This window comes from Actinomadura rayongensis (assembly GCF_009831215.1).
Classification (GTDB): domain Bacteria; phylum Actinomycetota; class Actinomycetes; order Streptosporangiales; family Streptosporangiaceae; genus Spirillospora; species Spirillospora rayongensis.
In genome coordinates, this window is the sequence record NZ_WUTW01000007.1 from 229,712 (window position 1) to 312,297 (window position 82,586).

The 82,586-nt window shown below is 72.0% G+C and carries 78 protein-coding genes (1 of these 78 cut by a window edge); 15 read left to right on the plus strand and 63 right to left on the minus strand.

Annotated features, from left to right (window positions below):
- The 21 genes from GQ466_RS26045 to GQ466_RS26145 all read right to left on the minus strand — a co-directional run.
- A protein-coding gene (locus GQ466_RS26045; protein WP_237418405.1) for a RelA/SpoT family protein crosses the window boundary here: on the minus strand, positions 1-1,118 show its 5' portion. It extends 1,057 nt beyond the left edge of the window; the window shows 1,118 of its 2,175 coding nt (coding positions 1-1,118); the start codon lies at positions 1,116-1,118; its stop codon lies off the left edge, out of view.
- A 380-nt stretch (positions 1,119-1,498) separates the two neighbouring features.
- Complete coding sequence (locus tag GQ466_RS26050; RefSeq protein ID WP_161105669.1) at positions 1,499-2,023, minus strand: adenine phosphoribosyltransferase; 525 nt, start codon at positions 2,021-2,023, stop codon at positions 1,499-1,501.
- Between the two features lie 90 nt (positions 2,024-2,113).
- On the minus strand, positions 2,114-3,274 hold the full coding sequence (secF, locus tag GQ466_RS26055) for a protein translocase subunit SecF (protein ID WP_161105762.1): 1,161 nt from the start codon (positions 3,272-3,274) through the stop codon (positions 2,114-2,116).
- A gap of 2 nt (positions 3,275-3,276) precedes the next feature.
- Entirely contained in the window at positions 3,277-5,019 is a 1,743-nt protein-coding gene (gene secD, locus GQ466_RS26060; protein WP_337193632.1) for a protein translocase subunit SecD, read from the minus strand.
- Between the two features lie 97 nt (positions 5,020-5,116).
- The gene (gene yajC / locus GQ466_RS26065) at positions 5,117-5,578 is read right to left on the minus strand and encodes a preprotein translocase subunit YajC (protein ID WP_337193633.1); all 462 of its coding nucleotides are present in this window, start codon (positions 5,576-5,578) and stop codon (positions 5,117-5,119) included.
- Between the two features lie 148 nt (positions 5,579-5,726).
- The gene (ruvB, locus tag GQ466_RS26070) at positions 5,727-6,785 is read right to left on the minus strand and encodes a Holliday junction branch migration DNA helicase RuvB (RefSeq protein WP_161105670.1); all 1,059 of its coding nucleotides are present in this window, start codon (positions 6,783-6,785) and stop codon (positions 5,727-5,729) included.
- Positions 6,782-7,381, minus strand: coding sequence for a Holliday junction branch migration protein RuvA (ruvA, locus tag GQ466_RS26075; protein ID WP_161105671.1), 600 nt, complete (start codon positions 7,379-7,381; stop codon positions 6,782-6,784). Before ruvA ends, ruvB begins: the two co-directional genes overlap by 4 nt.
- Complete coding sequence (ruvC, locus tag GQ466_RS26080; protein ID WP_161105672.1) at positions 7,378-7,917, minus strand: crossover junction endodeoxyribonuclease RuvC; 540 nt, start codon at positions 7,915-7,917, stop codon at positions 7,378-7,380. The genes ruvA and ruvC overlap by 4 nt, the downstream gene beginning before the upstream one ends.
- A 74-nt stretch (positions 7,918-7,991) precedes the next feature.
- Positions 7,992-9,137, minus strand: a complete 1,146-nt coding sequence (locus GQ466_RS26085) for a GNAT family N-acetyltransferase (RefSeq protein ID WP_161105673.1) — start codon at positions 9,135-9,137, stop codon at positions 7,992-7,994.
- A 69-nt stretch (positions 9,138-9,206) separates the two neighbouring features.
- Positions 9,207-9,959 carry a YebC/PmpR family DNA-binding transcriptional regulator gene (locus tag GQ466_RS26090; RefSeq protein ID WP_161105674.1) on the minus strand — a complete coding sequence of 251 codons (753 nt, stop codon included), beginning with the start codon at positions 9,957-9,959 and terminating at the stop codon, positions 9,207-9,209.
- Positions 9,960-9,962: 3 nt separating this feature from the next.
- Positions 9,963-10,580, minus strand: coding sequence for a pyridoxal 5'-phosphate synthase glutaminase subunit PdxT (pdxT, locus tag GQ466_RS26095; RefSeq protein ID WP_161105675.1), 618 nt, complete (start codon positions 10,578-10,580; stop codon positions 9,963-9,965).
- Between the two features lie 123 nt (positions 10,581-10,703).
- Complete coding sequence (locus GQ466_RS26100; RefSeq protein ID WP_237418373.1) at positions 10,704-12,221, minus strand: S8 family serine peptidase; 1,518 nt, start codon at positions 12,219-12,221, stop codon at positions 10,704-10,706.
- Between the two features lie 166 nt (positions 12,222-12,387).
- Positions 12,388-13,002 carry a DUF6928 family protein gene (locus tag GQ466_RS26105; RefSeq protein WP_161105677.1) on the minus strand — a complete coding sequence of 205 codons (615 nt, stop codon included), beginning with the start codon at positions 13,000-13,002 and terminating at the stop codon, positions 12,388-12,390.
- Between the two features lie 101 nt (positions 13,003-13,103).
- On the minus strand, positions 13,104-14,021 hold the full coding sequence (gene pdxS, locus GQ466_RS26110; RefSeq protein ID WP_161105678.1) for a pyridoxal 5'-phosphate synthase lyase subunit PdxS: 918 nt from the start codon (positions 14,019-14,021) through the stop codon (positions 13,104-13,106).
- Between the two features lie 83 nt (positions 14,022-14,104).
- Positions 14,105-15,094, minus strand: coding sequence for a DUF3048 domain-containing protein (locus tag GQ466_RS26115; RefSeq protein WP_337193634.1), 990 nt, complete (start codon positions 15,092-15,094; stop codon positions 14,105-14,107).
- A gap of 87 nt (positions 15,095-15,181) precedes the next feature.
- A complete protein-coding gene (locus tag GQ466_RS26120) occupies positions 15,182-15,706 on the minus strand; it encodes a hypothetical protein (RefSeq protein WP_161105680.1) in 525 nt (174 codons plus the stop codon).
- Between the two features lie 4 nt (positions 15,707-15,710).
- Positions 15,711-16,844 carry a glycosyltransferase gene (locus GQ466_RS26125; RefSeq protein ID WP_161105681.1) on the minus strand — a complete coding sequence of 378 codons (1,134 nt, stop codon included), beginning with the start codon at positions 16,842-16,844 and terminating at the stop codon, positions 15,711-15,713.
- On the minus strand, positions 16,841-17,746 hold the full coding sequence (locus GQ466_RS26130; RefSeq protein ID WP_161105682.1) for a phosphatidylinositol mannoside acyltransferase: 906 nt from the start codon (positions 17,744-17,746) through the stop codon (positions 16,841-16,843). Before GQ466_RS26130 ends, GQ466_RS26125 begins: the two co-directional genes overlap by 4 nt.
- Positions 17,743-18,366: a phosphatidylinositol phosphate synthase gene (pgsA, locus tag GQ466_RS26135; RefSeq protein ID WP_161105683.1), complete on the minus strand. Its 624-nt coding sequence runs from the start codon at positions 18,364-18,366 to the stop codon at positions 17,743-17,745. The genes GQ466_RS26130 and pgsA overlap by 4 nt, the downstream gene beginning before the upstream one ends.
- Before the next feature lie 65 nt (positions 18,367-18,431).
- Positions 18,432-18,821 carry a thiol-disulfide oxidoreductase DCC family protein gene (locus tag GQ466_RS26140; RefSeq protein ID WP_202421127.1) on the minus strand — a complete coding sequence of 130 codons (390 nt, stop codon included), beginning with the start codon at positions 18,819-18,821 and terminating at the stop codon, positions 18,432-18,434.
- Positions 18,821-19,453 (minus strand): HIT family protein, encoded by a 633-nt coding sequence (locus GQ466_RS26145; protein ID WP_237418374.1) that lies wholly within the window; start codon positions 19,451-19,453, stop codon positions 18,821-18,823. The genes GQ466_RS26140 and GQ466_RS26145 overlap by 1 nt, the downstream gene beginning before the upstream one ends.
- 145 nt (positions 19,454-19,598) lie before the next feature.
- Here GQ466_RS26145 and GQ466_RS26150 point away from each other — a divergent pair, with 145 nt between their 5' ends.
- Positions 19,599-20,150 (plus strand): Asp23/Gls24 family envelope stress response protein, encoded by a 552-nt coding sequence (locus tag GQ466_RS26150; protein ID WP_161105685.1) that lies wholly within the window; start codon positions 19,599-19,601, stop codon positions 20,148-20,150.
- On the opposite strand, the gene GQ466_RS26155 is transcribed toward GQ466_RS26150, so the two are convergent.
- From GQ466_RS26155 to GQ466_RS26165, 3 genes are all read right to left on the minus strand, one after another.
- On the minus strand, positions 20,129-20,737 hold the full coding sequence (locus GQ466_RS26155) for a hypothetical protein (RefSeq protein WP_161105686.1): 609 nt from the start codon (positions 20,735-20,737) through the stop codon (positions 20,129-20,131). The two genes, GQ466_RS26150 and GQ466_RS26155, sit on opposite strands and share 22 nt — an antisense overlap.
- 111 nt (positions 20,738-20,848) lie before the next feature.
- Entirely contained in the window at positions 20,849-22,828 is a 1,980-nt protein-coding gene (gene thrS, locus GQ466_RS26160; RefSeq protein WP_161105687.1) for a threonine--tRNA ligase, read from the minus strand.
- A gap of 266 nt (positions 22,829-23,094) precedes the next feature.
- Complete coding sequence (locus GQ466_RS26165; protein ID WP_161105688.1) at positions 23,095-24,561, minus strand: sugar porter family MFS transporter; 1,467 nt, start codon at positions 24,559-24,561, stop codon at positions 23,095-23,097.
- A gap of 106 nt (positions 24,562-24,667) precedes the next feature.
- Here GQ466_RS26165 and GQ466_RS26170 point away from each other — a divergent pair, with 106 nt between their 5' ends.
- A complete protein-coding gene (locus GQ466_RS26170) occupies positions 24,668-25,339 on the plus strand; it encodes a response regulator (RefSeq protein WP_161105689.1) in 672 nt (223 codons plus the stop codon).
- On the opposite strand, the gene GQ466_RS26175 is transcribed toward GQ466_RS26170, so the two are convergent.
- Together GQ466_RS26175 and GQ466_RS26180 are read right to left on the minus strand one after the other, a co-directional pair.
- Entirely contained in the window at positions 25,329-26,285 is a 957-nt protein-coding gene (locus tag GQ466_RS26175; protein ID WP_161105690.1) for a quinone oxidoreductase family protein, read from the minus strand. The genes GQ466_RS26170 and GQ466_RS26175 overlap by 11 nt on opposite strands.
- Positions 26,286-26,306: 21 nt before the next feature.
- Positions 26,307-27,056: an SDR family oxidoreductase gene (locus tag GQ466_RS26180; protein ID WP_161105691.1), complete on the minus strand. Its 750-nt coding sequence runs from the start codon at positions 27,054-27,056 to the stop codon at positions 26,307-26,309.
- 45 nt (positions 27,057-27,101) lie between these two features.
- Between GQ466_RS26180 and GQ466_RS26185 the strand changes: the two genes are divergently transcribed.
- Together GQ466_RS26185 and GQ466_RS26190 are read left to right on the plus strand one after the other, a co-directional pair.
- Positions 27,102-28,319 (plus strand): acyl-CoA dehydrogenase family protein, encoded by a 1,218-nt coding sequence (locus tag GQ466_RS26185; protein ID WP_161105692.1) that lies wholly within the window; start codon positions 27,102-27,104, stop codon positions 28,317-28,319.
- The gene (locus tag GQ466_RS26190; protein WP_337193635.1) at positions 28,316-28,969 is read left to right on the plus strand and encodes a TetR/AcrR family transcriptional regulator; all 654 of its coding nucleotides are present in this window, start codon (positions 28,316-28,318) and stop codon (positions 28,967-28,969) included. The genes GQ466_RS26185 and GQ466_RS26190 overlap by 4 nt, the downstream gene beginning before the upstream one ends.
- A 1-nt stretch (position 28,970) precedes the next feature.
- Here the strand turns inward: GQ466_RS26190 and GQ466_RS26195 are convergent, their stop codons facing one another.
- The gene (locus tag GQ466_RS26195; protein ID WP_161105693.1) at positions 28,971-30,431 is read right to left on the minus strand and encodes an alpha/beta hydrolase family protein; all 1,461 of its coding nucleotides are present in this window, start codon (positions 30,429-30,431) and stop codon (positions 28,971-28,973) included.
- Positions 30,432-30,684: 253 nt separating this feature from the next.
- Here GQ466_RS26195 and GQ466_RS26200 point away from each other — a divergent pair, with 253 nt between their 5' ends.
- Positions 30,685-31,515: a DUF4253 domain-containing protein gene (locus tag GQ466_RS26200; protein WP_161105694.1), complete on the plus strand. Its 831-nt coding sequence runs from the start codon at positions 30,685-30,687 to the stop codon at positions 31,513-31,515.
- 4 nt (positions 31,516-31,519) lie between these two features.
- Here GQ466_RS26200 and GQ466_RS26205 read toward each other — a convergent pair whose 3' ends face one another.
- Entirely contained in the window at positions 31,520-32,104 is a 585-nt protein-coding gene (locus GQ466_RS26205; protein WP_161105767.1) for a TetR-type transcription factor C-terminal domain-containing protein, read from the minus strand.
- Between the two features lie 75 nt (positions 32,105-32,179).
- Between GQ466_RS26205 and GQ466_RS26210 the strand changes: the two genes are divergently transcribed.
- Entirely contained in the window at positions 32,180-33,325 is a 1,146-nt protein-coding gene (locus GQ466_RS26210; protein ID WP_161105695.1) for an acyl-CoA dehydrogenase family protein, read from the plus strand.
- 79 nt (positions 33,326-33,404) lie between these two features.
- Here the strand turns inward: GQ466_RS26210 and GQ466_RS26215 are convergent, their stop codons facing one another.
- The 5 genes from GQ466_RS26215 to GQ466_RS26240 all read right to left on the minus strand — a co-directional run bounded on the left by GQ466_RS26215 (position 33,405) and on the right by GQ466_RS26240 (position 38,107).
- The gene (locus GQ466_RS26215; protein WP_161105696.1) at positions 33,405-34,055 is read right to left on the minus strand and encodes a response regulator; all 651 of its coding nucleotides are present in this window, start codon (positions 34,053-34,055) and stop codon (positions 33,405-33,407) included.
- Positions 34,052-35,248 carry a sensor histidine kinase gene (locus GQ466_RS26220; RefSeq protein WP_161105697.1) on the minus strand — a complete coding sequence of 399 codons (1,197 nt, stop codon included), beginning with the start codon at positions 35,246-35,248 and terminating at the stop codon, positions 34,052-34,054. The genes GQ466_RS26215 and GQ466_RS26220 overlap by 4 nt, the downstream gene beginning before the upstream one ends.
- A gap of 17 nt (positions 35,249-35,265) precedes the next feature.
- A complete protein-coding gene (locus tag GQ466_RS26225; RefSeq protein ID WP_161105698.1) occupies positions 35,266-36,078 on the minus strand; it encodes an ABC transporter permease in 813 nt (270 codons plus the stop codon).
- A complete protein-coding gene (locus GQ466_RS26230; RefSeq protein WP_161105699.1) occupies positions 36,075-37,001 on the minus strand; it encodes an ATP-binding cassette domain-containing protein in 927 nt (308 codons plus the stop codon). Before GQ466_RS26230 ends, GQ466_RS26225 begins: the two co-directional genes overlap by 4 nt.
- Before the next feature lie 812 nt (positions 37,002-37,813).
- A complete protein-coding gene (locus GQ466_RS26240) occupies positions 37,814-38,107 on the minus strand; it encodes a VOC family protein (RefSeq protein WP_202421128.1) in 294 nt (97 codons plus the stop codon).
- A 254-nt stretch (positions 38,108-38,361) separates the two neighbouring features.
- On the opposite strand from GQ466_RS26240, the gene GQ466_RS26245 reads away from it, so the two are divergent.
- Positions 38,362-39,606, plus strand: a complete 1,245-nt coding sequence (locus GQ466_RS26245; RefSeq protein WP_161105700.1) for a TetR/AcrR family transcriptional regulator — start codon at positions 38,362-38,364, stop codon at positions 39,604-39,606.
- A gap of 57 nt (positions 39,607-39,663) precedes the next feature.
- On the opposite strand, the gene nikE is transcribed toward GQ466_RS26245, so the two are convergent.
- The 9 genes from nikE to GQ466_RS26290 form a co-directional block, all read right to left on the minus strand.
- Positions 39,664-42,222: an ABC transporter ATP-binding protein/permease gene (gene nikE, locus GQ466_RS26250; protein ID WP_161105701.1), complete on the minus strand. Its 2,559-nt coding sequence runs from the start codon at positions 42,220-42,222 to the stop codon at positions 39,664-39,666.
- On the minus strand, positions 42,219-43,157 hold the full coding sequence (locus tag GQ466_RS26255) for an ABC transporter permease (protein ID WP_161105702.1): 939 nt from the start codon (positions 43,155-43,157) through the stop codon (positions 42,219-42,221). Before GQ466_RS26255 ends, nikE begins: the two co-directional genes overlap by 4 nt.
- Before the next feature lie 27 nt (positions 43,158-43,184).
- A complete protein-coding gene (locus tag GQ466_RS26260; RefSeq protein ID WP_161105703.1) occupies positions 43,185-44,726 on the minus strand; it encodes an ABC transporter substrate-binding protein in 1,542 nt (513 codons plus the stop codon).
- 347 nt (positions 44,727-45,073) lie between these two features.
- Positions 45,074-46,225, minus strand: coding sequence for an FAD-dependent oxidoreductase (locus tag GQ466_RS26265; RefSeq protein WP_161105704.1), 1,152 nt, complete (start codon positions 46,223-46,225; stop codon positions 45,074-45,076).
- A gap of 89 nt (positions 46,226-46,314) precedes the next feature.
- Positions 46,315-47,652 (minus strand): amidohydrolase family protein, encoded by a 1,338-nt coding sequence (locus tag GQ466_RS26270; RefSeq protein WP_161105705.1) that lies wholly within the window; start codon positions 47,650-47,652, stop codon positions 46,315-46,317.
- A 25-nt stretch (positions 47,653-47,677) separates the two neighbouring features.
- The gene (locus GQ466_RS26275; RefSeq protein WP_161105706.1) at positions 47,678-48,895 is read right to left on the minus strand and encodes an acyl-CoA dehydrogenase family protein; all 1,218 of its coding nucleotides are present in this window, start codon (positions 48,893-48,895) and stop codon (positions 47,678-47,680) included.
- A gap of 74 nt (positions 48,896-48,969) precedes the next feature.
- Positions 48,970-49,602 (minus strand): nuclear transport factor 2 family protein, encoded by a 633-nt coding sequence (locus tag GQ466_RS26280; RefSeq protein WP_161105707.1) that lies wholly within the window; start codon positions 49,600-49,602, stop codon positions 48,970-48,972.
- A gap of 35 nt (positions 49,603-49,637) precedes the next feature.
- Positions 49,638-50,558 carry a VOC family protein gene (locus GQ466_RS26285; RefSeq protein ID WP_161105708.1) on the minus strand — a complete coding sequence of 307 codons (921 nt, stop codon included), beginning with the start codon at positions 50,556-50,558 and terminating at the stop codon, positions 49,638-49,640.
- Positions 50,559-50,569: 11 nt separating this feature from the next.
- Positions 50,570-51,490 carry a VOC family protein gene (locus GQ466_RS26290; RefSeq protein ID WP_161105709.1) on the minus strand — a complete coding sequence of 307 codons (921 nt, stop codon included), beginning with the start codon at positions 51,488-51,490 and terminating at the stop codon, positions 50,570-50,572.
- Between the two features lie 173 nt (positions 51,491-51,663).
- On the opposite strand from GQ466_RS26290, the gene GQ466_RS26295 reads away from it, so the two are divergent.
- Positions 51,664-52,479, plus strand: a complete 816-nt coding sequence (locus tag GQ466_RS26295; RefSeq protein WP_161105710.1) for an IclR family transcriptional regulator — start codon at positions 51,664-51,666, stop codon at positions 52,477-52,479.
- A 39-nt stretch (positions 52,480-52,518) separates the two neighbouring features.
- Here the strand turns inward: GQ466_RS26295 and GQ466_RS26300 are convergent, their stop codons facing one another.
- From GQ466_RS26300 to GQ466_RS26310, 3 genes are all read right to left on the minus strand, one after another.
- Positions 52,519-52,953, minus strand: a complete 435-nt coding sequence (locus GQ466_RS26300; protein WP_202421129.1) for a flavin reductase family protein — start codon at positions 52,951-52,953, stop codon at positions 52,519-52,521.
- Positions 52,954-53,015: 62 nt separating this feature from the next.
- Positions 53,016-53,888, minus strand: a complete 873-nt coding sequence (locus GQ466_RS26305) for a fumarylacetoacetate hydrolase family protein (protein ID WP_161105712.1) — start codon at positions 53,886-53,888, stop codon at positions 53,016-53,018.
- 139 nt (positions 53,889-54,027) lie between these two features.
- Positions 54,028-54,696, minus strand: a complete 669-nt coding sequence (locus GQ466_RS26310) for a GntR family transcriptional regulator (RefSeq protein ID WP_161105713.1) — start codon at positions 54,694-54,696, stop codon at positions 54,028-54,030.
- Between the two features lie 101 nt (positions 54,697-54,797).
- Between GQ466_RS26310 and kce the strand changes: the two genes are divergently transcribed.
- Positions 54,798-55,727 carry a 3,5-dioxohexanoate:acetyl-CoA acetone transferase gene (gene kce, locus GQ466_RS26315; protein WP_161105714.1) on the plus strand — a complete coding sequence of 310 codons (930 nt, stop codon included), beginning with the start codon at positions 54,798-54,800 and terminating at the stop codon, positions 55,725-55,727.
- 29 nt (positions 55,728-55,756) lie between these two features.
- Entirely contained in the window at positions 55,757-56,755 is a 999-nt protein-coding gene (locus tag GQ466_RS26320; protein WP_161105715.1) for an amidohydrolase family protein, read from the plus strand.
- Between the two features lie 40 nt (positions 56,756-56,795).
- Here GQ466_RS26320 and GQ466_RS26325 read toward each other — a convergent pair whose 3' ends face one another.
- The 10 genes from GQ466_RS26325 to GQ466_RS26370 all read right to left on the minus strand — a co-directional run bounded on the left by GQ466_RS26325 (position 56,796) and on the right by GQ466_RS26370 (position 64,918).
- The gene (locus tag GQ466_RS26325; RefSeq protein WP_161105716.1) at positions 56,796-57,452 is read right to left on the minus strand and encodes a CoA transferase subunit B; all 657 of its coding nucleotides are present in this window, start codon (positions 57,450-57,452) and stop codon (positions 56,796-56,798) included.
- On the minus strand, positions 57,452-58,186 hold the full coding sequence (locus GQ466_RS26330) for a CoA transferase subunit A (protein WP_161105717.1): 735 nt from the start codon (positions 58,184-58,186) through the stop codon (positions 57,452-57,454). The genes GQ466_RS26325 and GQ466_RS26330 overlap by 1 nt, the downstream gene beginning before the upstream one ends.
- A complete protein-coding gene (locus tag GQ466_RS26335) occupies positions 58,187-59,242 on the minus strand; it encodes a quinone oxidoreductase family protein (protein WP_161105718.1) in 1,056 nt (351 codons plus the stop codon).
- A gap of 70 nt (positions 59,243-59,312) precedes the next feature.
- Positions 59,313-59,687, minus strand: coding sequence for a nuclear transport factor 2 family protein (locus tag GQ466_RS26340; RefSeq protein ID WP_161105719.1), 375 nt, complete (start codon positions 59,685-59,687; stop codon positions 59,313-59,315).
- Positions 59,684-60,619, minus strand: a complete 936-nt coding sequence (locus tag GQ466_RS26345; protein ID WP_161105720.1) for a 2-hydroxy-3-oxopropionate reductase — start codon at positions 60,617-60,619, stop codon at positions 59,684-59,686. Before GQ466_RS26345 ends, GQ466_RS26340 begins: the two co-directional genes overlap by 4 nt.
- Positions 60,616-60,918, minus strand: coding sequence for a putative quinol monooxygenase (locus tag GQ466_RS26350; RefSeq protein WP_161105721.1), 303 nt, complete (start codon positions 60,916-60,918; stop codon positions 60,616-60,618). Before GQ466_RS26350 ends, GQ466_RS26345 begins: the two co-directional genes overlap by 4 nt.
- Positions 60,915-61,898, minus strand: coding sequence for a fumarylacetoacetate hydrolase family protein (locus GQ466_RS26355; RefSeq protein ID WP_161105722.1), 984 nt, complete (start codon positions 61,896-61,898; stop codon positions 60,915-60,917). Before GQ466_RS26355 ends, GQ466_RS26350 begins: the two co-directional genes overlap by 4 nt.
- A complete protein-coding gene (locus GQ466_RS26360; protein ID WP_161105723.1) occupies positions 61,895-62,797 on the minus strand; it encodes an NADP-dependent oxidoreductase in 903 nt (300 codons plus the stop codon). The genes GQ466_RS26355 and GQ466_RS26360 overlap by 4 nt, the downstream gene beginning before the upstream one ends.
- Positions 62,794-63,324, minus strand: coding sequence for a nuclear transport factor 2 family protein (locus tag GQ466_RS26365; protein ID WP_161105724.1), 531 nt, complete (start codon positions 63,322-63,324; stop codon positions 62,794-62,796). Before GQ466_RS26365 ends, GQ466_RS26360 begins: the two co-directional genes overlap by 4 nt.
- A 10-nt stretch (positions 63,325-63,334) precedes the next feature.
- Positions 63,335-64,918, minus strand: a complete 1,584-nt coding sequence (locus GQ466_RS26370; protein WP_337193638.1) for an FAD-dependent oxidoreductase — start codon at positions 64,916-64,918, stop codon at positions 63,335-63,337.
- A 745-nt stretch (positions 64,919-65,663) separates the two neighbouring features.
- On the opposite strand from GQ466_RS26370, the gene GQ466_RS32990 reads away from it, so the two are divergent.
- From GQ466_RS32990 to GQ466_RS26385, 3 genes are all read left to right on the plus strand, one after another.
- Entirely contained in the window at positions 65,664-66,383 is a 720-nt protein-coding gene (locus tag GQ466_RS32990; protein WP_161105725.1) for an N-acetyltransferase, read from the plus strand.
- A 215-nt stretch (positions 66,384-66,598) separates the two neighbouring features.
- Complete coding sequence (locus GQ466_RS26380; RefSeq protein ID WP_161105726.1) at positions 66,599-69,121, plus strand: AAA family ATPase; 2,523 nt, start codon at positions 66,599-66,601, stop codon at positions 69,119-69,121.
- Between the two features lie 96 nt (positions 69,122-69,217).
- A complete protein-coding gene (locus GQ466_RS26385; protein ID WP_161105727.1) occupies positions 69,218-70,891 on the plus strand; it encodes an FAD-binding dehydrogenase in 1,674 nt (557 codons plus the stop codon).
- A 2-nt stretch (positions 70,892-70,893) separates the two neighbouring features.
- Here the strand turns inward: GQ466_RS26385 and GQ466_RS26390 are convergent, their stop codons facing one another.
- Complete coding sequence (locus GQ466_RS26390; RefSeq protein ID WP_202421130.1) at positions 70,894-71,394, minus strand: TetR/AcrR family transcriptional regulator; 501 nt, start codon at positions 71,392-71,394, stop codon at positions 70,894-70,896.
- A gap of 169 nt (positions 71,395-71,563) precedes the next feature.
- Here GQ466_RS26390 and GQ466_RS26395 point away from each other — a divergent pair, with 169 nt between their 5' ends.
- Positions 71,564-72,151, plus strand: coding sequence for a methyltransferase domain-containing protein (locus tag GQ466_RS26395; protein ID WP_161105729.1), 588 nt, complete (start codon positions 71,564-71,566; stop codon positions 72,149-72,151).
- A gap of 78 nt (positions 72,152-72,229) precedes the next feature.
- Positions 72,230-73,234: a cation diffusion facilitator family transporter gene (locus GQ466_RS26400; protein ID WP_161105730.1), complete on the plus strand. Its 1,005-nt coding sequence runs from the start codon at positions 72,230-72,232 to the stop codon at positions 73,232-73,234.
- Here the strand turns inward: GQ466_RS26400 and GQ466_RS26405 are convergent.
- The 7 genes from GQ466_RS26405 to GQ466_RS32995 form a co-directional block, all read right to left on the minus strand.
- Entirely contained in the window at positions 73,231-74,103 is an 873-nt protein-coding gene (locus GQ466_RS26405; protein ID WP_161105731.1) for a LysR family transcriptional regulator, read from the minus strand. The genes GQ466_RS26400 and GQ466_RS26405 overlap by 4 nt on opposite strands.
- A gap of 58 nt (positions 74,104-74,161) precedes the next feature.
- On the minus strand, positions 74,162-74,911 hold the full coding sequence (locus GQ466_RS26410; protein WP_161105732.1) for an SDR family oxidoreductase: 750 nt from the start codon (positions 74,909-74,911) through the stop codon (positions 74,162-74,164).
- 77 nt (positions 74,912-74,988) lie between these two features.
- On the minus strand, positions 74,989-76,083 hold the full coding sequence (locus GQ466_RS26415; protein ID WP_161105733.1) for a glycosyltransferase: 1,095 nt from the start codon (positions 76,081-76,083) through the stop codon (positions 74,989-74,991).
- Entirely contained in the window at positions 76,080-76,817 is a 738-nt protein-coding gene (locus GQ466_RS26420) for a DUF2334 domain-containing protein (protein ID WP_161105734.1), read from the minus strand. Before GQ466_RS26420 ends, GQ466_RS26415 begins: the two co-directional genes overlap by 4 nt.
- Complete coding sequence (locus GQ466_RS26425; protein ID WP_237418377.1) at positions 76,814-78,016, minus strand: glycosyltransferase family 4 protein; 1,203 nt, start codon at positions 78,014-78,016, stop codon at positions 76,814-76,816. The genes GQ466_RS26420 and GQ466_RS26425 overlap by 4 nt, the downstream gene beginning before the upstream one ends.
- 54 nt (positions 78,017-78,070) lie before the next feature.
- Complete coding sequence (locus GQ466_RS26430) at positions 78,071-81,664, minus strand: ABC transporter ATP-binding protein (RefSeq protein WP_161105735.1); 3,594 nt, start codon at positions 81,662-81,664, stop codon at positions 78,071-78,073.
- 16 nt (positions 81,665-81,680) lie between these two features.
- Positions 81,681-82,400, minus strand: coding sequence for a GNAT family N-acetyltransferase (locus tag GQ466_RS32995; RefSeq protein ID WP_161105736.1), 720 nt, complete (start codon positions 82,398-82,400; stop codon positions 81,681-81,683).
- Positions 82,401-82,586 lie beyond the last annotated feature (186 nt).

Consider the following 82,586-nt stretch of genomic DNA (forward strand, 5'->3'; position numbering starts at 1 on the left):
AGGAACTCGGCCGGGTCGGCGGTCTCCTTCTGCCAGTCCAGGAGCTGGCGGAGCCACTGCATGTCGGCGGCCCGGCGGCCCCCGACCGTCTCCTCCTTGTACTTCCAGTGCGCCGCGACGCCGTACTCCGCGCGCCGGTGCATCCCCCACGTCCGGATCTGCAGCTCGACGGGCTTGCCCTCCGGCCCGATCACCGTCGTGTGCAGCGACTGGTACATGTTGAACTTCGGCATCGCGATGTAGTCCTTGAACCGGCCGGGCACCGGGTTCCACCGCGCGTGGATCGTGCCGAGCGCCGCGTAGCAGTCGCGGACGCTGTCCACCAGGACCCGGATGCCGACCAGGTCGTAGATGTCGTCGAACCCGACGTCGCGGGCGATCATCTTCTGGTAGATCGAGTAGTAGTGCTTGGGACGGCCGGTGACCGTCGCCTTGATCCGGGAGTCCCGCAGGTCCGCCGAGACGTTCTCGATGACCTCTTGCAGGAAGATGTCGCGGCGCGGCGCGCGCTCGGACACCAGGCGGGCGATCTCGTCGAACCGCTTCGGGTACAGGGTCGCGAAGGACAGGTCCTCCAGCTCCCATTTCAGCGTGTTCATCCCGAGCCGGTGCGCGAGCGGGGCGAAGACCTCCAGCGTCTCGCGGGCCTTCTTCTCCTGCTTGTGGCGCGGCATGTAGCGCAGCGTGCGCATGTTGTGCAGCCGGTCCGCGAGCTTGATCACGAGGACGCGGATGTCGCGGGCCATCGCCACGACCATCTTGCGGACGGTCTCGGCCTCGGCGGCGTCGCCGTACTTGACCTTGTCGAGCTTGGTGACGCCGTCCACCAGCGCCGCGATCTCGTCGCCGAAGTCGCCGCGCAGCTCGTCCAGCGTGTACGCGGTGTCCTCGACGGTGTCGTGCAGCAGCGCCGCGACGACCGTCTCGGTGTTCATGCCCAGCTCGGCGAGGATCGTCGCGACGGCCAGCGGATGCGTGATGTACGGATCGCCGCTCTTGCGCTTCTGGTCGCGGTGATAGTGCGCGGCCACGTCGTAGGCGCGCTCGATCTGCCGGACGTCCGCCTTCGGATGCGTGTTCCGGACGGTCTTGATGAGGGGTTCGAGGACGGGGTTCATGGCGGATCCCCGCTGCGCGCCCAGCCGCGCGAGCCTGCGGCGCACCCGTGCGGCGGACGGCGGGATCGGGGCCGGTTGCGGCCGGGACGGGTCGTCGGTCGGCGGGGCCTGCGCCGCCGCCGGATCGGTCGCCGGATCGGACGGCGGGACGGGCGCGGTGGTCTCGGCGGTCGGCCCGCCCGTCCGCTCCCCGGGGCCGCCGGACGGCCCGGGCCTGTTCGCGGACGGCGCGGGGGTCACCGCGTCGCTCGACACCACCTCACCGGGCACCCAGCCTCCCCAACGCAACGACGGGCGCGTGATCTGCCCTGTTCCGCCCGGGGAGCGCCCGTCCCCGCCGGACCACTGGTACCGGACAGTGTATCCGGCGCCTTTTCGTACTAGACCGTAACCAGGGAATGAACGTCCAGATTCCCGATCCGGTCGCGACCGCCCAGAAAGGACAGCTCCATCAGAACCGACAGCCCGACGACCTCGGCGCCGCCCCGGGCGACCAGGTCGGCCGCCGCCCGCGCGGTGCCCCCGGTCGCGAGCACGTCGTCCACGATGAGGACGCGCTCGCCGGGCGTGAACGCGTCGGCGTGGACCTCGATCGTCTCGGTCCCGTATTCCAGATCATAGGACCGTTCATACGTCGCCGAGGGCAGTTTTCCCTTCTTGCGCACCGGAACGAATCCCGCGCCGAAGTGGTAGGCGATGGGCGCGGCCAGAATGAACCCGCGCGCCTCGATTCCGACGATCTTGTCGACGGTGCCGCGCCCGTGGTGGTTGACGATCGCGTCGACCACCCCGGCGAACGCGACGTGGTCCGCCAGCAGCGGCGTGATGTCCTTGAAGACGACCCCGGGCTTGGGGTAGTCGACGACGTCGCGGATCCGGTCCCTGATCAGGCCGTCGAGGTCCACTGCGCTCCCTGCTCCCCCGGCCGTGCCGCCGGGTCCCTGACGCGCGCCGGCCGTGCCCGCGGGGTCGCGGGCACGGCCGGGTCGCGCTGACTACTTCGAGTTCCGGCGCTGGGTCCGGGTGCCCCGCTTGGGCTGCTGCCGGGGGCCGGTCTGGACGACCTTGCGGAGCGTCACGTCGGACGCGACGTCGATCCGCTTCTCACCCTCGGCGGGCTCGGCGGGGTCGTCGCCGGCCGCGTCGCCGCCGCCGCCCGCCGGGACGGTCGTGCGCGCCGCCTTGGCCTGCCGCTTGGCGCTGTTCTCGCGGCGGGCGATGTTGGCGCGCAGCTCGCGGAACTGCGGCTCGCGCTCCTTGAGCTGGACGAGCAGCGGCGTCGCCACGCAGATCGAGGAGTACGTCCCGACGATCATGCCGACGAACAGGGCGAGCGACAGGTCCTTGAGCGTGCCCGCGCCGAACACCGTCGTCCCGATGAACAGGATCGCGCCGACCGGCAGGATCGCGACCAGCGAGGTGTTCAGCGAGCGCACCAGCGTGCTGCTGAGCGCCCGGTTCGCCGCCTCGCTGTAGGTGATCTTGGAGTTCGGCGTGAGCGGCCGGGTGACCTCCTTGATCATGTCGAACACGACGACGGCGTCGTACAGCGAGTAGCCGAGGATCGTCAGGAACCCGAGCAGCGTCGCGGGCGTGACCTCGAAGCCCGACCAGGCGTACACGCCCGCCGTGATCACGAGGTCGTGCAGGAGCGCGACGAGCGCCGCCAGCGCCATCCGCCACTCGAACGCCACCGACAGGTAGAGGATGATCAGCAGGAGGAAGACGGCCAGCGCCTGCCACGCCTTCTTGGAGATCTCGCCGCCCCAGGAGGCGCCGACGACCTGCGTGCTGACCTTCGCGGCCGGGATGCCGAGCTCCTGGCTGACCGTGTTCTTGATCTTCGCGGCCTCCGCCGAGGGCATGCTCTCGGTGGTGGCCCGCCAGTCGCCGCCGGCCTTCTGGACGATGACCTGGTGCGCGCCGCCGTGCTCGACGGCGCTGCGCACCTGCTCGATCGACCGGTGCGGCGCGTTGAAGGTGAAGACCGATCCGCCCTTGAACTCCACGCCGAAGTTCAGGCCCTGGACCAGCAGGCCGACGACCGACAGCGCGATCAGCAGCCCGGAGATCGAGTACCAGAGCTTCGGGCGGCCGACGATGTCGGCGCTGATCTCGCCCCGGTAGATCCGGGAGAACATTCCGCCGAGCGCCATGCTCACGCCTCCTGACCGGTCGGGCGGGCCGTGGCCGTCGCGGGCTCGGCCTTGTGCAGCTTACGCGGGTCCAGCCCGGACCACGGATGGCCGCGGCCGAAGAACGACGTCCGGGACAGCAGCGTCACGAGCGGCTTGGTGAAGAAGAAGACCACGACCACGTCGATGAGCGTGGTGAGGCCCATCGCGAACGCGAAGCCCGCGACGCCGCCGACCGCGAGGAAGAACAGGACGAGCGCCGCGATGAACGTCACCGCGTCGGCGACGAGGATCGTGCGCCGCGCCCGCTTCCAGGCCGCCTCCACCGAGGGCCGCAGCCGCCGTCCGGCGCGCAGCTCGTCGCGGAGCCGTTCGAAGTAGACGATGAACGAGTCCGCGGTGATGCCGATCGACACGATGAGGCCGATGATGTGCGGGAGCGACAGCCGGAACCCGACGTTCTCGCCGAGGATGACCACCGACACGTAGGTGATCACGGACGCGACGATCAGGCTGGACACCGCGACGAGCCCGAGGCCCCGGTAGTAGAGCATGCAGTAGAGGACGACCAGCACCAAGCCGATCGCGCCCGCGATGAGGCCGCCGCGCAGCTGGTCGGAGCCCAGCGTGGACGACACCTCGTCGATGGAGCTCTGCTTGAACTCCAGCGGCAGCGCGCCGTACTTGAGCACGTTGGCGAGGTCGCTGGCGTAGGTCTGCGTGAAGCTGTCGGCCGAGCCGTAGATGCTCGCGGTGCCGCCCGCGATGGCGCCGTTGTCGATGCTCGGGGCGGACACGACCTGTCCGTCCAGAACGATCGCGACCTGGCGCTGCGGGCTGCCGGACGCGGCCTTGTAGGCGTCGCCGGTGACCTTGGCGAACTGGTCGGCGCCCTTGTGCTTGAACTTCAGCGCGACCGACCAGCTCGCCGTGCCGTTCTGGGCGTTCGGGGCGATCGCGTCGGCCGAGGCGACCTCTTCGCCGTGGACGGCGACCGGTCCGAGGATGTACTTGCGGAAGGCGCCGCTCTCCTCCTGCTGGTCGCAGGACACGACCCACGCGCGGTTCGGGTCGTTGGAGCCCGCGGCGCGCCGGTCGGTCCCGTAGCAGCTCTGCGTCGCGAACTGGCGGACGACGTCGTCGCTCACCCCGGCGGGCAGCGCCAGCTCCTGCTTCAGCTCCGCCAGCGTCGGCGGCGCCTGGGTCGGCGTCGCGCTCGGGGTGGCCGACGGGCTCGCGGACGGCTTCCCGGACGGCTTCGTCGTCGCCGACGGGGACGCCAGCGGCGTCGGGAGCGCCAGCGCGCCACTGAGCGCACGGCCGCGCGGCGTGGCCGACGGGGACGCCGAAACCGACGAGCTGGGGGTCGCCGACGGGGACGCCGACGGCTTGGCCCCCTTGTCCGGCGTCGCGCCCTTGAGCTGGATCGGCCGGCCGTCGGTCACCGCGAACACCTGGCGGAACTGGAGCTTGGCGGTCGTGCCGATGAGGCCGACCACCCGGCTCTGCCCCTCGCCGGGGACGTTCACCACGATGTTGTTGCTGCCCTGCTTGGCCACCTCCGCGTCGGAGACGCCCAGACCGTTGACCCGCTGGTTAATGATCTTGATGGCCTGGTCCATCTGCGACGCCGGGGGGTTCTTGCCCCGTTCGGTCTTGGCCGTGAGCGTCACGGTCGTCCCGCCGGCGAGGTCGAGCCCCAGTTTGGGGGTCGTCCGCCCCTGTAGGAACATCACGCCGATCAGGGCCGCGAGGACCGCGAACAACGCGAGCAGGGTGCGCCCTGGGGCGGATGGAGTGCTACGAGACGAAGCCACTGGTCGTCGTACTTCCCGTCTTGGTTCCTGTACCGAGCGGCCTCAGTCAGGCCGAGGGCTTGTCCGCGCCCTTGCCCGTGGACACGGCCTCCCCGGCCCCGTCCATCTCCCCGGGAGTTTCCTCGGCGTCGTGCTTGGCGTCGTCCTTGGACAGGTCGATCTTCGCGTCGTCGTCCTCGCCCGGCTCGTCGTCCAGCGCCTCGTCGGCGTCCTCGGTGACGACCTGCATGACGGCCTGCCTCACGAAGCGGGCCTCCACGCCGGGGGCGATCTCCAGGACCACGCCGTCGTCGTCGACGGAGACGACCGTGGCGTGCATCCCGGCGGTGGTGATGATGTGCGCACCGGGCTCGATCGAGTTCTGCAGGCCGAGCTGCTCCTTGCGCCGCCGGTTCTGCGGACGGATCAGCAGGAAGTAGAAGATGATGGGCACGGCGAGCAGCATGAGCAGCCCGAAGCCGCCCCCGCCGCCAGAGTTCCCCGACGCAATAATCATGTCGCTGCCCACTGCAGGGCTTCCTTCCGATGTGGTTTGCCCAGTCTGTCCGCTTGATCGGCTCTTCGACCGTGGGCTGGTGACGTGACCAAGTCCCGGAGTCTAGAGAGTATGCGAGACCCCGGCAACGACATGACGAGCGACCGCCCCGGGGAGTTCCCTAGCCGCCGGGGGGCGGTTCGCCGGGGACGTCGAACAGCGTTCCGGCGTCGCCGGGGGGCGGCGGCGGGGTCAGGCCGAGGTGCGCCCAGGCCGCCGGGGTCGCGATCCGGCCGCGCGGCGTGCGGGCCAGCAGGCCCTGCCGGACGAGGAACGGCTCGGCGACGACCTCGACCGTCTCGGGCTCCTCGCCCACCGACACCGCCAGCGTGGACAGGCCGACCGGGCCGCCGCCGAAGGTGCCGAGCAGGGACCGCAGGACGGCGCGGTCCAGCCGGTCCAGGCCGCGTTCGTCCACCTCGTAGAGTTCGAGGGCGGCGCGGGCGAGGTCGGCGGTGACGACGCCGTCCGCGCGGACCTCGGCGAAGTCCCGGACGCGGCGCAGCAGCCGGTTCGCGATCCGGGGCGTGCCGCGCGACCGGCCCGCGACCTCGGCGGCGCCCTCGTCGGTGATCTCCACGTCCAGCAGCCGCGCGGACCGCCGGACGATCACCTCAAGCTCCTCGGGGCCGTAGAAGTCCATGTGCGCGACGAACCCGAACCGGTCGCGCAGCGGGCCGGGCAGCATCCCGGCGCGCGTGGTGGCGCCGACGAGCGTGAACGGGGCGATGTCCAGCGGGATCGCGGTGGCGCCGGGGCCCTTGCCGACGACGACGTCGACGCGGAAGTCCTCCATCGCCATGTACAGCATCTCTTCGGCGGGCCGCGCCATGCGGTGGATCTCGTCCAGGAACAGGACCTCGCCCTCCGCCAGCGTGGACAGGATCGCCGCGAGGTCGCCCGCGCGCTCGATCGCCGGCCCGGACGAGACCCGCAGCGGCTGCCCCAGCTCCGCCGCAATGATCATGGCGAGCGTCGTCTTGCCGAGCCCGGGACCGCCCGACAGCAGCACGTGGTCGGGCGTCCGGCTCCGCCGCAGCGCGCTGTGCAGGACGAGCCCGAGCTGTTCCCGCACGCGCTCCTGCCCGACGAAGTCGTCCAGCCGCTTGGGCCGCAGCGCCGCCTCGATGACCTCCTCGTCCGGCCCCTCAGCGCCCGAGTCCATCAACCGTTCGCTCATTTACTGAGCTTCTTGAGGGCCGCCTTGAGCAGGACCGGGACGGCCGGGACGTCGGCGTCGCCGAGGTCGGCGGCGACGGCGTCCACGGCCGCGTCGGCGTCGCGGGCCGACCAGCCGAGGTTCACCAGGCCCGCCTGGACCTGGTCGCGCCAGGCCGCCGCGCGCGGGGCGGGGACGGCCGCCGGGCCGCCGGACGGCGCGCCGAGCCGGTCCCGCAGCTCCAGCACGATCCGCTGCGCGCCCTTCTTGCCGATGCCGGGCACGCGGGTCAGGGCCGCCAGGTCCTCGGCGGCGACGGCGGCGCGCAGCGCGTCCGGGCTGTGCACGGCGAGCATCGCCAGCGCCAGGCGCGGCCCGACGCCGCTCGCGGTCTGCAGCAGCTCGAAGACCTGCCGCTCGTCGTCGTCGGCGAACCCGAACAGCGTCATCGAGTCCTCGCGGACGACGAGCGACGTCGGGACGCGGGCCTCCTCCCCCACCCGCAGGCCCGCGAGCGTCGCCGGGGCGCACTGCACGGCGTAGCCGACGCCGCCGACGTCGATGACGGCCGTGTCCGGCCCGGACGCGGCGACCGTGCCGCGCACGAAGGCGATCACTGGACGGTTCCTCCTCGGCTCCTCGGGACGGCGGCGCGGCGGGCCGCGTCCAGCCGGGACTGCGCGGCGCCGCGCCACACGTGGCAGATCGCGAGGGCGAGCGCGTCGGCGGCGTCGGCGGGGCGCGGCGCGGCGTCCAGCCGCAGCAGCCGGGTGACCATGCTCGTGACCTGCGCCTTGTCGGCGCGGCCGTTGCCGGTGACGGCGGCCTTGGCCTCGCTCGGGGTGTGCAGCGCGACGGGCAGCCCGCGCCGCGCGGCGGCGAGCATCGCCACTCCGGCGGCCTGCGCCGTGCCCATCACGGTGCTGACGTTGTGCTGCGCGAACACCCGCTCCACGGCGACGGCGTCGGGCGCGAACTCCTCCAGCACGGCCGTCAGGCCCTGCTCGACGCCGAGCAGCCGGTGCGCGACGTCGTCGTCCGGGCTGGTCCGCACGACCGAGACGTGGACGAGCCGCAGCGGACGGCCGGGCAGGCCCTCCACGACGCCGACGCCGCAACGGGTCAGGCCCGGGTCGACCCCCATCACCCGCACGTCGCTCCCTCGATCATCTGTTCGGCCCGGGCCACGCTACCGGACGGGACGGACACGCGCGCGGAACGGTCCGCTCAGAAGAAGTCGAGGGCGTGGGCGTCGGCGGCGAACACCGCGTCCAGGACCGGTTCGTCGCGGTCCAGGCGCCCGGCGCGGCGCAGCGTCGCCGACGGCACGCCGCTGTACAGGGCCGCGAACGCGCCCGGCCCGAGCCGCAGGGCGCCGGACGTCGCGGGGGCCGGTTCGAGCACGCCGGAGCCGTCCGCGACGGTCAGCCGCCAGTCGCCGGTGTTGCCCGGCACGTCCGGGTCGTCCAGGCGCAGCGGGACGGACGCGGCGACGCCCGGCGGGAAGCCCCGCCCGGCTACGGCGGCGGGCGCGTCCACGACGCGCAGCATCCAGCGGACCCGGCGGACGCGGTCGGAGAACCGCTGCGGGATCGCCCACAGCACCGGGTCGTGCGCCGCCAGCAGCGCCGTGACGCGGTCGGCCGTCGTGGAGCCGGACCCGACGATCGCCCACAGCGCGCGGGTCGTCCGCTCGGAGACGGCGACGGCCTTGTTCACGCGGATCTCGCCCTCGTCCTGCCAGTGGAAGGTCAGGAACCCGTCCTCGGCGAGGTAGGCGTCATGGTTCGGTTCGCTGAGGAACGACCGCCACCGTTCGGTGTCCCAGCCGATGGGTCCGCAGTCGCGCGCCTCGCGGTGGACGCGGGCGACCGTCGCGGCGACCTCGGCCGCGTCGTCCGGCCCGACGCGGCGGACGTCGACCGGCTCGGCGCGCAGGCTCCGCAGCGCGTCGGGGTCGAGGCTCACCTCGTCCAGGCCGCCGCCGTGCTCCCAGCCGAGCGCCCGGTACAGGGACGTCGTCGCCGGATAGAGCATCGACAGCGGGAAGCCCAGCTCCTTGCACCGGTCCAACGCGGCGGTGGCGATGGCCCGGCCGTAGCCCCGGCCGCGGGCCTCCGCCGCGACGGTCACGCCGCTGAGGCCGCCGAGCCGCAGCGACCGGCCGTGCCACCACTGGATCTGGTCGTGGAGGTAGGCGGTCGCGACGATCTGTCCGGCGACGAACCCGCCGAGGGCGCGGCCGGCGTCGATGCCCGGCCGGGCGCGCACCAGGAGCCGCTCCCACTCGTCGTCCGGCAGCGGGCCGAACGCCTGGCGGCGCTGCTCCCGTGTCGCCGCGAACTCCTCGACCGTCAACGCCCGAATATGCATGATCCACACCGTATCCGGACGAAAACACCACGGCCGCCGCTCCAGGGCGGCGGCCGGTGCGCGGCCGGATCAGGCGTCGAGCGCGGCCAGGACGTCGTCGCTCACGTCGAAGTTGGCGTAGATCTCCTGGACGTCGTCGGAGTCCTCCAGGGCGTCCATCAGCCGGAACACCTTGCGGGCGTTCTCCTCGTCCAGCGGGACGGTCATCGTCGGCAGGAACTTGCTCTCCGCCGAGTCGTAGTCGATGCCCGCCTCCTGCAGCGCGGTGCGCACGGCGAGCAGGTCGCCCGCCTCGGAGACGACCTCGAACTCCTCGCCGAGGTCGTTGACCTCCTCGGCGCCCGCCTCCAGGACCGCCAGCATGACGTCGTCCTCGCTGGTGCCCTTCTTCGGCACCACCACGACGCCCTTGCGGTTGAACATGTACGCCACCGAACCCGGGTCGGCGAGCGAGCCGCCGTTGCGGGTCAGCGCGACGCGCACCTCCGAGGCCGCGCGGTTGCGGTTGTCGGTCAGGCACTCGATGAGCACCGCGACGCCGCCGGGCGCGTAGCCCTCGTAGGTGATCGTCTGCCAGTCCGCGCCCCCGGCCTCCTCACCGGCGCCGCGCTTGCGCGCGCGCTCGATGTTGTCGTTCGGGACGGAGTTCTTCTTCGCCTTGTAGATGGCGTCGTAGAGCGTCGGGTTGGCGTCGGGGTCGCCGCCGCCCGTGCGCGCCGCGACCTCGACGTTCTTGATCAGCTTGGCGAACAGCTTGCCGCGCTTGGCGTCCAGCGCGGCCTTCTTGTGCTTGGTCGTCGCCCACTTGGAGTGGCCGGACATGCGTTACTCCTCCTCCGTCGCCCGGCGCACCAGCTCGGCGAAGTAATGGTGCACGCGGTGGTCGTCCGTCAGCTCGGGATGGAACGCGGTCGCCATGAGGCGGCCTTGACGGACGGCGACGATCCTATCGACGTCCGGGCCGCTCTCCGCACGACCGAGGACCTCCACGCCGCCGCCGACGCGCTCCACCCAGGGGGCGCGGATGAAAACGGCGTGGTAGGGGTCGTCGCCCATGCCCGCGAGCCCGACCGGCGCCTCGAACGAGTCGACCTGGCGGCCGAAGGCGTTGCGGCGGACGGTCATGTCGATGCCGCCGATCGTCTCCTGGCCCGCGGCGCCGTCCTCGACGCGGTCGGCGAGCAGGATCATCCCGGCGCACGACCCGTAGGCGGGCATCCCGGCCTCGACCCGCTTGCGCAGCGGTTCCAGCAGGTCGAACGCCCGCGCCAGCTTGCCGATCGTCGTGGACTCCCCGCCGGGGATCACCAGCCCGTCCACGCGCTCCAGCTCCGCGGGCCGGCGGACCGCGACGGCGCGCGCCCCGGCGCTCTCCAGCGCCCGCGCGTGCTCGCGCACGTCCCCTTGCAGCGCGAGGACCCCGATCGTGGGCTCAGCCCCCATGTCACCCCTCTACGTCCCGATTCCTGCCTCGCACACCCTAAACGCACCGGTGACCGGCGGTTCTTCCGGGCGGGCGCGGCGACGGCCCGCCGGAGGGCGTCCGGCGGGCCGTCGAGACGGGGCTCAGAGGCCGAGCGTCCAGGAGTTCACACTGCCCTGGCTGCCGAGCCAGTAGTCGGTGACGCGCAGGTTCCAGGTGCCGTCCCGGGGAAGCCCGGCGAGGTCGGCGGTGTAGGTGGTCTTGATGCCGGAGGCGAAGTCGAACAGGTCGAAGCCCTTGAGCGAGCGGACGGTGCCGTCCGGGGCGACGAGGTCGATCACGAGCCCGCCGCGCCAGGGGACGTCGATGTCCACGGTCACCTTGCCGTCGCCGCTCGCGGCGCCCGCGCAGCCGGCGACCTTGACCGGGCTGGACACGGCCTGCCACGCGCCGAACGCGACCTTGCCGGCGCTGGTCGCGGCGGCGCACGGGCCGGGCGGCGGCGGGGAGCCGCCGTCGGTGGTGAACAGCAGCCGGTTCGGCGAGGACGCGCCCGCGTTCCCGACGCCCGTCCCGGCGGCGCCGGTGAGCGCGGCGGCGACCTGCGCGGGCGTGTCGCCGGGGTTGGCGGCGAGGACGAGCGCGGCGGCGCCCGCGACGTGCGGGGACGCCATCGAGGTCCCGGACGCGGTGCGCGTCGCGTTCGCCCCGCCGATCCAGTCCGACACGATGCCGTCGCCGGGCGCGAAGAGGTCCAGGCAGGAGCCGTAGTTGGAGAAGTCCGCGCGCCGGTCGGTCTTCGTCACGGCGCCGACGGTGATCGCTGCGGGCACCCGCGCCGGCGAGGAGTTGCACGCGTTGGCGTTGTCGTTGCCCGCCGCGACCGCGACGGTGACGCCCGCCGCGATCGCGCGGTTGATCGCCGCGTCCAGCGTGGCGCTGGCGCCGCCGCCGAGGCTGAGGTTGGCGACGGCGGGCTTGGCGGCGTGCTGGGCGACCCAGTCCAGGCCCGCGACGACGCCGGACGTGTCACCGCTGCCCTTGCAGTCCAGGACCCGGACGGCGACGAGCTTGACGCCCTTGGCCACACCGTAGGTACTGCCGCCGACAGTGCCCGCGACGTGGGTTCCGTGGCCGTTGCAGTCGGTCGCGTCGTTGTCGTTGTCCACGAAGTCGTGGCCGGAGGTGGCGCGGCCCCCGAAGTCGGAGTGCGTCGTCAGGATGCCGGTGTCCACGATGTAGGCGGTGACGTTGGACGCCTTGGTCGTGTACGTGTAGGACCCGTTGAGCGGCAGGCCCTTCTGGTCGATGCGGTCCAGGCCCCACGACGGCGGCTTCTGCTGGACGTCCGTCGCGTGGACCTTCACGTCCTGCTCGACGGTCTGGACGGCCGGGTCGGCGGCCAGCCGGCGCGCCCGCTCGGGGGTCATGAGCGCCTGGAAGCCCTGGACGGTGCGGGAGTACACGTGCCCGACCCGTCCGGAGTAGCGGCCCGCGAGCGCGCGGGCCACGGGCGCGACGCCGTCGGCCGCCCCCGGTTTCAGCGTCACCAGATAGCTGCCCTTGACGGGCGCGGCGGCGTTCGCGTTGACGATCGGGCCCTCGGCCAGGGCTGGCGGCGCCGCAGTCAGGGGGAGCAGCAGCGCACCGGCCGCTGACAAGACAAGGCTCCGGACTCGCACTGGGGTCACCTTTCGACGCCTGTGAGACGCGCGCCACAGTCGGCGCACACGGCCTCACATGGTGGAAGAAAGGTGACGTCCGGAACCATCGTCTGAACGCACTAGAAATCCGAAGGAATGTGCGCTCAGATGCCAAAAGCGGGATTCAGGACAGCTTGAAGCGCCGGACCGGCAGCTCCAGCGGCAGGAACCCGTCGGCGCCGCGTTCGGCGAGGCCGCGGCCGAAAATGCAGGCCCCGGCGAGGGCCAGGCCGAAATCCTCCTGGTCGAAGGGCAGCGGGACGTCGGCCGCGCCGCCGTCCAGCTCGCGCCAGAACGGCTCCTCGGCGGGCAGCCGGGCGCCCTGGTCGACGACGACGCCGTCCTCGGCGGTCACCAGGACCTCGCGGCGCAGCACCCCGGCGTCGTACCAGCGGAACCAGCACGACGCGACGACGCTCTCCAGCACGAGCACGCCGCAGGACGCGCCGGGCAGCGCGCAGGCGGCGCGGTCCACGATGCGGCGGGCGTCGTCGTCCAGGCAGAACAGCCGCCGGTCGCACAGCAGCACCGCGCCGTCGTAGGCGCCGACGAACACCTCGTCGTCGTAGGGGCGCAGCGCGAAGTCCAGGACGGTGTCACCGGTCTCGGTGAGCGTCGCGGCCGGGTAGAGGCCCCGCGCGAACGACGCCGCGGCGGCGGGATCGGCCGTGACGCCGGGACGGAACACGGCGGCGGGATCGGCGGACCGGCAGCAGGCGAACGAGACCGACCACCCCATGCGCATCCCTCCCGCGGTCCGGGCCCGGCGGGCCGCGTGATCAGCGTAGACCGTGCGGCGGCCCGCCGGGGGCCGGGAAGGGAGATGTCACGCGGGGGTGATCACCAGCCGCGCGCGGCGAACTTCTGGTCCTCGCCGAGCGAGGCGACGTTGATGCCGACCATCGCCTCGCCGAGGCCGCGCGAGACCTTGGCGATGACGTCGGGGTCGTCGTGGAAGGTGGTGGCCTTGACGATCGCCTCGGCGCGCTGGGCCGGGTTGCCGGACTTGAAGATCCCCGAGCCGACGAACACGCCCTCGGCGCCGAGCTGCATCATCATCGCGGCGTCGGCCGGGGTCGCGATGCCGCCGGCGGTGAACAGCACGACGGGCAGCTTCCCGTTCGCCGCAACTTCCTTGACCAGTTCGTACGGCGCCTGCAGCTCCTTGGCGGCGACGTACAGCTCGTCCTCGGGCAGCGACTGCAGGCGGCGGATCTCGTTGCGGATCTTCCGCATGTGCGTCGTGGCGTTGGAGACGTCGCCGGTGCCCGCCTCGCCCTTGGAGCGGATCATCGCGGCGCCCTCGGTGATGCGGCGCAGCGCCTCGCCGAGGTTGGTCGCGCCGCACACGAACGGGACGGTGAACGCGAACTTGTCGATGTGGTTCTCGTAGTCGGCGGGGGTGAGGACCTCGGACTCGTCGATGTAGTCGACGCCGAGCGCCTGGAGGACCTGGGCCTCCACGAAGTGCCCGATGCGCGCCTTGGCCATGACCGGGATCGAGACCGCCGAGATGATCCCGTCGATCATGTCGGGGTCGCTCATCCGGGAGATGCCGCCCTCGGCGCGGATGTCGGCGGGGACGCGCTCCAGCGCCATGACCGCGACCGCGCCCGCGTCCTCGGCGATCTTCGCCTGGTCCGGTGTGACGACGTCCATGATCACGCCGCCCTTGAGCATCTCCGCCATCCCCCGCTTGACCCGGGCGGTGCCGGTGGCGGGCGCGGTGTTCTCAGGACTCGAAGCAGACACGGGCATTCCTCACGTGAACGGGCGATACGTCGGTTTCCATGATATTCGCTGCCCGGTGAGCTTCCCCGCGTGGCCCGGTCAGGGCAAGGTCAGGGCATGTACGGCTTGCCGTCGTTGACCAGCACGACCCAGACCTGGCCGGGCGCGAACGTCATCGGGGCGCCGGCGGCCGTGGTGAAGGTCGTCCCGGCGGTCTCGGACGGGCGGGACCACCGCGCGTCGTAGGCGCGGCCGTCGCGCAGGACGGTCGCCCGCCCGGTGCCGGTCGTGTGGATCAGCGGCGTGTAGGCGCCGAGGAAGTCGTGGAACCGGGACCGCGTGGTCTTGGCGTACTGGACCACGATCGTCGCCCCGCCGAGGACGCCGCCCTCCGCGCCACGGTCCGGCGTCCCGCTGAAGGACGCCAGCCACCGCTTCTGCTTGGCCGACCAGGTGAAGCCCATGCGCGCGGCGGGCCAGCGCGCGGTGAAGCTGCTCGTCGGCTTCCCGCCCTCGGGCGCGGGGCCGAAGCGGAACCCGACGTCCTTGGACGGCTGGGCGTTCGGCGCGCGCTTCAGCAGGTCGCGGGGGTCGGCGTAGAGGTTGTAGGGGGCCGGCTTGGCGCTCGACCGCGAGTAGCCCCGCTCCCCCGCGTCCTCGGAGACGTCGTAGACCGGCGCGGCCTTCACGTACTTCTTCATCTTGCCCTGGACGCCGGAGAACGCGAACGCGGGCCGTCCGAACTGCGGCAGCAGGTGCAGGTCGGAGATCCGGGCGCTGCGCACCGGCCCGACGCGCTTCGGCAGACGCGACGAGAACAGCGCCATCAGCCGGGTCTCGCCGCCCTCGACCTGCTCGACGTAGACCAGGTCGGCCGCCGACACGCCGCTCTGCGGCATCGCGTTCCGGGTGTTCTCGATCTTCACGGCGAGGACGGGTCTCCCCAGGCCCGCGCGCGTCCCGGTCAGCGGGTTGACCGCCGGGCTCGGCGACGCCGAGGGCGCGCCCGACGACGGCGACGCGGCCGTCCGCTTCGCGGGGCTCCCGCCCGAGCAGGCGGTGAGCCCGGCGGCGAGCAGCACGACGCCCGCGACGGCCACGGGACCACGCCTGGCGAACGAACGCACCTTCCACCTTCTTCCGGACGACCAGCCCCCGAGAGTAGCGAACCGCCCGGTATGGGACGGTCAACGGCCGGGCGGGGCGTCGTCGATCTCGAAGAACCCCGGCAGCGGGGCGCGCCCGGCCAGCCGCAGCGCCCGGACGAGCAGCGCCCGGCGGGCCGTCCGCGCCTGCGCCACGGCGTCGTTGTAGAAGTTGCGGGCGTAGCCGACCTTGGCGGCGGCGGACTCCAGCTCGGCGCGGACGTCTCCCCGCCCGTCCAGCCCGGCGGCGAACCCGGGTTGATCGACGGCGGCGCGCAGCGCGCGCGACAGGTCGCTCTCGGCGAACTCGCGGGTGTCGGCGTCGGCGGTGCGGGCGCGCTGCGCGGCGGCGGCGAGCAGCAGGCTGGTCGCCGGGTCCAGCAGCCGCGACGCCGCCAGCTCCAGCGTGACGGCGACGCGGCGGACCAGGGCGGCGTCCAGGGCGGCCCGGGCCGTCTCGACGCGAACGTGCAGCCGGTCCAGCCGCGTCGCCCGCCACGACACGTACAGCGCGAGGACGATCGCGAGCGCGATCGACAGCACGGCGTCCACGATCCAGTCGGGCACGCGCCTAGCCTTCCCGGTCGGCGGCGATGACGACGCCCGCGTCGACGGTGACGGTCTCGTAGACCCGCACGACGTCCCGCGCGACCGACGACCAGTCGTAGGCGCGGACGGCGGCGCGGGCCTCGGCCGACAGGCGGGCGCGGCGGGCCGGGTCGTCCAGCAGGGCGCCCGCGGCGGCGGCCAGCGCGCCGACGTCGCCCGCCGGGAACAGCGCGCCCGCCCGGCCGCCGCGCAGGACGCGGTCGAACGCCTCGATGTCGCTGGCGAGGATCGGCGCGCCCGCCGACATCGCCTCGGTCAGGACGATCCCGAAGCTCTCGCCGCCGATGTTGGGCGCGACGAACACGTCCACCGAGTGGTAGGCGCGGACCTTGTCCTCCTCGCTGACCAGGCCGAGCACGACGACGCGGGACCGCAGCTCGGCGGGCACGCGGGCGAGGACGTCGGCGGTGTCGCCGGGGCCCGCGACCAGGAGCCGCAGCTCCGGCCGCTCCCGGCCCAGGATCTCGAACGCCCGCAGCAGCACCTGGAGGCCCTTGCGGGGCTCGTCCATGCGGCCGAGGAAGCCGAGCGCGCCGCCGCCGGGCCAGCCGGGCAGCGGCTCGGCCGACGCGTACCGCGCGGTCGCGACGCCGTTCGGGATCAGCACCGCGTCGCCGCCGAGATGTTCGACGAGCGTCGTCCGGGCCGCCTCGGAGACCGCGATCCGCCCGGTGATCTTCTCCAGCGCGCTGCGCAGGATCGGCGCGGTCGCCGACAGCACCCGGGACCGTTCGTAAGAAGCGTGGAACGTGCCGACGATCGGACCGTCCGCCGCCCAGCACGCCAGCAGCCCGAGCGACGGCGCGGCGGGCTCGTGGACGTGCAGCACGTCGAACCGGCCCTCGTGGATCCAGCGCCGCACCCGCGACGCCGACAGGAACCCGAACGCCAGCCGCGCCACCGACCCGTTGTAGGGGACGGGGACGGCCCGTCCCGCCGACACCGCGTACGGGGGCAGGTCGGCGTCGTCGTCGGCGGGCGTGATCACCGAGACGTGGTGCCCGAACCCGATCAGCGCCTCGGCGAGGTCGCGAATGTGCTGCTGGACGCCGCCCGGCACGTTCCAGGTGTAGGGGCAGACGATCCCGATCCTCACCGGTCCGGCTCCGCGAGGTCGGCGACCCAGACCTTCTGGAGCATGTGCCAGTCCTGCGGATGCTCGGCGATGCCCTGCTGGAAGACCCCGGCGACGTGCTGGGTCATCGCGGCGATCCGGTCGCGGCGCGGGCCGCCGTCCGGCACCGGGACCTCGTCGTGGACGCGGGCGCCCCAGCCGTCGCGCTCGAACCACAGCGTGACCGGGTACAGCGCCGCGCCGGTCTGGAGCGCGAGGGCGGCGGGCGCGGCGGGCATCCGGGCGGTCTCGCCGAAGAACTCGACGTCCACGCCGCTCGCGGTGAGGTCGCGGTCCACGACGAGGCAGACCGGACGCCCGGCGCGCAGGCGCTGCGCGAGCCGTCCGAACGCCGACGCGCCCCGGTGCGCCAGCACCTCCATGCCCAGGCTCTCGCGGAACTCCACGAACCGGTCGAACAGCGACGCGGGCCGCAGCCGTTCCGCGACGGTCGTGAACGGGTAGCCGCTGTGGACGAGCCACGCCCCCGCCTGCTCGTAGTTGCCCATGTGCGGCAGCGCGAGGATCGCGCCGCGCCCGGAGTCGAGCGTGGCGAACAGCTTCTCGTGCCCGGTGACGCGCATCCCGCCGACGATCCGGTCCCGGTCGTACTCGGGCAGCCGGAACACCTCCAGCCAGTACCGGAAGTACGAGCGCAGGACGCGTTTGCTGAGGATGCGGACCTCGTCGTCCACGGCGTCCTTGCCGAGCACGCGGCACAGGTTGCGCTCCAGCTGGCGGACGCCGCCGCCGTGCTGCTGCCAGGTCCGGTCGGCGAGCGCGGCGAAGACCAGCCGCGCGACGGGCTCGGGGGTCCTGCGGACGACCGTCCAGCCGAGGGCGTACGCCGCGTCGGCCGCCTCGTCGCGCAGCCCCCCGGTCACCGGCGGGACTCCGCCGCCGGCAGCTCCTCCCGCGCCTGCTTCCAGACGGTCGCCAGCCGCTGGCCGACCGTGACGGTGCTGAGGGCGGCGAGGACCCACAGCCCGACCGCGAGGACGTACGGCACGCCGAGCCCGTCGAGCCCCGTCGTCACGAGCACGATGATCAGCCGCTCGGACCGCTCGGCGATCCCCACGTCGCACCGGTAGCCGAGCCCTTCCGCGCGGGCCTTGGCGTAGGACGTCACCACGCCCGCGACCAGGCAGTACAGCGCGAGGGCCGCGAGGACGCTCCGGCCGTCGCGGTCCAGGCCGATCATCAGCCCGCCGAAGATCGCGGCGTCGGCGACGCGGTCCATCGTGGAGTCCAGGAACGCGCCGAACTTGGAGATCTTGCCGGTGACGCGGGCGACGGCGCCGTCCAGCATGTCGAACAGGACGAACGCGGTGATCACGATCGTGCCCCAGAAGTAGGAGCCGCGCGGGTAGAACGCCAGCGCGCCGGCGACCACCCCCGCCGTCCCGAGGAGCGTGATGGCGTTCGGCGAGAGCCCGGTGCGCGCGACCGACCGTCCGATGGGGGTCAGGACACGGCCCAGCGCGGGCCGCACTTTGTTGAGCATCGCCGTCCGTTCGTGAAGGGTGCGGGCGCTGTCGCGCGGCGCGCCCATCGTAGTGCCGTCCGGCGTCAGCCCGTGCCGGGCGCGCGGCCGGGCGGGAGGGCGCACGCGGGGGTGCCGCCGGGCAGGCGGTCGCGGTGCTTGGAGACGAACCGGTACGCGGCGAGGGCGATCCACCGCAGCGGCGGCGTCCGCAGCAGCAGGCCGACCGGACGCCACGCGCCGCCCGCCTCCGTCAGCAGCCGCGCGACGGCCTGCGCGGCGCCGTGGACGCGGCCCCGCTCGTCCACCCACAGCACCTCGCGGGCCGCGTGGGACGCGGTGACGCCGAGCGCGGCCAGGTCGGCGAGCTGGTACGGCATGATCCGCGCGCGCGTCGGGATGTGCCGCTCGATGAACCGGACGGACGCCGTGCAGAACCCGCAGTCGCCGTCGTACAGCAGAACCGGACGGCCCATCAGGAGTCCTCCGGCCAGGCGTCCACCAGCAGCCGACGTGTGTCGCGCAGGAGTTGGGGCAGGACGCGGGTGTGTCCGACGACCGGCATGAAGTTGGTGTCGCCGCCCCACCGCGGCACGACGTGCTGGTGCAGGTGCGCGGCGATGCCCGCGCCCGCGACCAGGCCGAGGTTCATCCCGACGTTGAAGCCCTGCGCGCCGCTCGCCTTGCGCAGCGCGCCCATCGCCCGGCGCGTCAGGACGGCCAGCTCGGTGTACTCGCCCTCGTCCAGGTCCCCGTAGTCGGCGACGTGCCGGTACGGGACGACCATCAGGTGCCCGGAGTTGTACGGGTACAGGTTGAGGACGGCGTACACCGACCGGCCGCGCGCGAGGACCAGGCCGTCCTCGTCGCTCATCGCGGGGATCTCGCAGAACGGGCAGCCCTCGTCCGCGCCGCTGCCGCTCGGCCGTCCCTCGCCCTTGATGTAGGCCATCCGGTGCGGGGTCCACAGCCGCCGGAAGTGGTCGGGGACGCCCGCCCCGCCGCGCTCCTCCTCGACCTGCGGGTCGCCCGGGTACGCCGCCGGCGCCGGGTCGGGCGCGTTCGCGCGCGCCTGCTGCGCCACGGACTCGTCGGGCTCTACGCTCAAGGCGGCGTTCTCCTTCGTGTACGGCCTCACCAGCAGCATAGAGAGAGAAGCCGGGCGGACCGCAGCCGGGATCCCCGCGAATCGGCGCGTCCGCCGTCCCCCTGCCCCGGCCCGCGAGCCGGGCGACCCCCCGTGGAGTGCGCGCATGACGGATTTCGACAAGGGACCCGGCGACAGATCCGGCGGACCGCCGGTCTTTCCCGGCCTGCCGCCGATCCCGCCGCCGGGGGCGCCCGACGGCGGGTTCGCGACGCCGTTCACCACGGCCCCGCCGGGGACCGTCGCGCCGCGTCCGGCGCGCACCGGGCCGGACGGCGACGCCGGCGGGGACCAGGGACGCGTACCGGGACGGACCACCATCGACGACGAGGTCATCGAGAAGATCGCGCTGCTGGCGGCGCTGGAGGTGCGCGGGGTCGCGGCCGTCGGCGTCGGCACCGGGCCGGGCGGCGAGCCCGCGGCCGGGACGGACCGGCGGCCCGCGGTGCGCGTCCGGCTGCACGACGACCGGGTCTCGCTGGACCTGGCGCTCACCGTCGAGTACGGCAGCGTGATCATGGCGGTGGCGGCGGAGGTGCGCGCCAACGTCGCCCGCGTCGTCGGGCTGATGCTGGACATGCGGGTGGACGCGGTCAACCTCGCGGTCGAGGACGTCCAGCTGCCGGGACGCGCCGGTCAGGCCCCCGGGCGCGCGTAGCAGGACGCCATCGTCCCGCCGAGCGCGAGCGTGGTGACCTTGGCGCGGCTCAGCGCGGTGATCGCGACGTCCGGGAACGCGAACGTGTGCGGGGCGCCCTTCATGACCGTGTCCTGGCGGGACTTGCGGGCGCCGCCGGTCAGCGTCACCTCGACGGTCACGGCGGAGCTGGCCGCGACGTTCACCACGACCTCGACGCCGCCGCCGGTCGCGGCCGGACGGTAGAGCGCGGCGTTCTGGTCGCACCAGTCGACGTTCGCCCCGCCGCCGTTCTGCCGGGGCAGCGGCATCTCGGGACCACCACCGCCGCCCTGCCCGCCGCCCGGCGTCGCGGGCGCCGACGCGGACGGGTAGAGCTGCCCGCTCGGCTGCTGCTGCGGGACGGGGTTGCCGCCGGGGTTGGCGCCCGGCGGGACGGTCGTCGCGCCGGGGCCGGGGGTCGCGGCGGCGCCGGCGCGTCCGCCGGTCCCGCGCACGACCGGGACGACCAGCACCGCGACGGCGGCGGCCACCAGCAGCAGGGCGCCGCCGTACCCGGCGACCCGCCACCACGGTGACGGCGGCTTCGGCGGCCTGCTGGTCTTCATGGACGACTTTCTCCCGGTTTAGCGCGGTCTGGGGGTCGAGGCTACCAAGGCCCGCCGGATGCGCCCGGAGTCCGCGCGGACCCCGGGCGCCCGAGCCGGATCAGACCCGGATCAGACCTGCACGCGGGACTCGATCGCGCGGACGATCTCCTCGACCGCCTCGCCCAGCGGGACGCCGTTCTTCTGCGAGCCGTCCCGGTAGCGGAACGACACCGCGTCCTTGGCGACGTCCTCGTCCCCGGCCAGCAGCATGTACGGGACCTTCTGCTTCTGCGCGTTGCGGATCTTCTTCTGCATCCGGTCGGACGAGTCGTCCACCTCGACCCGCACGCCCCGCTCGCGCAGCAGCGCGGCCAGCTTCTCCAGGTGCGGGACGTGCGCGTCCCCGATCGGGATGCCGACCGCCTGGACCGGCGCCAGCCACGGCGGCATCGCGCCCGCGTAGTGCTCCAGCAGCACGCCGAAGAACCGCTCGATCGACCCGAACAGCGCCCGGTGCAGCATGACCGGCCGCTTGCGGGTGCCGTCGGCCGCCTGGTACTCCAGCCCGAACCGCTCCGGCTGGTTCGGGTCGACCTGGATGGTGGAGAGCTGCCAGGTGCGTCCGATGGCGTCCTTGGCCTGCACGGAGATCTTCGGGCCGTAGAACGCCGCGCCGCCCGGGTCGGGGACGAGGTCGAGCCCGGTCTCCTCGGCGGCCTCGCGCAGCGCGGCGGTCGCCATCTCCCACATCTCGTCCGAGCCGATGAACTTGGGCGAGTCGTCGCGGGTGGACAGCTCCAGGTAGAACTCGTCCAGGCCGTAGTCGCGCAGCAGGCCGAGGACGAAGTTCAGCAGCCGCTTGATCTCGTCGCCCATGCCCTCCTGGGTGACGTAGATGTGCGCGTCGTCCTGGGTCATGCCCCGGACGCGGGTCAGGCCGTGCACGACGCCCGACTTCTCGAACCGGTACACCGACCCGAACTCGAACAGCCGCAGCGGCAGCTCCCGGTAGGACCGCCCGCGCGCCCGGTAGATCAGGTTGTGCATCGGGCAGTTCATCGGCTTGAGGTAGTAGTCGGCGCCGTCGACCTCCATCGCCGGGAACATGTCCTCGGCGTAGTTCTGGAGGTGGCCGGAGGTCTCGAACAGGTGGCCCTTGGTGATGTGGGGGGTGTTGACGAACTCGTACCCCTCCTCCTCGTGCCGCCGCCGCGAGTAGTCCTCCAGGACCTTGCGGATCACGCCGCCCTTGGGGTGGAAGACCGCGAGCCCGCTGCCGATCTCGTTGGGGAACGAGAACAGGTCGAGTTCCGCGCCGAGCCGCCGGTGGTCGCGCTTCTCGGCCTCCTCCAGGAACCTCAGGTACTCGTCCTGCTTCTCGCGCGACTCCCACGCGGTGCCGTAGATGCGCTGGAGCTGCGGGTTCTTCTCGCTGCCGCGCCAGTACGCGCCGCCGGTGCGCATCAGCTTGAACGCGGGGATGACGCGGGTGCTCGGCAGGTGCGGGCCGCGGCACAGGTCCTTCCACCGCAGGTCGTCGGTCTTCGGGTCGATGTTGTCGTAGATGGTCAGCTCGGCGCCGCCGACCTCCACGTCCGCGCCCTCGCCCGCGTCCGCCGCGCCGCCCTTCAGCCCGATCAGCTCCAGCTTGTAGGGCTCGGCGGCCAGCTCGTCGCGCGCCTCGTCGTCGGTGACGACGCGGCGGGAGAACCGCTGGCCCTGCTTGACGATCTCGCGCATCCGCTTCTCGATGCGCTTGAGGTCGTCGGGGGTGAACGGCGCGGGGACGTCGAAGTCGTAGTAGAACCCGTTCTCCACCGGCGGCCCGATGCCGAGCTTCGCCTCGGGGAACAACTCCTGCACCGCCTGCGCCATGACGTGCGCGGCCGAGTGCCGCATGATGGCCCGGCCGTCGTCGGAACCGATCGCGACGGGCTCGACGGCGTCGCCGTCGGCCAGCCGGTACGCCAGGTCGCGCAGCTCGCCGCCGACCCGGGCGGCGATCACGGTGCGGCCGTCGGCGTCCAGCGCCTCGCCCGCGGTCGTGCCGGCGGGCACCACCCGCTCGCTCCCGTCGAGGGTGACGCGCAGCTCTGACACGGTGGACACGGGTTCTCCTCGGGATGGTTCCGGTGAATGTGCGGCCGATGCTATCGACTGGGGGTCGCCGGACTCCGGCGAGTCTCGCGGGATCATCGTTCTCCTGCCGGGGCGGGCGGCCGGTCGCGGAAGACGGTCCCGGAACGCCGCGAGGCCCCGGGATCGCTCCCGGGGCCTCGCCGCGTGCTGTTCTAGGACGTGCGGCCGTGGCGCCGGGGCGTGCCCGGCGTCGTCGTCTCGTTCACGGCGCGCAGCATGGTTTCAGCGTAGCCCATTCAGGCGTGCCGCGTCCGGTCCGGCATCGCCAGGCGGTCCATGTCCTCCAGCTCCAGTCCGCGCGTCTCGGGCACCGACCGCAGGACGAACATGAGCGCGAGCGCGGAGAACACCGTGTAGATGCCGTAGGCGAGGCCGAGCGAGATGCCCGAGAGGCCGGGGAACGTCGTCGTGACGGCCCAGTTGGCGATCCACTGCGCGGCGGCCGACACCGCGAGCGCCGACGCGCGGATGAAGTTGTTGAACATCTCGCCGAGCATCACCCACACGACCGGGCCCCAGGTCGCGGCGAAGGAGAAGACGTACACGTTGGCGGCGACGAGCGCGAGCGGCCCGGCGACGTCGCCGAGCTGCGGCTTGCCGTGGACGACCGACGCCGTCGCGAAGCAGTACGCGAGGATCCCGAGCGTGACCACCATCCCGGACGCGCCCGCGATCAGCAGCGGACGGCGCCCGATCCGGTCCACCAGCAGGATCGCCACGACCGTCCCGACCACGTTGACGATCGAGTTGATCACCGAGGTCAGCATCGCGTTGCTCTCGCTGAACCCGACCGCCTCCCACAGCGTGGACGAGTAGTAGAAGATCACGTTGATGCCGACGAGCTGCTGGAACGCCGACAGCAGGATCCCGACCCACACGATCGGCAGCAGCCCGAACCGGGGGCCGCGCAGGTCGTGCAGCCGGACGGGCCGGTCGGTGGTGATCGAGTGCTCGATGTCGTCGATCTTGTGCTCGGCCTCGTCCCGGCTCATCAGCCGTGCCAGCACCCGGCGCGCCCGGGCGGGCTTGTGGTGTTTGACCAGGTAGCGGGGCGACTCGGGGATGATCACGGCGAGCAGGCCGTAGCAGACGGCGGGCACGACGGCGCTGGCGAACATCCAGCGCCAGGCCGTCCCGCCCCACGGGAACCCGCCGGACGCGCCGCCGTCGGAGACCTGCGCGATCGCGTAGTCCACGACGAGCGCGGCGAAGATGCCGAGCACGATCGCCATCTGCTGGAGCGAGCCGAGCCGTCCGCGCAGCCGGGCCGGGGCGATCTCGGCGATGTAGGCGGGCGCGATGACCGACGCGGCGCCGATCGCGAGGCCGCCGAGCACGCGCCAGGCCGTCAGGTCGACGGCGTTGAACGCCAGCGCGGAGCCGAGCGAGCTGATGACGAACAGGACCGCCGCGATGAGCATGACCTTGACGCGGCCGATGCGGTCGGAGATCGGCCCGGCGAACCACGCGCCGACCGCGCAGCCGAGCAGCGCCGAGGACACCACGAACCCGACCGTGAACGAGCTGAGACCGAACTCCGACTTCAGCGCGTTCACCGCGCCGTTGATCACCGAGGAGTCGTAGCCGAACAGGAAGCCGCCGAGCGCCGCCGCGGCCGACAGCAGCAGCGCGGTCGCGCCCGAGTGCCGCGGCTTCGCGTCCTCGTCGGTCGCGCTCGGTGGGCCGTCACCACGTTCCGTCATGGTGGTGATCTTCCCTGCGGCGCCGCGCTTATGCGGCGATCCGGACTTCGCGCAGGTCGGCGGGCGGGCAACGCGGGGCGGCGCGGCGCTCCGTTAGGGTGCACGCGTGACGATTCGGGTGCTCATCGCGGACGACCAGGAGATGATCCGGGACGGCCTCGCGGCCCTGCTGTCCTCCGATCCCGGCATCGAGGTGGTCGGGCAGGCCGGGGACGGCCGGGAGGCGGTCGAGCTGGCCCGCCGCCTGGACCCGGACGTCGTCGTCATGGACATCCGGATGCCCGAGATGGACGGCCTGGCCGCGACCGCCGAGCTGCACCGCGACCGCGACGGCGTCGAGCCGTGCGAGATCCGGCCGAAGGTGCTGATGCTGACGACGTTCGACCTGGACGAGTACGTCTACGAGGCGCTCGCGGCGGGCGCCAGCGGGTTCCTGCTGAAGGACGCGTCGGCCGCCGACCTCGTGCGCGGCGTCCGGATCGTCGCGTCCGGGGACGCGCTGCTCGCGCCGTCCATCACCCGGCGGCTCATCGGCGACTTCGCCCGCCGGCGGCGGCACCAGCGGCCGAGCCCGACCGCGACCGCGGGGCTCACCCCGCGCGAGATGGACGTCCTGCGCCTGGTCGCGCGGGGCCTGTCCAACGCCGAGATCGCGGCCGAGCTGGTGCTCGCCGAGCAGACCGTCAAGACCCACGTCGGGCACGTGCTGACCAAGCTGGCCCTGCGGGACCGGACGCAGGCCGTCGTGTTCGCCTACGAGAACGGGCTCACCGGCTAGGGTCCAGCACCAGCTTGCCGGTGGTGCGGCGGGCCCGCAGGTCCTCGTGCGCGCGGCGGGCCTCGGTCAGCCCGTACTCGCCGCCCGCGACGACCCGCAGCCGCCCGTTCGCGACGAGGCCGAACAGCTCGTCCAGCGCGGTGCGCATGACGTCGCCGGGGAGCTGGAAGACGTGCGCCAGCCACATGCCCGCGATCGTCGTGGAGTGCGCCATCAGCGCGGCGGGCTGCACCGGCGACGGCGGTGTCCGCGACGCCATGCCGTAGAACGCGAGTCGCCCGAAGGGGGCGAGCGAGCGCAGGCTCTGGTCGGTGACGGACCCGCCGGTCATCTCCAGCACGACGTCCACGCGGCGGCCCTCGTTGGCGTCGATCAGCGCGGCCTTGAGGTCGGGCTCGGCGGGGTCGACGGCGACGTCCGCGCCGAGGTCCAACGCGAGGTCGCGCTTCTCCTTGCTGGACGCGGTCGCGATGACCCGTCCGGCGCCCCACGCCTTGGCGAGCTGGACGGCGAGCGTGCCCACTCCCCCGGCGGCGGCGTGGACGACGACCGACTCGCCGGGCGCGAGGTGGACGCTGCGGCGCAGCAGCAGCCACGCCGACGCGCCCTGGACGACGAGGCCGAGCGCGGACAGGTCGTCCACGGCGTCCGGCACGTCCCAGGCGGTCGCGGCGGGCGCGACGGCCTTCTCCGCGTAGCCGCCCGAGCCGAGCAGGGCGACGACGCGGCGTCCGTCCGGGGTGCGGCCGACGGCCTCGGCGCCGGGCACGAGCGGCAGCGCCGCCCGCGCCAGGTAGCTGTTCTCGGCCTGGTGGGTGTCGGCGTAGTTGATCCCGGCGCGGGAGACGTCGAGCAGCAGCTCGCCGGGGCCCGGCTCGGGGTCGGGCAGCTCGGTGAGCGTCAGGACCTCCGGTCCGCCGAACTCGGTGATCTGGATCGCGCGCATGGATGCTCCTGTTCGTTCTGGTCAGCGGGGACCGGGGACGCCCCGGAAGGCGAACGGCGCGGACTCGCGGCCCGGGACGACGAACCACGCCTCGCCGGTGCCTTCCCCGGCGAGGATGCCGAAGAACGCGTCCACGACGTCGGAGACCTCGAGAATCGGGAACTCGACCGACGTGAGGTGGTCCTTGATCGGGCCGATGATCGCGGTGTCGGCGAACGACGGGCACAGCGCGTTCACCCGGATGCCCTCGCCCGCGTGCCCGGGGCCGAGCGCGCGGACGAGCCCGACGACGGCGGCCTTGTTCGTCCCGTAGAGCGGGTCCAGCGGCATCGCGGTGAGCCCGGCCATGCTCGCGGTCGCGACGATGTCGCCGCCGCCGCGGGCGCGCAGCGCGGGCAGGGCCGCGTGGACGCCGAAGACGACGCCGTCCAGGTTGACGCCCATCACGCGGCGGTAGGCGACGGGGTCGAAGTCGTCGCCGACGCCGAAGCCCGTCGCGACCCCGGCGTTGAGGAACGCGAGGTCGAGGCCGCCGAACCGGTCGACGGCCGCGGCGACGGCCGCGACGCTGTCGGCGGGGTCGCTGACGTCGCAGCGGACGAACACCGCGTCCAGCTCGGCGGCGAGCGCCCCGCCCCGGTCGGCGTCGATGTCGGCGAGCACCAGCCGGGCGCCGCCCGCGGCGAGGCGGCGGGCGACCGCCGCGCCGATGCCGTTGGATCCGCCGGTGATGACGGCGACCTTGCCGTCCGGGTCGTACGCGCCCGTCATGGGACCTCCCCATCAAGTAACTGACTCGTCAGTTACTCTAGCGCCATGGACTTCGCACCGAGCGGGCGCGCCCAGGAGTACCTGGCCCGCCTCCAGGACTTCATGGACGAGCACGTGTACCCCGCCGAGCCGGTCTACGCCGCGCAGCGCCGGGAGCTGGCCGCCGCCGGACGTCCGCACGACCTCCCGTCCGTCGTGGACGACCTCAAGGCCGAGGCGCGGCGGCGCGGGCTGTGGAACCTGTTCCTGCCCCACGCGACCGACCCGGCGCACGGGCTGAGCGTCACCGACTACGCCCCGCTCGCCGAGCTGACCGGACGGTCGCCGCTGCTCGCCCCCGAGGCGCTCAACTGCTCGGCGCCCGACACCGGCAACATGGAGGTCCTCGACCTGTTCGGCACGCCCGAGCAGAAGGAGCGCTGGCTGAAGCCGCTGCTGGACGGGGCGATCCGGTCCGGCTTCGCGATGACCGAGCCGGACGTCGCCAGCTCCGACGCCCGCAACATCGCCACCCGCATCGAGCGCGACGGCGACCACTACGTGATCAACGGCCGCAAGTGGTGGATCACCGGGACGGCCGACCCGCGCTGCGCCGTCCTGATCGTCATGGGCAAGACCGACCCGGAGGGGCACCCCTACCGGCAGCAGTCGATGGTGCTCGTCCCGATGGACGCGCCGGGGGTGGAGGTCGTCCGGGCGCTGCCGGTGTTCGGCTACCACGACCAGGAGGGGCACTGTGAGATCCGGTTCACCGACGTCCGCGTCCCGGTGGAGAACCTGGTCGGCGAGGAGGGCGGCGGGTTCGCCATCGCGCAGGCCCGGCTCGGGCCCGGCCGGATCCACCACTGCATGCGGGCGATCGGCATGGCCGAGCGGGCGCTGGAGCTGATGTGCCGGCGGGCCGTGTCGCGGGTGGCGTTCGGCAAGCCTTTGGCCGCGCAGGGCGTCGTCCGGCAGCAGATCGCCGAGGCGCGGATGGCGATCGAGCAGGCCCGGCTGCTGACGCTCAAGACCGCCTGGCTGATCGACGCGCACGGCGTCAAGGCGGCGCGGTCGGAGGTCGCGGCGATCAAGGTGATCGTCCCGCGCACGGCGCTGAAGGTGCTGGACGACGCGATCCAGGTCCACGGCGCGGGCGGGGTCTCCGACGACTTCCCGCTGGCCGCGATGTGGGCGGGCGCGCGGACGCTGCGGCTCGCCGACGGGCCGGACGAGGTCCACGTCCGGTCGGTGGCGCGCACCGAGCTGGCGAAGTACGCGTGACGGACACGGCGGGCCGGCGGCGGATGCCGCACGCCCGGCGCCGGGAGCAGCTGCGCGGGGTCGCGCTCGGCGAGTTCGGGCGGCGCGGCTACCACGACACGCAGATGGAGCACGTCGCCGCCGCCGCGCAGGTCTCCAAGGCGCTGCTCTACCAGCACTTCCCGTCCAAGGACGAGCTGTTCGCCGACGTGTCCGCGGCCGTCGTCGCCGAGCTGACCGAGCGGCTGAGCGCGGCGGTGCTGGCCGAGCAGGACTCGGCGGCGCGCATCGCGGCGATGATCCGGGTGCTGTTCGACTACGCGACCGACGAGCCGGACGCGTGGAGCTTCATCGTCCGCCACCTGGACAAGTTCCAGGGCGGCGGGGAGCTGCGCGGGCTGCGCGACCGGCTCGGCGCGTCGTTCGCGGGGCTGCTGCTCGTCCGGCGCCGCAGCGACCCGACGCTGTCGCCCGCCGCGCTCGCGGTGAACGAGCGGCGGGCACGGCTGCTCGTCCCGCTGATGTACGGGGCGATCCTGTCGTCGGTGTCGTGGTGGCTGGAGCATCCCGACACCGCGCGGGACGAGGCCGAGGCGATGGCGCTGGAGTTCATCTGGCTCGGGCTGGACCGGCTGCGCTCTGGGGAGCGCATGGAGCACCACGTCCGGTGAGTCAGCGCTGTCCGGTCGTCGGGACGGTCAGGGACGCGCCGGTCACGTCCACCGCGCCGGCGGCCTTCTGGCCGGTGAACAGCGCGGTGCCGTCGGTGATCTGCAGGACGAGGCGGCTGCCCGGCGCGACCGTCCAGGAGACGGCCTCCAGGTCGCGGGTGAGCGTCCGCTTTTCGCCGTCGAGCGTGACGGGCAGCGGGGTGGCCTGGTTGCCGACGACGACGCCCGTCTTCTGGTCGACGATCTGGGCGTAGAGCGCGGTGCGGTCGTTGAACGCGTTGCCCTTATAGGTGAACGTCAGGTGGGGGACGCCGAGTGCCTGGCCCGGTGCGCGCGGCGCGGGGATCGGGATGTCGAGCGCGTGGGACGCGGGGGCGGCGGCGATCTGGGAGCCGGAGGAGTCGAACGGGCTGATCGTCAGGCGGCCCTTGCCCTTGGCCTTCAGCGCGCCGGTGGGCTTGGGCGGGTAGGCGGGGGCGGAGCGGTAGACGCCGTCCTGGTCGATGTACTCGAAGCCGGGGCCGGTCGGGACGTTCTTCTTCTTGAGGTAGCGGTCGAACCAGGCGAGCGTGCGGGCCGTCAGGCGGTCGGCGGGGCCGGGCTTGGTCGTGCACTCACCGTGGCCGCCGCAGAACCAGATCATCTTGACGGGCGCGCCGTTGGCCTTGATCCGCTGGTAGAAGCCGATGCCCTCGCGCAGCGTGAAGAGGGTGTCGACGGTGCCCTGGACGACGAGCGTGGGGATCTTGATGTTCTTGACCAGGTCGCCCGCGCCCGCGCCCTCGAACCAGCGGGCGGTGGCGTCCGACAGCGTCCCGGTGAGCAGGCCCTCGGCGCAGCCTCGCGCGACCTGGTCCGCGACCCGGTTGCCGTTGAGCATGCCGCCCGCGCACAGCAGCAGGCCCCAGCCCGCCTTGAACACGTCGTCGGGGTAGAGGCTGCGGCGGACGTTGGTGAACGCGATGGTCGGGACGATGGCGTCCACGCGGGCGTCCGTCCCGGCCGCGACGAGCTGGATGCCGCCGCCGTAGCTGCCGCCCGCCATGCCGAGGCGCGGGTCGTTCTTGCGGTCGAGCTGGGCTTCGGGCTGCTTCGCCGTCCAGTCGATGATCTTGCGGACGTCGCGGCCCTCGACCTCGGGCCGGTCCACGTGGGCGGCGCCGGGCGAGCCGAAGCCGCGCGCGTTCCAGGTGACGACGTTGTAGCCCGCGGTCGTGAACGCCTTGAGGTCGCCCTTGGCCGGGTCGGTGGCGGCGCGTCCGCCCCAGCCGTGGCCGAGCAGGATCGTGGGCGCCTTCGCGCCCTGCTTCAGGCCCGCGGCGGGGAAGAAGTAAGTCGCGATCTTCGTGCCGTCGAACGAGGTGACCTCGGCGGACCGGCCGCCCGCGGCGTGCGCCGGGACGGCCCCGGCGAGGACGAGCGCCCCGGCGACCGCGACGGGCAGAACGGGACGGCGTGCCATGCCGGGCCTCCGAGGGGTAGAAACCGGAAATAAGCGACTGATTTCTATCACTCGTGATCACCGGTGGCCAGACCGGACCGGCCGCTATCAGATCGTGACCGGACGGCACGGGCCGGTGACCTGGTACGAACCGTCCCGCCGCCCGCGCCGGGCCGGCGAAGCGCGCGGGTCGTCCCCCAGCCGGGCCGCGCGCCGTTACCATTCCCGAAGTGTCAAGATCCCGTTGGCATGATCTGGACCGGAACGGCGTGAAATGGACGACCTCGATCTGCGGCCCCGGCTGCCCGGCAACCTGCCGCAGCTCTTCGCCGACGGCGCCGCGGGACGGGTCCTCACCACGCCGCTGCCGCCCGGCGACCTCGTCTGGCCCGACCCCGGTTATCCGCAGCGCCAGATCCAGCTCCGTCCCGCGTTCTGGGTGAGCGACGAGCCCGTCACCGGCGAGCTGTGGGCGCGGCTGCGCGCCGAGCACGAGCGGTCCGGGCTCTGGCCGCTGCTGCTGGACGAGTCCGACCAGCCCTGGGCCGCCGGGCAGATCGCGCCCGAGCCCGTCGAGGACATCGGCAACTACGCCCCGATCGCGTTCATGTCCGAGGTGTGGACCGACTGGGCCGAGCAGGCGACCGCCGAGGAGGCCCACGACCTCGCCCCGTTCGGCCTCGAATGCCCCGGCCCCGCCCCGCGCGGCGCCGCGATGGACGACCCCGGCGCCGTCGCCGACCGGCACGCCCGCTCGCTCGCCGGGCGCGGCCTGTCCCTCGGGCTCGTCGCGGTGGAGCGCGGCGCGGACGCGCTGACGGCCGCCGGCTGGCAGGGCGCGCTGAACCACAACGAGTGGACGGCGCCGCTGTCGGCCGTCGTTCGGAGCTGGGAGGACCGGTTCGCGGCGCGCGTCGTCGGGATGGGCTTCAACACGCTGGAGCTGTCCGTCGCGGCCCCGCCGGTGACGGCCCGGCACGCGCTCCAGGTCGCCGCCGAGCACTGGGCGTTCTGCCCCGACATTCTCTTCCAGGGGCCCGGGACGCTCGCCGGGTACGCCGAGGAGATCCGCGGCAAGACGTGGTGGTCGTTCTGGTGGGACTGACCCGTCAGTCCGCGCGCAGCATCCGCAGCGCGAGGTGGGCGTAGAGGGCGCCGATCTCGTCGGGGGTGCGCGGGCCGTCCGGGCGGTACCAGCGGCAGACGTCGATGGCGAGGGACGCGAGGGCGCGGCTCGTCCCGTCCACGTCGGCGACGTCGAACTCCCCCGCCGCCGCGCCCGCCCGCACCGCGTCGCGCAACAGCGTCCGGACCTCGCGGCGCAGGGCGGCGATCTCCTTCGCGTGCTCGGCCTCCAGCGCGCCCAGCTCGTTCTGGATGACCCGCGCGGCGTGGTGGTGGCGGGCGTGCCAGCTTGCGAACGCGTACATCAGCGCCCGGATCCGCGCAGAGTGCCCGTCTTTGTCCCGCGTCGCCGCCCGCAGCGTCTCCAGCACCGAGACGTGGACGCGCTCGGCGATGCGGTACAGCAGGTCCGCCTTGGTGCGGTAGTGGACGTACAGCGCGGCGGGGCTCATTCCGGCCGCCGCCGCGATCTGCCGCGTGGACGTGCCGTGATAGCCCAGCTCGGCGAAGGCGTCCACGGCGGCGGTCAGCATGCGCCGCGACGCCTCGGGAGTGACGGCGTCCCACATCTCGTCCACCGGCTCATCCTAAGCGGACGCTCAGTACACTGGCGGCGACATCGGTGAGTCCGGGAGGTTCCAGCCATGCGCCGTACCGTCTTCGAGGCCGAGCACGAGCTGTTCCGCGCGTCCGTCCGGGAGTTCGTGGAGCGGACGCTGCTGCCTTTGGACGAGACGATCCGCACTGAGCGTGCGCTCAGGCGCTCGGTGTGGCTGGAGGCGGGCCGTCAGGGCTTCCTGGGCATGCAGGTTCCCACGCAGTTCGGCGGCCAGGACGCGGGCGACTTCCGGTACAACGCCGTCCTCGGCGAAGAACTGGCGCGGGTGGCCGTCGCCTACAACTCGATCGTGAGCATCCACACCGACATCTGCGCGCCCTACCTGCTGGAACTGGCGACGGACGAGGCAAAGGCCCGCTGGCTGCCGAAATTCTGCACCGGCGAGCTGATCACGGCGATCGGAATGACCGAACCGTCCGGCGGCTCCGACCTGGCCGCCCTGCGCACGACGGCCGTCCGCGACGGCGACGCCTGGGTGATCAACGGCTCGAAGACCTTCATCACCAACGGCGGCCACGCCGACCTCGTGATCGTCGCGGCGAAAACCGACCCGTCACGCGGCGCCAAAGGCATCACCCTCTTCGGCGTAGAAGCCGACACCCCCGGCTTCACCCGCGGCACCAAACTGGACAAGGTAGGCCAGCCGGAAGCGGACACGTCCGAGCTGTACTTCACCGACGTCCGCGTCCCCGACACGTTCCGGATCGGCGACCTGGACCGAGGCTTCATCCACATGATGGAACGCCTCCCCCAAGAACGTCTTTCCTGCGCGATCGCGAACGTGGCCCACGCACGCGGCGTCCTGGACGAGACCATCACCTACGCGAAAGACCGCAAAGCCTTCGGCCAACCGATCGGTTCCTTCCAGCACAACAAGTTCCTGATAGCCGAACTCATCACCAAACTCGACGTGGCCCAGGCCTACGTCGACCAGTGCCTGGCCGCCCACACCACCGGCGACCTGAACTCCGTAGACGCATCAAAGGCCAAATACTGGACGTCCGAAGTCCAGAACGAGGTGATCGACGCCTGCGTCCAACTCTTCGGCGGCTACGGCTACATGCGCGAATACCGCGTCGCCCGCGCCTGGATGGACGCCCGCGTCACCCGCATCTGGGCCGGCTCCAACGAGATCATGAAAGAGATCATCGCCCGCTCCACCGGCCTCTAGCCCGACCTGCACCTTCATGCATTTTGTGGCGACCCGCCCTGGCCACATGCTGAGGAGGGCCGGGGCCCTGTCGCTGTGGTCATCCGGCGAGTCCGGCAGCGTAGGCGAAGATCACGGCATGGACGCGGTCCCGTGCATTGATCTTTGCGAGGACCCGGCCGACGTGGGTTTTGACCGTGGACTCCGAGAGGGTGAGCCGCTCGGCGATCTCGCTGTTGCTCAGCCCTTCGGCGATGGCGTTCAGGACCTGACGCTCACGATCGGTCAGCGTGGCGAGGCGGGGATCGCTTTCGTGGTGGACGGCGAGCCGGTGGGTGTGGGCATCCAGCAGGCGTCGCGTCAGCCGGGGCGCGACAATCGCGTCTCCCGCGGCCACCGCGCGGATGCCGACGAGCAGTTCCTCGGGCAGGGCGTCCTTCAGCAGGAAGCCGCTCGCCCCGGCGCGGAGCGCTGCGAAGGCGTACTCATCGAGGTCGAAGGTGGTCAGGACGAGAACCCGGGACCGTCCGCCCGCCGCCACGATCCGGCGTGTGGCCTCGATGCCGTCCATGCCGGGCATCCGGACGTCCATGAGGACCACGTCGGGTGACAGGTCGGCGGTGCGCCGGACGGCCTCGCTGCCCGTCCCCGCCTCGCCGACGACGGTCGCGATGTCGGGCCGGCTTTCCAGGAGCATCCGGAAGCCCATCCGCTGCAAGGGTTGATCATCGACGATCAGGACGCCGGTCATGCGGGCTCCGTCCCGAAGGTCGCGGTCACCAGCCAGCCGCCGCCCGGTCGCGGGCCTCCGCGGGCCGTTCCGCCGTACACGGCGGCGCGTTCGCGGATCCCGGCGAGCCCCAGCCCGTCGGTGACGGGAGCATCGGCGCTTCTTCCGGTGTTCTCAATGAGGAGTTCCACCCTCGTGGGAGTACAGGTCAGCCGGACGGCACCGGTAGCGTCCGGGCCTGCGTGTTTGAGTGTGTTGGTGAGTGCCTCCTGGACGATCCGGTAGATCGCGATCTGCACACCGGTCGGCAGGTCATCGGGGGTACCGCTGGTCGTCAGGGACACCGGCAGCCCGGCCTCGCCGACCTGCGCCAGCAGATCACCGAGGTCGGCGAGACCGGGCTGCGGCGTCAGTTCGGCGTCCTGGCCATGCTCGGTGAGGACGCCGAGCAGGGACCGTAGTTCTCCGAGCGCTTGCCGGCCCAGGCCGGCGATGTTCTCCAGGGCCTCGGTTCCGCGCCGGGGCGCCGTTCGCGACAGCGCGCCTCCACCGTCGGCGAGGCTGACGATCACCGCGAGGTGGTGACCGATCACGTCGTGCATCTCCCTGGCGATACGGGCTCGTTCGGTGACGGCCGCGAGCCGGGCACGCTGATCGCGTTCGGTCTCCAACCGCACCGCTCGCTCCTCCAGCCCCGCCAGATGTGCGCGGAGGATCCTGGCGCCCAGCCCGAGGGAGGCCGCGGCGGTCACCGCCGCGCCCATCAGGAAGATCGTCTCAGCAAGGCCGGGGCCGTCGATCCACCGCGCCGCCACGCCGAGCATCTCCAGATAGGCCAGGATCGCGGTCGGGGCGAGCGCCCGGAGCGGACCGTAGCGGGCCAGGCTGTACAGCGCGCAGAGCAGGGCGATGACGCTCGGTTCGGCCAGCCGCAGCCCGATCTCCACGGCGAAGACGATCGCGACCACCGCGAAGACGGGGAGCGGATGCTTGCGCCGCCACACCAGCGGTACGAATGCCAGTGGCCACAGCGTCCAGGCCGTCGCGATCTCAGCGGTGGTGGCGGGATGGTCGTAGAGGTCGAACGGCAGCCCGGCGGGTGCGAGGACGACCAGTGGCGCGGCCGCGGTGAGGCGGGGATGCCGGCGGCTGAAGGTGTTCAGCGCCTTTCGGACGCCGTCGGCGAAGGGCGGCAGCCGCTCACTGGTCTCCATGGTCGCCGTCCCCGGATTCAGGCGTCAGTACGCTTCAGACGGTATGTCGCGGCCGCGAGTGTCACCGCCACCCAGGCCGCGAAGACGGCGAGACCGGCGCCCGGACTCAGTGACTGAGGGTCGGGGTACAGGATCATCACCGCGCCGCCCGCTCGTCCGGGCAGGTAGGGGGCGATCGTGGTGTTCCACGATCTCGGCAGCAGGTTGGCGAGTTCGGGCAGGAGCAGCAGTCCCGCGACGAGCAGGGTGATCCCTCCGGCGACGTTGCGCAGCAGCATGCCCAGGGCGACTCCGAACACCGCGACCAATCCGAGGTACATGCCCGCACCGAACAGGCAGCGGAGCACGCCGGGCGCGGTGAGGGGCAGCTGCACCCCATCGGGCAGGAGACCGTATCCGATGAGGAACGCGCCGAAGGCCCCCGCCGTGCCGACGACCAGTGCGCACACCCCTGCGACCACGGCCTTGGACCACAGCACGGGCAACCGCCGAGGCACAGCCATGAACGTCGACCGGATCAGGCCGGTCCCATACTCACCGGCGGCGATCAGGACTCCGAAGACGCCGAGGACCAGCTGGGCGAAGTTCGCTCCGACCAGGGAGATGCCTATCGCGTCCTGGTAGTCGACCGGGCCCTGGTTGGTGGAGGCCGGATCGTAGGTGCCCGAGAAGATCCAGCCGAACACGACGAGGAACAGCATCGCCAGCCCGACGGTGATCTTCGCTGATCGCAGCGACCAGACCTTGGCCGTTTCCGAGCGCAGGACGCGCGGGCCCGTCACGCGGTGGTCGGCCGGGGAGAGCGTGGTCATGACGGTGGCGGTGGTCATCGCGAGCCTCCGACGCTCTCCAGACTACGGGCGTGGTATTCGACGGCGTCCCTGGTCAGATCCATGAACGCTTCCTCCAGCGAGACGCTCTGCACGGTCAGCTCGTACAGGGCGATCCCTTCGCGGGCCGCGGCGGTGCCGATCTCCCGGGCGCCGAGGCCGGCGATCGACAGTTCCTCGCCCCGCCCCGTCACCTCCACGCCGGGCCCCGCGATCGTGGTGCTGAGCCTGCCCGGATCGGCGCAGACGACCTTGACGCGATCTCCGCCCGCGGTCCGGACGAACTCCTCCAGGCTGGTGTCGGCCAGGACCCTGCCTCGCCCGACGATGATCAGGTGTTGGGCGGTCAGGGCCATCTCGCTCATGAGGTGCGAAGAGACGAAGATCGTCCGTCCCTCGGCCGCGAGCCCCGTCAGGAGATTCCTCACCCAGAGGACTCCCTCGGGGTCCAGACCGTTGACGGGCTCGTCAAGGATCAGGACCTGCGGGTCTCCCAGGAGGGCCGCGGCGATGCCCAGTCGTTGTCCCATGCCGAGGGAGAAACCGCCGGCTCGTTTGCCCGCAACCTCGGAGAGCCCGGCGAGCGCCAGTACCTCTTCGACGCGGCTCTTGGGGATGCCGTGGGTGTAGGCCAAGCCCTGCAGATGGGCGCGGGCCGTGCGCCCGGGATGAACCGACCGTGCCTCCAGAAGCGCCCCGACCTCCGTCAGCGGCGCGGGGAAGCCGGTGTACGACCGCCCCAGGACCGTCACGGTACCTTCGGTCGGCTTGTCGAGCCCGAGGATCATGCGCATCGTCGTCGACTTGCCGGCTCCATTGGGTCCGAGGAATCCGGTCACCACGCCCGGTCGGACGGAGAACTCGACTCTGTCGACGGCGGTCTTGGTTCCATAGCGTTTCGTGAGTGCGCGTGCTTCTATCACGCTTTCGCCCCCGCTCCTCTTGAGTGATCGCCTTCCACGCTAGGAGCCGGTTCCAGGGAAAAACCGGTACCGCAGGACCGATCTACCGCCCCGCCCGGTACCCCGGTACCACGTTCTCTCGCCATCCGCGCGGCTCGAAGAGGATCCCTTGGGTCATACCGGGAGGACCGGCTGGAGGGATGGGTGCCGGAAGGGGCGGAACCGCGGACCGAGTGCCACCACTGCTGATCAAGGTCCGATTGAAGCCAGGAACGGGCTGCGAGAGAACACCCATCGACCACGCCGCCGAGGCCTGTGTTGCATCGCCGACCTGTCAAGTTCGCCGGCGATGAGCGCCTCGCCGCTCGTCCTGAGATCGGAGCCCTGTTCGTTGAGGGGGGCACCCAGAATCGCGATCCTGCCGCCCAGCCGAACACGGCCCACAGGGTCGCTGCCGCGGCCTCGTAACCGACGTTCTCGGGGATGGCGAGCACGGCGTGCTGGGAACGGCTGATGTACTCCGCGTACCCGCCGAAGACCTGGTGGCCGGGGTAAGCGGTGTTGATGCACAGGTTGTCCTGACCCTTGGTGCACAGCGGACAGACGACGGCGGGACTGGGAAACCGGCCGGCAGGCAGCGAGCCGGGTAGCCATGGCGAGCGCCGGGTAGCGTTCGAAGGCGTCGGCGACGACGTAGAGGAAGTACCGCTCGGTGAACATGCCGGCTCCGGCGAGAGCGATACCGCCCGCGTTGATCAGCGAGTCGCGCAGGTCACGGCCGATCTGCACGACTTGCTCACGCCGGCGTTCGTTTCGAACGGATCCGTCGCCGGTCAGCGCTCGGGGGTGGCGTCGAGGATCCAGGTGATGCCGAAGCGGTCGGTGAGCATGCCGAAGGCGGGGGTCCAGGGAGCGGGACCGAGGGCTTCGACGACGGTCCCGCCGACTGCGAGCCGGGCCCACAGTGCTGCGACCTCGTCGGGGGTCTCGCCGTGCGCGCACAGGAAGAACCGCTCGCCGGTGGTGGTCAGGCCGTTCTCGCGGGTGGTGCGTAGCGAGACTGATCGCCATGAGATCTCCTTCAGTGGGCCGACCGAACGCGGTCGGGGTGATGACGGAAGACTCACAGCCATAGAGGACGGGGAACGTCCTCTACCGCGATGACCGTGACAGGCGTGCCGACCCATTCCGCTCCGGTGGCCTCCGGGCGTCTGCTGAGACGGTGATCCGCTCACCGAACACGCAAGGCAGATCCCGCCATGGCGGCCCGGTCCGTGCCTGCGGGCAGCCGGCTCGCCGACACGGTACATCAGTGCTGTTGCTCTAAAAACATAACAGCTCCACTGGAGTGGCCGTTCCATGCCGCCGGTATCATCGGGGCATGGCCGAAGCCGCCGTGGGACGCCGAGAGCGCAAAAAGGCCCGCACCAAGCAAGCGATCGCCGATGCGGCGTTGGACCTGTTCCTCGAGCACGGCTTCGACGAGGTCACGGTCAAGGACGTCGCCGAGGCGGCCGACGTGTCGATGAGCGGCCTGTTCAAGCACTTCCCGACCAAGGAGTCCCTGGTCTTCGACGAAGACGCCGATCTTCGGCCCGCCCTGGTCTCCGCGGTGCGCGACCACCGCGACGGCACGCCGGTCCTGCGGTCTTTGCAGGACTTCCTTGCGGACTACTTCGGTGAGAGCGCCGCCGATCCGCGGATGGCCGGGGTCCTACGGCTCGTCGCCACGACTCCTGCGCTGAACGTCTACGCCCGCCGCAGGTGGCTGCGCCACGAGCGGGCCCTGACCCAGGCGATCCAGGACGCCGGCCCGCAGGCTCCGGGCGCCGAGGAGGCGGCCCGGGCCGTGGCCCGGTTCGTCCTGGAGTCCCTTCCCTCCTGGCAGCCCGACGATCTCCACGACGAGGTCGATGCCGCGTTCTCGCTGCTTCGCGAGGGGTGGCAGGCGCCCGAACCGCGACGCGATGGGCCGATCCCGGCGACCGACCCCGAATGCGCGCAGGCGGCCCTCGGCGGCGGGACCGCGCGGGCGCCCGGTCTGCGTGAGCGGAAGAAGGCGCAGACCAGACGCGCCATCACCCGGACCGCGCTGGAGCTGTTCACCGAGCACGGCTACGACGAGGTCGGCGTCCGGCAGATCGCTGAAGCGGCAGGGGTCTCGCCCGCGACCCTGTTCATCTATTTCCCTGACGGGAAGGCCAGCCTGATCTTCCCCGGCGACCGGACGGACCGGGCGGCGAACCTCGTCCACGCCGTGCGCCACCGCGCCCCCGGCCGGACGATCCTGCGCAGTCTTCATGACCATATGGCTCAGCGGGGCCCGTTCAAACCGGATCCCACCCCCGATGAGCAGCGGGTTCTCGACCTCGTCCGCGGCACTCCCGAACTGGCCGACTACGTCCTCCAGTCCTGGAGGACGGCCCAGGACGCCGTCACCGAGGTGATAGCAGAGGAATGCGGGCTTCCCGCCGACGATCCGGGCGCGCGGCTCCTGACCAGGTACGTCCTGCAGATTCCCGACCTCGCCAGCACCTCCGGCGATGCCCGGCTCACTCTGGACGTCGTCACCCGTCTCCTCGAACAGGGTTGGCCTCGTTGCCTCATCGAGCCGTCACAACGCTGAGCGGTCAGGGTGCCCGTCTCGGATCCCGGCGGCGCCGGGATCCGAGATGTTCCGAGGTCACCGTGAAGGTCCGGTCCTCACCGCCTCGGCCGCCTGGAGCCTGGCCGTTCTTCGTGCGGCCTGCTCACGCGGATCGGGCACCAGGCTGGACAGGAGCAACTGGCGCGTGTGGCGGTGGGACGGCGCCTTGATGACCGTCTCGGTGTCACCCGTCTCCACGATCCTTCCGCCCGCCATCACCGCCACCCGGTGGCAGAGGGTCCGCACCACGCCGAGGTCGTGCGAGATGAGCAGGTAGGCGACGCCGGTGTCGCGTTGGATCTCCTTGAGCAGGTCGATGACCTGTGCCTGGGTCGTGGCGTCGAGCGCGCTGACCGGCTCGTCGCAGACGATCAGCTTCGGCCCGAGGACCAGCGCCCGGGCGATGGACACGCGTTGGCGCTGTCCGCCGGACAGTTCACGCGCTCGCCGCTGACCGATGTCGGCGGGGAGATGGACCCGGTCGAGGAGCTCGCGGACGCGGCGCCGCGCCGTGGCCGGGTCGAGCGTGCCTCCGTCGGCGAGGAGCGGTTCGACGAGGATGCTCTCGATGGTCATGGCCGGATTGAGCGAGCCCAGCGGGTCCTGGAAGACGGCCTGGATCGGGCGGCCGGCCCAACGCCGGTCCGCGCGGGACAGGCGGGTGAGCGTCTGCCCCGCGAAACGGATGTCCGCGGCGGCGTCGGGGTTCACCAGGCCCAGGACGGCCCTGCCCAGGGTCGTCTTCCCTGAGCCTGATTCGCCGATGAGGCCGAGTGTCTCGCCGGGCCACAGGTCCAAGGAGACCTCCCGCAGCACCTTGAACGCGGGTCGGCCGAAGCCCGGACGGACGTAGGCGACGTCGAGGTCCCTGACCTTGAGCAGGGAGGGGAAACCGTCGGTCGACAGTGCGGGCGGTCCCGGTTCGTCCCGCTTGCAGGCGGCGAGCAGGGCTTGCGCGTAGGGCGTGCGGGGACGGGCGAAGAAGTCGGCCGACGGACCCTCCTCGACGACTCCCCCGTCCTTCATCACCACGACCCGGTCGCAGATGTCGGCGACGACTCCGAGGTCGTGGGTGGCCAGCAGGACCGCCATCGCCTTCTCCTGCCGGAGCGAGCGCAGGACGTCCAGGACCTCCGCCTGCACGCTGGCGTCGAGTGCCGTCGTCGGTTCGTCCGCGATGAGCAGGTCCGGCTCGCAGGCGATCGCCGCCGCGATGAGGACGCGCTGGGCCATCCCGCCGGAGATCTCGTGCGGGAAGGACCGGTAGACCCGGTACGGCCGGGGAATGCCGACCCGCTGGAGCAGGTCCAGGGCACGGGCGCGCGCCTGACGGCGTGAGAGCCCGAGGTGCACGCGCATCGGTTCGCAGAGCTGGCTTCCGATCCGGAAGGTGGGATCGAGGTTGGACATCGGGTCCTGGGACACGTACCCGATCCTTCTGCCTCGCAGTGCGTTCATGTCGCGCTCCGACAGACCGGTGATGTCCCGCCCGCAGAAGGTGATCGTGCCTTGGGTGATCCGGCCGGAGTCGGCGAGCAGCCTGAGCGCCGCGAGCACGGTCTGGGTCTTGCCCGAACCGGATTCCCCGATGATGCCGACCACTTCGCCACGCCGCACCGCCACGCTCACATCGCGCAGGACCGAGGACTCGCCTGTGGCGGTGCGGTGGACGACCGACAGCCCCGACAGGGCCAGCACCGCCGTCCGCGGATCGACGGCGGTCGTGACCACCGGCCGGGCGGCTCGCCTCCGGTCCCGGACTCCCGGGCTGGTGGAGGCCATCGCCGATGGGGCGTCCAGGGTGTCGCGGAGGCTGTTGCCGATGAAGCTGACGGCCAGCACGGTGACCGTGACCGCCAGGCCCGGCCAGACGGACAGCCACGGCGCCTGGTAGATGTGCCCCGAGGCGTCGTTCAGCATCGCGCCCCAGGAGGCGGCGTTCGGCTCCCCCAGTCCGAGGAAGTCGATGGCCGCCTGGACGAGCAGTGAGGCGCCGAAGAAGATCGGCGTCTGGACGAGGACCACCGGGAGGACCACGGCCAGGACGTGGCGCCGCAGAATCCGCGTCTCCGACAGGCCCGCGACCCGTGCGGCGTCGATGTAGGGCTCGTTGCGCACCTGCTTCACCGACGAGCGGATGAGCCGGAACATCATCGGCGACACGAGGACGCCGAGCAGCAGCATGGTGCTCACCATGCCCGGCCCGACGGCGGCGACGAACGCCAGCACCACGATGATCGTGGGCAGCGACATGACGAAGGTCGCCAGCCAGGTCAGCGCGGAGTCCACCCGTCCGCCGAGATAGCCCGACACCAGCCCGGACACAACTCCCAGGACGACGGCGACGACGGCAGCGATCAGCGCCCCGAAGAGGCTGAGCCGCGCCCCGTACAGCAGGCGGGACAAGACGTCCCGGCCCGAACTGTCGGTCCCCAGCGGATAGTGGAACGACGGCCCGGCCAGCACGTGATCGATGTCGACGGCGTCGGGCGGGTGAGGAGCGAGCAGCGGGGCCGCGACCGCGGCCAACGCCAGCACGAGCAGGAAGCCGGCGGAGACCAGAAGCGTGGGGCGGAGCGTGCGAACGGTGATCAATGCTGACGCTCCTTGGGATCGAGCCAGCCGACGGCGAGGTCGACGAAGAGGTTCACCGCTACCACCAGGAGCGTGCTGACCAGGACGACGCCGAGGACGACCGGGACGTCGGCGCGCAGCGCGCTGGAGCCGGTGACGATGCCCAGGCCGGGCATCGCGAAGATCTCCTCCACGACCAGCGTTCCGCCGAACAGAGCGATGAACTGCAGACCCACGATGGTGAGGGTCTTGGGCGCGGCGTTGCGCAGCAGGTGCCTGAACAGCAACCGGCGCCGCGGTAGTCCCCGGCTTCGCAGTGTGCGGAAGAAGTCCTGCTGCATGATCGTCGCGACATCGCTCCTGGTCTGGTTGGCGATCGCCGCCACCGGGCTCAGGGACAGGGCGATCACGGGCAGGACGAGCGAGCGGGCCCAACCGAGAGGCGATTGGGCGAACGGGGTGTAGCCGGTCGCCGGGAGCCAGTGCAGGCGGATCGCGAAGACGATCACCAGCAGGAGCGCCACCCACAGTGCCGGGACGGAGAACGCGACTCCCGTGGCGGTCTGGAGCGCTTTGTCGATCCAGCCGCGGCGGAATGCCGCGGCCATCCCGGCGAGGACGCCGAGTGCGGCCGAGGTGGCCGTCGCCAGCAACGCCACGGAGACCGTGACGGGCAGCGCGGAGCCGATGGTCTCGGTGACCGGGATCCCGGTGAACCAGGACGTGCCGAGGTTCCCCCGGCTCGCGTCGGCCAGCCAGGACCCGTACCGGGAGACGATCGGGTCGTTCAGCCCCAGCTCCGCGCGTTTGGCCGCGACCTGGTCGGGGGTGGCCGAGCGGCCGACGATCTCGCGAACCGGGTCGGCCAGGAGATGGAGCATCACGAAGGTCAGGAACGTGACGGCGATGAGGACGACGAAGGCGACGCCGACCCTCCGGGCCAGATAGACGAGCATGTGAGCGATTCCTTCGCGCGGGGACGTTCAGCCGGCCAGCGGCTGGAAGTCGCGCAGGTCGATGAACATCTGCTTGTCGCCGATGGTCCCCTTCACCTTGTCGGGCTTCCAGGTGATGTAGACGGGGTCGATGTTGAGCGGCGCGAACCACGCCTGCTCGACGACGTACCGGTTGAGCTGCTGGAACAGCGGCTGCTGCTGCGCCCGGGGAGCCTTCTGGATGCGCGCCAGAAGACCGGTGACCTTGCGGTCGTCGGTGTGGAAGGGGTTGTAGATCCCGTTCTTGGACAGCAGATAGGTCGCATCCAGCCAGTTGTCGCTGGGCGAGTAGGTCCACATGAAGGCGGGGAACTCTCCGCCGAGATAGCGGTCGGCGATCTGGTTGGCGGCCACCGGTATGTAGGTCACCTTGATGCCGACCGCAGCGAGCTGCTTCTGGACGATCGGGTAGTAGGCCGGCTCGAAGGCGTTCTCGCTCGGCATCTTGAGCTCGAACCCGTGCGGGTAGCCCGCCTCGGCCAACAACTGCCTGGCCCGAGCGGGGTCGTAGGGGTAGCGGGAATCGAGCGAGGCGTCGTAGGACTGGGACGCGACGGCGAACATCTGCGTCGTACGGGTGCCTCCTCCCTTGGAGATCGCCTTGATGAATCCGTCGGCGTCCAGAGCATGGTTGATGGCCTGACGCACCCGGACGTCGGCGAGCGGCTTGGCGAGCTCGCCGCCGCGGTCCACCAGCCACATCCCGATCACGTTCGATGGCATCGCCTTCACGGTGAGTCCCGCGGCCTTGGCGGGTTCGACACCGTCGGCGGCGACTCCCCCCACATCGACCTGCTTGCTCGTCGTCGCCGCGATCATGGCGTTGAAGTCCCGCATGGGACGCAACTCGACCTTGTCGAAGCCGTACCGTTCGGGGTGGGGGTAGGCCGGGTTGCGGGCGAAGACGTACCTCGAACCGCGGGTCGAGGCGTGCTGGTCGAGGACGTACGGGCCGCTCCCGACCGGAGTGATCTTGGCGTTGCCGAAGGCCCTGGGGCTCACCATCATTCCCGGAGCGCGGCCGAGGGCGAACAGCAGACCCGGGTCCGGCGCCTTGAGGTCGATGACGACCTCGGTCGGCGACTTCACCGTCACCGACGTGATGTTGGCGAGGGACGTCGCGGAGCCGCCCTTGGTCTTCATGGTGCGGTCCAGGTTCCGTTTCACCGCGTCGGCGTCGAGCGGCGTCTCGTCGGAGAACCTCTGGCCGGCCGGGATGGTGAGGGTGAGCGAGGTCTGGGTCCCGTTGTAGGAGTACACCGAGGCGATGCCGGGGCTCACGGTCAGGTCCACGTTCACCGTCAGCAGCGGCGAGAAGACCGTCTGAAAGAACAGGGTCGCCAGGTCGTCGCCGCCGACGGCGGGGTCCCAGTTGGTGAGATCAGTCGGGGTCGCGAGGACGACGGTCCGATCCGCCGCGCTCGAACCCGAGCCGGCACCGCACGCGGCGGTCGCGTAGATGAGCCCCATCGACGCCAACGAGGCCCCGATGGCTCTCCTGACCTTGGCGAGCCTGATCGATCGGTTCACTGCAGTGCTCCTCGGGTGAGCGGCGACCGGATGCGGAAGTGCCTCGACGCTTCGGTCGCGGGTGGGGTGTGATGAAGCCCCCTTACCGATAATCCCCGTTATTGTCGATAAAAGGTGGGGTTACCGTAACTTTCACTCCGAGGTCTGTCAATACTCCGATCGACATTTGTGCAGGTCAGAGAGGCATTCCAGCAGGAAAGCGCGAGAAGCCGACCTCGGGCACGGCCCAGAAACTGGGTGTCCGAGGTCGGCTTCTCGATGTTCAGGCGGTAGCAGATCCGCCGTTGTCGTCGCCTCCGTTCATCTGGCGGGGATGACCCGCGGGAGGGCGTACGCGAGGTCGCGGGTCAGCTTTTGGCCTCCGCTTCCTCCCTGAAGGCGTCGATCCGCTTCTTGACCGCCTGCGCCGCGTTGGGTTCGAAGCACATGTGGAGGTTGTCGGCGCTCAGCTCGGCCATCGCCTTGCCGCGGTCGAACATGGTGAGTTCGTAGGCCGCCACGGCCTGGTCGACGTCGTCGGAGCCCAGGATGGCCTCGGCCAGTTCCCAGCCGTCGTGAAGGGCGATGTTGGCGCCTTCTCCGGCGAACGGTGACATGAGGTGGGCGGCATCGCCCACCAGCGTCACGCCGGGCTTGGACTCCCAGCGGAGCCCGACGGGCAGTGCGTAGAGCTTGCGCGGGACGAACGGAGCGTCGGCGTCCTCGACCATCGCCCGCAGCCGCGGATCCCAGCCGTCGAACTGGTCCCGGAGCATGGCCCGGACCGCCTCGGCGTTCGAGTAGTCGACGGTGTCCAGCCAGTTCTCGGCGACTTTGAGCGCGTAGTAGACGTGCAGTTCGCCGTCGCTGGTGCGGTGGGTGAGGAAGCCCTTCTCGTCATCGAGCGCGAACAGCATGCCCGGTCCGGAGAGCTTCGCGGCGCCCGGGCTCCTGGTGTCGGCGTCGTGGATGTTGGCCTCCACGAAGGAGACTCCGCAGTAGGCGGGCTGGGCCGACGACACCAGCGGCCGGACGTTCGACCAGGCGCCGTCCGCGCCGACGAGCAGCCGGGTGGTGAGCGTGCTTCCGTCCTCCAGGTGCACGCGGTGGGTGCCGTCGCCGAGGGACTCGACGCGCGGTACATAGGAGTTCCAGCGGACCGTCGTCTCGGGGAGGGAGTCGAGCAGCAGGTTCCGCAGGTCGAGGCGGGTGATCTCGGGCCGGGCCATGCGTCCCTCGTCGGCCTCGTCCATGCAGATCTCGCCGTGCTTGTCCACGATGCGGGTCGCTTCGGCGCCCTTTTGGTAGGCGGCGAGGAACCCCTCGTACAGGCCCGCGGCGCGCAGCGCGGCCTGGCCGGTCTCCGCGTGGATGTCGAGGAGGCGGCCCTGGGAACGGTAGTCCCGCGCCTTCTCCGCTTCGAGGACGACGGCCTCGACGCCGTTGACGTGGAGGATGCGTGCCAGCATCAGTCCTGACAGGCCGCCTCCGACGATGACGATGTCGTGATGTTGGGACATGGGGGACTCCTTGGATGACTAGACGGTGAGGAGGGGGTGGGGAAGCCGCGTGGTCACCGCGATCGGCGGCGGCGCGGCGGCGTGGTCGGCTACAGGCCCGCGGACGCGCGTCCGGCGGCGGTGAACACCCGGGACCGGGCCTCGCGCACACGCCCGCGCAGGTCGGCGAGGTCCACGCCGACCAGCGATCCGTCGCGTTTGCGGACCCGTCCGGCCACGATCACGGTGTCGACGTTGCGCGGATCGGTGTTGTGGACGACCACCGAGGTGAGGTCGTTCACCGGCATCGTGTTGATCTGGTCGGTGCGCAGCAGGACGATGTCCGCCTGCCTTCCCGCCGCGAGCGTGCCGATCCTGTCGGCCAGACGGCAGGCGGCGGCGCCCGCGGACGTCGCGCACTGCAGCAGTTGCGCCGAGGTCATGGGCGGTTCGGGGTTGAGGCCCTTGTAGCGGTCCTCCAGCACCTGGGAGCGCTCCAGGGAGAACAGGATCCTGAGCTGGGTCCACAGATCGGTCGCGGCCGACACCTCGACGTCGACGCCGACGCTGGGCAGGACGCCCGCGCGCAGCGCCTGGCGCAGCGGCGGGATCCCCTGCCCCATCTGCATCTCGGTGGAGGGGGTGATGGACACCGAGGTGCCGGTGTCGGCGATGATGCGCCACTCCTCGCTGCTGAGGGTGTTGCAGTGGATGAGGTTGACGTCCGGGCCCAGCAGGCCCTCGCGGCCGAAACGCTCGATCTGGCCCGGCTCGCCCAGTCCGTTGAGGCCGGCGTGCACGGTGATCAGCGCGTCGACGTCGCGGGCGAGCTGGAAGTGCTCCTTGGCGACGTCGTAGGGCTGGTGCTCGGGTGAGAAGGTCGCCAGCCCGAGCGTGATCAGGTCGTCGTCCCGGGTGAAGACCTCGTTGCGCAGCCGTTTGACGTCCTGCGGCCACCGGTGGTCGGCCTGCTGGTCGCCGGGCGGGCCGAAGGCGAAGACCGTCCGGAGGCCGACCTCGCGCAGGGCCTGGATGACCGCGTCGGTGTGGGCGGGGCCGGTCTGGATATGGGACCAGTCCAGGACGGTCGTCACCCCGGCGTCCACGGCGCCGTAGGCGGTGAGCAGTTCCCCGAGGTAGGCGTCCTCGGCGGTGTAGGCGGGCGCCAACTCGCCGTTGACGACGGCGAAGTAGTCGTCGATGTCGCCGTCGGGCAGGCAGTTGCGCAGCAGCCCCTCCCACATGTGGCGGTGGCCGTCCACGAGCCCGGGGATGGCGATCATGTCGGTCGCGTCGATGGTGTCGTCGGCTTCGGCGCGCAGGTCCGGGCCGATTTCGGCGATCACGCCGTCGCGTACCAGGATGTCGGCGCGCGTCAGGTCGCCGATCGCGGGATCGGCGGTCACCACCGCGCCGTTGGTGATGAGGAGGGTTCCCGTCGCTGTCATCGTCGATCTCCTTGATCGGCCGCGGTCAGAACTGGCCCGTGGGCTTGAGCCCGAACAGGTGCTGGCCGGCCGTCGCCATGATCGCCCGCTCGTCGAGGCTGACGTGGTTCGCGCCGGCGTTGACGTCGCGCCAGAACCGCTGGATCGGTCGTGACAGGTCGGCCGCGCTCGCGCCGGAGGCCTCGTAGAGGGAGTTGACGGCTTCCACGGCCTGACGTGCGGCGAACCCGCAGTCGCGCCGCAGTCGGATCCGCTGCTCCTGCTCGAGGGTTCCGCCGGCGAAGATGACGGTCTCCGCCTCGGCGAGGTCGCGCAGCACCAGCGTGAGCGCGGCGTCGATCATCGCCTCGGCCCGTCCGGCCCGCTCCTGGACGAAGGGATGCTCGGCGGCGGACGCGGCGGCGCCCGGACGGATCTTGGAGCGCATGTTGTCGACGTACCAGTCCAGGGCGCCCCGGGCCATGCCGAGAAGCGGCGCGACCAGCGCCGTCGCACCGAAGGTCGACCAGCCGAACCGGGCCAGCGGATTGTCCTCGACCAGCGTGCCGGGCGTCGTGACCGCGACGACGTCGCTCATCCGGACCATGCGGTGGTCGGGGATGAAGATCGGCTCGTCGACGCGCAGCGTCTTACTGCCGGTGCCCTGGAGCCCGGCCATGTGCCAGGTGTCCTGGTCGACGCTCACCGTCGACATGGGGGTCAGGAACCAGGCGGGACCGCCGGGTTCTTCCTGTCCCGGGGGGACGGGGGCGGACAGGACCGTCCACTGGGAGTTCTCGCAGTTGCTCGCGAACGGCCAGCTCCCCCAGACCCGGAACCCGCCCTCGACGCGTTCGCACTTGCCCGTCGGGGCGAGCGGCGCGGCGACCAGGTTGCGCGGTGCCCGGCCCCACACGTCCTGCTGGGCGCTCAGGCTCCAGTAGGAGGTGAACAGCGCGTTGCAGTTCGCCAGGGCCGCGCACCAGGCGGTGCTCCCGCACGCCTGGCCGAGCTCGTAGCCCAGCCGCACCATGGCGGTGGGCCCGTACTCATAGCCGCCGAACCGGGCCGGCTTGACCATCGACAGCAGGCCCTGCTCGTCGAGCAGTGCGATGACGTCGCCGGACACGCGGCGGTCGGCCTCGGTCCGCGCCGCCCGTTCGGCGATCACCGGTCGGAGCGCGGCGGCCCGGCTCATCAGTTCATCGAGCGACGGCCGTTCGGCGTCCCCGGCGGTCGGTGGCGTGGATGATGCGATGCTCATGCGCTTGTCTCCTCGGGATGGAGGCCGCCCTGACGGTCCGGGTCGCGGGCGGCTCTGCTCAACGTGGGTGGGCTTTACACGCCGCTGCCGTTCGAGGCCGCCGCGAGCCAGTCCTCCGCCGCCTGGTAGAGCGGTGCGCAGAGGTCGGGGCGGTCGTCTCCGGGGAGGTCGGGCGGCGGGTCGATGCCGTTGCAGGAGAGGCTGTAGCTCAGGAAGCGGTAGGACGGCCGGTAGCGGGCCAGCCGCTGAGGATCCATCTCCAGCACCTCCCCCGGCATGACCGGGGCGATGGCGTCACGTTCGCAGATGGTCTCCACCCGGGAGATCCGCCAGATGCCGCCGTCTCTTCTCAGCAGGGTCAGGTAGCGGCAGGCGACGGTCAGGTCGACGGCGATGCCGCTGTGCGCGGTGCGCGTCTCGACCAGGACACCGGTCTCGGCGACCGCCCGGCCGCCGCGGACGCAGACGACGCTGGGCGAGAGCCGGTGCCTGGTCGTGCCGCCCCTGCCGCCGCTGCGGGACGCCTCGACGAACTCGGCTCCCGTTCCTTCGAACCAGGCCAGCCTGACCCAGGATTCGCCGTGGTAGGCCTGCGCCATCGATTCCCAGTCGCCGCGGTCGCGCCAGTGCCGTTCCCCGGCGACGAGCGCCGCGACCTCGTAGGAGGCCAGGAGCGTCGCGGGAGCGGGTGGAGCGAGCGGATTCATCGTGATCTCCCTGGCCGTCGTCGCTGCGCCGGCGCCTACGCGCGCCGGTCCGGCTCGAGGTTGGCGGCGAAGTCGGTGGGCATCGCCGGGCACCACACCGCGGGCGGGACGTCCCACTCGCGCGGCTCCCAGTCCTCGGTGATCTGGTCGATGTCGGTGAAGTACTCCGTCCAACTACCCCAGGGGTCGCGCACGTAGTGGAAGAGGTTCGAGCCCATGGTGTGGCGGCCCAGTCCCCAGCCGACGGCGTGCCCGCGCTCGGCCATCTGCCGCGCGCCCATCGCGATCTCGTCGATGTCGGCGACCTCGAAGCTCGTGTGGTGCAGTCCCGAGTGGCTGCTCTGGATGAACCCGAAGACGTGGTGGTCGCCGCCGCCGCTGTTGAGGAAGGTGACGATGCCCGGGTTCTTGTCCGACAGCTTGAATCCCAGGACCTCGCGGTAGAAGGTCTCCGAACCCTCGATGTCGGGGGTGAACAGGATGGTGTGGCCCATCCGGCGCGGCTTGACCGGCTCGTCCTTGCCGCTCCAGAGCTGGTGCCACCGCGCCTCGTCGACCCGCGGGTAGCTTCCGGCCACGTTGATCGGCGTGGCGGGCGCCGCGCGCGGCGGCGCGGGCGGGTCGGTGCGGACGTTGACGAGGATCCCGTACGGATCGCGGAACCAGAAACCGTTCGCGAGCACACCGGGCATGGGGTCGCACTCGTCGATCCCGCGCCGGGCGAGCCGGGCCTTCAGCTCGCCCAGTTCGCCCGGCCGGTAGCTGAAGGACATGTAGCCGATCGACTTCTCCGCACCCTCCACGAGGGTGATCTGGTCCTGGTCGCGGCCGGCGCACCGCATCACGACGGCCTTGTCGTGTTCGTGCGCGACGAGCCCGAACGCCGCGTAGAAGTCCTGCGCCTCGCTGAGCGAGGGAACCGTCATTCCGAAGCCGAGCAGTCCGGTGACGCTCATGATGTGCCTCCTTAACGGCCGGAGGGGCCGGGGTGGGTTTCGAGAAGGGGGGCCGGCATCTCCTCGGGGACCGTGGGGACCCCTCGCAGCGGGGCCGCGAGCGGCGCCTGCTCCAACGACGGCGACGCCCACACCGCGACCGGCAGCTCCGGCTGGTCGGGGAGGCGGTCCCAGAAGAACCGGTCGGGGGCCCGCTCGTCCATGTCGGAGTAGTAGTACTCGGCGAACGCGCCGGACGGGTCCCGCAGATACCAGAAGTAGTTGGCGCTGGCGGCGTGACGGCCCAGGCCCCAGGCATGGCGGTGGGGATGGTTGGCGATCATCTGCGACCCGCCGTTGCCGATCTCGTCGACCGACCGGACCTTCCACGCCGTGTGGTGCAGCAAAGTGAACGGGGCGGGGATCAAGACGATGTTGTGATGGTCGGTGTCGAACCGCATGAACGGCCCGCTCGTCACGTAGTCCGACAGGCGCATGCCGATGCCGTCCAGGAAGAAGTGCTTGGCCTCCTCGACGTCGGCGCAGCCGAGAACGACGTGCCCGAGCCGCTGCGGCCGTACCGGCTCGTGCGGCACGAGATCGTCGCGGCGGAGTTCGGTCTGTCGCCGGGGCGCATCGCGGGCGAGCCTGTCTTCGACCAGGAGCCGCACCAGAACGCCGCTGACCGGCTCACGGGCCTCAAGGTGCGTCTTCGTCCGTACCGGCGCCGCGCCCAGCCTCAGCAGCCGGGCCGCGATGTCGTCGAGGTCGGAGTCCTGCTCCACGGCGATGTCGATGCGGACCACGGCCGGCACTTCCGCCGGCCGGAGTTCGAGCTGTTCGCCGCCGACTGCGGACGCGAACGTTCCGGGGGTGGTCTCGGTGAGCCCGAACTCCCGGTAGAAGGTCCGCGTGGCGTCGTAGTCGACCACGTCGCGGACCAGCCGAATCACGCGGTGAGCAACCATGGATGTGATCTCCCTCACTTGGATGGACGCCTGCCGTCCAAGGTAGCCTTCTGAAATAGTTAAATCAATCCAGAATGTGGAAACTTTGAGACGGCCTGTTCGCCGCCCTCGGCGAGCGGTGAAATCATCGGCGGCACAGCCGCGTTGTGGAGGGATTGATGGCGGGCAGATCCAACGGTCAGTCGCAGGGCATCCAGTCGGTCGAGGTCGCGATGCGCGCGCTCGAGGCGCTGGAGAACCTGGGCGGACCGGCCCCCTTGACCGGTGTGGCCAACGAGGCGGGCATGAGCCCGAGCACGGCCCACCGCTACCTGGTCAGCCTCATCCGCGTCGGCCTGGTCGTCCAGGACGTCAGCACCGGTTGGTACGACCTCGGTCCGGCGGCCAGACGTCTGGGGCTGGAGGCCATGCGCAGGGCGGACGACGTCGGCATCGCCACGCGATACGCGGCCGAACTGCGGAACGCGACCGGGCACGCCGTCAACGTCACGGTCTGGGCCGACAACGGGCCGACGATCGTCCGATGGGAGTACGGGCGGCACCCGCTGCCCATCATCGCGCGCGTCGGGTCGACATTGCCGCTGGTCGACTCGTCCGTCGGACGGGTCTTCCTGGCCTACATGCCGACGTCCATCACCCAGCCGGTCCTGGAGACCCAGCAGCGGTACAAGGAGTCGTCGGCCCTTCGGGACGAGGAGTTGTCCGCGATCGTCCGCCAGGTCCGGGCGGAGGGGATCGCCGAGACGCAGGGGGCCGTCCTGCCGGGGCTGAGGGTTCTGGCCGCGCCCGTTTTCGGACCCGGCGGCCTGCTCGCCGTGGTGATCGCCTCGACGGTCCTCGCCCGTCTGGCGCGTCCCGAGGTGCTGGCGTCGGTCGCGGAGCATCTACGGGACGCCACGGACCGCATCTCGGTCGAACTCGGCGGGCCGACCGCCGCGCAGTGGTCGGCTCTGCCCGAGCCCGCCGCGGACTAGGTCCGGCCGGTCGCCGGCGACGTTCGCCCGTCCGCCGGTTCATCCCGCGAGCTCCCGGAACTCGCTGGCGTGGAAGACGATCGGTTTGACCTCCGGATGCGGGTCGACCGTGTGCACCCGCAGCACCGCGATCACGTGGTCTCCCGCGGTGAACTCGTGCTCGAGCGAGCAGACCGCCGACATCGCGGCGTCAGGCAGCACGATCGCCCCGTCGATGACCTCGTAGGTGACGTCGGCGAAGCGGTCGGTGCCGCGCGCGGCCAGTTGCCGGGCGACGCCCCCGTGGTGGCCGCCCAGCACGCTCACCCCGATCCGGGGAGCCGACCGGAGCGTCGGCCAGGTCGTGGACGTGTGCGCCATGCACACCGACACCAGCGGCGGGTCGAGGGACACGGAGGTGAAGCTGCTGGCCGCCACGCCGACCGGAGCGCCGTCGACGATCGCGCAGACCGCCGTGACGCCGCTGGGGAACATGCTGTACGCGTACCGCAGGCTCCTGGGGTCCAGAGCCGGCGGGGCGCCCGATCCGGCCGACATCACTCCTCGCCTCGCGCGGCGAGGATCGCGGCTGCGACGCGAGCGCGGTCGTTCGAGGCGACGATCGGGTTGCGCAGGACGCCGATCCGCTCGATCTCGACCTCGACGACCTGGCCCGGCCGCATGAACACCGGGGGCTTTCGGGCGGCGCCGATCCCTTCGGGGGTTCCCGTGGCGATGACGTCGCCCGGCAGGAGCGTCACGCATTCGCTCACGTAGGCGCCGATCTGCCCGATGTTGAAGATCATCTGTGCGGTGCCGCCGTCCTGGACGGTCTCGCCGTCGAGTCTCGTCCGGATCCGCAGCGCGTAGGGGTCGGGGATCTCGTCGCGGGTGACCACCACCGGGCCGATCGGGCCCGAGGCGTCGGCGTTCTTGCCCACCGTCCACTGGCTCGCGTTGAGCTGGTGCGTGCGGGCGGAGATGTCGTTGAAGCAGGTGAAACCGATGACGGCGTCCTCGACCTCCGTGGGGGAGGCGTTGCGCAGCTCCCGGCCGACGATCACCGCGAGCTCGCCCTCCCAGTCGAGGCCGGGCTCGCCCACCGGGACCGGCACCGGGGTCTCCGACGGCACCAGCGTGCTGGCCCAGCGGCCGAAGACGTCCGGGAAGTCGGGCGTCGCCATGTCCGCCTCGGCGGCGTGGGCCCGGTAGTTCAGGCCTGCGCAGAACACCTTGGCATCACGCCGCACCGGCGCCCGGAACTCCAGGGCCGCCGCGGGCCGGCGCTCGGCTCCCCGGAGGGCGTCCGCCGCGAGCCACCGCTCGGGGTCTGCGTAGAAGTCGTCCACGGGGGCCAGGAGGACGACCTCGTCGCCCTGCTCGGCCCCGATCCACGTCTGATTCTCGTTCAGCAATCCGACCAGGCGCATCGCTACGTCTCCTCTGGGAGGTCAGGGGGCCTCCACCGAAGGACGGTCCGGGGAAGCCTCGGGACCTCCGGTGGCGGAATCCACACTAGGAGGAGTTAGCGATAAAAATCAAGATTATCGAAAGTTTTGCCAGGCGGTCTCAGCGGGCGATGTACTCCAGGAGGACGTCCGTCGTCCGCTGGATGTGGTCGGCGAGAGCCGCCACGGCGGCGTCGACGTCCCGGCCGACGGCCAGGTCGGCGATGCGCGCGTGCTCGGCGCGGATGTCGCGCTTGTCGTCGTGCGCCAGTGACCGCGTCCACGCCCGGTAGAGCTCGGAGCGGTCGCGCTCGGCGGCGGCGATGGCCAGCAGCCGCGGGCTTCCCGAGCCGGAGATCAGCGCGTGGTGAAAGGTTCGGTGACAGCTGAACCAGTCGACGTTGAAGGTCCCGTCGGCGCGCACCTGCTCGGTGCGGTTGAGGGCGTGCAGCGAGCCGACCACCGCGGTCTCCCAGTCGATGCCGCCCCGCTCGATGCTCGCCCGAAGCGCGAGAGTCTCCAGCTCCACCCGGACAAAGGTCAGGTCCGACAGGTCCTCCTTCGACAGCTCCATGACGCTGAAGCCCCGCTTCGGCGAGGAGTACACCAGGCCCTGCCCTTCGAGCCGGGTCAGAGCCTCGCGGATCACGGTCATGCTCACCTCGAAGCGCTCCGCGAGGCCGGGCAGCTTGAGCCGCTCCCCCGGCTCGAGGCGGCCGTCGAGCAGGTCCGCCCGCAGCCCTTCGAAGACGTAGTCGGCCCTGGACGGCGTGTTCACGGTACGAGGCATGACACAACTCTACCGACTTGTCTCCGATCCCCTTGACTATCGATAATCCGATATATTTACGATAGACATCCTTGGTCTGGCACCCCGAGATGGAGGAACCCATGAGGCAGAGTCAGGCGATGATCGTGTCCTGCGCCCTCACCGGCGCGGTGCACACGCCGTCGATGTCCGACGCTCTCCCGTACACCCCGGACGACATCGTCCAGCAGGGTCTGGAAGCCGTGGCCGCGGGCGCCTCGATCCTTCACGTCCACGCTCGTGATCCGGAGACCGGAGCTCCCACCCCGAGAGCGGAGGTGTTCGCCGAGTTCCTCCCGCAACTCGCGGCCTCCGGCGCGGTCATCAACATCACCACGGGTGGAAGCACTCGCATGTCATGGGAGGAGCGCGTCGCGGCGGCGCTCCGCTTCGAACCCGAGCTCGCCTCCCTCAACCTCGGATCGATGAACTTCGTGTTCTCCGGAGCCGCCAAGAAGCGCCGCTCGTGGCGTTTCGACTGGGAGCGCGACTACCTGCTCGGGTCGGAAGACGTCATCTTCGCCAACACCTTCACGCAGATCGAGAGAACCCTGCGGACCCTCGGCGAGGAGCGCGGCGTCCGCTTCGAGTTCGAGTGCTACGACGTCGGGCACCTCTACACCCTCGCCCACTTCCTTGAGCGAGGGCTCGTCCGGCCGCCCCTGCTCATCCAGTGCGTCCTGGGCGTGCTGGGCGGCATCGGGGCCGACCCGGCGAACCTCCTGCACATGGTCACCATCGCCGACAAGCTCTTCGGCGACGACCACGACCTGTCGGCCTTCGCCGCCGGCCGCCACCAGATGCCGACCGCCACCCAGATCGCCGCGCTCGGCGGGCACGTGAGAGTCGGGCTCGAAGACAGCCTCTACATCGGGCCGGGCCGCCTGGCGGCCTCCAACGCCGAGCAGGTCACGGCGATCGTCTCGACCGCCCGCGGGCTGGGCCGGACCATCGCCACCCCCGAACAGGCCCGCGCCATGCTCCAGCTCAAGGGCAGCACCGCGATCGGCTGACCACGACCCTCTCCTCCAGGAAGGCACCCATGAACGCGATCACTCCGGCACCGCCCCGCATCGACGTGCACGCCCACTTCATCGTCGACCCGCCACCGTTCGCCGAGCGGTTCGGTGACGACCGCTGGCCCTCACTGACAAAGGACGAGAGCGGAGCCCGGCTCGTCCGCGACTCACGCCCCGTGCGCACGCTTCCGGCGGCGGCGCTGTCCCTCGAAGCACGCCTCCCCGAGCTCGACGACACCGGAATCGGCCACCAGGTCCTCTCCCCCGCCCCGCCGATGATCTGCGAGGTCGGCGACGTCGAGGCGGACGCCGAATGGGCCCGTCGGATCAACCTGAGCATGGTCGAGACCATCAGCGACCACCCCGGCCGTTTCTCCGCGTTCGGCATCGTGCCGCTCAGCCATCCCGGCGAGGCCGTCAAGGTCCTCGCCGAGATGAAGGACATCGGAATGGTCGGAGTGGAGATCGGCACCACGGCGGGCACCCGCGAACTCGACCACCCGGACCTGACCGAGTTCTTCCAGGCCGCCGCCGAGCTCGATCTGCTCGTGTTCGTCCACCCGATCGTCCTCGGCTCCACCACGCCATGGACCTCCCGCATCGACACCCTGGAAACGACCTTCGGCCTCGGGCTGACAACGGACACCGCCATCGCCGCCGCCCGCCTGGCCTTCGGCGGAATGCTCGCCAGAGCACCCGGGGTCAAGATCTGCCTCGCCCACGGCGGCGGCTGCTTCGCCTGGGCCCTGACCCGCATCGCCCACCTGTGGGACGCCAACAATTCGATTTCCGCCGCCGAGCTCGCCCGCTCCTTCTACGTCGACAGCGTCGTCTTCGACCCCCGCAACCTCCGCTACCTCGTCGACCGCCTGGGAGCCGACCGCATCCTCTTCGGCACCGACCACCCCATGCCGGGCTCCGACTCCCTCAAGGGTGACACCCTCGCCGAACTCACCCCCCAAGCCCGTCGGCAGATCGAGTCCACCAACGCGCTGAACCTCCTGGGCCGCCGCCCCGCGTGACCGGCTCATGGCCGGCGTCTCGGTGACCTTGGGACGCCGGTCACACGGCCATGACCGGCGTGTTCTCCAGGACCACCAGGGGTGCTCCGGTGGCGGCCAGGACTTCCCGCGGGGGTACTCCCGGAGCGATTTCGCGCAGGACGAGTCCCTCCCGTGTCACGTCGATGACGGCCAGGTCGGTGATGATCCGGTCGACGACCCCGCGGCCGGTCAGGGGCAGCGAGCAGGTCTCCACGATCTTCGGTGAGCCGTCCTTGGCGACGTGTTCCATGAGCACGATGACTCTGCGGGCGCCGTGGACCAGGTCCATCGCCCCGCCCATCCCTTTGATCATCTTTCCGGGGATCGTCCAGTTGGCCAGGTCGCCGGTGACCGAGACCTGCATGCCGCCGAGAACGGCCGCGGCCAGCCGACCGCCGCGGATGATCCCGAACGACAGGGAGGAGTCGAAGAAGCTCGCTCCCGGCAGCACGCTCACCGTCTCTTTGCCCGCGTTGATCAGGTCCGGGTCCACCCGGCTCGAGGCCGGGTAGGGTCCGGTGCCCAGGATCCCGTTCTCGCTGTGCAGCATGACCCGCACGCCGGGCGGCAGGTGGTTCGGGACCAGGGTGGGCAGGCCGATGCCCAGATTGACGTACGAACCGTGTTCGAGGTCCCGGGCGGCACGGGCGGCCATCTGCTCGCGGGTGAGCGCCATCAGGCCACCGTCCTCTTCTCGATCCGCTTGTCGACCGCTCCCACGCAGACCACGCGGTCCACGAACACCCCGGGCAGGTGGATCTCGTCGGGTTCGAGCTCGGCCAGCGCCTCGACCTGGGCGATCGTGATCCGGCCCGCCATCGCGGCCAGGGGGTTGAAGTTCCGGGCCGAGGCGTGGAAGGACAGATTGCCGTACCGGTCGCCGCGGGCCGCGTGGACCAACGCGAAATCGGTGGTGATCGCCTCCTCCAGAACGTGATCGCGCCCGCCGAACTCGCGGACCTCTTTGGCGGGAGACACGACCGCGACGGACCCGCCGGGTCCGTACCGCCAGGGCATCCCGCCCTCGGCGATCTGGGTGCCCGCCCCGGCCGGGGTGTAGAACGCCGGAATGCCGCATCCGCCGGCTCTCAGGCGTTCGGCGAGCGTGCCCTGGGGGACCAGTTCCACCTCCAGTTCGCCCGCCAGGTACTGCCGGGCGAACTCCTTGTTCTCACCGACGTATGAGCTGGTCATCCGGGCGATCTGCCCGTTGGCCAGCAGCAGGCCCAGCCCCCAGTCGTCCACTCCGCAGTTGTTCGACACCACCCGGAACCCGGTCCGGCCCGTGTCGCGCAGAGCGGCGATGAGTTCCGAGGGGATGCCGCACAGCCCGAAACCGCCCACGGCGAGCGACGACCCGCTGTCCACATCCGCGACCGCGGCGGCGGCCGACACCATGATCTTGTCCATTCACTGCTCCACGGTCAGGACGACGTGTCCGATCTTCGAACCGCTCTCGATGTGCCGGTGGGCGTCCGCGGCCTTGGACAGCGGGAACTGCGCGATCATCGTGGCGTCCATGGGCAGAAGGCCGCCGCGCATCTCGTCCCAGAAGGAACGGACGGCGCGGGGGTCGCCGATCGCCAGTCCCGAGAGGGTGGCGCGCCGGTTGTAGAAGGCGATGATGTCCACGGACAGCGGCCGTCCGTGGCCGCTGGCCTGTCCGGCCGTGACGATTCTTCCCCTGCGTGCGACGGCGGGCCAGTAGCGGTCCCAGAGGCCCTGGTCCATGACGTTGTCGACCACGACCTGCATGCCGGACGGCGAGAGGTCGCGGAGGACACGGCCCAGGTCGTCATCGCCGGCGTCGACGACCGCGTCCGCGCCCAGGGCGGTCAACTGCTCGACCGCGCGGCCCCCTCGCGTCGCCGCCACCACGTCGGCGCCCCTCCGCTTCGCCAGGGCCACCAGGAACAGTCCCACGGAACCGCTCGCGCCGGGCACGAAGACCCAATCCCCGTTCCCCGCGCCCGCGACGTCCAACTGCTCCCACGCCAGGGGGCCGCTCGCGGCGTAGGCGGCGGCGTCGGAAAAGGACAGCTCGTCGGGGATCTCATGGACGTTCGCCGCGGGCACCACCGTGTACTCCGCGTACGCGCCTGGCCGTTGGATCCCCACGGCGATGACCTGGGAGCAATCCCACGGCCGGCCGGACCGGCAGGGCTCGCAGGCGCCGCAGACCACGGGTGCGCTGACGGCCACGCGGCGTCCGAGCAGCGCGGCCTCCGCTCCGTCACCGACGGCGTCCACGACACCGGCGTGTTCGCCGCCGAGAATATGCGGCAGGGTCACCAGCCGCCGGAACACCGGGTGTCGTCCGCTTCGGGTGCCGACATCGCGTCCGAACGCCACGAACGCCGCGCCCACCCGGACCCGGACCTCGCCTCGTCCCGGCTCGGGCAGAGGGACCTCTTGCAGTTCGAGAACGTCCGGCGGACCGAACTCGGGAAGGATCACGGCCTTCATCACGTCTCCCCATGGTCTCCGCGGCCGTCGCCGGGGCCCGCCCGGGCCGAACGGCCGTCCGGCGCTGGAACTACTCGCCGCTGAGCGCGCGGTCGATGAGCGTGGTGTCGGTCGAGGCGTGCTGGTACTTCGCGAGCTTGCCGCCCTCGAAGGTCCACACGTCGACCGCGCCGTGCTGCTTGCCGTCGATCGTCGCCTGGAGCAGGACGACCACGCGGTCCTCGTCAGCGAGGTAGTGCCGGGGCGAGGACTGGTATCCACTGTCGGCCAGCGCCCGGAGAACGGTGGTGACCTGCTCCTTGGTCTCGGCCTTGCCCGCTGCGTCGGTTCGGCCGGGAACGACCCAGGTGAGGCCGCCGTCGAACGCGGCCACCACGTCCTCGAGAGCGCCGGCGTTCCACGCCTCGTAGGTCTGCTGGACCTTCTCGATCAGAGGCTGCGTCATTTCGTGATCCCTTCGTGTCGGCGGCGCGCTTCGGCGCCGTTCGCGGCTTCGGTTCCCCGCGCCGCCGTCAGGTCGTCGAGGACGGCGAGGAGCGCGCCGTGGTCGAGGCTCCCTCGGCCCTGCGCCACCAGCGCCGCCATGAGCTGCGCGACGGCGTTTCCCAGCGGGAGGGGAAGGGAGGCGTCCCGGGCGGCGGCGGTGACGATGCCCAGGTCCTTGTGGTGGAGCTCCGCCCGGAAACCGGGCGTGAAGTCGCGCTTCAGCATCGCTGCGGCTTTGCGGTCGAGGACCTTGCTGCCCGCCAAGCCGCCGTTGATCACACGGAGGGCGGCGTCGAGGTCGACGTCGAGCGCCTCGAGAAGCTTGATCGCCTCGGCGACGAGCTGGATGGCGCCGGCGACGATCAACTGATTGGCGGCCTTCACCGACTGGCCCGCCCCATGGTCTCCGACTCGCTGGACGGTGGCGCCGACCGCTTCGAAGAGCGGCCGAAGCCGTTCGACGTCCTCCTCGGCACCACCGATCATGATCGAGAGGGTGCCTTCGATCGCTCCCGCCTCTCCGCCGGAAACGGGAGCGTCGAGCATCCGCAGGCCGCGTTCGGCGGCTCGGCGCGCCAGCTCGCGGCTGGTCGCGGGCGAGATCGAGGAGAAGTCGACGATGAGCGTGCCGGGGCGGACGGAATCGAACACCCCTTGCTCGCCGGTGAGGACGGCTTCGACGTCCGGTCCGTCGGGAAGCATCAACGCGACGACGTCCGCCTGCGCCACCGCGTCCGCGATCGACGTCGCGGCACGGCCGCCCGCCCTGACGACCGGATCCGCCGATTCGGGCCGACGGCTGTATCCGACGACCGCGAAGCCCGCGCTCACGAGGTTGACCGCCATCGGCCGCCCCATGATGCCCAGTCCCAGGAACGCCACCGTCGTCATGCCGGGTCTCCCAGGGGCTCGTAGTAGGAGCGCTCCCGGGACGCCAGGTGGTGCGGGATCGCGTCGTCCTTGACCAGCCGGGTGAAATGCTCCGACAGGGTGTGGGCGTCGTAGGCGTCCGCGTCCTCGTAGACCTCGAAAAGGTAGAAGACCGATGGGTCGTCGGCCGAGCGCGTCGGGACGTAGAGCAGGTTGCCCTTCTCGGCTCGGGTGGCCGGAGTGAGTTCTGCCAGGATCCGGATGATCTCGTCCTCGTGTCCGGGGCGTGCGGTCCAGGTGGCGCCGAGTGCGAGTGTCATGATCGTGCTCCGTCCGGTTCGGGCACGCAGTGGTTGCGCAGGGAGCCGAGCCCGGTGATCCGGCCCTGCGTGACGTCGCCGGCGCGCAGCCACCGGCCGCCGTAGGCGGCGGCGTTGCCCGAGGGCGTGCCGGTGAGCAGGACGTCCCCGGGTTCCAGGACGCCCAGATGCGAGGCGTAGGAGATCAGTTCCTCGACCCCGAAGATCATGTCGCCGCCGGTGCCGGACTGCATGACCTTGCCGTTGAGCAGGAACTCGATGCGCAGGTCGCGGTAGTCGGGCACGAACTGCCGGGGCACCAGGTACGGCCCGATCGGGAAGAAGGTGGGCCGGCTCTTGGACATGAGGAAGTCGGTGAGGGCGAAGCCGGGACGGAGCATGACGTCCCGCGAGCTCACGTCGTTGCAGATCGTGTAGCCGGCGACGTGGTCCATCGCGGCGGCGGCGCCGATGCGGTGGGCTCGCCTGCCGATCACGACGGCGATCTCCAGCTCCCAGTCGTGCTGGTAGCCCGGACCCCACAGCACGATGTCGTCATGCGCCCCCGCCAGCGCGCTCGACATGCCGCCGAACAGGAACGGCTGTCCGTTGGTGACGACCCGGTCCGCGACGGCGATCGCCTCGGCCTTGATCTCTTCTTCGCTCATCTGGCGATCCGGGTCGTTACGGAGCAGCATTTCCGTCATCTCGACGTTGTGGCTGTAGTAGTTGGCCCCCGCGCACCACAACTGCCCTGACGGCAGGACGGGGGGCAGCGGGCGAACATCGGTGAAGGGGATCCCGTCGGCGGGCTCGACCTGCTCGGCCAGGGCGGTCAGCCGTTCCAGCGTGGCGTCCCAGTCCCCCAGCAGGGACAGGGTCGTCGCCTGCTCGCCGAACGCGCCGCGCAGATCGAACACCGTGTCGTCGACGACGAGGCCGGGGTAGCGCTCCCCTCGGCGCTCGAACATCCCGAGCCCGAAGGTCGGTGCGTCGCTCATCCGAGCACCACCACCGTGCGTCCGGCGATGTGCCCCCGCGCGTTGGACTCCTGCGCCGCACCGGCGTCGGCCAGGGCGAAGGACCTGGCGACGGGGATCGTGAACGCTCCGCGGGCGGCCAGGCCCGCGACCAGCTCGCAGGCCCCCGTGTAGTCCTCGGCGGCCAGCGTCGTGTGCACGCCGAGGCCCCTGCCGCTGAAGTCCGCGCAGGTGACGACTCGTGCCGGGGTGCCGACGAGTTCGATCAGTTCGGGGAGCACTCCGGATCCGGCGACGTCCAGGGCGGCGTCGACGGGACTGCCCGCGGCCGTCTGGGCGCGGGCGACCAGGCCCGGGCCGTAGCGGATCGGGATCGCTCCCAGCGAGCGGAGGTAGTCGTGGTTGGCCTGGCTGGCGGTTCCGATGACGCGCGCGCCACGGCTGACGGCGATCTGGATCGCGGCCGAACCGACGCCTCCCGACGCGCCGCTGATCAGGACGGTGTCGCCCTTCTTCACCTCGGTCAGACGCAGCATCCGGACCGCGGTCTCCGCGGGCAGCGGATACCCGGACGCCTCGGCGAAGGACACCGACGGGGGCTTCACGGCCCAGCCGGTGAGGACGGCGTACTCGGCGAGGGTGTCGCGGCCGCTGCCGAACACCTCATCGCCCTCCGCGACCCCCGCGACACCGTCGCCGACGGCCACCACCGTGCCGGCGGCGTCCAGACCGGTGCCGCTGGGGAAGGTGACCGGCGCGAATTCCCGGAGGTACCCGGCACGGGTCTTCCCGTCGATGCCGTTGACTCCCGCGGCTTTCACCGCGATCAGGATCTCGCCCGGCGCGGGTGTCGGGGTGTCGGTCTCGACGAGGCGCAGGACCTCGGGGCCGCCGTATTCGGTGTACTGAATGGCTTTCATGCCTTCCCTCCCGGGGTGGTGTCAGTGGGCTCGGCGACTCGGCCCGCGGTGGGGGCGTCGGTGACGAGCATCAGGGCGAAGCTGACGTCGGTTCTGCTGATCCGCCAGCCGGCCGCGGTGCGCTGGTAGGTGAAGGCGGCGTCCATGAACACCGACCTGAGCTGGCCTCCGTGGACCGAGCCGATGGGCATGATCCACCGGCCGGTCGCGGTGTCGCCGTCGAGGTCGATCAACGGGCTGGTGAAGCTGTGCATCGCGATGTCGACGGTGGGCGCGACCTTCCGCAGGACGTCGAGGATGGATTTCCGGCCGCTCACGTGCAGGTCCATGTCGACGCTGTGCCATTCGGAGTCCTCGGTGTACACCGTCTCCAGCGCGTCCCAGTCGATGGTGCGGCCGGCGAACCCGCGGTTGGTGGCATGGGCGTAGCGAGCCGTGACCTCGCGGATCTGTTCGAGGTCCTCCAGACGCCGGACGCGGTCCTCCAGCGTCATGGCGCCTCGTTCGGGGGCGTGGTCGTCAGTCATGGCAGTCCGTTCAAAGGTTCGTGATCGCGGCGGAGGCGACCGTGCGGAGCGCTTCCTCGAGCGCGCGGGCCGGGTCGTCCGGTTCGGACGGGGACCGCCAGGCGATGTAGCCGTCCGGTCGGATCAGGCTCGCCCCGCCGCTGTGCAGGCCGAGAACCTCGAGGAGGTCTTCGTCGTCTTCGGCGACGAGGGCACGGCCGATGATGTGGACGGTGATCGGGATACCGGTGCTCTTCGTGGTGGATTCCGCCGCGGTGGCCCACTCGGGGCCGTCCGTCAAAAGCGTCCAGCCCCGGGTGAGCACGTCGATCGTGGACAGGCGCCGTCCGTCGAGCCTCACCCATCGATGCTGTGCCCGGGTCCCGGGCTGACCGCGCCACAGGTCGGGACGTCGCGCCGGTGGCAGCTCGGGACCGGCTCCGATCACGGCCGCCGATCGGTAGAGCTGGCCGAGTTCCATTCCCGCGTCGTCGAGCAGTTCGGCATCACTGTGGAAGTCCGACCTGACGAAACTGTCGTCACGCAGAAAGATCTGGTCGTGACGGGTGAGCGCGATCGGTCGCCGTTCGGCGTCGTAGCTGGTGAGCAGCCGGGGCGATGATGCGCCCGACAGGACCGCTTCCAGCTTCCAGGCCAGATTGTGGGCGTCCTCGATGCCGGTGTTCGCGCCGTAGCCACCGCGGTTGGGCGGAAGCGTGTGCGCGGCGTCTCCCGCCAGGAACACGCGCCCGTCGCTGAACCGTGTGGCGACATGCCCGCCCATCCGCCACCTGCCGGTGGCGATGAGCTCCACCGGCAGGTCCTTGCGTCCCAACGCGCGGTGGACCTGCTCTAGCTGCTCCTGTTCGGTCCGTTCGACGTCGTCGGAGAACATCAGGATCCAGCGGCCGTCGTGATAGGTGGACAGGAACGCGCTGAAGCCCGGCTGATCGATCGTGAACTGGGTGTAGCCGCTCTCGAGATACTCCTCCAGCGGCGCCCGGAAGATCACGCTGCGGATCGTGCGGACGTGGCCGAGGCCGGTCCTGTCGATCTGGAGCTTCTGCCGGACCGTGCTGTTCGATCCATCGGCGGCGATGAGGTAGTCGGCCCTGATCGCGTACTGCGAACCGTCCTCGCGGCGCACCGTGACCGTCACGGCGTCGGCGTCCTGGACGAAGTCCACCATGCGGGTGTTCCTGCGGATGTCCGCGCCCAGTTCACGCGCCCGCCGCTCCTGCAGCGGCTCGAGACGATCTTGAGCGATGCCGACCATGGAGAAGAACGAATGGTCTGCGGGGTTGGAGGGGGCGAGGCCCTCCCTGGGCGGCGTCCACGACTGCTCCTCATGCCAGGCCCCGCCGAGGCTCTCGACCCGGACCTTGCGCGGCCCGGGCCCAGACGCCGTCCTGACGTCCGCGAGCTCCAGCCCGACCGTGCGGAACAGCTCCAGCGTCCGCGGGGTGAAACCCGTCGCTCGGGGATGGGGCGAACTTCCGGGAGCCGCTTCGACGACGACGACACGGACGCCGCGATCAGCAAGGAACATCCCTGCCGAGAGCCCGACGACGGCTCCTCCGACGACCAGAACCGGCACCTGTTCCTGCGCCACCACAGTCACCGACTCCTCCAGGCACTGAAACGATCGAACAAGGGTGGTTATCGATAATTTCTACACTTATCGAGACAGTAGCGAGTTATCGCTGGCCGGGCAAGAGGGTGCGGAGAGCCGCAGGCACAAGCGCCCGACCTGCGCGAGTGCCGACAGAACGCCCTCCGGGAGAACGGACGGAGCCGACCGGGAGCGGGCCTGGCGTGACCCGCGCCACACCTGGAGCCTACTCGAACATGGAACGACTTCTTGTTGAGAGTTGTTCCAGATTCAGATCGAGACCACCCATGAACCCGACCGCGAGGACCGTCCGGCACCAGCGAACGCCAAGGTCGCGAAGGCAGCGGGAAACAGGCCGGACGGCCCAGCCATGACGCTCCCCCAGGAGCGCGGAATCGTCGCGCCGGGCGGACCTACGCCCGGCATGCCGAGGCCGCAGCCGCCCCGCCCCCTCGATTGATCGATGCCCACACGCATGTCAGAGAGGGGGACCAACGCGCAGGTCGCCGACGCGATCAACGAGGCCGCCGCCCTCGAAGGCCTCCCCGCCCACACCGACTCCGGAGCATGACCTTGATGCAAGGAGGCTTTCCACTGCCTGTCCGCACGCTCGATCACGTAGGCCACACCCACCCCCAGACATCGCTCTCGTACCACTTCGTCCGGGTTCGGTGTTAGCGAAAAAGTTAGTCAGACGGGCCACCACACTGCCTTGCCGGACGCCGGACGGTCGGCCATCATCGAGCCCGTGACCGACAGAAAAGATGATCTGTCTTTCGTCGACTGCTCCGCGGCGGGGACGGCCATGCTCGACAGGCTTTACGCCGAGGTCTTAAAGCCGGCGTTCCCGCCCGCCGAGCTGATCAGTCCCGCCGAGATGGAGACGAGCTACGGGCGCCCGAACGCGAGATTTCCCGGAATGATCGCCGGAACCGCCGCCGGTCCGGTCGGGGCCGCCCTCGGCGAGTTCTCGGCCGCCAGCAACATTCTTCTGCTCTGCTACCTGGCGGTCCGCGCCGATCTGCGCAGCCGCGGAATCGGCGCCGATCTGCTCGCGCGGGCGCTGAGCCGCTGGCGCGCGGAGCTGCGGCCGACCGCGATTCTCGCGGAGATCGAGGACCCGCGCCGGCACCCGCCGAGTTCGTTCGGCGACCCGAAAGCCCGCGCCCGATGGTACGACCGCTTCGGCGCCGGTTTCCTACCGCTCTCCCATTTCCAGCCCGCGCTCCAACCCGGCCTCTCCCGGGCTTCCGGACTGCTTCTCATCTCGCTCGACAGGGACGCGCAGAGCGTTCCCGTGGACGCGTTGACGCTGTTCCTGGACGAGTACATCGAAAGCTACGAGGGCCCCGCGGCACGCGAGGGCGACGAGAATTACCTCGCTTTGCGGGCCGAGACCGTCGCGTGGGGCGACGCGGTACCGGTACGGCCGATTTCCCGGCTGGACGATTGGCTGCGCTCCGACTGACGGCCGAGCGCGCCGTCCCGCCGGAAAGTCTCCGGCGCGGCGCCGGACCGGCCGTCGAGAGTGTCCACTTTTGGTCGACGCACGCGGGAAACGAACGGGGACGCCGTGCGGGAATCGATGCGTCGTTACGATCGGTTCACCATGCGGGCCGGGTCGCCCCGGCCGTGTGCTCGCCGCCGAGCCACGGTCCGGCCCGCGCCGACCAGGAGATCATTGTGCACTTCGTCGGACGGCGGACGGAACTGGACCGGTTACGACGAGTTCTGGCGACGGTGGAGGCCGGAACCTTCCTCGATGTCGTCGGCATTCACGGAGTCGGCAAGACCTCGCTCCTGAACGAGTTCGCGCGGCTGACGCGGCCGGATCCCGACGTCCGCGTCTTCACGATCGATATGTGGGACTACCGGCTGGGCGAGGGTTTCGTCGACGATTTCGGGCCCGACGCGAGCGCGGCCGTCCTTTTCGAGACCTTCCAGCGCTCCCTGAAGCTGACCACCCTTTTCACCGCCGGTGCGGGCGAAGAGGAACACGAGGCGTTCGCCGGGCTGCGGGCCGCCCACCGGGAGCATCTCCAGTTGCACGAACTGCTCCTCGCGAAACGGGGCGGCGGAACCTGCGTGCGGCCGACGACGGAGAGCGCGCGGGAGTCCGCGAGTCCCCCGGCCGGCGGGAACGTCATCGCCGGATCGCATCTCACCAACGCCGTGCAGGCCAGAGACGTCCACAACATCATCATCAACTCGACGCCCGGCGACGAGGAGACGCGGGTGCTGCTGCGCGGCCTTCAGAACCTCGCCGACGACGTCTTCGTCGACGCGTGGACGGCCTTCACCGCGAACCGCCGGGTGCTCATCGCGGTCGACGGGTTCGAGACGGTCGCCGACGACGAACTGGGGCTGTGGATGGCCCGGCTCGCCGCCCGGCTGCCGCGGACCCTCGTCGTCGCCGCCCGCACGCCGTCGAGCCGGCCGGTCGTGTTCCAGCGGAACGAGGTCCAGCAGCTCGTCCTGCGCAACTTCGACCTCGCGGAGGTGGGGCGGTACCTGGCGGGCCGGTTCCATCCGGCGTCGCTCCGGCCGGACGTGGCGGACGTCGCCTACGCCGCCACCGCGGGCCATCCCGGCGGGGTGAGCCTGGTCGCCGAGCTGATCGCCGAGACCGAAGGCGCGGCGATCTCGCCCGCGAGCCTCCAACGGCGCCTGAACCGGCTGCCCGACGACTGGGAACGGCGCTGGGGCGGCCTCGTGGAGCTGATCCTCACCGCGACCAACAACGCGAAGCTCCACCTGGCGGTCGAGGCCGCCGCCGTGGCCGGCTCCTTCGACGACGCCCTGCTCGGGGAACTGGTCGGCGCCGACGGCGTGACGCCCGTCGAACTCCGGTCCCTGATCCGCCGGATGGACGACCTCGGCCTGCTCCAGCAGCTCGTCCGCGACGGCCTGTCCGACCGGCTGCGCCTCCACGAGTTCGTCCGGCGCTCGGTGGCGGCGCGGCTCCGGACGCTGCACCACCGCGAACGTTGGCTGCCGCTGCACCGGATCGCCGCCGAGCACTACTACAGCCTGCTGAACGACTGGGACGGCGGCGCCTTCGACTCCTACCTCTCGTGGTACGCGTTCGAGAATCCCGAATGGCAGGAGAACAAGCGGAGCTGGCTGTGGCACACGGGCATGCTGACCGACCGGCGGCACCGCCAGGTCGCGCGCGCACGGCTCGTCCGCGTCTTCCTCATGGCCTTCTGGTGGTGGGGCACGTACCTGCCGTTCCCGTTCAACCGCCAGCTGCTGGAGGACTGGGGTCGCGCCACCGCGCTCTGGGAACCGGGCCGCGCGTCCCGCCCGCGCCTGGGCAGGAGCGAGGACCAGGAACTCGTGGACGCGCTGACCTTCCTGCTCGACGCCTATCCGGCCGGTCTCCTGGAACGTCCGGCGGACACGCCCTGGGACGAGATCCGGGGGAAGATGCTCCTGGTCCGCGACCTGTGCGGACTCGGGCCCGGCGGGCGGCCCGGCGGCCTGTCCCCGGCCGAGGCGGTCGATCTGGACTGGGCGGACGCGCTCATCACGCTGGTCCACGCCCACACCCGCCGGTTCCGCGACCCGGCCGATCCGGCGGGCGAAGAACTCTACGCGCGGGCGGCGGCCCTGTTCACCGCCCTCGGCGACGAGTGGACCGTCCGGTGGATCGAGTTCGAGCGCGCCGACCTCGCCTTCGAGGCGGGCGATCCGGCCGGCGCCGCACGGCGGCTCGCCGCGACCGCCGCCGTCGTCCGGGCGGACGGCGCGGCCGGCGGCGACTGGGACCACGAACTGCTCGGGAACCTCCACCGGCTCGCCGCCGACCTCCACTGGGGACGCGGCGAACTCGGGGAGAGCGCGCAGGAGTACGGCCGCGCGGTGGCGCACGCCTACGTGTTCCAGGGCGTCCCGAATCCGCCGGACGAATACACCCGGCAGTTCTACACCGAGATGACGACGCGGACCGCGCGGCGGATCGGCGAGCTGGCCGCGAGCCCGGCCGACGCCGCCGTGTTCGTCACCGGCCTGCGCGCCCAGGTCCCGGTCCCCGGCAACGAGGCCGACCGGACCGGAACGCAGTTCTTCCCGGTGGGACCGACCCTGGAAGAACTGCGCGCCCGGGACACCGCCTTCATGACGCGCTGGCGGACGTCTCCGCTCTGTTCCGTCGACCCGTTCCCGGGCCTGTCCCACGTCGTCGACCTGCTCGGGGACGACTGACGGGGCGCGCCACCGACCACGCGTTTCCCCCGATGCCCCGTTCCGCCGGGTCGGCGGCCTCAGGCGGGGGATGTAGTGGGAGGGAAGGGGCATCGGATGGACGCGGACGTCATCGTTGTCGGGGCCGGGCTGGCTGGGCTTGTGGCGGCGCGGGAGCTGACCGCGCGGGGGCGCAAGGTCGCGCTCGTTGATCAGGAAGGGCCCGCGAACCTCGGCGGGCAGGCGTACTGGTCGTTCGGTGGGCTGTTCCTGGTGGACACGCCCGAGCAGCGGCGGCTCGGTGTTCGGGACTCGTTCGAGTTGGCGTGGAGTGACTGGCAGGGCAGCGCGCGGTTCGATCGGCTGGACGACGAGGACGTGTGGGCCGTTCGTTGGGCGCGTGCGTACGTTGAGTTCGCCGCCGGGGAGAAGCGCGCTTGGCTGGGGTCGCGGGGCGTGCGGCTGACGCCGGTCGTCGGGTGGGCCGAGCGCGGAGAGTTGCGGGCGGACGGGCACGGGAACTCGGTGCCGCGCTTTCATATCGCCTGGGGAACCGGTACGGGGGTGGTGGCGCCTTTTGTGGACGACGCGCACCGGGCCGCTGCGGGCGGGCTGCTGCGCTTTTTCCACCGTTACCGGGTGGACGAGCTGGTGTTGCAGGACGGCGTTGTCACCGGGGTGCGCGGGGCCGTTCTCGCCGACGATCCCGCGCCGCGCGGCGTGGCCACCAACCGTGATCCGGTCGGTGAGTTCGAGCTGACTGCGCAGGCCGTCGTCCTCGCGACCGGCGGGATCGGTGCGAACCATGAGATGGTGCGCCGGTTCTGGCCGGAGCGGATGGGTGCCGCGCCGCGGGAAATGATCACGGGCGTGCCCGCGTACGTGGACGGGCGGATGCTCGACATCAGCGCCGACGCGGGCGTCCGGCTGGTGAACCGGGATCGGATGTGGCACTACACCGAGGGCATCCGGAACTGGGATCCGGTTTGGCCGCGCCACGCGATCCGCATCCTGCCCGGTCCGTCCCCGATGTGGTTCGACGCGCTGGGACGGCGCCTGCCCGATCCGTATCTGCCGGGCTACGACACGCTCGGCACGCTGAAGTACCTGCGCACCACGGAAGACATCGCGCCTTACGACCACTCGTGGTTCGTCCTCACCCGGAGGATCATCGAGAAGGAGTTCGCGCTGTCCGGCTCGGAGCAGAACCCGGACCTCACCCGGGGCGACCGGGCGGCGGTGCTCCGGGAGCGGCTGCTGAAGAGGGGCGCGCCGGAGCCTGTCGCGGCGTTCTTGCGGCACGGTGAGGACTTCGTCGTCGCCGCCTCTCTGGACGATCTCGTTCGCAAGATGAACGCTCTCACCGATGAGCCCCTGCTGGACGCCGCCGCGCTGCACCGCCAGATCGAGGCGCGCGACCTCCAGGTGGCCAACGCGTTCAGCAAGGACGCGCAGGTCCAGGGCATCCGCAACGCGCGCCGCTACCTCGGCGACCGGCTCGTCCGGGTGGCGGCGCCGCATCGCATCCTCGACCCGGCGGCCGGGCCGCTGGTCGGGGTGAAGTTGCACGTCCTCACCCGCAAGACGCTCGGCGGCGTCCAGACGGACCTGGACGCACGCGCCCTCGGGCTCGACGGCCGGCCGATCGGCGGGCTGTACGCGGCCGGGGAGGTCGCCGGGTTCGGCGGCGGGGGCGCGCACGGCTACAGCGCGCTGGAAGGCACCTTTCTCGGCGGCTGCCTCTTCACCGGACGCGTGGCGGGGCGGGCCGCCGCCGACGCCACCGCCTGACCTCACGCCGGGGCCAGGCCCGCGCGGATCGCGGCGTCGGCGGCGGTGCGGAACGCGCGGTCGACGGTCTCGGGCGGTTCGGTCGCACCCGCTTCGAGCCAGGTGCGCAGGGCCGTCAGCAGCATGCTGGAGACCATCGCCGCGAGCAGTGGGACCGGCACGGCGGACGGGCCGGACGCCCGCGCGGCCAGCCGTCCGGCGTAGTCGGCCGTCAGCTCGCGGTGCAGGGCGTCCAGGAACAGCGGCAGGCCCCGGCCCCGCGACATGACGACGTACAGCTCGGAACGCTCGCCGATGTGCCGGAGCAGGGGGAGGCTGACGTGGGCGGCGTCGCCGGCCGCCAGGGCGCCGATCATCTGGCGGGCGCCGTCGGCCAGCAGCGCGTCCTTGTCGGTGAAGTGCGCGTAGAAGGTGGAGCGCCCGACGTCGGCGCGGTCGGTGATCTCCTGGACGGTGATCGCGTCGTAGCGCTTGACGAGCATGAGGTCCATCAGCGCGCCCATCAGCAGCCGCCGGGTGCGCGCCGACCGGCGGTCCGTCCGCTTGTTCCCGGACGGTTCGCCGCAGGCGTCCGGTAGCGGACGGACAGGGCGATCTGGTGATTGACCCGATACCACAGTCCCGAACGATACTCCGATACGGAACAACTGTCCCGAATCGGAAGGCGTCTCCATGCTCGCTTCGCTCTACGGCCCGCTCGTCGCGGTGCTGACGCTCGGCCGCGCCGGTTCGCTGCGCGCCGCGACGCTGGCCGCCGCCGGGGTCGGACCCGGCGACGACGTCCTGGACGTCGGCTGCGCCACCGGTCAGCTCACCGGCGCCGCCCGCGCGGCCGTCGGCGAGGACGCGCGGGTCACCGGCCTGGACGCGTCCGCCGCGATGCTCGACAGGGCCCGCGCCCGCACCGGCCGGGCGGAGTTCGTGCAGGGCGAAGCGCAGCGCCTGCCGTTCCCCACAGCGTCGTTCGACGTCGTCGTGCTCAGCCTCGTCCTGCACTACCTCGACCGCGAGCAGGCCGCCGCCGCGCTGGCCGAGGCGCGCCGCGTGCTCCGGCCCGGCGGGCGCGCGGTCGTGGTGGACTTCGCCCGCGCCGGGTCCGCCGCCGGACACGTCCGCGCGCACCTGATGCTGCACGGGCGCGCCGCCGCGACCGCGCCCGACCACGCCGCGCTGCTCACCGCGAGCGGCCTGACCGACGTCCGCGCGGCGCCGTGCCCCGTCAAGGCCCTGGCGATCACGCGCGGCACGGCCGAAAGGTGAGCCGCGACCGGATCGCAACGGCGTCACCTGCGCTGTTGTCGGGATGCCGCAACCCGTCCCGTGCGTCATCCTGAGCCGATGGCCAGTCACGGGCATGGGCACGGGCACGGGCATCGGCGGGGCGTGCGGACGCGGATCCTGCACGTCGTCCGCCCGCACTCGCACGAGGCCGCCGACCGCGTGGACGCCGCGCTGGAGGGCAGCGCCGAGGGCATGCGCGCCCTGTGGGTGTCGCTCGGAATGCTGGCCGCGACGGCAGCCGTGCAGGCGGTGGTCGCGGCGGTCTCGGGGTCGGTGGCGCTGCTCGGCGACACGCTGCACAACGCGGCCGACGCGCTGACCGCCGTCCCGCTCGGCCTCGCGTTCTGGCTCGGCCGCCGCCCGCCCGACCGCCGCTACACCTACGGGTACGGACGCGCCGAAGACCTCGCGGGAATCGCCGTCGTGGCGGCCATCGCGGCGTCCTCGGCGGCGGCGGCCTGGACGGCGGCGGAACGGCTCGTCCACCCGCAGCCGGTGTCCGGCCTGCCCGCCGTGGCCGCCGCAGCCCTGGTCGGGTTCGCGGGCAACGAGCTGGTCGCCCGGCACCGGATCAGGACCGGCCGCCGCATCGGGTCCGCTGCGCTCGTCGCCGACGGCCTGCACGCCCGCACCGACGGGTTCGCGTCGCTGGCCGTCCTGCTCGGGGCCGGGGGCGCCGCGCTCGGCTGGGACCGCGCCGACCCGGTGGTGGGCCTGGCGATCACCGTCGTGATCCTGGCGGTGCTGCGGCAGGCGGCCCGGGAGGTCGTCCGGCGGCTCATGGACGCCGTCGACCCGGCGCTGGTCACGACCGCCGAGGACGTCCTGCGCGGTACGCCGGGCGTCCGGGACGCCGGGACGGTGCGGCTGCGCTGGATCGGGCACCGGCTGCGCGCCGAGTGCGAGATCGTCGTCCCGCCGGACGCCACGGTCGTGGAAGCGCACCGGACGGCGGTGGACGCCGAACGGGCGCTGCTCCAAGCGCTCCCCAGGCTGGCCGCCGCGACCGTCCACGCCGACCCCGAGACCGCCGCGGGCGCCCGCCACCACGCCGGACGCTAGCCGGCGGCGGCGTCCAGGAACGCGGTGCGGGCCGGGGACGTCGTGTGCTGCGGCCACAGCGCGTGCAGCGGCGCGTGGACGGCCGGTTCGAGGTCGAGCACCCGGACCAGCCCGCCCGCCGCCGAACCGGGAGCGAGCGTCACGAACGCGACGGCGTCGGTCCCGATCACGGCGGTCGCGGGCGGCGTGCCCTGCAGCTCGCTCCGCTCGTAGCGAGGCTCGAACCCGGCCCGCCGGCACTCGTCCAGGAGGAAGTCGGTGTAGCGGGACCGTCCGGGCGTCCCCCAGACGAGGATCCGCCGGTCGCGCAGGTCGGCGAGCGCGACGGCGGACCGGTCGGCCAGCGGGTGGTCCGCGGCGACGGCGACGCGCAGCCGGTGCCGCGCGAGCGTCGCCCGGACGAGCCCGTGCGGCGCCCGCATCCCCCGGCACAGCCCGAGGTCCAGATGCCCGGCGGTGAGGTCGGCGGCGAGGTCGCCGGGGTAGCGCTGGTGGCTCTCGGCGCGCAGGCCGGGGTGCGCGGCGCGCGCGGCGGCGACCAGGACGCTGACCTCCTCGCCCGTCACCGCCGGGGTGTGGCCGATGCGGAGCGTCTCGGGCTCGTCCCGGCCGACCGCGCGGGCGCGCCGCACCGCCGACCGGGCCAGGCCGTGCAGGACGCGGGCGTCCTCGATCAGCGCGGCCCCGGCGGGCAGGACGGTCACCCGCCCGCCCTGCCGGTCCAGCAGCGGCACGCCCACCTCGCGTTCCAGCGTGCGGACGGACGTGCTGAGCGCCTGCTGCGTGAGGTGCAGGCGCTCGGCGGCGCGGGTGAAGCCGCCCTCCTCGGCCACCGCGATCAGGTGGTCCAGCTTGCGCAGGTCGAGCATCACGGTCTTCCGGTCGCGTCCGCGCGGCCGGGGCGCCGCGCCGCGTCCCAGCTTAGGTTCAGCGGGTGGTGTACCCGCCGTTGGCGAAGATCGTCTGGCCGGTGATCCACCGGCCGCCGGTCGCCAGGAACTCCACGAGCGGGACGATGTCCTCGATCCGGGTGAGCCGGTCCCCCATCGCCTGGGAGCGGTGGAACGCGACCCGCTCGGGCGTCTCCTGCGGGTAGAAGAACGGCGTGTCCATCGGCCCGGGCGCGACGTTGTTCACCGCGATCCCCCGGCTCGCGAACTCCTTCGCCGCCGCGCGGGTGAAGTGCTCCAGCGGCGCCTTCGCTCCCGCGTAGGTGGAGTACCCGTCGGTGAAGGCGGCGAGCAGCGACGTGACGAGGCTGATGATCGCGCCGTTGTCGTTGAGGCGGCGCCCGGCCTCCTGGAGGAAGAAATAGGCGGCCTTGGCGTTGACGCCGAACATGGTGTCGAATTCGGCCTCGGTGGTGTCCAGGATGGGTTTCCTGAGCACCATTCCGGTGGTGTTGACGGCGACGTCCACGCCGCCGAACTCGTCCAGCGCCGTGTCGAACAGCCGCCGGACGTCGGCGACGCGCGTGAGGTCGCCCTGCACCGCGACGGCCTGCGTCCCGGCGGCCTGCACCGCCCCGACGGTCTTCTCCGCGTCGACCGCCGACGCGGCGCCGTGGTAATGGACGACGACATTGGCGCCCGCCGCCGCGAACCGCTCGCTGATCAGCCCGCCGAGGTTCTTCGCGCCGCCCGCGACGACGGCCACTTTCCCCTGCAACTCGGACATGAAGGAACCCCCCTTTGTCGTTTCCTCCACGCTAGGAGGCGACGGCGCCGGAAGGGAAACACGGAATTCTTGTGGGGTCACAACTGCGGCTGATGCCCTTCCAGGACGGCGAGCATCCGCGCGATCGCGGCCGTCCAGGGGAACTCCTCGGCGCGGGCGCGGGCTGCGGCGCGGCGTTCGGGACGGCGCAGCAGGTCCTGCACGCCGTCGGCGAACCGCTCCGGGACGGCCGGGACCGCGACGCCCGCGCCCGGCGCCACCAGCTCGCGCGCCGCGCCCCGGTCGGCCGTCACGACGGGCGTCCCGCAGGCCAGCGCCTCCAGCACCGCGAGGCCGAACGACTCGACCGGGCAGGGGGCCAGCGCGACGTCGGCGGCGGCGAGCAGCCGGGCCACGTCGGCGCGCTGCGCGACGTGCCCGTGGAACCGGACGGGCAGCTCCTCGCGTGCGGCGTGAGCGCGCAGCGAAGGGGCGAGCGGCCCGCCGCCGACGACGTCCAGCTCGACCGGCACGCCGCGCCGCCGCAGCTCCGCGACGGCCGCGAGCGCCAGCCCGGGCCGCTTCTCCCGCGACAGCCGGCCGAGGTGCAGCAGCCGGAACGGCCCGCCGCCGGGCCGCGCGGCGCCCGGCCGGAACGTGTCGAGGTCCACGCCGAGCGGGACGCGGTGCAGTCGGGGCGCGCCGACGCGGGCGAACTCGTCCTCGGCGAACGCCGACGTCGTCACGACCGCGTCGAAGGACGCCGCCAGCCGCCGGTTCCAGCGGTCGGTGAGCGGCGCGAGCGGGACCGGGGCGGGCGTGCGGGACGCCAGGATCGCGTCCAGCCGCTCGTGCGAGAACAGCACCGACCGGACGCCGTTGCGCCGCGCCCACCGCGCGACGACGGTGAGGCTGGCCTTGTCGGACACCTCGACCACGTCCGGGCGGAGCTGCGCCAGCGCCCGCAGCACCGGCCGGGGGTTCAGGACGAGCCGGTAGCCGGGCGCGACCGACGCGCCGGGCACGGTGACGACGACGCCGTTCTCGTCCTCGCGCCGGGTGTGGGCGCGGCCGGGCACGACGAGCGCGCGGTGGTGCCCGGCGGCGGCGTACCCGGCGCCGAGCCGGTCGACGGCCGTGCGGAGCCCGCCGGACACCGGGCTGTAGAGGTTGGCGAGCTGGACGACCCTCATGCCGCCAGCTCCGCGTACGTCACCGGGCGCCCGCCCGCCGCGACGGCCAGGTCGACGGCGGCGAGCGCGGCCCGGCGCAGCCCGGGACGGCCGAGGTCGGCGGGGTGCAGCGCGATACGGAACGGTGTTCCGGATGCGGCGAGCACCCGGGCGGCGTCCACCATCAGCCGCGCCCCGAACCGCTCCCCCGCGCCGCCCGGACGGTGCGAGAGCGCGGGCATCGCCTGGACCGGCCCGCCCGGCAGAGGATGCACGGCGAGCTGGCTCGTCCAGTACGCGAACCCGAGGGACGCGAGCGCCCGCCGCGTCCCCGGCGACGCCAGCCAGCCGGGGGGCGTGAAGCCGGTGACGGCGATGTCCGCCGCCGCCAGAAGCTCCAACCCCGCGCCGAGCCGCCGCGCGGCCTCGCGCTCGGTCAGCGACCAGAACTCGCCCGCGCCCCGCGCCAGCACCCGGTTCACCCCCCGCCGCCAGGGCGGCCCGCCGGGCACGCCCGCATGCCGGTAGCCGTGCAGGGACAGCTCGTGGCCGCGTCCGGCGGCCCGGTGCAGGAGCCGGACGAGTTCCGGGTCGTCCGGCAGCGCCGGACCGCCGCCGAACGGCCCGGGGATCAGCAGCAGCGTGGCGGGGACGCCGCGTTCGTCCAGGTCGGCGAGCCATCGGGCGCTCGGCCCGGCGGTGCTCGGCGCCACGTCGTGAACCGAGACGACGAACGGGAAGGCGGAACGTTTCACGCGGCCGTCTTCGCCCGCCGTCCGGGCGCCGCGCCGTGGACGACCTCCCGGTAGTGGCCGACCAGCTCCGCGCAGACGGTGTCCCACCCGCGCCCGTGGACGGATTCCAGAGCCCGCAGCCCCATGCTCCGCCGCAGCGCGGCGTCGGCGGCGAGCGTCACCACGGCCGCGCGCAGCCCCTCGGCGTCGTCGGGCGCGTACAGCAGCCCGTTCACGCCCGGCCGGACGAGGTCCAGCGGCCCGCCCGCCGCCGCCGCGACGACGGGGACGCCGCAGGCCAGCGCCTCCTGGACGGTCTGGCAGAACGTGTCGTCGGCGCCGGTGTGGACGAACACGTCCAGCGACGCCATCAGCTCCGACAGCTCGGTCCCGGTGCGGAACCCGGTGAACACGGCGTCCGGCAGGCGGCGGCGCAGCGACCGCTCCTCGGGGCCGTCGCCGACCACGACGAGCCGGACGCCGGGCAAATCCGCCAGATGGGCCAGCAGCGCGGGTCGCTTCTCGGCGGCGAGCCGTCCGACGTAGCCGACCAGGACCTCGCCGCGCGGGGCGAGCCGCGCGCGCAGCGCCGCCGACCGGTGCCGGGGGTGGAACCGGCGGCGGTCCACGCCGCGTCCCCACAGGTGGACGCGCGGGAACCCGCGCCGCTCCAGCTCGGCCGCGACGGGCGTGGACGGCGCCAGCGTGCGCGCGGCGCCGGTGTGCAGGCGGCGCAGCCACCACCAGATCAGCGGGTCGGTGGCGCGCAGCCCGTACCGCCGGGCGAACCCGGCGATGTCGGTCTGGAACACCGCGACGGCCGGGACGTCCAGCCGCCGCGCCGCCGCCAGCCCGGACGTCCCGAGCACGAGCGGCGAGGCCAGGTGGACGACGTCCGGCCGGAAGTCCCGCAGCACCGAGGTGACGCGGCGGGCCGGGACGCCGACGACGAACGAGGAGTAGAAGGGGAGCGCGACGCCGGGCACGAGTGCGACGGGCGCCCCGGCGTACCCGTCCGGGCCGGGCCGGGGCGCGACGACGAGCGCCTCGTGCCCGCCGGCGGCGAGCTGTTCGAGGATGCGGCAGACCGAGTTCGTGACCCCGTTGACGCGGGGCAGGAACGACTCCGTCACGATGGCGACCTTCATGGCGGGCTGCATGGCGGACTTCACGGCGCCGAGCGTGTCCGGCGCGCACCACCGCACAGCCGCGTCCGACATTCCGAAAAACGAACAGCACGCGAACTTCCGCGTCCGTATCGAACGTCCCGGCCGTCAGGACGCGGCGGTCCACAGGCGCGCGTAGGCGCCGTCCGCCGCGAGCAGGGCGTCGTGCGTGCCGGACTCGACGATCCGGCCGCCGTCCATGACGACGATCGTGTCGGCGTGCCGGGCGGTCTGGAGGCGGTGGGCGATGAGCAGCGTCGTCCGGCCCGTCGCGAGGCGGTCCATCGCGGCGGTGACGCGGGCCTCGGTGGCGAGGTCGAGGTCGGCGGTGGCCTCGTCCAGCAGCAGGATCGCCGGGGCGACCAGCTCGGCGCGGGCCAGGCAGACGAGCTGGCGCTGCCCCGCCGACAACGACCGTCCGCGTTCGGTGACCTCGGTGTCGTAGCCGTCGGGCATGGTCGCGATGGCCGCGTGCGCGCCGACGGCCCGCGCCGCCGCCCGGACGCGCTCGTCGGAGGCGTCCGGGTCCCCGTAGGCGATGTTGTCGCGGACGGTCCCGGCGAACAGGAACGGCTCCTGCGGGACGTACCCGAGGCGGCGCCGGTAGGCGGCCGGGTCGAGCGTGCGCAGGTCGCAGCCGTCCACGAGCACCGCGCCGGACACCGGGTCGGCGAACCGGGCGGCCAGCCGGACGAGCGTGGACTTGCCCGCGCCCGTCTCCCCGACGATCGCCACGCGCTCGCCCGGCGCGATCCGCAGGCTGACGCCGGTGACCACGTCGGTGTCCGTGCCGGGGTAGGCGTACCGGACGTCCCGGAACTCGATCGCCCCCGCGAGATCCGGCAGCGGCGCCGGGCGCGCGGGCGCGGGGACGGTCAGCGGCGCGGCCATCAGCCCGCCGATCCGGCCCATCGACACGCGCGCCTGCTGCCAGTCGTCGAAGACGTCCGCGAACTGCTGGATCGGGCTGAAGAACAGGTCGAGGTACAGCAGGAACGCGATCAGCTCCCCGGCCGTCAGCGCGCCCCCGCCCGCCAGGCCCGCGCCGAGCCCGAGCACGACGACGGCGGCCACGTCGCCGAGGAACTGGACGAACGGGAAGTACAGCGAGATGAGGTGCTGCGACCGCAGCCGCGCGTCGGCGTAGGAGCGGGTCGCGGCGGCGAACTCGCGCTGGCGCCGCTCCTCCTGCGCGAACGCCTGCGTCTCCCGCACGCCCGACAGCGACTCCTGGAGCACGGCGTTCACCGTCGCGATCCGGTCCCGCGCCTCCCGGTACGGCCCGGCCGACAGCCGCCGGAACACGACGGTCGCCGCGATCAGCGGAAGCAGCACGAGCGCGGTCGCGCCCGCCAGCGGCGCGTTCATCGTGAACATCGCGACGGCGACGCCCGCGAACGTGAACGTCCCGGCGACGGCGGTCAGCAGCCCGTCCGACAGCAGCGCGGAGAACGCGCTGACGTCGGTGGTCATCCGGGTCATGATCCGGCCGGCCATCTCGCGCTCGTAGTAGTCGAGCCCGAGCCGCTGGAGCTGGGCGAAGACGCGGAGCCGCAGCGCGTACATCAGCCGCTCGCCGGTGCGTCCGGTGACCAGCAGGACGGCGCGCGAGGCGGCCATGCCGAGCACCGTGACCAGGCAGAACACGCCCGCGACGGCGAGGACGGCCGCGGTGTCGCCGTGCAGGACGCCCCGGTCCACGCCGTCGCGCGACAGGTACGGCCCGGCGATCCCGGCCGCCGCGTCGCCCAGCACGAGCGCGAGCCCGGCGGCCAGCGCGCCCCGGTACGGGCGCAGGAACCGCCGCAGCGTGAAGCCGGACTCCGGACGGGTCTCGGCCGCGACGTCCACGCCCGGCGCGTCCGTCGCGGGCGGCAGGGCGGCGACGCGGCGCAGCAGGTCGGCGTCCTCGGGAAGCAGTTCTTTCCGCGCGGGCGCCGCGCGGCGGACGGGTTCGGGATCGTCCGCGCCGTCGTCCAGCTCCTCCCGCTCGCCCGCCAGCAGCACGCGGTACCGGGCGCAGCGGGCCATCAGCTCCTCGTGCGTGCCGGAGTCGATGACGCGCCCCGCCTCGACGACGGCGATCCGGTCGGCGAGGCGGAGCGTGGAGCGGCGGTGCGCGATGATCAGCGTGGTCCGGTCGGCAAGGACGCGCCGCAGCGTCGCGTGGATGCTCTCCTCGACCCGCGCGTCCACCGCGCTCGTCGCGCCGTCCAGGACGAGCACCGGCGGATCGGCCAGCAGCGCGCGGGCGAGGGCGAGCCGCTGCCGCTGCCCGCCCGACAGCGTGATGCCGCGCTCGCCGACGACGGTGGCGTACCCGTCGGGCAGCGCGGCGATGAACGCGGCGGCCTCGGCGGCGCGCGCGGCGGCGGCCACCTCGGCGTCGGTGGCGTCGGGACGGCCGTGCGCGATGTTGTCGCGGACGCTGCGGGAGTACAGGAACGCGTCCTCGAACACCATGCCGATCTGGGAGCGCAGCGAGCCGAGCGTCACCGACCGCACGTCGCGGCCGTCCACCCGCACGCTCCCCCGCTGCGGGTCGTAGAACCGGGCGAGCAGCAGCGCGGCCGTGGACTTGCCGGACGCGGACGCGCCGACGAGCGCGACCGTCTCGCCGGGCGCCAGGTGCAGGTCGAAGCCGACCAGGACGGGTTCGGAGCGGCGGAACCCGAACGTCACGGCGTCGAAGTCGATGCGGCCCTCGACCTTCGGCAGCTCGGTCGCGTCCGGCGCGTCGGCGACCGCCGGGACCGAGTCCAGCAGCTCGAACACCCGCGCCGCGCCCGCGCGGGCCTGCTGGACGCGGCCGAACAGCCCCGCGAGGCTCTGCGCCGGGCCGGTGAGCATGACGAGGTAGGACGCGAACGCCAGGAACGTCCCGACCGTGATCTGGTGCCGGATCGCCAGCCAGCCGCCGAACGCCAGCACCGCCACCTGCCCGAACGCCGGGACGGCCGACAGCGCGGGCTGGAACCGCGCCATGATCCGGATCGTGCGCATGCTGGACGCGAACAGCGCCGCCGCCGCGCCCTCCAGCCGCCGCAGCTCGCGGTCCTCGGCGCCGAACGCCTTGACGACGCGGACGCCGGTGACGGCCTGGTCCACGATCTCGGCGACGTCCGCCGTCCGGGCCTGCTGGTCGAACGTCGCGGGGACGAGCGTGCGCCGCATCCGCCACGACAGGACCGCGAGCGCGGGCACGACGGTCAGCGACACGAGCGCGAGCGGCGGCGACAGCACGACCATCACGGCGAGGGCCCCGGCCATCAGCAGCACGCTCGCGGCGATCGACGGGATCGCGCGGGTGACGGCCGAGATGAGCTGCACGTCCGCGCTGGCGCGGCTGGCGAGCTGGCCGGTGGACAGCGTGCCGTGCGCGGCGAGGTCGAGCCGCTGGACCTGCGCGTGGATCGCCTCCCGCAGCGCGATGACGACCTCGACGTTCACCTTCGCGGCCCGGTAGCGGCGCACCTTCGTCAGCGCGAAGCCCGCGACGGCCAGCGCGAACAGCACGCCGAGCCACGGGACCAGCGGGACGCTGCGGGCGAGGATCGCGTCGTCCACGATCCGCCGCTCGACCACCGGGACCGCCACGCCGACCCCCGCGACCCCGATGGCGGTGACGGCGGTGAGGACGAGACTGGCGCGCTGCGCCCGCGCGTAGGGCAGAAGGCGGCGGAGACCCGGGGCGTCGCTCATCGCATCCCCAGACTTATCACCCGGTTCCCGGCGGGCGCACCCGGTAGTGGTAGCGGGCCGCGACGGTGAACCCCGCCGCCGCGTACAGCGCCCGCGCCGCCGCGTTCCGCTCGGTGACGCAGAGGTAGGCGCGGCGCGCGCCCCGCGCCCGGCCGTCGGCGAGCAGCGCCCGCAGGACGGTCCGGGCCAGGCCGCGCCGCCGCGCCTCGGGCCGGACGGCCATGCAGTACACGCCGAGCCAGTCGCCCTGCGGGACGGCCCGGCCGACCGCCGCGCCGTCCCCGGCCGCCGCGTACCGGGCCGGGGTGCCGGTGAGGATGCGGCGCGCGACGGGCTCGCCGTCGTCGTAGCGTCCGTCGACCGACCACCAGGCGTCCATCCACTCCTGGGACGGCGCGTCGGCGATCTCCGCGTCCGGGGGCGGGACTTCGGCGTCCAGGTCGGCGGTCAGGACGAGCGTCGGGTCGACCTTGACGTAGCCGCGCCGCTCCAGCAGCGCGTCCAGGGCGGCGGGACGGGCGCCGGGGCCGATGTGGAAGGTCGGGCGCTCGTCGCGGCGCAGGTAGTACTCCTCGGCGGCGCGGATCGCGGCGTCGGCGTCGGCGGGGTGGGCGGCGGGCCAGACCGAGTTGGCGCGCTTGGTGACGCCGTCGGCGAAGCGCAGCCGCCAGCCGTGGACGTCCGCGACCACGGGGGCGGGCCACGCCGCGTCGATGAGTCGCTCGAAGTCGGTCACCGGCCGAGCATAGGCGCGGGGGTGTTCCGGGCATGCGAACGGCCCCGGCGTTCGCCGGGGCCGTTCGGGTGGTGCTTATCCGAGGGGCTTGGGGGTGCCCTTCTTGCCCGGGCCGTGGCCCCACTTCAGGACCTCGTACTTGACGCCCTTGATGTGGCCTTCGCTGGTGCCGGTGTCGTACTTGCT

What these genes read in the sequence shown, in the direction of transcription:
- secF (WP_161105762.1), bottom strand. Translation starts at nt 3,274, where the DNA reads ATGGCGCTCGGCGGAATGTTCTCCCGGATCTACCGGGGCGAGATCAGC.
- ruvB (WP_161105670.1), bottom strand. Translation starts at nt 6,785, where the DNA reads ATGAGCGAACGGTTGATGGACTCGGGCGCTGAGGGGCCGGACGAGGAG.
- GQ466_RS26085 (WP_161105673.1), bottom strand. Translation starts at nt 9,137, where the DNA reads ATGCATATTCGGGCGTTGACGGTCGAGGAGTTCGCGGCGACACGGGAG.
- GQ466_RS26090 (WP_161105674.1), bottom strand. Translation starts at nt 9,959, where the DNA reads ATGTCCGGCCACTCCAAGTGGGCGACGACCAAGCACAAGAAGGCCGCG.
- pdxT (WP_161105675.1), bottom strand. Translation starts at nt 10,580, where the DNA reads ATGGGGGCTGAGCCCACGATCGGGGTCCTCGCGCTGCAAGGGGACGTG.
- GQ466_RS26105 (WP_161105677.1), bottom strand. Translation starts at nt 13,002, where the DNA reads ATGGGGTGGTCGGTCTCGTTCGCCTGCTGCCGGTCCGCCGATCCCGCC.
- pdxS (WP_161105678.1), bottom strand. Translation starts at nt 14,021, where the DNA reads ATGCCCGTGTCTGCTTCGAGTCCTGAGAACACCGCGCCCGCCACCGGC.
- pgsA (WP_161105683.1), bottom strand. Translation starts at nt 18,366, where the DNA reads ATGCTCAACAAAGTGCGGCCCGCGCTGGGCCGTGTCCTGACCCCCATC.
- GQ466_RS26140 (WP_202421127.1), bottom strand. Translation starts at nt 18,821, where the DNA reads ATGGGCCGTCCGGTTCTGCTGTACGACGGCGACTGCGGGTTCTGCACG.
- GQ466_RS26150 (WP_161105685.1), top strand. Translation starts at nt 19,599, where the DNA reads ATGACGGATTTCGACAAGGGACCCGGCGACAGATCCGGCGGACCGCCG.
- GQ466_RS26155 (WP_161105686.1), bottom strand. Translation starts at nt 20,737, where the DNA reads ATGAAGACCAGCAGGCCGCCGAAGCCGCCGTCACCGTGGTGGCGGGTC.
- GQ466_RS26165 (WP_161105688.1), bottom strand. Translation starts at nt 24,561, where the DNA reads ATGACGGAACGTGGTGACGGCCCACCGAGCGCGACCGACGAGGACGCG.
- GQ466_RS26175 (WP_161105690.1), bottom strand. Translation starts at nt 26,285, where the DNA reads ATGCGCGCGATCCAGATCACCGAGTTCGGCGGACCGGAGGTCCTGACG.
- GQ466_RS26180 (WP_161105691.1), bottom strand. Translation starts at nt 27,056, where the DNA reads ATGACGGGCGCGTACGACCCGGACGGCAAGGTCGCCGTCATCACCGGC.
- GQ466_RS26185 (WP_161105692.1), top strand. Translation starts at nt 27,102, where the DNA reads ATGGACTTCGCACCGAGCGGGCGCGCCCAGGAGTACCTGGCCCGCCTC.
- GQ466_RS26195 (WP_161105693.1), bottom strand. Translation starts at nt 30,431, where the DNA reads ATGGCACGCCGTCCCGTTCTGCCCGTCGCGGTCGCCGGGGCGCTCGTC.
- GQ466_RS26200 (WP_161105694.1), top strand. Translation starts at nt 30,685, where the DNA reads ATGGACGACCTCGATCTGCGGCCCCGGCTGCCCGGCAACCTGCCGCAG.
- GQ466_RS26205 (WP_161105767.1), bottom strand. Translation starts at nt 32,104, where the DNA reads ATGTGGGACGCCGTCACTCCCGAGGCGTCGCGGCGCATGCTGACCGCC.
- GQ466_RS26210 (WP_161105695.1), top strand. Translation starts at nt 32,180, where the DNA reads ATGCGCCGTACCGTCTTCGAGGCCGAGCACGAGCTGTTCCGCGCGTCC.
- GQ466_RS26215 (WP_161105696.1), bottom strand. Translation starts at nt 34,055, where the DNA reads ATGACCGGCGTCCTGATCGTCGATGATCAACCCTTGCAGCGGATGGGC.
- GQ466_RS26220 (WP_161105697.1), bottom strand. Translation starts at nt 35,248, where the DNA reads ATGGAGACCAGTGAGCGGCTGCCGCCCTTCGCCGACGGCGTCCGAAAG.
- GQ466_RS26225 (WP_161105698.1), bottom strand. Translation starts at nt 36,078, where the DNA reads ATGACCACCGCCACCGTCATGACCACGCTCTCCCCGGCCGACCACCGC.
- GQ466_RS26245 (WP_161105700.1), top strand. Translation starts at nt 38,362, where the DNA reads ATGGCCGAAGCCGCCGTGGGACGCCGAGAGCGCAAAAAGGCCCGCACC.
- GQ466_RS26255 (WP_161105702.1), bottom strand. Translation starts at nt 43,157, where the DNA reads ATGCTCGTCTATCTGGCCCGGAGGGTCGGCGTCGCCTTCGTCGTCCTC.
- GQ466_RS26265 (WP_161105704.1), bottom strand. Translation starts at nt 46,225, where the DNA reads ATGTCCCAACATCACGACATCGTCATCGTCGGAGGCGGCCTGTCAGGA.
- GQ466_RS26270 (WP_161105705.1), bottom strand. Translation starts at nt 47,652, where the DNA reads ATGACAGCGACGGGAACCCTCCTCATCACCAACGGCGCGGTGGTGACC.
- GQ466_RS26275 (WP_161105706.1), bottom strand. Translation starts at nt 48,895, where the DNA reads ATGAGCATCGCATCATCCACGCCACCGACCGCCGGGGACGCCGAACGG.
- GQ466_RS26280 (WP_161105707.1), bottom strand. Translation starts at nt 49,602, where the DNA reads ATGAATCCGCTCGCTCCACCCGCTCCCGCGACGCTCCTGGCCTCCTAC.
- GQ466_RS26285 (WP_161105708.1), bottom strand. Translation starts at nt 50,558, where the DNA reads ATGAGCGTCACCGGACTGCTCGGCTTCGGAATGACGGTTCCCTCGCTC.
- GQ466_RS26295 (WP_161105710.1), top strand. Translation starts at nt 51,664, where the DNA reads ATGGCGGGCAGATCCAACGGTCAGTCGCAGGGCATCCAGTCGGTCGAG.
- GQ466_RS26300 (WP_202421129.1), bottom strand. Translation starts at nt 52,953, where the DNA reads ATGTTCCCCAGCGGCGTCACGGCGGTCTGCGCGATCGTCGACGGCGCT.
- GQ466_RS26305 (WP_161105712.1), bottom strand. Translation starts at nt 53,888, where the DNA reads ATGCGCCTGGTCGGATTGCTGAACGAGAATCAGACGTGGATCGGGGCC.
- GQ466_RS26310 (WP_161105713.1), bottom strand. Translation starts at nt 54,696, where the DNA reads ATGCCTCGTACCGTGAACACGCCGTCCAGGGCCGACTACGTCTTCGAA.
- kce (WP_161105714.1), top strand. Translation starts at nt 54,798, where the DNA reads ATGAGGCAGAGTCAGGCGATGATCGTGTCCTGCGCCCTCACCGGCGCG.
- GQ466_RS26320 (WP_161105715.1), top strand. Translation starts at nt 55,757, where the DNA reads ATGAACGCGATCACTCCGGCACCGCCCCGCATCGACGTGCACGCCCAC.
- GQ466_RS26325 (WP_161105716.1), bottom strand. Translation starts at nt 57,452, where the DNA reads ATGGCGCTCACCCGCGAGCAGATGGCCGCCCGTGCCGCCCGGGACCTC.
- GQ466_RS26330 (WP_161105717.1), bottom strand. Translation starts at nt 58,186, where the DNA reads ATGGACAAGATCATGGTGTCGGCCGCCGCCGCGGTCGCGGATGTGGAC.
- GQ466_RS26335 (WP_161105718.1), bottom strand. Translation starts at nt 59,242, where the DNA reads ATGAAGGCCGTGATCCTTCCCGAGTTCGGTCCGCCGGACGTTCTCGAA.
- GQ466_RS26340 (WP_161105719.1), bottom strand. Translation starts at nt 59,687, where the DNA reads ATGACGCAGCCTCTGATCGAGAAGGTCCAGCAGACCTACGAGGCGTGG.
- GQ466_RS26345 (WP_161105720.1), bottom strand. Translation starts at nt 60,619, where the DNA reads ATGACGACGGTGGCGTTCCTGGGACTGGGCATCATGGGGCGGCCGATG.
- GQ466_RS26350 (WP_161105721.1), bottom strand. Translation starts at nt 60,918, where the DNA reads ATGACACTCGCACTCGGCGCCACCTGGACCGCACGCCCCGGACACGAG.
- GQ466_RS26355 (WP_161105722.1), bottom strand. Translation starts at nt 61,898, where the DNA reads ATGAGCGACGCACCGACCTTCGGGCTCGGGATGTTCGAGCGCCGAGGG.
- GQ466_RS26360 (WP_161105723.1), bottom strand. Translation starts at nt 62,797, where the DNA reads ATGAAAGCCATTCAGTACACCGAATACGGCGGCCCCGAGGTCCTGCGC.
- GQ466_RS26365 (WP_161105724.1), bottom strand. Translation starts at nt 63,324, where the DNA reads ATGACTGACGACCACGCCCCCGAACGAGGCGCCATGACGCTGGAGGAC.
- GQ466_RS26385 (WP_161105727.1), top strand. Translation starts at nt 69,218, where the DNA reads ATGGACGCGGACGTCATCGTTGTCGGGGCCGGGCTGGCTGGGCTTGTG.
- GQ466_RS26390 (WP_202421130.1), bottom strand. Translation starts at nt 71,394, where the DNA reads ATGGGCGCGCTGATGGACCTCATGCTCGTCAAGCGCTACGACGCGATC.
- GQ466_RS26395 (WP_161105729.1), top strand. Translation starts at nt 71,564, where the DNA reads ATGCTCGCTTCGCTCTACGGCCCGCTCGTCGCGGTGCTGACGCTCGGC.
- GQ466_RS26400 (WP_161105730.1), top strand. Translation starts at nt 72,230, where the DNA reads ATGGCCAGTCACGGGCATGGGCACGGGCACGGGCATCGGCGGGGCGTG.
- GQ466_RS26405 (WP_161105731.1), bottom strand. Translation starts at nt 74,103, where the DNA reads ATGCTCGACCTGCGCAAGCTGGACCACCTGATCGCGGTGGCCGAGGAG.
- GQ466_RS26410 (WP_161105732.1), bottom strand. Translation starts at nt 74,911, where the DNA reads ATGTCCGAGTTGCAGGGGAAAGTGGCCGTCGTCGCGGGCGGCGCGAAG.
- GQ466_RS26415 (WP_161105733.1), bottom strand. Translation starts at nt 76,083, where the DNA reads ATGAGGGTCGTCCAGCTCGCCAACCTCTACAGCCCGGTGTCCGGCGGG.
- GQ466_RS26425 (WP_237418377.1), bottom strand. Translation starts at nt 78,016, where the DNA reads ATGTCGGACGCGGCTGTGCGGTGGTGCGCGCCGGACACGCTCGGCGCC.
- GQ466_RS26430 (WP_161105735.1), bottom strand. Translation starts at nt 81,664, where the DNA reads ATGAGCGACGCCCCGGGTCTCCGCCGCCTTCTGCCCTACGCGCGGGCG.